This is a genomic window from Enterococcus sp. PLH-Efm8, assembly GCF_053011625.1.
Map to the genome: position 1 here is coordinate 1253357 of NZ_CP172568.1, position 115343 is coordinate 1368699.

Below are 115343 nucleotides of genomic sequence, written 5' to 3' on the forward strand. Positions count from 1 at the left end.
TGTTTGGTGCAAGAAACGGTTGTGCGTATTTTGATACAGCAATTAAAGAGTAGCTGCTGATATCTTGAGCTAATTGATAGCCGTCTCTGGAAATATCAGACACATTTCCGGACAATTCTTCTTTGTTGGCGTAAGCAACTGCATGGACAAGGCCGTGGATCTCCCCAGCATATTCACCGATGGCATTCATTGCTTTTTCGATGCTTTCGTCGCTAGAAACATCACATTCTACAGTGAATGCTTCTTCGCCGACCAATTTGACTAATGATTTTTTCATTCGTTCATTTTGGTAAGTATAGATAATTTCTGCCCCTTGTTTCAACATTGCTTCAGCACAACCCCAAGCAATGCTTTTTTTGTTAGCGACGCCCATAATGACGATTTTTTTTCCTTCTAGAAATGACATAATGACTCTCCTTTGTTTCTGATAAAAATTTGATAGTCGTAAAAAAATAGAGAATAATAGCTAAAATAACTTCTTGATTTCTTAATTATTAGTCAAAATGTTTTGATTGTCAAACTATTTTTTCTTAAATTAAAAAAAGATTGCTAAATATTTAGGAATATGATACTTTGATAGTCAAAGTAATGAAAATGGCAATTGCCTGAAAGAAGGAGTTTAATTATGTCTTACGTATTATCTGCTACTGAAGTAATGGAATTGATTCCTAATCGTTATCCTATTTGTTATATTGATTATGTAGATACTTTAGAACCAGGAAAAAAGATCGTTGCGACAAAAAATGTAACAATCAATGAAGATTTTTTCCAAGGTCACTTTCCTGACAATCCAGTGATGCCGGGTGCGTTGATTCTAGAAACACTGGCACAAGCAGGTTCGATACTTATCCTAAAATCAGAAGAGTTTCTAGGAAAAAGAGCTTATATCGGTGGGATCAATAAGGCCAAATTCCGTCAAAAAGTTGTTCCAGGAGATGTGCTGAAATGTCATTTTGAAATCACCAAAATGAAGGGATCAGTCGGTACAGCGTTATCTGCAGCATATGTAGATGATAAAAAAGTCTGTGAGTGCGAGTTCACGTTCATCGTCAACCAAAATGCTTGACTATAAAACCTGATATAGCAAAACAAAAGGAAGCTTACTTGCTTTTTATGTAAAAAGAAGACGCCTGAATCCTAGCATACGTTGTCATCTATGCAGGATTCAGACGTTATTTTTTTATTTTTGTTTTGCTTCTTGCAGTATATTGATTTTATCGATTTTTACTTCTTCTTTTGGTTTGTCTGAACTATCTGTTTCGATATTTGCAATAGCATCCACGACATCCATTCCTTCAATCACTTGGCCGAAGACAGTATAATGGCCATCTAGTGAAGGATAACCGCCGTTTTTATAAGCGTCGATGATTGCTTGAGGATAGTCGTCTTTTAAAAGACCATCATGCATATCATCTGTATTTTGAACGATAAAGAACTGGCTGCCGTTACTGTTAGGATCTTGTGAGCGAGCCATAGATAACGCACCTCTTATATTATAAAGGTGGTTGTTGATCTCTGTTTCAAATCCTTCTCCCCAAATGCTTTCCCCTCCAGTGCCATCGCCTTTAGGATCGCCACCTTGGATCATGAAATCTTTGATGACGCGATGGAAAGTCAGTCCGTTGTAGTAACCGTCTTTTGCATGTGTCATAAAGTTTTCAACCGCTTTTGGTGCGTGTTCGGGAAATAATTTGATTTTGATTGTGCCTTTATTCGTCACCATTTCGACCAGATCTTCATTTTCGGCGACATCTTTCGTCAATTGTGGTAATTCCAATGCGTTCAAATCGACGCTACTGGCAGTCGTGCTTTCCGCAGTAGATGTACTTTTTGAACTTTCTGTAGACGAACTAGAAGAAGTCGTGTTGTTTGCAGAACAACCAGCAGCAAACAGCAATGCTGCTGCTAAACTAATACTTAAAATAACTTTATTTTTCTTCATAACTGTTCCTTTCCAATTTACTATTTTGTTATCTTTAATGATAACAAAATAGAGGGAAAATACCTACTTAAATTATTGGAATTTATCATTTATTTTAAAAGAAAAAGAAAAGGTGTAGACCATTTACTTTGTGTTTGCTATAATGTAAGTGGATACAAAAACGAAAAGATGCAGGAGGAAATGGTAATATGGGAAAATTAGGAATCTCGATTTATCCAGAACGGTCAACATTTGAAAAGGACAAAGCGTACTTGGATTTAGCTCATAAGTATGGGTATAAACGGGTTTTTACCAGTTTGCTGCAGATCAATGATGATAAAGAAAAAGTTCTTTCAGAATTTAAAGAAGTAGTTGATTACGCGAATAGCCTAGGCATGGAAGTAATGGTTGATATCAATCCAGCGTTATTTGAACAGTTGGAGATTTCTTACGATGACTTATCTTTTTTCCATAAGATGGGTGCCTACGGGGTCCGCTTAGATATCGGATTCACAGGAGCAGAAGAAGCAAAAATGACGCGCAATCCTTTTGGTATCAAAATCGAGATCAATATGAGTTCGGGCACGAATTACGTTGACAACATCATGAGTTATTCGCCAAACACGGATAATTTATTAGGTTCTCATAATTTTTATCCTCATCGATACTCTGGTTTAGGATACGAACACTTTGTTTTTTGTTCAGAAAAATTCAGAAAATATAATTTGAATACGATGGCATTCGTCAATTCGCAATCTGCTGAGTTTGGCCCTTGGCCTACGCAAGATGGCTTGTGCACGCTGGAAGACCACCGAGATCTTGAAATTGCGACACAAGTGAAGCATTTAATCCTTACAGGATTGATTGATGATATTTCTATTGGAAATGCGTACGCAAGTGAAGAAGAATTGAAAGAAATGGCAGAAGCATTTAACGCGGATTATCCAACATTGAAAGTAGATACGGAAGAAGGTATTACAGAAAACGAACGAATCTGCTTGTTTGATAACCTTCATAGTTATCGAGGGGATCGCTCAGAATATATCCTTCGTTCAACGATGACTCGTGTATACTACAAAGATAAAGATTTCCCGCCTCATAATACGCGAGATATGCATCATGGGGATGTACTGATTGACAATGAAGGGTACGGTCAATACAAAGGAGAAACACAAATCGCCTTGAAGGATATGAAAAACGACGGACGTGTCAATGTTGTAGGAAGAATCTCCGATGACGAATTATTCCTCCTTGACTTTTTGAAACCATGGTCAAGCTTTAAATTAATTGAAAATAAAAAATAGATAATTAGTTATTGCAGAAATAATCCGCTAGAAATAGCCAGTTATTTCTGCTTTTTTATTTTGTTTTTTTATAGGTTATGATTTGTCAAATTAAGCTAGAATAAAATGCTTCTTGTACATAGCTCAAAAATATTTCGATTGGTGTTCTGTAATTCAATGATTTTCTTGGAATATGATTACGTTGATTGCTGACACTGGAAATAAATGTCTGATTCACTTTTCTAAAATCCATTGATTTCGGCAGTCCATTACGACGCAGAATCCCGTTAGAATTCTCGTTTAATGGGCGTTGAGAAGGTGTTCCAGGGTCCGCAAAATATATATCAATATCATGTTGGTTACTAATGGCTTTCCAGTTAGAAAATTCTTTTCCACAGTCAAACGTAATAGATTTAAAGAAGTTTTTAGGGAAGCGAGAAAACCATTGATTAAGGGCAGTTTCAATATCTAATGCCTTACGGCCGTTGGGTTTAATCGTGATAATGACTTTAGATAATCTTTCAACTAAAGTAATGACGGCACTTTTATGATGAATGCCAACGATCGTATCACCTTCAAGGTGACCAAACTCAGAATTGAAATCAGGATAATTATCAGGTCGATCATGGATTGAGCGCTGATACTGTTGTTTTCCCCGTTTTTCCTGATGGCCATTGGGTTTTCTTTTACCTTTCATCGGTAGTGTGTCAATATCAAATATTCCTTTAGAAAATAAACGATAAAGTGTTCTCATACCGCATGAAACAGGCCTTTCTTTTCGCCCGATAATGACGTCAGGCGTCCAACCAAGAGTGACTTTCTCTTTAATGTAATCTACTTCATGAGCAGGTAATTGAATGACTTTTCTACCACATTTTTTCTTATTTTCTTTATACTGGTGCCAATAATCAAGAGCAGTCTTGCCTTGCTTGAACTTATTGACTACATTATAAATAGTTTGTATAGCACGTCCCATTCGGTTAGCGATTTCAACCGGCTTATTATGTTGAAGATAATATGATTCTATCATTGTCAGTTCGTCTATGGTAAGATGTTTGTAGGTCATTTATGGTTACACTCCTTTGTTTTCTTTCGTCGGAAATACAATTTGAGTGTACCATAAATGCCTTTTTATTTTTCTAACTTAATTTTACAATTCGCGGGTTATAAAAATGAACATTGCATAGTAGAGATTCTTTGATTATACTAATTCAAGGTTATATGAAAAAAGAGAAATGAGATGGATGATTTATGAAACTTTGGATGAAAATCCTTTTAGGCGTCGCTTTAGCTCTGATTGTTGCGTTAGTGTTTGCAGGGAATTATTTTTATAATTATGCTGTTGTGCCTTCTGAGAAAGACTTTTTAGACGAAGATACACCTGGTACAACACAGACATCCAAAGAAACGGATGCACATAAATGGTTTAGTTCAAAAGAAAACCGAAGCGATTGGACCATCACTTCAAAAGACGGTCTGAAATTATCAGCGATTTATCTTCCTGCTGAAACGAAAAGTGAAAAAACAGCTCTTGTGGCTCATGGCTATATGGGAAACGCTGAAACGATGACCAATTACGCAAAGATGTTTCATGATATGGGTTACAATGTCCTTGTTCCTGATGCAAGAGGACATGGAAAAAGCGAAGGGGATTACATTGGATTTGGATGGCCAGAGCGTAAAGACTATGTACAGTGGATAAACAAAGTGCTAGAAAACAATGGAAAATCGCAAGAAATCGTTCTATACGGTGTCAGCATGGGAGCAGCAACAGTTATGATGACTAGCGGAGAAAAACTACCAGATAATGTGAAAGCAATCATTGAAGATTGCGGTTATTCTTCCGTTCATGATGAGCTTGCTTATCAGCTAGACGATATGTTTAGTCTTCCAGCATTTCCGCTTATGCAAGTAACGAGTCTAGTGACAAAAGTCCGTGCTGGCTACTTTTTCGGTGAAGCAAATGCAGTGGAACAATTGAAGAAAAACCAGCGCCCAATGCTCTTTATACATGGAGACGAAGATACATTTGTACCATTTGAAATGTTAGATAAGGTCTATCGTGCAACGAAGGGACCAAAAGAAAAGTATGTTGTAAAAGGAGCCGAGCATGCGGAAGCATACAAGACAGATCCTGAAAAATATCAGCAAGTAGTCCAACAATTTTTAAGCCAATATGTTCATTGAACGAGTTTAAAAGTAGGGGATGAAAAGAAAGAAGCCTTTGACTGGATCCAGTCAAAGGCTTCTTTTATCGATTGATCTATCAAATTACAAGTTAGCGAATTTTTCTAGTAAGCGAATCATTTGGCAAGTAAATCCATACTCATTGTCATACCATGCAACAGTTTTAACAAGTTGGAAATCACCAGCAGTTGTTACTTCTGTTTGCGTTGGGTCAAAGATCGAACCTTGAGTTGTTCCAATGACATCGCTAGAAACGATTTGACGGTCATCATACCCGAATGAAGGATTGTCAACTGTGTGTTTTTTGATTGCTTCGTTTACTTGATCAGCAGTTACTTTTGTTTTCAATACTGAAACCAATTCAGTTAATGAACCATCAACGACTGGAACACGTTGTGCGTGTCCTTGTAATTTTCCTTGTAGCTCAGGGATAACTAAGCCGATTGCTTTCGCAGCACCAGTAGAATGTGGGATAGTATTGTCAGCAGCTGAACGAGCAGCACGCAAATTACCGCCTTTTACAGGTCCATCTAAGAGCATTTGTGTGGAAGTGTAGGCATGAACTGTTGTCATTGTACCAACTTCGATCCCAAATTCATTATTTAAGAAATAAGCCATAGGTGCTAAACAGTTTGTTGTACATGAACCTGCTGAGATGATTTTGTCGTTTTCATCTAATGTATCATCATTGACGTTATAGACGATGGTTTTCATAGCACCAGCTGGGGCAGAAATAACTACTCGTTTGACACCAGCATCTAAATGCGCTTTTGCTTTTTCTTCAGATGTATAAAAACCAGTACATTCTAGTACGATATCTACACCGTTTTCTTTTGCCCAAGGGATTTTGCTTGCGTCGGGTTCTGCATAAACACGAGTTGCTTCGCCATCCACTACGATTGAGTCTTCTGTTGCAGTAACTGTGCCAGGATAAGTACCATGAGTAGAGTCAAATTGCAATAATTGTGCTAACATAGTTGGACTTGTTAAGTCGTTGATTGCTACTACTTCAATATCATCTGAGACTTCTTTGATGCGGCGGAAAGCCAGACGGCCAATACGCCCAAATCCGTTAATACCTACTTTTACTGTCATATCAAAAGTTCCTCCTTTATTAGGGGTGCTGTGAAACGGCATCCTCAATTAATACAATTAATACACTGTTATTCTGCTACGCAAAGAATATTTTGTCAAAAAATTATACTTGGTAGCAGAAAAAAGGTTGGAAACCTTACCAAATGATAAAAAAAGAAGAAGGTAAACAATCTTTTTGCTGAAATGATAGACAAAATCAGATTTCACCGATAAAATAAGTAAGACTTTTGTTTATTGTGGAAATTCAGGCAGTCAAATAAATAAATGAATAATAGGAGGACTTAATTATGTCCATGTTTTTAGATCAAGTAACGATCGATGTGAAAGCTGGCAAGGGCGGAGACGGAATGGTTGCATTTCGTCGCGAAAAATACGTTCCTGACGGCGGACCGGCTGGCGGAGACGGTGGTCGTGGCGGCGATGTCATCTTGATCGTCGATGAAGGGTTACGTACATTGATGGATTTTCGGTTCAATCGCCATTTCAAAGCGCAGCCAGGTGAAAATGGGATGAGTAAAGGGATGCACGGTCGTGGTTCAGAAGATACCTATGTTAAAGTACCACAAGGAACCACTGTCCGAGATGCGGAGACTGGTGCTCTTTTAGGAGATTTAATTGAAAATGGTCAAACACTAGTTGTGGCAAAAGGTGGACGCGGTGGACGAGGGAATATCCGTTTTGCCTCTCCTCGGAATCCTGCACCGGAAATTGCTGAAAACGGCGAACCAGGACAAGAGCGAAAAATCGAACTAGAATTGAAAGTATTGGCAGACGTTGGACTTGTAGGTTTTCCATCTGTCGGGAAATCGACTTTACTATCCGTTATTTCATCTGCTCGTCCAAAAATCGGCGCTTATCATTTCACGACGCTCGTCCCTAATCTAGGAATGGTTACTACAAGTGATGGCAGAAGTTTTGCCGCAGCAGACTTGCCAGGCTTGATTGAAGGAGCTTCGCAAGGTGTTGGGCTGGGTACACAATTCCTTCGTCATATCGAAAGAACACGAGTAATTTTACATGTGATCGATATGAGTGGGATGGAAGGACGAGATCCTTATGAAGACTATCTTGCCATCAACAAAGAATTATCTACTTATAACTTACGCTTGCTAGAGCGTCCGCAAATCATCGTGGCAAACAAAATGGATATGCCGGATGCACCGGAAAATCTAGTGAAATTCAAAGAACAGCTGAACAAGGAAAAAGAAGATGAATTTGCTGATGACATCCCAGTATTTCCAATTTCTGGAGTGACTCGACAAGGATTGGACGCGTTATTGAATGCTACAGCAGATTTGTTAGAAGTAACGCCAGAATTCCCATTGTACGAAGAAGAACTGGAAGAAGAAACTGTACACTATGGATTCAATCCAGAAGGTCCTGAGTTCCAAATCGATCGTGATTCAGATGCAACGTGGATCTTATCTGGTGAGAAGATCGAAAAATTATTCCAAATGACGAATTTCGATCATGATGAAACAGTGATGCGTTTTGCTCGTCAATTACGTGGTATGGGTGTGGATGAAGCTCTTCGGGCACGCGGTGCGAAAGATGGCGACCTTGTACGTATCGGTGAGTTTGAATTTGAATTTGTCGAATAGGCAAGCAAATAAAAACAAATACCAAAAAATATAGATTCAGATTTAAGGGAGGTTGTGACAGAAGTGATCAGCTTCAAGAACGCCGTTTATTCGGAAAAAGGAGCTGTGATACGACTTTTGTCACAGCCCTATTTTATTGGAAAAAAAGAGTGCTTTTCTTTTCTTATTTTACAATTAAAGGTAAAATAAATAACAAGAAGGTATGAAAGGGGCGTTTTTAATGAGCAAACGAGTAATCATTTTAAATTTTCAAGTAGAAAGCCAGGCATATCAGGCATTTTCAGAAATCAAAAAGTTACATGCTGTTCGTTCGATTAAAGGAGAACAGATGGCAGTTGTCAGCCATGATCCTAATGGGACACATCAATTCAAAATAGAAGATTTTATCGACTTTACCGGTAATAACAAATCTTCTACGGGTGGATTAATCGGAATGTTGGTTGGTGTATTAGGTGGTCCGCTAGGGATTTTATTAGGATGGTTTGCCGGAGGAATGATCGGTGCGACACAAGATGCCAAAGAAATAAAAGATGCCCAGACCGTGTTCGACTTTGTAGGAAATAAAATCGGTGAAGGAGCTACAGGACTGATCTTGATTGCTGATGAAGAGGACAATCGCCCACTGAATCAATTGGTAATGATGGAATTAGGCGGAGAAATTACCCGCTTGGATTATGAAGATGTCGAAAAAGATGTGCATGATGCGAAAGAAGCTGAAAATCATGCGAAAGAAGCTGCACAAAAGACTTGGAAGGACAAACATCCGCAAACTTCCAACGACAATGAAAGTTCTGGATCTTCAAATTAATAAAAAACAGCAGAGGATCTCAAACGGGTTCGCTGCTGTTTTTATAGTAATTTTCAAAGAAAACGCTATCGCTTTAGAACGTTATTTTTAATTTGAACCCATTCTCGACTTACGGTTGATTATCCCTTCTTTTTACCCTAAAATTAAAGAGGAACTTAAAGAAAGTCAGGTAGATTATGGAATTACAATTTTTAGGAACAGGTGCAGGTGTTCCTGCAAAACATAGAAATGTGACAAGTATAGCATTGAAACTTTTAGACGAGCGCAATGAAGTTTGGTTGTTCGACTGTGGCGAAGGCACGCAAATGCAGATTTTGCGAACGACTATTCGTCCGAGAAAAATCGGTAAAATTTTTATTACACATTTACACGGCGATCATATTTTTGGACTTCCCGGGCTCATCAGCAGCCGGTCATTTCAAGGTGGGGATACGCCATTAGAGATTTACGGGCCAAAAGGGATAGAGGAATACATAAAAGTCTCTTTAGGTATTTCGCAAACGCGTTTAAGTTATCCGCTGAAATTCATTGAGCTAAATGAAACAGCCCCGATTTTTACTGATCAGCAATTTTCTGTTTATACAAAAAAACTAAATCATGGGATCGACAGTTTTGGTTATCGTGTGGTTGAACATGATCATAAAGGAGAATTGCAGGTGGATCGTCTAAAAGAATTAGGTATTCCAGCTGGACCACTGTACGGCAAACTGAAGCAAGGTGAAACGATCCAACTAGAAGATGGGCGGACGATCAATGGAAAAGATTTCGTAGGTCCAGATAAAAAAGGACGAATCGTGACTATTTTAGGCGATACGAGAAAAACACATAATTCCGTTGTGCTTGCGGAAAATAGCGATATTCTGGTACATGAAAGCACATTTAATAAAGATGAAGCAAGAATGGCGCACAACTATTTCCATTCCACGACTCATCAAGCTGCTGAAGTTGCAAAAGAAGCGCAGGCAAAACGGCTGCTACTTACTCATATCAGTGCGAGATATTTAGGAAAAGCAGCTTTAGAGCTTGAAAAAGAAGCACAAGAAGTGTTTGAAAACACGACGATCATGAAAGATTTTGATAGCATTGAGATTCCATTTCGCGAGGAGGAAGAGGCATGAATTTAGAAGATAAAGTTGTTTTAGTAACAGGTAGTTCAGGCGGTCTGGGCGCACAAATCTGTTATGAAGCAGCAAAGCAAGGAGCAATCGTTATAAGTTGCGCACGAAGAATGGCATTTGTAGAAGGTGTCAGAGACGAGTGCAGACGCTTGAGCGGCAAAGAGGCTTATGCTTTCAAGGTAGACGTCAGCAATCCTGAAAGCGTGGACGAATTATATGAAAAGGTGATGGAAGAAGTCGGGCGCGTCGATATTCTGGTAAACAATGCGGGTTTTGGGATTTTCGAAGACTTCCTTACATTCGACCTTGGAAAAGCATACGATATGTTTGAAGTCAACATCTTAGGAATGATGGTTTTGACACAAAAATTTGCGATCGATATGGCAGAAAGAAGACAAGGTCATATCATTAATATCGCGTCTATGGCTGGAAAAATGGCAACTGCAAAATCAACGGTTTATTCTGCCACGAAATTTGCAGTCCTTGGCTTCTCCAACGCTTTGCGATTAGAATTGAAACCACTTGGCGTAGCTGTTACGACAGTGAATCCAGGTCCAATCGAGACAGATTTCTTCGATAAGGCTGATCCAAGCGGAAGCTATTTGGAAAAAGTCGGACAAATCGTTTTAGAACCTGCCAAGTTGGCAAAAATGATCGTCCGCAATATGAGACATCCAAAACGGGAAATCAATCAACCGTTTATTTTAGAAGTTGCATCAAAATTTTATACGCTGTTTCCAACGATTGGTGATTATTTAGCCAGCGGAATTTTTAACAAAAAGTAGGTGAAGGAATTGAAAAAGCAAAGCAATGTGATTCTTGGATTTGTTTTAGTTTTGATTATTGTTCTTTTTGCTGTATTGAACAATAAAAATGTTCCTGTAAGTTTTGGCTTCACTTCCTTTTCTGCGCCATTGATCTTAGTGATCATCGGTTCTGCGCTGATTGGTGCACTGATTGTATTTTTGACTGCTTCGGCAACACTATGGCAGCAAAAAAAGCAAATCAAACAGCTGACTCAGGAAATGTCAGAATATCAAACAGAACTTCAAAAGAAAATTGAAGAAGCAAAAGAAGAACAGCAACGCGAGTTTAGAAACGAACGTGCGGAGTTGGAAGCTGCTTATCAGGCGGAGTTACAAGCGAAAACCGCACAAATCAGTCAATTGAAAGCGCCGGAAGAACAAAAAACTCAATCGCCCAAACAAAGCTTCAATTATTTTGACTAATAGGGATATTTCATAAATGGTCGTACAAAAGATCAGGTCCTGCTGAACATCTGTCTAGCGGATCTGATCTGTTTTTATTCTTTCTTTCTGCTTTTTTTTGCTGATTTCCTTTGCTATAATAACTAAGTTAGGAGTGAGAAAGTGAGACAAGCAAATTTTGATTGGAAGTTAAGCGAGACAGAGCCTTCTGAATCCTTTCTCCAAATGATCCGTGAACTGAAATTATCTCCATTTGTCGGTAAGTTACTGTGGCAAAGAGGTTACCATGAGGAAAAGGATATCAACCGATTTTTACATCCAAAGGAACAAGAATTACATGATCCGTATCTGATGCACGATATGGATAAAGCAATCAGCCGAATCCAAGAAGCTGTAATCAGTGGAGAAAAAATCCTCGTTTACGGTGATTATGACGCAGATGGGATCACCAGTGCAACGGTAATGAAAGAAACACTGGAATTACTTGGTGCAGAAGTAGAAGTATTCCTGCCAAATCGATTTGAGCATGGGTATGGACCAAACCAATCTGTATACCAAGAAAAGATCGAAGAAGGAATCCAGTTGATCATCACTGTTGATAACGGGGTAGCAGGAAATGATGCGGTAGCATACGCTCAGCAAGCTGGTGTAGACGTGATCATTACAGATCATCACGAACTACCTGAGAATTTACCAGACGCTTATGCGATTGTTCACCCTCGTCATCCAGCGGGGCACTATCCATTTCCAGATTTGGCAGGAGTCGGAGTAGCATTCAAAGTAGCTTCTGCATTATTGGAAGAACCGCCTGTAGAATTTTTGGATTTAGTAGCGATAGGAACGATCGCCGATTTAGTTTCATTGACTGATGAGAATCGAATCCTTGTTTCATTAGGAATCAATGCCATTCATCATTCAGAACGGATAGGACTTCAGGCGCTATTTGAAGAAAGCGGCGTAAAAATGAGGGACGCAGACGAAACAACGATCGGTTTTTCGATTGCTCCCAGACTAAATGCAATCGGTCGGATGGGCGATCCACGTCCTGCCGTCTCGTTACTTGCGACGTTTGATGAAGAGGAAGCATCCGTTCAAGCAAAAAAATTGAATGAGATCAATGAAGAAAGAAAAGCAATCGTAGAGCAGATAACACAAGAAGCATTAGCGATGGTCAATAAGGAGAATCATATCCATCTATTGGTAAACCGAGGATGGCATGAAGGCGTTTTGGGCATTGTTGCTGGGAAAATAATGAATGAAACGGGTAAACCAACGCTTGTCCTTACTTTAAAAGAAGATGGATCAGCTAAAGGATCTGGACGTAGTATTGAAGCCTTGAATCTTTTTGAAATGCTTGACCAGATGCGAGATTTATTTACTTACTTCGGAGGACATCATGCAGCAGTCGGTTTAACGATGCCAAGTGAAAATGTCACTATACTACAGGAGAAGATGAACCAATATATAGTCGATCATCAAATTGACTTGATGAGAGGGCCTGAGTTGAGAATTGATGAAGTATTGCTGCCAAATGAAGTAACAGTAGAGCGAATTGATGAGCTGAAACTATTGGCGCCATTTGGTACGGATAATCCTTTGCCTCAGTTTTTATTTCGACAAGTCCAAGCAGAAAATATCAAAAGAATCGGAGCAAACCAACAGCATCTGAAATTTGTCCTTTCCAATGCATCGAGTCAGCTTGATGCGGTCGCTTTTGGTTTTGGTACTCAAGAAGAAGAACTGCTGAATAATCAGGTAGATGTGGTAGGAAAGCTTTCGATCAATGAATGGAACGGGCGTAAGAAACCGCAGCTGATGGTATCTGATTTTTCTGTGGGTGGTCTGCAAGTATTTGATTGGCGGGCAAAACGTTTCCGTGAACAGAGCCGAACGTCGGAAGGTAGCCTTTATTTAGCATTTGATTCTTCTACGTTGAAATTCGTGCCTGAGATTATCCAGGAAGCTGCGATTGTTTTCGAAGGACTAGATTCTGTAAAGGCAATAATTGAAAAAAGAAAACCGAACTCTCTAGTTATTATGGATTGTCCAGATGATTTAGCGGATCTGAAAGAAGTTTTTCGGTCTTATTCATTCAATCGTGTTTATCTGATGGGGATTTCGCCTGATGAGGCCTATTTGAATGGGGTAGGCACAAGAGAACAGTACGCAAAATTGTTTAAACTGATCCATTCTCAAGAACGAATTGATATACGTCATAAAATAAAAGCAATAGCTCAATATTTGCGTATCCCTGAAAAATTATTAATTTTTATGATACAGGTGTTTTTTGAATTGAAATTTGTTACAATAGAGAACGGTGTTTTACAAAAAGTCGCTAGCCCAGAAAGTCATCCTTTGACTGAGAGCAGATTATACCAGCGGCGGCTCAATAAAATCAAAGTTGAGGAATTTTTGCTTTTGAGCGATATTCCTACCATAAAGAAATGGTTAACAACCTAGGAGGAAACAAAGAGTGGATTTAAAAGATTATATTGCCAGTATTCCCGACTATCCGTCAAAAGGAATTGTGTTTCGAGATATTTCCCCACTGATGGCAGATGGTGACGCTTATCGGGAAGCTACGAAGCAAATCGTAAATTATGCAAAAGAAAAACGAATTGATATGGTAGTTGGGCCAGAAGCCCGTGGATTCATCGTAGGATGTCCTGTTGCTTATGAGTTAGGAGTCGGTTTTGCCCCAGTCCGCAAAAAAGGGAAGTTACCTCGAGAAACCATCGAAGTGACTTATGGATTAGAATATGGAACAGATACATTGACATTGCATAAGGATGCCATTAAACCAGGTCAACGTGTGCTGATTTGTGACGATTTGCTAGCTACTGGAGGAACAATCAAAGCGACGATCGAACTGATCGAACAATTAGGCGGTGTAGTCGTAGGCTGCGCATTTTTGATCGAATTGATGGATCTCCATGGACGCGACAAAATCAAAGGATATGACATCATTACATTAATGGAATATTAAGCAGAAAAAAGAAGCTATTCTTGATGTTATTCTTAAAGAAGCGATTTTAAAGCGACCCTCAAAAGTCAGATTCTCTATCTGACTTTTGAGGGTCGCTATTTTTTTATAAATGGAAACAAGCAAAGACCAGTAGAAGTTTAAAAAATCACTTTTTCCGCAATTTGACTTAATACCGAAAAACTGGCTTTAGAACACCGTTTATTCGAAAAAAGGATGTGACCGATTTTTGTCACACCCCCGTAAAAGTTTAACTTCTTGTCTTTTGAATAATTAGCAGTCAATCCTTATTATGATTGCCTGGATCTGTAGTAGGGCTCATGATAGAAATGATCTTCATGAATTCTGCGCCGCTCAGATTGACGGTACTTCTTTTCATCCCACAACATGAACCACAAAGTAAATAACGGAACAAACACAAGTAAAGCTGGACGTATGCCGAAATTACCAATAATAATACCTAAAAACAAAACAGTTAATACTAAGCCAAGACGTCTCATTGATTTCATGAATTCTCACCTCGTTAATTTATGCGAACAATTGTTCGTATATTTAGTATACGAATATTTGTTCGGTTTGTAAAGAGGGAAGTGATAAAAATTTGAAAGAAGAAGAACCCGGGCGAAAAAAGAGTTTGAGACCATCGTCTCAAACTCTTTTTAAAAAGTTTTCTTTTATTAGTAGCAATTAATAGATATGACTACGATAAAGTCCTACTACTCGTCCTAATATAGATACTTGATCTAAGATGATTGGTTCGAGCAAGTCGTTTTCAGGCTGCAGACGGAAAAAGTTTTTTTCTTTATAGAATCGTTTGCAAGTCGCTTCGTCCTCGGCAGTCATTGCAATGACAATATCGCCATTTTGAGCAGTTTCTTGCTTCCGAACGATCACGTTGTCACCATCCAAGATCCCAGCATTGATCATACTATCTCCACGAATTGTCAGCATAAAGAGACTGCCTTCTTCGGAAGAAAGATTAGGAGGGATTGGAAAGAAGTCTGAAGCATCCTCTACTGCTAAAATGGGTTCTCCAGCTGTTACGACGCCAAGTACTGGAATAGTTGTTGGACGAATCCCAATCTTTTCTAAACCTTGTTTTGTCAACTCGATTGCACGAGGTTTCGTCGGATCTCTTTGGATAAACCCTTTTTTTTCAAGCCGTGCAAGATGACCGTGAACAGTAGAAGTAGAAGAAAGCTGAACAGCTTCCCCGATTTCACGGACAGTCGGCGGGTATCCTTTTTGGGTTACTTGTTCATGGATATATCGTAAGACTTCGATTTGTCTTGATTCAGTTTGTCGGGCCACAAGGTACACCTTCTTTCACTTGATAAATAAATAGTACCATATAAAAAGCGCTAAATCAAACGAATGTTCGTATTTTATTTAGTTTATCTAGTTGTTTTTTTTTCAGTTTTTATATAATATGAAGGAGAGTAAAAGGAGGGCTGAGCATGCTGTCACCTGAAAAAATAGAGAGGATCAATGAACTTGCACGTAAAAAGAAGGAAAATGGTCTCTCAAAAGCCGAAGAACAAGAACAAATCAACTTACGCAAAGAGTATTTGGAAGCTTTTCGTTCCGGTATGCGTCATCATATCGAAGGAATGAAAGTCGTCGATCCTGAGGGCAATGACGTGACCCCGGAAAAATTAAAAGAAATCCAAAAGAAAAAAGGCTTACACAACCGAAATGACAACTTTTAGTAAAAAATACTGAAAAAGATTGCTTTTTCGTGTGACATCTTATAGAATGAAAGTGTAAGAAATAAAGGTAAAAAAAACCTAAATTAATAGGAGGGGTTATTTTGTTTGACAAAATTGACCAACTTGGCGTTAACACAATTCGTACATTAAGTATTGAAGCAGTCCAAAAAGCAAACTCAGGACATCCTGGATTGCCGATGGGCGCAGCACCTATGGCATATGCGTTATGGACAAAACACCTGAAAGTAAATCCAACGACATCAAAAAACTGGGCTGACCGCGACCGTTTCGTTCTTTCGGCAGGACATGGGTCAGCAATGTTGTATAGCTTGCTTCATTTAGCTGGCTATCAAGTGACAATCGATGATTTGAAACAATTCCGTCAATGGGATTCTAAAACACCAGGACATCCTGAAGTACATCACACAGATGGTGTAGAAGCCACTACAGGGCCATTAGGACAAGGGATTGCAATGGCTGTCGGTATGGCAATGGCAGAAGCGCACCTTGCAGCAACGTATAACAAAGAAAACTTTAATGTGATGGATCACTATACGTATGCAATATGCGGTGACGGAGACTTGATGGAAGGGGTATCTCAAGAAGCAAGTTCGATGGCAGGTCATATGAAACTAGGGAAATTGATCGTTTTATACGATTCAAACGATATTTCACTAGACGGTCCAACTTCAAAAGCTTTCACAGAAAACGTTGGTGCTCGCTATGAAGCATATGGCTGGCAACATATCTTAGTGAAAGACGGAAATGACCTAGAAGCAATCTCTAAAGCGATTGAAGAAGCAAAAGCTGAAACAGACAAACCAACATTGATCGAAGTAAAAACAGTCATCGGCTATGGTGCTCCTAAAGAAGGAACATCTGCTGTTCATGGTGCTCCTATTGGTGAAGATGGCATCAAGATGGCTAAAGAAGTTTATGGTTGGGAGTATCCAGATTTCACTGTTCCAGAAGAAGTAGCTGCCCGCTTCCATCAAACGATGATAGAAGAAGGACAAAAAGCTGAAGATGCATGGAATGAAATGTTTGCCAATTATAAAAAAGCTTATCCTGAATTAGCACAACAATTTGAAGATGCTTTTGATGGCAAACTACCAGAAAACTGGGATGCAGAATTGCCAACTTATGAAGTTGGAAGCAGTCAAGCAAGCCGTGTTTCAAGTAAAGAAGTCATCCAAGAATTATCGAAAGCTATACCAAGCTTCTGGGGTGGTTCAGCGGACTTGTCAGGTTCCAATAATACAATGGTGGCTGCAGATAAAGATTTCACTCCTGAACATTATGAAGGACGCAACATCTGGTTCGGTGTCCGCGAATTTGCAATGGCTTCGGCTATGAATGGTATCCAACTTCATGGCGGAACTCGTATCTACGGTGGAACATTCTTTGTCTTTGTCGATTATCTAAGACCAGCAGTTCGTTTAGCAGCAATCCAACATACTCCTGTTGTTTACGTCTTAACACATGACTCGGTTGCTGTCGGAGAAGACGGACCAACGCACGAACCGATTGAACAACTAGCATCTGTTCGCTGCATGCCTGGTGTTCAAGTGATTCGTCCGGCAGACGGAAATGAAACACGTGCTGCTTGGAAAGTAGCGATGGAGACAACAGATGCGCCTACTATCCTTGTATTGAGTCGTCAAAACCTTCCAGTATTGCCTTCTACAAAAGAAGTAGCAGATGAAATGGTGAAAAAAGGCGCGTATGTTCTTTCTCCATCACAAGGAGAAACACCAGAAGGTATTTTGATTGCAACAGGTTCTGAAGTTGATTTGGCTGTGAAAGCTCAAAAAGAATTGGCTGAAAAAGGCAAAGATGTTTCTGTTGTTTCTATGCCAAGCTTTGACCTCTTTGAAAAACAATCTTCTGAATATAAAGAAAGTGTACTTCCTAAATCAGTGAAGAAACGTGTGGCTATCGAAGCTGCTGCATCATTTGGTTGGGAACGCTACGTAGGAACAGAGGGCGCAACGATTACAATCGATCATTTCGGTGCATCTGCCCCTGGCACTAAAATTTTAGAAGAATTTGGATTTACAGTAGAAAATGTCGTGAATACGTACAATCAACTATCATAGATCCAAGCAATTGTTTGACTGATAAGAACAGCTGTCTGCAAGTTGGAGACAGCTGTTCTTTATGTGTTAGAAGAATAAATCAATATTACTTTTCGTTTTCGGCTATGTTACATTTAAATGACAAAACAAAGAATTCTTCGGATTAGTTTGTGTTTCTTGAGAATTAAAAGTATAATTTAATTAATTAAGTTTGTTTTAAGAAGAGAACTTTTTATTAAGTTTTTTTATTTTGAGGAGGAATTTGAATGCAAGAGCTGAAGACCCGCAGTGCCCGACACCATAGACCTAAAAGAAAAATGGTGATCAATAAAAAAGCGATTGCTCCTTTAACAGAATTAGGCAGAAGTCGCCCATCCTCTATAGGTGGGTGATGAATGCCGTTCGGTATGAGGGTTACCGTTGGTAACTCGAAGACCGACAACTAAGGCGTATTGCCTTTTTATTTTGTCCCATGTTACAATCAGTCTATACAAGAAATGAGTTGATATAACATGGAATTAGATACAAATAATCATTCAGTATTTCTTCTTTATTACCACCTTGTTTTAGTAACGAAATATCGTAGACAAGTGATTGATGATGAAATATCTGATTATGCCAAAACTACTTTTGAAAGAATTTCAGAATCGTATCACATTACTTTAGTGGAGTGGAATCATGATAAAGACCACGTTCATATTATGTTCAAAGCTCAACCTAAAACAGAATTGACAAAATTCATCAATGCCTATAAAAGTGCCAGCTCAAGATTGATAAAACGTGACTTTCCAAGAGTCAAACAATTTCTTTGGAAAGAAATGTTCTGGTCTAAAAGTTTTTGTCTTCTGACAACTGGTGGCGCACCAATTGATGTGATTAAGAAGTATATCCAAAATCAAGGAAACAATCATAAATAGAAAGTAGGTGAACTTTATGGAACAACTAAAAGCATACAAATTCAGAATCTATCCAACAGAGGAACAAGAAATCTTCTTTGCCAAATCTTTTGGTTGTGTCCGTAAGGTCTACAATCTAATGCTTGATGACCGAAAAAAGGCGTATGAAGAAGTTAAAAATGATTCTTCTAAAAAAATGACTTTTCCGACACCAGCTAAATACAAGAAAGAATTTCCGTTTTTGAAAGAAATTGATAGCCTTGCTTTAGCCAATGCCCAACTTAATTTAGATAAAGCATACAAGAATTTTTTTCGGGATAAATCCGTTGGATTTCCACGTTTCAAAAGTAAGAAAAATCCTGTTCAGAGTTATACAACGAATAATCAAAATGGTACAGTTGCTTTGATTGATAGTAAATTCATCAAAGTTCCTAAATTGAAGTCATTAGTAAGAATTAAGCTTCATAGACAACCAAAAGGGATTATCAAATCTGCTACAATATCACGTCATTCTAGCGGTAAATACTATATTTCTTTGTTGTGTAAAGAAGAAATTATCGAATTACCTAAAACTAATTCCACAATTGGTATTGACTTAGGTATTATGGACTTTGCGATTCTTTCTGATGGACAAAAAATTGATAATAATAAATTCACGTCCAAAATGGAAAAGAAACTAAAGCGTGAACAACGCAAATTGTCTAGGCGTGCTTTATTGGCTAAAAATAAAGGTACCAATCTATTTGAAGCTAAAAATTATCAAAAACAAAAACGCAAAGTAGCTAGATTGCATGAAAAAGTAATGAATCAACGTACTGATTTTCTGAATAAGTTGAGTACAGAAATGATCAAAAATCACGATATTATCTGTATTGAAGACTTAAACACAAAAGGTATGTTGCGAAATCATAAATTAGCTAAAAGTATTTCTGATGTTTCTTGGTCAAAGTTTGTGACTAAATTACAATACAAGGCTGACTGGTATGGACGAAAAATCATCAAAGTAGATAAATGGTTTCCGTCTAGTCAGATTTGTTCAGAGTGCGGACATAAAGATGGCAAGAAATCTCTTGAAATTCGAGAATGGACTTGTCCTGTTTGTCATACTCATCATGATCGTGATATCAATGCTAGTATCAATATTCTGACCGAAGGTCTAAGACTACATTCTATGGGATTGGCTTAGATCCAATCATCAAGAACCGTAGGAACTACGGGGATAGCTTGGTAAATAAGAGACACCGCTGTTAGTAAAGAAATACGCTATCAAGTATGCTCTATTCCCAAGAAGCTCCCACTTCAAGCGTTAAGAACCGTCAGGTTTAGCTAAGTGGTGAGTAGTTCACTTGGAACGAGTCTTTTAGTTGGGCCGATGATGGTTACAGCGGTACCGCAACATGTTCATGCAGATGAACAAGGATCTCAAACAGTTGCTGATCCTCAAGCGTTTATCGATCAAATCGGCTGGTCTGCGTCAGAAGTTGCTGCAAGTAATGACTTGTATGCTTCAGTCATGATCGCTCAAGCGTTGTTGGAAAGTGCATATGGCACTTCCGGATTAGCTAGTGCGCCAAATTATAATCTATTCGGTGTGAAAGGAAGCTATAACGGACAGGTCGTTTATATGGCAACCAAAGAATATGTAACGGACAATGGGTAACGATGAATGAACCATTCCGAAAATATTCTTCTTATTGGGAATCCTTCCAAGACCATGCGAATGTTCTTCGTTCAACCAGTTTTTCCACGGGCGATTATCATTATGCTGGCGTGTGGAAAAGCAATACAACAAGTTTTTATGATGCAACAGCGTACTTGACAGGTCGTTATGCTACCGATCCAAATTATGGGGCCAAATTGAACTCATTGATTAATACTTATAATTTAACCCGTTTTGATACGCCATCAACAGGTTCGGCTACCACAAGTACAACAACAACGACTACTACGACGACTTCAACGTCATCATCTTCAACAACAGATGTAAATACAAATAATGGTCAGACATATACAGTCGTGTCAGGTGATACGCTATGGGATATTGCACAAAAATTTGGCATGTCTGTTGATGATCTAATGGCGAAAAATGGCATGTCTATGTCCAGTTATTCTTTATTAGTTGGTCAAGAACTAAACGTTTGATTTAGATAAAAAGGCAAAGAAACTACCATATATGGTATATCTTTGTCTTTTTTTTGCTAGTCAAAGACGAATCACTCGCCATAAATGAACAGATTGTATTATGATAAGTAAGAAGAGCAAAGACAAGGAGGAATTGAAGATGACAGCTATCTATAACTCAGTCACCGAATTGATTGGCAAAACGCCAATCGTCAAATTAAATAAAATCGTACCAGAAGATTCAGCAGATGTTTTTGTAAAGCTTGAGTTTTTTAATCCAGGAGGAAGTGTAAAAGATCGTATTGCTTTAAGTATGATAGAAAAAGCAGAACACGATGGTCTACTGAAACCAGGTGATACTATCATTGAACCTACTTCTGGAAATACAGGAATCGGATTGTCGATGGTAGGAGTTGCAAAAGGATATAAAGTAATCATCGTGATGCCTGAGACGATGAGTATCGAAAGACGTTTATTGATGAAAGGGTACGGCGCAGAGTTGATTTTGACTCCTGGTGCGGATGGTATTTCTGGATCAATCAGAGAAGCAGAACGTTTGGCAAAAGAAAACGGCTACTTTTTACCATTACAATTTGAAAATGAAGCAAATCCTCTTGTGCATGAGAAGACGACTGGTCCTGAGATACATCAAGCATTTGGAGTAAATGGCTTGGACGCGTTTGTTGCAGGTATCGGTACAGGAGGAACGATCACTGGCGCTGGCCGAGAATTAAAACGTGTGTATCCGAAAATCGAATTAATCGGGGTAGAACCAGCAGAATCTGCTATTTTAGAAGGGAAAGAAGCGGGACCTCACAAAATCCAAGGAATCGGTACAGGTTTTGTTCCTAAAACACTGGATACTTCTGTGTATGATAAAGTCCTTTCTATTAGTGGAGACGAAGCGATGGAAACAGCTAGAGAAGTTGGGCGAAAAGAAGGGATTTTAGTAGGCATCTCATCTGGCGCTGCAATTGCTGCCGCGCTAAAAGTCGCAAAAGAATTAGGAAAAGGCAAGAAGGTATTAGCTGTGGTTCCCGACAATGGTGAACGTTATTTATCTACAGCCCTTTACCAAGAGATATAAGGCACTTGGTTTTTCTCCAGATAGGTTTATGTAAAAAACTTTTAAAGATGAAAAGAACACACAAAAATTTATGATGAGAAAAATTATTTGAATAGAGACGTAAAATAGTGAACGCGACTGTTTTACGTCTTTTTTCATTAAAATACAATAAAATTGAATTTTCTTTTCATGTTAAGTGGATTTTAAAATGTAAAAATAGTATGATAAGACGAGAATAACAACGTGGGGTGTTTACATGGAAAATAAGTTAGTCGAAGAGGTTATCGAAAAGTTAAAAAAAGAGAACATTCGAATCACACCTCAACGGTACGCGGTTTTAGAATATTTGATTGAACATCATTCCCATCCAACGGCTGATGAGATTTATAAAGCACTTGAACATCGGTTTCCAAATATGAGTGTTGCGACTGTTTACAATAACCTTCGCTTATTTACTTCGATTGGATTTGTTCAAGAAATGAAGTACGGCGATGCTTCTAGCCGATTTGATTTCAGTTCAAAGCGTCATTATCATGTAATTTGTGAAAACTGCGGTAAGATTGTTGATTTTCATTACCCAGGGCTTGAAGATATAGAAATGGCTGCGAGCAGACTGACTGATTTTGAGATTAATGAACATCGGTTGGAATTGTATGGACTCTGTCCGGATTGTAAAGAGTCAGCAAAAAAGGCGCAAATGTAAAAACAGTTTCTATAAGTGTTATACCTAAAAAAAGCTAGCTGTGTAAAAAAACGCTAGCTTTTTTATTTTTTTGTCTTTTATTCACAATCTTAGATATCAAAGTGAATATTATCACAATAAGAATCTTGTAGATATTGGGTTCTTATGCTTGAAAAGGAATGAAACTACAAACAAACCTTTGTGAATTCACAAGCATTAAACTGTTGTATCCGTTTTATTTCTGTTATAGTAGTTTTGTCGAAGGACAAAATGTTAATCGGAGGGACCATAAATGAAAGTAGTAGTAATTGGCTGTACTCATGCAGGTACTGCAGCTGTAAAAAGTATTTTAAAAAATCATCCAGAAGCAGAAGTGACAGTATATGAAAGAAATGACAATATTTCTTTCTTATCTTGCGGTATCGCACTTTATGTCGGCGGAGTAGTAAAGGACCCAGCAGGCTTGTTCTACTCAAATCCTGAAGAATTATCTTCATTAGGAGCAACAGTTAAAATGGAACACGATGTAACAGACGTCGATACAGAAAATAAAACAGTAACGGCAAAAGATCTGAAAACAGGAGAAACAGAAACGGTTTCTTATGATAAATTAGTGATGACAACTGGTTCATGGCCTATTATCCCACCGATTAGTGGAATCGATGCGAAAAATGTACTCCTATGCAAAAACTACAATCAAGCAAATGAAATTATTGCACAAGCGAAAGAAGCAAAACGTGTAGTAATTGTTGGTGGTGGATATATCGGTATTGAATTAGTAGAAGCTTTTGTCGAATCTGGAAAACAAGTGACATTGATTGATGGATTAGATCGCATCTTGAATAAATATCTAGATAAACCATTCACAGATATCTTAGAAAAAGAATTGACAGACCGCGGTGTTACTCTTGCGCTAGGCGAAAATGTTACTGAATTTATCACAGATGAAGAAGGAAAAGTGAAACAAGTAGCTACACCAACAGATACATTTGATACAGATATGGTCATTTTATGTGTGGGCTTCCGTCCAAATACAAAACTGATCGAAGGAAAAGTAGATACACTGCCAAACGGGGCAATCAAAGTGAATGAATACATGCAGACAAGTGATCCAGACATTTTTGCAGCTGGAGACTCTGCAGTAGTCAACTACAATCCAAGTGGCACGCAAAACTATATTCCTTTGGCAACAAATGCCGTTCGTCAAGGTTTACTTGTGGGAAATAACTTGACAGATCATAAAATGGCGTATCGTGGTACTCAAGGAACTTCAGGACTTTACCTATTTGGCTGGACGATCGGTTCGACAGGTGTGACCAAAGAAAGCGCAACTTTGAACGATCTAGAAGTCCAAGCGACTGTATTTGAAGATAATTATCGTCCAGAGTTCATGCCAACTACTGAAAAAGTAATGATGGAGCTAGTCTATGAAAAAGGAACGAATCGTATCGTAGGTGCTCAGTTCATGTCCAAATACGACATTACACAATCAGCAAATACCATGTCTTTAGCTGTTCAAAATAAAATGACTGTAGAAGATCTCGCACTTTCAGATTTCTTCTTCCAACCACATTTTGACCGCCCATGGAATTACTTGAACCTACTTGCACAAGAAGCGCTAGGCGAAATCGAAACTGCACAATAAAGAAAAAGGGTTGTGACACAATTTTGTCACGACCCTCTGTCTTTTTTTGTGAAAAGTACAATTAGTTGTCTTTCTTCGAATTTTTTGTCACAATAAGCAGCAAAGATAAAGCTGTTACATAAAAGAACAAGCAGCTTTATTTGATTTTGAAAAGAAAGGTGAGAAAGAAGATGAATAAAGAATATTTTGTCCAACAAGATGCATTTTTAGAAGATTATAAAAGTGCTTCGAAGAAATTAACGATCAATATTGATGAGTTGGCAGATCAAGTACTCTCTCAGTTGAATGAAACGCAAGAGGAATATTACACGATGCCAGCAAATGACGCCAAAGATAATGTTTCTCATCGTTTTCCTTTCAGTAGACGCATCTACTCAGATGAAAATGACGGCACATTGAATACAGAGTACACATATGAAGGTCAGCCATATGTGCTAGAAACTGATGATGATCTTTAAAGACAGTTTTTGAAAAGGCCGCTCATCCTTAAGTGATGACAAAAAATCATCACAATTACCGATGACTGTCTCTTTACTATCTTTTAATCAGAAAAAGGGGTTATGACAAGCTTTGTCAACCCCTTTTTTTCTTGGTTTCAGATTGGGTTTTCCTACAAAATATTTTTATCTTTGTTGAATAGGAAACAAAAAAACAATATAATGAAAGAAAAAGAAGGTGTAGAAATGGATAAAAGACAACTGCTAATAGAAGAATATCTGGATTTAGCTAATGAGATTATTCATCGTAATAAACCAGAAATGGAAAAAGAATTTGCAGGATTTACTCTAAATGAACTAGAAGTGATTGAACATATCGGGAAAATCCCTGATCCTAACGTGACAAAATTAGCGAATGCTAGTTACATGACTAGAGGAGCCATCAGTAAGCTAACAAAAAAACTGATAGCTAGAGGGATCATAAACACTTATCAAAGCGAAGAGAATAAAAAAGAAATCTATTTTCAATTGACGCCAATCGGACAAAAAATAAGGAATAGACACGAGCAACTCCATCAAAAATGGGTACAGCGAGATGCTACTGTATTTGAAAATATGTCAAAAGAAGAATTTGACACAGTATTTCGTTTTATCGGTCGATACAGAGAATTTATACGAAGTAGCAAATGAAGCTACTATTTTTTATTGTAGTGATAATAGGCAAAAATCATAAGCAAAAATCCGAATACCGTCGGAAGAAATGGTGCTGCAGCATAAAGCTGTCCTGCGATTAGCGGGCCGATGACGCGCGATAGAGATTGTATACTTTGGGTACCGCCCATTACAAGACCTTGCTGGTTATCTGAGACAGAATTGGATAGTTGGCCATTGAATACAGGAGTAAAAATAGAATCACCGAAACCATAACAGATAATCCCAAATAAAAACAAAATCGGCAGTAGAAGAATTCCAGATAATGTGATGAATAGATAGGCGAGGATTTCACTGAACATCCCTATTCTTGTGATCTGCTGTTCTGAAAATTTTTTGAGCAATCGAGGCATAATGAACAATTGCGAGACAGTATCCAAGATTCCAATCAAAGAGAAGCTTAAACCAACCAACCCAGCCTTCCACTGAAAGGCGTCAATCGAAAATTGAGAAAAGATAGATTGAAGAGAGCCAGCTGCCAACCAAACAGCAAAACCTGCTGTCAATAAAGGAATAACGGATGAAATCTTGAATAATTGTTGTAATTGGTGAAAAGGTCTTACATGGGAGAAACTTAAATCTACTGAACGTTTTTTTATTGGAAGGCTTTCTAGCATAAATGTGTAGCCATAAACGGCATTTAAGAAAGTAAAGAGTGCTCCAATAAATATAGGAACAGAATTCCCCAACTCAGCTAATAGACCCCCTATAATAGGACCCAGCGTTGTTCCTATACCGACTAAAGCACCCATCCATCCAAAAACTTTGGTTCTTTCATTAGGTTCCGTGATGTCGGCAAAGTAAGCATATAAGGTGGAGATTTCTCCTGCCGTCAATCCTTCAATGATACGACCAAGGAACAACATCCATATCGAATTTCCTAAACCAAAAAGCAAATATCCGATACTTGATCCTAATAAACTGATAATAAGGATCGGATGACGCCCAAAATGATCACTTAAGCTACCGAGAATGGGGGCAGATAAGAAGGCAGCTAGAGCATAAACAGACATGAGCAAAGTGATATAGAAAGCTTGCTGATGTATGGAGTGAGAATAAGGCAGCGTTAAAAACGGAAGTACAGGACTGACGATAGTAAATCCTAATCCAGTGAATAAGACAGAGACGTATCCAAAAACTTTAGAATGTTTATTTGTGAAACTGTACATGTAAAAACTCCTTTATGCAATAATGTTAACTTGGAAACAAAAATAGTGTATAGTAATTTTGTTTCCTTGTCAACATTCTAAGGAACAGCGAAATCTACTTAATTTATTTATTCCGAAAAGTGAAGATACGCATCAAAAACATGAACAAACAAAAATCAAGTAGACGACATTGTAAATCTGACCGATCAGTGAAGTAAATAGAAAAGAAACCTGTTCTTGCTTCCCATGTTTTTTTTACGTATACTGTGATTGAGCGGAGGAGAAATCATGTTGAATTTAGAAAATTACTTAAGCGCTGGACAAACAGTCATATCTAATCTTTTACTTAAAAATTATCATAGGATCGGTCTACAATCTGAAGAATTTTTATTTGTTCTACAGTTGCATATGGCACAGCTTGAAGGAGATACTTTCCCTGATTTGCAGATGATTGCTATGGATATGGGAATCAAACAAGATCAGATTTTTCAAATACTGGATCGTCTCGTAACAAATGGATTTATCAAGATAGAAACGACGATTGTCAACGGTAAAAAAGCAGATCGATATAATCTTTACCCCATCTATGATCTATTAGGTGAGTATTTAAAAACACAAGAAAAAAAATACGAAGAAAAAACACAAGAAAAAGAAATCCAGTCAGTGTATCAATTATTTGAACAAGAATTTGGACGCCCGCTTTCTTCGATCGAGTTCCAGCGGATCGGACAATGGCTAGAAGAAGACCATTATCAGCCGGAAATTTTGAAGCTAGCACTGCGGGAAGCCGTATTAAATCAGGCTTATAGTTTTAATTACGTTGACCGCATTTTGCTATCGTGGGAAAGAAAAAATCTACGTACAAAACAACAAGTGGAAGAAGACCAAAAACGAAGAAAACAGCAGCTTCTTCAAAGAGAAGTAGAACAGTCAGCTCAACAAGAAGAATTGCCGAAAGTCTCACTGAAAAATTGGTTGGAGGAGTAGCGGAATATGTTAAGCAAACAAAAAACAATGGAAGCTCTAGAAACGATGTATGGAATGTTTCCCGAAGCACATGGAGAACTCAAGCACAATAATCCATTTGAGTTATTGATTGCAGTGATCTTAAGTGCCCAGGCGACAGATGTATCAGTGAATAAAGCAACGCCAGATTTGTTTGCCTCTTTTCCGACACCCGATGCGTTAGCAGAAGCTTCAATCGATGAAATCATTCTTAAAATAAAAACGATTGGTTTGTATCGAAATAAAGCAAAAAACATCAAAGCGTGTGCACAGCAGCTGATTGAACGTTTCGATGGGCAAGTGCCAACGTCAAGAGAAGAATTGATGTCTCTTCCTGGTGTAGGCAGAAAGACAGCAAATGTCGTATTGGGGGATGCATTCGGGATACCAGCAATCGCAGTAGATACCCACGTGGAACGTGTCTCAAAACGCCTGAGGATCTGCAAACTAGATGCTACGGTCATGGAAGTAGAAGAAACACTGATGCGGAAAGTACCACAAGAATTATGGGTAAAGACACATCATACACTGATTTTTTTTGGTAGATATCATTGCACGGCAAGAAATCCCAAGTGCGAGGTATGTCCTTTGCTATCAATATGTCAAGATGGGAAAAATCGGATGCGTCTAAAAGAAAAGGCGCTAAAAAAGAAACCACGCCTGTAGACGTGGTTTCTTTAATTGCAAATAAATGTATGAATTATCTTGTTATTATGGAGAAAAGCTGTTTCGTTTATCTTTTTTGCATGAAAAAGTAAATGTACATACTCAGTAGCTAGGATGGTAACTTATTACAATTTATTGCGATAAAAATAAAAGTTGTTATTTTTATTGGGAAAATACCCGATGTAGAAAATAATGCCTTCCAATATACCTATAAAATAAGTCCAGTATTCCAAAGGATTATATAAATAAGTGACGTATCTATCTAAAGGTGTAATAAAAATGATAAGTGATAATAAAAAAATACCATTTATAACTAAACATAAACTAATGGATTTGGGCGGTTTCAGGCTCATCAGAAAAATATAGATTCTGGTGAACAACAACCATAAAAAAGTGAGAATCATTGCATGAGAGCTTCTTTCCATAAATTTTCCTTTAAGAGTAGTGCTTAAAAGTACAGAAAAAATAATAAATGCAAGGATAGGAGCAATTAAAGTAAATTTATTTAATAATAAACAAAATTTTTCAGCTTTTTTATTCTTGGAATAACGAGGTATTGTTTTCGATAAAAAAAGATGGTGCAGACAAATTATGATAATTAAGCATACTATCAGATAACTCAAAATGAAGCCTTCTTTCAAAAAATTATTCAAAACCATATATTGTATTTTTTATTTGATAATAACAATGGGATTATTAAGAAGTGGCACTAAATAAAAGACTAGTGTGTATTTAGCCGATTTAATTATAAACAAGTAAATGGATAAAGTATATGTAATGATAAAAGAAAAATGGATTTTCTAATTTTTAAGCTAAATGTTAGATCACACATGTATATGCTGGATAGTCTTATAAAAAATCATGTAATACAGCTTGGTACATGATTTTTATTTGTAGCTGTTTTTTACATAGACACAAAAAAGAAACCACGCTTGTAGACGTGGTTTCTTTTTTACTATCTGTTTCCAGAAGCTGAGGTGCTGCTGGATGGTGTATGGTCATTTGCAGCATCCGCTCCGCTAGTTGCTGGCTCACTGGAAGAAGCAGGAGGAGCAGATGAAGACGGTGTCGAGCTTTCTTCGGATGAAGAAGAAGGAACCGTTGTTGAAGACGCTGGCTCGCTTGTTTCTGCTGTCGTGCTTTCTTTTGAGGACTCAGCAGTTGATTCGCTTTGACTAGTAGAGCTAGAGCTTTGAGTCGTTGTCTCTGTTGTTGAGCTTCCAGGAGTCTGGACATAGCTGGAAGATGGAATAGTTGTTGATGGTGTAATTGCATTCGATCTAGCTGTATATTGATCTTTGTAGTACAGTTCACCGCCCACACGAATTAATCCGCTTGGCATCTCCCAGTCTGTATTTGTCACGTTAGCTGAAACATACTGCATAAGCTCGCGATAAACATCAGAGGCTACGTGTGACGATTCTGAAGTGACAGGTGTCATTTTTTTATTGTAACCTGTCCACACGGAAATCGAATAATTTGGCGTATAGCCCGCAAATAGGATATCTGGATACACCCCAGAAGAAATACCAAGTTTTGCATACTCGTCATCTGTGTAATTGGATGTTCCGGTCTTACCGGCTTGATATAACCCAGCGATTTGCGCATTCGTACCAGTTCCTTCAGTGATCGTATCTTTTAAAATGTCTGTGATCATATAAGCTGTTTCTGGAGACATGGCTGTTTTTCCATCTGGCTCATAAGTTTCTTCTGTTCCGTCTTGGAAGACGATTTTATTAACATATTGAGGTTTGTAATAAGTCCCTCCATTGGCGAAAGCCGCATAGGCTGCTGCCATTTTTAAGGAAGAAGCTCCGTATTTTGTCCCATCTTGTTCTTCCGTATTACTAGAGATCGCATTCGATTGATGGATCGTACTGTATTCGATCCCAAGATTTTTTAAGAAAGAAGCCACTTTATCTGAACCGACTTCATTGAATAATTTGACTGCTGGAACATTACGGGATAAGTAAAGTGCTTGGCGTAAAGTAATGGTGCCCATATATTGATTATCCCAGTTTCCTACAGGAGTCGAAGTCCCTTCATAGTTATACGGTGCGTCAGTAATAGTTTTTCCAGTAGAATATTTCAAATATTCAAAAGCTGGTCCGTAATCTGTGACAGGTTTCATCGTAGAACCAAAATCACGGGAAGTATTCACTGCTAAGTTGTTGCCTAAAGTTACGTCTTCTGCGATGTGACGTCCGCCAATCTGGGCTTTTACTTTCCCGGTATTGGTGTCGATAAGGGTGGAGGCAACTTGCATCTCGTCGTCTGGGTAAGAGACATACTGATCCGTGTTGACGATATCATATAGTTTCTTTTGGGCGTCCAGATCCAAATTCGTATAAATCTCTAAACCGTCTGTGTAGACATTCTTATCTGTTTTTTCTTGTACTTCATTGATGACTTCTTTGACATAATTATCGACGATCTTAGTATTGTCATCGGATTGAGTTAGTTCTTGCAGACCATCCGTTACCGGTACATTAACAGCTTGATCATATTCTGTTTGAGAGATTTTTTCGTTTTGAAGCATCGTATACAAAACAGTATCTCGTCTTTTCTTCGCCTGATCTGGATAAACATAAGGATCATAGGCGGAAGGGGCTTGAGGCATCCCAGCAAGCAATGCTGTTTGCGGTAAAGAAAGTTCTGATAATTTCTTACCAAAGTACATCTCAGAAGCTGTCTCCATCCCGTACAAGCCGTTTGACATATACACTTTATTTACGTAGTAGGTCAAGATCTCTTGTTTCGATTTTTTTTGTTCCAATCTTACAGCCATCCACGCTTCTTGGGCCTTGCGTTTCAGAGTCTGATCCTCGGCACTGGTGGAGAAGAAGGAAAGTTTGATCAATTGCTGTGTCAAAGTACTTCCGCCTTGCAGTCCGCCAGAGGTAAAGTTAGAGAGGGCAGAACCGATGATCCGAATAGGGTCAACCCCGATGTGTTTATAAAAACGGCGATCTTCTACCGACACGATCGCATCTTCTAATGTTTTCGGTAATTCATTCGCAGAAATTTTTTCACGCTTTTCTGCGCCTAAATCTTCGAATAGTTCGCCATCTTGTGTATATAGTTTGGAAGATACGGTAGCGTCTAATTTTTTATCCGTCAATTCGGGCGCATCTTTTGCGTAATACCAGAAAAGTCCTACACCTGCTAAAAAGAGGATACAGAAAAATGAGAGTATTCCTAAAAGGATCTTGATAAATAATCCTTTTTTATGTGTTCCAGAGGACTTTCCAGAACCTTTGCCAGAATTCTTCTTCACACTCTTTTTAGGAGTAGGCTGTTTCTGTCGTCTAGAGCTTCTAGTTTGTTCATTTGCCATTCTTGCTTTCTCCTTCAATAGATAATGTTGATAAATAGAAGTCAACCGCGTCCAAATAAGGAATCCGCGGAGAAATACCAGTTTTGATCTCTATTCCTAGTTCTTCGATCAAAGATAAAGGTAGTGATTTGCGTCCTTTTTCCTTTTGGGCGTCCCAGTAAGCAATCAAATGAACACTATTCAAATAAAAACAGCGCTTCAAAGACGAAAACCATAACAAGACAAAGCAGACCCCATTTTGTTCGAGGCATGCTTTCATATGTTCGATTTGATGGGCATGGAAGTTTTTAAAGGGAAAAGATGTTTTGTTCTTGGTTTCTTTTGCTTCAAAGTCCAAGTAAAAGCCTCGATAGACGCCATTATAGTCTGTAGTTGAGGCTTGGGTAAAGTAGGCTTCCTTGATCACAGCAGCACTTCTCTTAGGATAGTCTACTTTCACGATTTGGATAGGGGTAGGCTTTTTATGGATAACCGCCAACCCGCGGGAAAGATAATATTTATTACTTTCATTGATTGCTTCTTCAAAGCGCATCCCCCGATTGCCGAATTCAGTGATCTGATTTCTTTTTTCTTGAATTTTTTCGACGGGAGAGGCATTCTTATAATAAGGTTGGCCATTTGGATAGCGCAATACCATCTTTAATCACACTCCTAGGCCACATTATAGCAAAAAAGCGGATAGAAAGAAAAGGAATCTGAGATGGATAAGTCAAAAGTAATCTATGTGTCTGGGTATCGAAGTTTCGAACTCGGTGTTTTTAAAGAAAATGATCCTAAAATCCAAGTTGTTAAAAATGTTTTAAAAAAAGAACTCCATCAGTTAGCAGAAGAAGGGCTGGAATGGGTACTTGTCAGTGGGAATTTGGGCGTCGAACTATGGGCTGTGCAAATAGTAGCGGAATTGAAAGAAGAATATCCGGAACTATCTCTTGGTATTTTGTATCCTTTTTCTGATTTTGGTAATAACTGGAATGAAGGGAACCAAGAAAAAAAACAATTAGCAGAACAATTAGCAGATTATGTCGAAGCTGTTAGCCATCAACCCTACCAATCACCTAGTCAGCTAAAGAATCACACTCGTTTTATACTTGAGCATACAGTGGGCTGTCTGCTGATCTATGATGAAGAATTCCCTGGAAAAACGAAGTATTTTTTTGAAGATGCACAGAATTACCAAGCAGATCATCCCTACGAAATTCGGCTGATCAGTATGGACGATCTTCAAAATTTTAGTGAATAATCGATATTGTGTTTGATTTATCAACTTTTTTCCTATACAATGAAAAAGGTAGAAATGTTATTACGTAAATGAAAACTAGAGGTGTAAATATGGCGAATTTGGTTTATAGTCCTAAAGACATTTTACAACAAGAATTCAAAACAAAAATGCGCGGCTATGATCCCGTTGAAGTTGATGAATTCTTAGACAATATCATCAAAGATTATGAAACTTACAGCAAAGAACTCCTTGCTTTACAAGAAGAAAACGATCGATTGAGTGCAAAAGTAGCTCAATTATCTAAAACTCAAGGAGCAGCTCAAACACGCGTGCAACAAACAGAGGCACCAAAGAGCGCAGCAGTGACCAATTTTGATATCTTAAAACGCTTGTCAAATCTTGAACGTGAAGTATTTGGTAAAAAGCTTGATCAACAAGCAAGTGCAGTCAAACCAGCACAACCTAATCCAAATAACTACACAAATGCAGACACAAGCTTAGATGATAATGAAAAAACACGTCAATTTTAATTTTTGATTAATGAATTTGCGGTTTTCGGGTAATCGCGGTCTGACTTGATCAGGCTGAGGAAAGTCCATGCTCGCACAGGCTGTGATGCCTGTAGTGTTCGTGCTTAGCGAAACCATAAGCTAAGGTACTCTTTGGAGTAACGGCAGGAAAACAAGCTAAGGCTTCGGCTATGCTTAAGTATCCTTGAAAGTGCCACAGTGACGAAGCGGCTGGGGAAACCCATCCGGTGGAACGCGGTAAACCCCTCGAGCGAGCAACCCAAACAATGGTAGGGGCGCTTTTTGTCTGGAAGAAGAACAGGACAAAAAGGCAGTATAACTGCAGATAGATGGTTACCGCTTTGTTTTTTCTCCCTGGAAAAGCAAAGTACAGAACATGGCTTATAGAAAACCGCAAACATCAGGGAATTAGGTCGTGACAAAAGTAATGCGTTATAAGAAACAAGAAAAACATTTGAAAGCTATTTTTCAATACTTCAGATGAATCGTTCTTATTACAAAACAAACTTTTGTATCACCGGTTATTCGGAATTTGAGTAAAAGTGTGGGGTAGGACTGATGTCCCACCTCCTTTTTTTATAAATAAGGAGATTGTGTATGGAAAAAAACAGGAAGTTCAACCTCGTCGCAACTGCGGCAAGCGGGCTAGAAGCACTGGTTGGTAAAGAATTAAGAGATCTTGGAATCGAATGCCAAGTTGAGAACGGACGTGCACGTTTTGAAGGAACAATGGAAACGATCGCTACAGCTAATTTATGGTTACGTACAGCAGATCGAGTAAAAATCGTGGTTGGGGAATTCGATGCGTATACGTTTGATGAATTGTTTGAAAACGTAAAAGCATTGCCTTGGGAAGATTTTCTTCCACTAGATGCAGCTTTTCCTGTAGCTGGAAAATCGATCAAGTCGAAACTATATAGCACACCTGATTGCCAAGCGATCACAAAAAAAGCAATCGTTGAACGTCTCCGTACCTATTATCACCGTCCAGCTTCTGTACCACTGACGGAAACTGGCGCACATTTTCAGTTGGAAGTAGCTTTGCTGAAAGACCATGTGATGGTAACTCTGGATACGACAGGACCAAGTTTATTCAAACGTGGTTATCGCTTAGAAAAAGGTGGAGCACCATTGAAAGAAAACATGGCAGCAGCACTTATTATGTTGACAAATTGGCGAAAAGACCGTCCATTTTATGATCCTGTATGTGGTTCAGGTACGCTTTGTATTGAAGCAGCCTTAATAGGCCATAATATCGCACCAGGATTCAATCGTGAGTTTGCTTGCGAATCTTGGGATTGGTTCAGTCAAGAAATCATGGAAAATGTTCGATCAGCAGCCGAAGAAAAAGCAGATTATGATATTGAATTAGATATTACTGGTTCAGATATCAATGGACGGATGATTGAAATTGCCAAAGCCAATGCAGAAGAAATCGGATTAGGCTCTTCGATTACCTTTAAGCAACAAGCAGTCAAAGACTTCAAAACGGATAAAGAATACGGGGTCATCGTGGCTAATCCGCCTTACGGAGAACGTCTAGGAGAAGAAGAAACTGTTCGGAAATTATATAAAGAAATGGGCGATGTATTCCGTCCATTAAAAACATGGAGTAAATATATCTTGACTAGCGACTTAGCGTTTGAGGAATTTTACGGACAAAAAGCAACCAAAAAAAGAAAATTGTACAATGGTGCATTGCGTACGGATCTATTCCAGTATTGGGGAACTCGTCCGCCTAGAAAAAAAGAGAAAGACGAATAATCTTACTAATTGATTCATTCAATTGGATGTTTGGAGGAATAGGGAATGAAAGAAAAAGAGTTTTTACAAGAAGTAAAAGAAATCAATCTTCTACAACAAGCTTTAGGAATCCTCGATTGGGATACACAAACAGGTATGCCTGAAAAAGCTAGTGCATACCGAAGTGAAGTAGACAGCTATCTTTACAGCATTTATTTTTCAAAAAAAATCGGTCCAAAAATCAAAGAAGCCATTCGCTATTTTTCTGAACATCCGGAAGAATTGTCGGAAGTTGGAACTGCCGTTTTTGCCAAAGTAAAAGAAGAGTATGATTTGGAACATCGCGTACCGGAAGATCTTATGAGAAAATATACAGCTGCCGTTTCTTCAGCACACGGACAATGGCAAAAAGCTAGAGAAACACAACAATTTTCTGATTTTCAACACGCATTGAATCAAAATATTGAATTAACAAAACAGTTGATACCTTACTGGAGAAAAGATGAAAAGACGAATTATGATGTTTTGCTGAATCAATACGAACCCGGGATGACTGTCGAAATCCTTGATAAGGTATTTGATCAGCTTAAAGAAGGAATTCTTTCGATCCGCCGTACGCTCCAAGAAAAAGGGACTGAACCTGAAACAGACTTTTTAAATCGGAGAATGACGAAAAAACAACAGAAGAGATTTGTAGTGAAAGTAATCGAACAACTTGGTTATGATTTTAGTCGTGGTCGTTTAGATGACACTGTCCACCCATTTATGACTGGAATTAATCCGAATGATGCACGAATCACGACACGATGGAACGAAACAGATTTCAAAATGGCTGTTTTTGGAGTGATCCACGAGGCTGGTCATGGTATGTATGAACAAGACATCGATGATAAATATGCGTATACACCGGTTTATGAAGGTACATCAATGGGTATCCATGAATCACAATCGTTGTTTAACGAGATCATTATTGGAAGTAGTCGCAGCTTCTGGAAAAAGCAATATCCTTTCTTTCAAGAATGTGCAGAAGGAACATTCGATGATATTCCTTTTGACAAATTTTATCGTTTATTGAACCATACAAAATCAAGTTTGGTTCGTATCGAGGCAGACAGTTTGACTTACCCTCTCCATATCATCATTCGTTATGAAATCGAAAAAATGATTTTCAATGAAGGGGTAGATGTTGCTGAACTACCTGAAATATGGAATCAAAAATATGAAGAGTATCTGGGAATACGACCAACAAATGATGTGGAAGGCATCCTACAAGACGTTCATTGGTCAGGTGCAAGCTTTGGTTATTTTCCCTCTTATGCATTAGGGTACATGTATGCGGCACAATTACTTCATTCTTTGCAGCAAGAAATAGATGTGGAAAATGTTCTAGCGTCAGACGATTATTCTCCAATCAAAAACTGGATGTCAGAGCATATCCATCAATATGGTGCATCTAGAAAACCAAATCAATTAATCATGGATGCAACACATGAACCGCTTAATCCGCAATACCTGATCGACTATATGAAAGACCTGTATTTTAATGTATATCAGGTAAAATAAAATACAATTTACAAAGATAGCTGAAATTCATCTAATCTATAGATGTTTTCAGCTATTTACTTAAGAAAGAAGTGGAACGAATGGATAAATTACAAGTGATCGCTGATTATAGTATGGACCAATTAGCGCATGATCAAACAGGACATGGGAGCGATCATACCAAAAGAGTTGTCAAGTTAGCTGAAAAAATTTTGGAGACGGAACCGCAGGCAGACCGCTTTGTGACGCTTGCAGCAGCTTACCTACATGATACGATTGATGATAAAGTCGTTAAAAATGAGAACGAGGCAAAGCAACAGCTTCGTGTATTCCTTCGCTCTTTGCCAATAGTAGAGGAACAGATCTCGATGATTTTTTCCATTATCGAAAATATGTCCTTTTCTAAAAATCTCTCTGAAGCGGCCGAACTATCTCTGGAAGGTAAGATCGTTCAAGACGCTGATCGTATCGAAGCATTAGGAGCAATCGGCATTTTGCGTACTGCTTATTTCGGCGGTGGACATGGGCACCCGATTTTTGATCCTGAACTGTATCCGCAAACATTCAAGGACAAAGAAAATTACCGAAAAGGCACGACAGTGATCAATCATTTTTATGAAAAACTGTTCTTGCTGTCTGATAAAATGAATACTGATTACGGATATGAAGAAGCCAAACGAAGAGAAACCTTCATGCGTGAATTCTTAGAAGAATTTTTTCTGGAATGGTCTATTGACGATGAAAATTTTACTCCAGACAATTGGATCAAAAATAACAAAAAATGATGGAGGTTGTGACAGAAGTGGTCAGCTCCAAGATATTTCGGATCATTTTCCGTAAAAGTTACTTCTGGAACACTGTTTACCAAGAGGTCGTGAGCCTGCCGTTCAGCTCCGAGTCACAAGGAACAATTTCAAAAAATAGCTTCTCGTGTTTGATGAATATTGTAACTTGTGATTCGGAATTGGCAGGAGAACACCGTTTATTCGGAAGAATAGGACTGTGACAAGACTTTTGTCACAGTCCTTTTTTCGAATTCAACAAGTAAAACTTTTAAGAAATATTCAGAGAGTAAAATTAAAAATTGCTGATAAACGAAGATGGAAATTTTATGTATTTTTATTGGTCTATGCAATAAATAAATTAAATATTCAGAATACAATTGATTTTAACGAAAGGGCTTCTATCAATGGTTGTGTTGTATTTATCTGCCCAGGTAGAGTAAAATAGATCATTATCTAAAAGGTAATTGTTCATACTATATAAGTCATTTGAAAGTAAAAAGATACTGTAAATAAAAAATGTGGTTAAATAATTCTCATAATCAGTGTAAGCGTTATCAAAAATATAGCATACTTGCTTTGTAGATGAATGACACGATATATGTTTGGTATGTTCTGCAAGACAGATGAATATGGAGGTGGAGACAATGTCTTCCAAAGAACTAACAATGTATTTAGAGAAAGAATTGGATCAACTGAAAGAAAAGGGGTTATACAATACGATCGACATACTAGAAAGTGAAAATGGTGCTTGTATCATCGTAGACGGAAAAAAGATGATCAATCTAGCATCCAACAATTATCTTGGATTTGCCAATCGCGAAGAATTGAAAAAAGCATGTATTGAAGCAACCGAAACTTATGGTGTAGGAGCAGGAGCAGTCCGAACGATCAATGGTTCGCTGAAAATCCATCAGCAATTAGAAGAAAAAATCGCAGAATTCAAAGGGACAGAAGCAGCAATCGCCTTTCAATCTGGATTCAACTGCAATATGGGCGCTATCTCTGCAGTAATGACAAAAGAAGATGCTATCTTATCGGATGAATTAAACCATGCATCTATTATTGACGGTTGCCGCTTATCCGGAGCAAAAATCATCCGAATTAAACATCAAGATATGAAAGACCTTGAGAAAAAAGCAAAGGAAGCGATAGAAAGTAAGAAATATAAAAAAATCATGTATATCACAGATGGTGTTTTCTCCATGGATGGAGACATTGCACGATTGCCGGAAATTATTCCGATTGTTGAAAAATATGGACTGATCACCTACGTCGATGATGCGCACGGCTCAGGCGTAACTGGAAAAGGTGCAGGAACCGTCAAGCATTTTGGATTAAGCGACAAAATCGATATGCAAATGGGCACGTTATCGAAAGCTATAGGTGTTGTTGGGGGTTATGTAGCTGGATCGAAAACACTAATCGACTGGTTGAAAGCTAGAAGTCGGCCATTCCTATTTTCTACTTCGCTAACTCCAGGTGCAGCTGCAGCTGCATTGGCTTCGATTACTTTGATGCAAGAACATCCGGAACTTGTCGAAAAAGTTTGGGAAAATGCTAATTATTTTAAAGAAGAATTGAAAAAAGTAGGCTATAACATCGGTATGTCTGAAACACCTATTACTCCAGTCATTTTGGGAGACGAAAAAGTGACTCAGACTTTCTCTAAGAAGCTGATCGAACATGGGATTTATGCTAAACCAATCGTTTATCCAACTGTGCCTCTTGGGACAGGCAGGATCAGAAATATGCCGACTGCGGAACATACGAGGGAAATGCTTGATGAAGCAGTAGCAGTTTATCAAAAAATAGGAAAAGAAATGGAAATTATTTAACTAAATTTAGTTTTTTCGTCTATTTAAAATTAGAGAACATGTTCACGCATATATTGTTAATCATCTGAAGATAGTAGTAAAAAAGATCAGGGAGGATCATCATGAAAAAAGTATTGGTGACAGGATGTTTAGGACAAATTGGTTCAGAGTTGATCACACGGCTACGTCAAGAACTAGGCAGTGAAAATGTCATTGCGACAGATATACGCATGCCTGAAGTCATTGAGAAAAACGATATCTTTGAGATCCTAGATGTAATGGATTACGAAAAAATGCGCAGCATAGCAGAACAATATCAAGTGGACACATTGATTCATTTGGCTGCTCTTTTGTCAGCTGTTGCAGAAGCAAAACCACAATTAGCCTGGAATTTGAACGTGACTGGGCTGGTCAATGCATTGGAAGTCGCTAGAGAATTCCAGCTGAAATTTTTTACGCCAAGTTCAATCGGCGCGTTTGGTCCAAATACTCCAAAAGATCATACCCCACAAGATACTCTTCAGCGTCCTACAACCATGTATGGGGTAACGAAGGTAGCTGGAGAACTACTATGTGATTATTATTATGTGAAATATGGCGTAGATACTCGTGGTGTCCGTTTCCCTGGATTGATTTCTTATGCAACCTTGCCAGGAGGCGGTACGACAGACTACGCAGTCGATATTTATTATTCAGCAATCAAAGAAGGAAAGTACACTAGTTTCATTGATCAAGGTACATCAATGGATATGATGTATATGCCAGATGCGATCGATGCCATTATAAAACTCATGAATGCAGATCCTGATCGATTGGTTCATCGAAATGCCTTCAATATATCGGCGATGTCTTTTGACCCGGAAGAGATCAAAGCATCTATTCAAAAAATCATACCAGATTTTGAAATGGATTATGATGTGGATCCTGTACGTCAGTCAATAGCAGAATCTTGGCCAAATTCACTAGATGTTTCTTGTGCGCAAGAGGAATGGGGCTTTTCGCCGAAATACGACTTAGATGTGATGACAAAGGATATGTTGGAAAAACTGAAAGAAAAATTGGTAGAGACGGTATAAAACAAGAACCACATCCAAAAAGTTTTTTATACTTTTGGGATTGGCTATGGTATGAAAGGGGACAAGGGATGGAAGAATATCAAGCCACGCCAGTAAAAGAAGTAAAAATAGAAAATGAATTAAAACGTACGATGGGATTTTTTACTGCTTTATCGACTGTTATGGGCACAGTGATCGGTGCAGGGGTATTTTTTAAAGCCGCAAGCGTAGCAGAAGTTACAGGATCCGCCAGTTTGCATATGTTTTCTTGGTTTCTCGGTGGTATGATTTCTGTCTGTGCAGGACTAACAGGAGCTGAACTGGCAGCTGCTATTCCAGAAACAGGAGGGATGATTAAATATATCGAACGGATTTACGGAAATACAGCAGCTTTTTTATTGGGCTGGGCGCAAGTCGTGATTTATTTTCCAGCAAATGTAGCAGCCTTGTCGATCATTTTCGGTACACAGTTCGTCAATCTATTTGGTCTTTCCCAGTCAATGATTGTTCCCGTAGCTGTTACAGCTGCTGTATCGATCCTGTTGATCAATTTTTTAGGTTCTAAAGCTGGAGGGGCTTTTCAGTCGATTACGCTTGTCTGCAAGCTTATTCCTTTGTTTGTGATCGTCATTTTCGGTTTGTTCCGACAAGAAGGAGTAGACTTCCAACTGTTTCCGATCCAAGCAGGAGAAAATCTTTCATTTTTCTCAGCCTTGGGAGCGGGCTTGCTAGCAACGATGTTCGCATACGACGGTTGGATACACGTAGGAAATATTTCGGGAGAATTGAAAAAGCCGGCGAAAGATTTGCCAAAAGCAATTTCTTTAGGAATCATCGGAATCATGATCGTTTATTTATTAGTAAATGCGGTGTTCTTAAGAACCGCATCTATCGACGGAGTCGCAGGAAACAGCAATGCGGCAAGTGACGTTGCAAAAATGATTTTTGGCGGCTTCGGTGGAAGACTGGTCACAGTTGGTATCTTGATTTCTGTTTATGGAACCATCAATGGCTATACCCTTACTGGAATGCGTCTCCCTTATGTTATGGCAAAAGAAAACAACCTGCCTTTTAGCAAGCTCTTTGCTAAACTTCATGATAAAACTAAAGTTCCTGTAGCCGCAGGTATCTTAGAGCTAGTCATCGCTATTGGCATGATGATGATCGGTGGTTTTGATACACTAACGGATATGCTGATCTTTGTCATTTGGATTTTTTATACGATGGTCTTTGTTGGTGTCATTCTTCTTCGTAAAAAAGAACCTGATTTGTTTCGACCATACAAAGTTCCAATGTATCCGTTTATTCCACTAGTAGCAATCATTGGAGGGACTTTTATCGTATCAAGCACGCTTATCACTCAGACCTTTTTAGCTTCGATGGGGATAGTATTGACACTTGCTGGTATCCCGATTTATCTCTATTTAAAACGTAGATAGCTAAAACATTCGAATTTTATTAGAACTGCACTTCTCTGCCAAACAAAATATTTTATTTAAATGAGGAGTACGTGGAAGAAATGTCAAAAGTACTCGTTAATTTTGATCACGTAAATGTCGTTTTGTCTACGATGAAATAGCAAAGTAAAAGACAGAAATCGGGCTCAACCGATTTCTGTCTTTTACTTTGATTTGCGTAACTGAACTATTCGGCGTACGCCGCGATAAATATTTAATAAAACCAAGCAACCAGAAATGAAAATGGGAAGCCAAATCAGATAGACAGGGTAGCCAAGCACTTTAGACAAAGCATGTGGAGTCATTTTATCCATTTCAAGAAGTGCTTGCTGCCAAGTCTGAAGATTGAAGACTAGCATGAAACCCGAAATAATCAGGAGAATAAATCCTAAATAATGAATTGTAGTTCTTTTTCTTACATAAGCGATCGTAGCATAAAGGAACAGTAAAAAAATAGGTACGCCAAAAACAAAGTACATATTCAGCATCTCGACACCCCCTTTGTGTTTATCTTACTTTACTTTGAAAGAAATGAGAAATAATAGCCTCGTTACTTGCTTGAAACAGCAAAGGACTGCTAAGATAAGAGAGATACAAAGAATCAAGGAGGAGTCATATGGCAAGTTATATCGAACCGATTCGTTTTGCGCTGATTGTTTTTCCATTTTTAGCCTTAGCGATCTCATCTGTTTTTTTTATTTATGAATATCGAAAGTATGGAACATTTCTAGTAACAAGGGCAGTTATTTTGTATTCTTTCGTTTTTTATTTATTGTGTGCGTATTTTTTGGTGATCTTACCACTTCCGGCAAAGGAGACGGTTGCCCAAATGACAGGGCCAAAGATGGAGCTGCATTTATTTGCTTCATGGCAACATTTCAGAGACAACACGGTATTGGTCTTGTCTGAACCTAGTACCTACCTGCCGGCAATGAAGCAGAGTGTATTTTTGGAACCAGCTTTTAATGTTTTATTACTCATACCATTTGGCATTTATTTAAGATATTATTTCCGGCTTTCTTTTATGAAAACGATGATTGCTAGTTTCTGCCTTTCTCTATTTTTTGAATTGACGCAGCTAAGTGGACTTTATTTTATCTACCCAAGACCATACCGCTTATTTGATGTGAATGATTTAGTGACAAATACATTGGGTGGAATCATTGGTTTTGTCGTTACGCCGTTATTTACATTTATGCTTCCTACAAGAAGACGAATGGATGAACTTTCTTATGAAAAAGGAAAGACTGTCTCATTGACTCGACGCTTGGTCGCTTATTTGATCGACTGGACATTTTTATCTCTTATTAATTTGGTAGCGGCGATTTTCTTTAAAATTGCGTTCGATTCAGGGGCAGTTACTTCTCATATCTGGTGGCTTTTATTAGAAGTAGGGGTATACTTTATGATTGTACCGTTTATAACCAATGGATGGACACTTGGCAAAAAAATTGTGCGTATCCGTTTGGTGGAAGAAGACCGCGAACGAATTTCTTTAAAAGCATTGATGATCCGCTACGGGTATCTGTACTTTCTTTTTTATGGTTTAAGCTGGTTGGGGCAGTTGCTTCAGCAAATCATGAATTCGACAACGAATACGGTGTTGCAGATGAGTGCAGTATTCATTTCTCTCGGTGTCTTGTTACTACAAGGTATTTTTATTTTAAATATCTTGCTATCATTTTTGAGAAAAAAACGGATTCTGTTTTATGAAAAAGCTAGTCACACATATACTGTTAGCACGATTGGCCAAACAAAGGATGATGATTCTCGAAATTAGCTGAGCAAAAACGCTTTGTCTGTGTTATAATGCCAAAGTCGTGATAATTTAAAGAGAAGAGGTGCACGAATGAATAATTTTGATATATTCCGCTTCAAACCGTTTATCAATGAAGCGTTAACCGCAAAGGGCTTCAAACAGCCCACAGAGGTCCAGGAACGTTTGATTCCTTTAATTGCAAAAGGAAAAAATATCATTGGGCAATCTCAAACTGGTACAGGAAAAACACATACGTTTTTGTTGCCTTTGTTTGAAAAAATCAATGCAGAAAAAGAGGAAGTACAAGTTGTTATTACAGCTCCAAGTAGGGAACTAGCTGCACAGATCTATGAAGCAGCTACACAAATCGCTAAATTTTCTACACCGGAGATCCGTGTCTCGAATTTTGTCGGCGGTACAGACAAACAGCGTCAATTAAATCGTCTGCATCACCAACAGCCACAGGTTGTAGTAGGCACGCCTGGTAGAATATTAGACATGATGAATGAACAAGCGCTGAAGATTCACACCGCATTTGCATTTGTTGTCGATGAAGCGGATATGACATTGGATATGGGTTTTTTAAATGAAGTAGACCAAATTGCAAGTCGATTACCAGAAAAGCTGCAGTTTTTAGTTTTTTCTGCCACTATTCCAGAAAAACTTCGTCCATTCTTACGAAAATACATGGAAAATCCAATCATTGAAGAAATCAAACCAAAAGCAGTTATTTCTGAAGACATTGAAAATTGGCTGATTTCAACAAAAGGTAAAGATGAGAATCAAATGATTTATCAACTGCTGACAATTGGTCATCCTTATTTAGCAATCGTATTTGCCAATACAAAACAGCATGTGGATGAAATTGCCGATTACTTGAAAAACCAAGGCTTGAAAGTAGCAAAGATTCATGGAGACATCACCCCAAGAGAGAGAAAACGAGTGATGCGACAAGTACAGAATCTGGAGTATCAATATGTTGTAGCGACTGATTTAGCTGCTAGAGGGATCGATATCGAAGGTGTCTCTCATGTTATTAATGCAGAAATTCCAGAAGATCTAGACTTCTTTATCCATCGTGTCGGACGTACTGGACGTAATGGCTTAAAAGGAACGGCCATTACGTTATATTCGCCAAATGATGAGCAAGCCATTGATGCGATAGAAAAATTGGGCGTCTCATTTGAACCAAAAGAAATCAAAAACGGGGAAATCGTCAAAACATACGATCGTAATAGACGTGCCAAACGAGAAAAATCAAAAGATGTATTAGATCCCACGCTGATTGGTCTTGTGAAGAAGAAAAAGAAAAAGATCAAGCCTGGTTATAAGAAAAAAATCGATTGGGCAATTGCAGAAAAAAATAAAAAAGAACGCAAAATCGAACGCAGACAGCAAAGCCGTACTGCTCGTAAAAATAAGAAAAATTCACATAAATAAAAAACAAGAGGTTGTGACAAAAGGCGTGTCACAATCTCTTGTTTTTAAGCTAGACTTTTTTTCATTCCGATACAAAGTACTTCATCTTCAATAAAAGGTTCTGTGCAAGTATGATACCCTTGTTTTTCATAAAAATCTACAGCCGTCATTTCAGCTACTACATAACTAGTCTGACAACCTTCTGAAACCGCCCGTTTTTCAGCAGCTTCAAGCAACTGACCGCCTAACCCTTTTCCTCGGTATTCTTTTGCTACGCAAAATCGTTCCGGCTTGAAGCAAGTAGGTGTTTTCTTTTCATAACGCAAAGTAGCTACTGGTCTTTTTTGATCAAGAAATAGATAATAGGTTTGTTGCGGGATATCTTTTCCGTCGAATTCTAGTTCTGCAGGAATCCCTTGTTCTAATACAAAAACTTGATATCTCAAAAAGCAGCTAGCTGCGCGTATCCATTCATCCGCTCCAACTATTTTTTTCATCATATTCCTCCTTGTCATGAATAGCAGAGATGTATTGATTCCTTTATTCTTATCGTACCAAAAATCGTGGAGTATGACCAAAAGGAAATGAAAATAAAAATTGAGATATTGACAGTGATCAATAGAATGCGTATACTAATTAAGTACGAAAAGGATATGATTTGTTTTTTAAGACTCACAGAAAATTCTTTCTTGGCTGAAAAAAGAATAGTCACTAATCAAATTGCTCCCTTTTTCTATTTTGGTAGAAATACCGACGCAGCTCAGCGTTATCGAGTTTAAGAGGTAATGATTACACATCATTGCAATCAAGGTGGTACCGCGAGTTTTCGTCCTTGGCTGTGATGGTGTTTTTTTGTATTTAATTTATAGAAAGCAGGTAATGACATGAAACAATTAAGTAGTGCACAAGTTCGACAAATGTTTCTTGATTTCTTCCAATCTAAAGGACATACGATTGAACCTAGTGCGTCTTTGATCCCCGTGAACGATCCAACCTTATTGTGGATCAACTCTGGTGTTGCAACATTGAAAAAATATTTTGATGGTTCAGTTGTGCCAGAAAATCCAAGAATCACAAATGCCCAAAAATCTATTCGAACAAATGATATCGAAAATGTCGGTAAAACAGCACGGCACCATACGATGTTTGAGATGCTGGGTAATTTTTCGATTGGTGACTATTTCAAAAATGAAGCCATCCACTGGGCATGGGAATTTTTGACTGATCCAAAATGGATGGCATTCGATCCAGAAAAACTTTATGTAACAGTTTATCCAAAAGATACAGAAGCAAAACGCATCTGGCATGAAGAAGTTGGCCTGCCACTAGATCACATTATTGATGTAGAAGACAACTTCTGGGATATCGGTGCAGGCCCATGTGGTCCGGATACGGAAATTTTCTATGACCGTGGAGAAGCTTATAACGATTTAGCAGAAGACGATCCTGAAAACTATCCAGGAGGAGAAAATGAACGTTATTTAGAAATCTGGAACTTAGTATTTTCAGAATTCAACCATAAGCCTGATAACACATTTGAACCACTTCCTCATAAAAACATTGATACGGGGATGGGATTGGAACGCATGGTCTCAATCGTTCAAGATGCGTCAACGAACTTTGAGACAGACTTGTTTATGCCTATTATCCACGCCGTAGAAAAGCTAAGCAAACAAGTAAAATATGGTGAAAACCCAGTAACAGATATTTCTTACAAAGTAATCGCAGATCATATTCGCGCCCTTTCATTTGCTATTGGCGACGGTGCATTGCCATCGAATGAAGGGAGAGGGTATGTCTTACGCCGTTTGCTTCGTCGTGCTGTCATGCATGGGAAAAAATTAGGTATTGAACAAGCATTCTTATATCGTTTAGTCCCTGTTGTTGGGGAAATCATGGTAAGTTATTATCCTGAAGTACTTCAACAAAAAGAATTTATTGAAAAAGTTATCCGTACAGAAGAAGAACGTTTCAATGAAACAATCAATGAAGGTTTGGAAATCTTAAATCAAGTGATCCAAGAAGTAAAAAACGAAAACGGGACGACTCTAGCAGGAAAAGACATCTTCAAACTATACGACACATATGGCTTCCCGGTAGAATTAACGGAAGAGGTGGCAGAAGATGAAGGACTGAAAGTTGATCATGCTGGTTTTGAAAAAGAAATGGATGCACAACGCGAACGTGCTCGCTCTGCCCGCAGTACTGAAAAATCAATGGGGGTACAATCTGCTTTATTGACAGATATCAAAGTAGAAAGTAAATTCATTGGATACACAGAACAAGAATCAGATAGTCAATTATTGGTCATCGTTAAAGGTGAGTCTCTTTTGAATGAAGTCGCAGAAGGTGAAGCTCAAATGATCTTTGATCAAACACCTTTCTATGCAGAAATGGGTGGGCAAGTAGCGGATCAAGGATGGATCATGAATGAAGTAGGCGAAATCGTAGCAGTTGTTACAGATGTTCAAAAAGCGCCTAATGGTCAATTTATGCACACCGTAGAAGTAAAAGCACCAATGAGTGAAGGACAAACCTATCATCTATTGATCGATCAATCGATGCGCAATCGGATCATCAAAAACCATACAGCAACCCATCTACTGCACAAGGCATTGAAAGAAGTACTTGGCGAGCATGCAAATCAAGCTGGTTCTTTAGTCGCTCCTGGACATTTACGATTCGACTTTACCCACTTTGGTCAAATCACTTCAGATGAATTAGCTGAAATGGAAAGAATCGTCAACGAAAAAATCTGGGAAGCTATCCCAGTTGAAACAATTGAAACAGATATCGATACAGCCAAAAACATGGGTGCAATGGCTTTGTTTGGTGAAAAATACGGACATGACGTTCGAGTAGTAAATATTGGCGGCTGGTCAATCGAACTGTGCGGAGGCACACATGTAGCAAATACAGAAAACATCGGAATCTTCAAAATCGTTTCTGAATCAGGAATTGGTGCAGGCGTGCGACGAATCGAGGCTGTAACAAGTAAAGAAGCGTACGAACTACTTGAAGAAGAAGAAAAACAACTAAAACAAGTAGCAACAATTGTTAAATCACCTCAATTGAAAGAAGTTGTTTCAAAAGCGGAACAATTGCAACAGCAAGTAAGAGAGCTACAAAAGGAAAATGAACAATTAGCTAGCAAGTTAGCGAATCAACAAGCTGGTGATGTATTCAAAGATCCAGAAACGATCAATGGAAAAACAATCATTGCAGCACAAGTAAAAGTGAAAGATATGAATCAGCTGCGTCAATTAGCTGACCAATGGAAACAAAAAAATATTTCAGATATTCTTGTTTTAGCAAACGAACAAGAAGGAAAAGTCAGTCTGCTAGCGGCAATGACGAAAGAATCAAATGAAGCTGGACTAAAAGCTGGCGACTTGATTAAAGCAATCGCACCGAAAGTAGGCGGTGGCGGTGGTGGACGTCCAGACATGGCACAAGCTGGCGGGAAAAATCCTGCTGGTATTCCAGATGCACTTAAAGCTGCGAAAGAATGGGTTGCGCAACAATAGGGCGTTTACGTTTGACAGAAAAACAAAAGTTCAAACATTGAACGAAACATGATTATGGGGGCGAAGACAAACAAGTCTTGCCCTCATACTTTTTTCAATTGGATGGCGCATCTAATCAAATGGTCGGATTCGGATGGTCTTTAGTTGACGAAAGTGACAGAAATTTTTACGATTAGTATAAATAAAAAGGGGTGAAAAAATGAATAGTAGAAATAAGACCTTTCGACTAGTCTTACGTGCGATCTTGTTAGCAATCATCATCGTACAAGCGATGGTTCCTTGGCTGGGGTTTATTCCATTAGGATTCATTAGTTTAACAATTATCCATATCACAGTAATTATTGCTGCAGTAGTATTAGGCCCAAAAGATGGCATGGTGATTGGCTTGTTTTGGGGAATCGCTACAATTGTTCGTGCCTATGCCATGCCAACAACGCCATTTGATACATTAGTGTTCACGAATCCGATTATCTCGGTAGTTCCCAGAGTACTTGTTGGCTTAGTAGCAGGCTTGGTTTTCCACTGGATTTATCAAAAAAATAAATCAATAACGATCAGCTCAGCCTTTGCAGGGGTACTGGGTTCATTGGTCAATACAGTCTTAGTGTTAGGATTCATGGGATTATTTTATACAGGTGCAACGGCAGATGCCTATGGTGTAGACTCTGCTCTTTTATTTAAAACCTTAGCAGGGGTTGCAGCAATCAATGGGATACCAGAAGCAATAGGTGCGGGAATCATAACACCATTACTAGCAAAAGCGTTATTTGCAGCAACACCGTTGAAACCAGAATAATGACCATCTTTTAATAGTAATAGGACGCACGATAGATAGAAAAAGGAAGAGAGGAGAGGAAAACAATCGTCCTCTCCATCTTTTTACCTGAGCAACAAGCAAACTAGAAGGGGTAAAAAACTTGGCTAAGAAACAAGAAGAAAAAAAGAAACAAATACCGCAACAGCGGACAAAAAAAGGAGTACTAGCGGGTATCTTAGGATTGGTTACGAATCTGATCTTGTTTGTCTCTAAGCTAATGATCGGGCTTTTTTCAGGAAGTGTCTCCATTATGGCTGATGCAGTGAACAGTCTATCAGATACTGCTTCATCCATATTGACTTTGATCGGATTTAAAATTGCTGCAAAGCCAGCAGATCAGGAACATCCTTATGGACACGAACGCTTCGAATATATCAGTGGGTTATTTGTTTCGATCATCATTACTTATGTAGGATTTCAATTTTTAGAGTCTTCTGCTGAAAAAATCATCCATCCAGAAAATGTCTCTTTAACACCCATCGTCTTTTTTGTCCTAATCATTTCCATCTTTTTGAAATTTGCACAAGGCAAAATGTATCAGGTTATTGCGCAATCCATTGATTCTGAAACATTGAGAGCTACAGCAACAGATAGTTATAATGATGTCTTTACTACACTGGCTGTATTGCTTTCAGCAGCAATCGAATGGGTAACTGGATGGCGTATTGATGGATATATAGGTTTTGCTTTAGCATTATATATCCTTTATAGTGGATTGACGATGCTTCGAAATTTTGTATACGAACTATTAGGAAGTCGCCCAACGCCAGCAGAGATTGAAGAAATGGAAGAGCATTTAAATGCTTGCGATGATATACTTGGCTATCATGATTTATTGGTGCATAACTATGGACCCAATAAACGCTTTGCATCAGTCCACATCGAAGTAGATGAATCAATGAATTTGAATGTGGCTCATAAGATTATTGATCTGATAGAAAAAGACTTTAAAAAGTCTTTGGATGTGGAACTTGTCTGTCACTTGGATCCAATGCCTGTTGATAACGAAAAATACTATAATATCTTGCGGCAGTTAAAGCAAATTCTTCTTGAAACAGGTACAGGGCTTAATATTCATGATTTTAGAGTAATTCATCAAGGAAAAACGCTGCAATTTGATGTAGTGGTCCCTGAGAAATTCCAGTTTGTTGATACAGAACTAGAAAGAATCTTACGTAGTCAAATAGAAGAAAAAATCGGAGATTACCAATTGGAAATTACGTTTGATCACAATTATCTTTTATATTAAATGAGAAACTATAAAAAGACTCCTTAAAGTTTTTAATTTAAAGAGTCTTTTTTTCTTTTAATTGTTTATGGAGAGCCTGACGTGCAAGATTATCTGCTCCTTTATTTTTGTTTTCGGGCAACCATTGCAGGATCAATAAAGAAAATTCGGATAGAAGTTCTTGGATTCTTTGAAGGTAGGGAAGGAAGAGCTCGTTCTTCGTTGCGTTTTTGTCGACCGTAGAAACTAGTGTTTTGCTGTCTGAAAAACAGAAAATCGTTTCATTCTGTAAGTCGTTTTTCTTTAGAAATTCTAAAGTTTTTAAAAAGACTTCGAACTCTGCTTGATGGTTTGTCCCTATAGAAAGCGGGATAGATAGCTGTTCTTGTTTACCTTGATAGACAATCAAGATTCCACCTCCACTAGGACCAGGGTTGCCTTTTGTAGAGGCATCAATGTATACTTTTAACATAAAAAGAGATTCTCCTTTTTGTTCAAACTAATGTTATGGTAAGATTATATCATTACTGAATCGGTGAGAGGTTAGAGAATGAAAAAAAATATTCGATGGCAGCCTGAACTGGCACATACGATCATCTATTGGTCATTGACCTTGATCATTCTGTTTTTTAGTCTGATTCTTTCTTTAGAAAACACAGGTCCTTATTGGAAAAGCAATTTTGTTTTAGGTATTTTTCTTGTTTTTCTATTTCTAGGTTTGCGGCGTTCTTTTATTTTAAAATCAAACTCTGTGATTATACGTTATGCTGCTTTTTGGAAAGACCGAGAAATATCTGTCGGACAGATTCGATCTTTGACGCCAACTAATACTGGGGTGCAAATGATGTTGCAAGATGAGAAAGCCCCATCTGTTTTCATGATGCGAAAAAAAGATCAAGTAGTCCTTTTTGATCATTTTGAAAAAAACGGACCCAAATCAGAATCAATTCCTTATCCTTATACGAAAAAAAGAAAAAGCTAATTTTAAAAATCAGAACCTAAAAAAACGAATTTTTACAGGAAAAGAAAAGAGTGAGACGTACGGTTCATCCCGTTTAGCGTCTCACTCTATTTGTTTATCTATTCATGCATACTAGTATCGGTAGTCTGAACGTTGCCTTTCTTGACATGGGCAGCTTGTGTTCCTCGATTCCCTTCGATGATCTCAAATTCGACCACTTGATTTTCTTCCAAAGTTTTGAATCCCTCTTCTTCAATCGCAGTAAAATGTACAAAAATTTCTTCTGTGTCATCATAACTGATAAAGCCGTATCCTTTTTTGTTGTCAAACCATTTTACAATTCCTGTGGTCAAAGCACTCACGACCTTTCTAAAGTCTGATCATAGCCTTCATTATAAAGAGTATTTATAAGTACGTCAAATAAATTAAAAACCTGTAATTTTATGTTTTTTTTCTGAATAAAAAAAGGTATAATTGGCATATCTTAACAAAGAAGATATTTTGTTGAATAAAGTTCGTGAAAAGGGGTAATCAAATGAAGAATGATCTGCAAATTTCACAAGAAACAGAGCTAGAACCGATTGTTGAAGTGGCTAGTAAATTAGATCTTAAGGAAGACGATTTGGAACTGTATGGGAAATATAAGGCGAAAATCAATTTTTCTGGAATCAATCGATCAAAGGATAACGCTGAGGGGCATTTGATCTTAGTTACTTCCATCAATCCAACACCAGCTGGCGAAGGAAAGTCAACGATCACTGTAGGGTTAGGAGACGCGCTCAATAAAATCAATAAAAAATCTGTTATTGCATTGCGAGAACCCTCACTTGGTCCTGTGATGGGAATCAAAGGTGGTGCTGCAGGCGGAGGATATGCACAGGTATTGCCTATGGAAGATATCAACTTGCATTTTACTGGTGACATGCATGCTATCACAACAGCTAATAATGCATTATCTGCTCTTTTAGATAATCATATTCATCAAGGAAATGAATTGAACATCGATGCCCGCCGAGTGATTTGGAAACGGGTAGTCGATCTCAATGATCGTGAACTGCGTAAAGTAATTGTTGGCTTGGGTGGGCCAATCCAAGGTGTTCCAAGAGAAGATGGGTTTGATATCACAGTTGCCAGCGAAATCATGGCTATCTTGTGTCTTGCGGCAGACCTTGAAGATTTAAAGGCTCGTCTTGCAAGGATCGTTGTCGGCTATACATTTGACCGTCAGCCTGTGACTGCTGGAGACTTGAAAGCAGAAGGCGCTCTGGCATTACTGCTGAAAGATGCAATCAAGCCGAATCTTGTACAAACAATTTACGGAACACCAGCTTTTGTCCACGGGGGACCGTTTGCCAATATCGCTCATGGCTGCAATAGTATTTTAGCTACCAAGACAGCATTGAGATTAGCAGATTACGTTGTCACAGAGGCAGGATTTGGTGCAGATCTTGGCGGAGAGAAATTTTTAGATATCAAAGTACCTAACTTGAAAAAAGCGCCGGATGCTGTGGTGATTGTCGCCACTGTCCGTGCATTGAAAATGCATGGCGGAATGAAAAAAGATGAACTTAAAAATGAGAATCTTGATGCTTTGAAAGTAGGTTTTGCAAATTTAAAGCGCCATATACGTAATATGGAACAATATCAGCTACCTGTGATCGTCGCAATCAATGAATTCGTAACAGATACAGACAATGAACTCACACTGTTGGAGCACTTGTGTGAAAATCAGGGGATTCTTGCCAAGAGAGCGAGTGTATGGGCAGATGGAGCAGAAGGCGGCGTTGATTTAGCAAAAGCTGTAGTACGATTGATTGATAGAAAAGAAGCTAATTACAAGCCATTATACCGCCTAGAAGAAACGATACAAGAAAAGACAGAAACAATCGTCAAGAAAATTTACGGAGGAAATGGTGTTGTTTTCAGCAAAAAAGCGCAAAAACAAATAGAAGAGTTTACGAAGAATGGATGGGACAAACTGCCGATTTGTATGGCAAAAACACAGTATTCATTTTCTGATGATCCTTCACTGCTAGGTGCACCGGAAGATTTCACCATCACGATCCGCGAAATCATCCCAAAATTAGGGGCAGGATTTTTAGTAGCCTTGACTGGAGATGTTATGACGATGCCTGGTTTGCCTAAAAAACCTGCTGCATTGAATATGGACGTGACAAATGACGGAGAAGTGTTGGGATTGTTTTAAGCTTGATTATAATCTACCATCGAAGGAGCTGTATTTTGACTACAGCTTCTTTTTTTAGACGATAGGGAATTAATTTTGTTTACACTAGGATCATTCTTTTTCTTTATTGTATTTTGAGCTATACTAAAGCATAATAGGAGGGTATGATGAAAACGACATTTATAAGAAAAACCGGTTTTTACGGTATGGGTAGCTCGATTCAGCTAAGAATCAACAATGAAAAACGCAGTGTTCTCAGTCATGAACAAAAGATAACGCTTGATCTGGAAGTGCCCTTTACGATGCAGGTCACCTTTTATTGGCTAAAAAGCCCCGTTTATACAGTGAAAGAAGCAAAGCCTGCTTATGTGATCACAATGAATTACTTGATTCTTCAAATCTATCCGTTTTTATTTCTAGCAACTGGGTTGGGGGCCGTTTTCCTACAAAATTTATTTTTCAGTTTTTTTGCAGTTATTGTGTTGATTGCGTTCTTTTTCTATATAAAAAACCGGGCATATTTGATCAAGGAGGAAAATTATGGCAAACTCTGATCTTTTTTTAATCAGTTTCAATCGAATCGAAAAATGGATGAGAGACGAGATGGGAAATGCACGAAATATGGGATTTACCGAACTTGTCAGACGCCTAGCTCAAAGAAAACAATTAATGATCAGAAAATACGAAGATGATCTTTTACAGCTTGCTCAGTTAAGGAATGCGATCGTCCATGATCGGATCGCAGTCGATTTTGTCATTGCAGAGCCAAATGATTGGACAGTCAAGCGAATCCAGCTGATCGAACAAGAACTGATTCAGCCTGAAACCGTGCTGCCTCGATTTGCAAAACGTGTAACAGGTTTTGAACAAGATCTTCCGTTACTTGAACTGTTAAAGATAGTAGCAGAAAAAAGGTATTCACAATTTCCGTTATACAATAAAGGAAAATTTGTAGCATTGATTACTTTACGTAATATCGGGTTTTGGCTAGCAAAAGAAAGCCAAAAAGGTCCGGTTGATTTAACAAATAAACGAGCGTTGGATTTGATCATCCAAAACGGAAAGTACACAAATTATCATTTTGTTCCAGCTAAAACACATATTTACGAGGTTGAAGCGATGTTTCGTGAGCAAGGGACTTTGGAAGCCGTACTTATCACTAAAGATGGGAATCCCGATGGTAATCTGCTCGGGATCGTACGACCTCGTGATATTTATAAACAAATAGAAAAGGATTGATTTTTTGTTAATTATTTATTGGATATTCAGCGCTTTGCTAGTAGGAGTGGATCAGTTGGTCAAATGGTGGATCACTGATAATCTAGCGCTTGGAGAGACGAAAAATCTTATACCAGGTATTTTGTCACTGAATCATATTCGAAACACTGGAGCCGCATGGAGTATGCTAGAAGGGAAGATGTGGTTCTTTACTATAGTGACACTCATTGCAGTCGTTGTGATTCTCACATTGATGATTAAAAATCGTGAAAAAGGTAATCGCTGGTTCATGATTGGATTGAGTTTGATTCTAGCTGGTGCGATTGGCAATTTTATCGACCGTATTCGTCTTGGCTATGTAGTAGATATGTTCCAGACAGATTTTATGAGCTTTCCGATTTTTAACGTAGCAGATGTGACACTTGTATGTGGAGTGATTTGTATGTTAATTTATATTATTTTAGATGAAAAGGATCAAAGAAAAAAATGACAGAACTTAAAACGACGATTCACCATGAATCTGGTAGGATCGATAAAGTATTGACTAATTTATTCACCGATTACAGTCGTTCGCAAATTCAGCTGTGGCTGAAAAATGGAGCGGTTTCTGTCAATGGACAGCCAGTCAAAGCAAATTACAAAGTAAAACAAGGAGACGAGATTACTGTCTTGATCCCCGAACCAGAAACATTAGATGTGGTCCCAGAAAATATCCCGTTGACGATCGTTTACGAAGATGAAGATGTAGCGGTGATAAACAAACCTCAAGGAATGGTCGTTCATCCTTCAGCAGGTCATACGCATGGCACAATGGTCAATGCGCTGATGTACCATATCAAGGATCTTTCTACGATCAACGGCGTTATTCGTCCAGGTATTGTTCACCGAATCGACAAAGATACTTCCGGACTGCTAATGGTTGCCAAAAATGACCAGGCACACGAATCATTAGCTCAGCAATTAAAAGATAAGACCTCTTTGCGCAAATATGTTGCTTTAGTCCATGGAGAGATTCCTCACGAAAAAGGAACCATCAATGCGCCAATCGGCCGTTCGAAGGAAAACCGGAAAATGCAGGCGATAAGAGAAGATGGGAAGTCGGCTGTCACACATTTTACTGTATTGGAACGTTTCGAAGGATTTACTCTGGTTGAATTAAAACTAGAAACCGGAAGAACACACCAGATCCGTGTGCATATGAAGTATATCGGTTATCCGTTAGCTGGAGATCCAGTATACGGACCGAAGAAAACTTTGAAAGGCAATGGTCAGTTTCTCCATGCGCAAATGTTAGGTTTTACGCACCCGACTACAAACGAAAAGATGATCTTTGAAGCACCTCTTCCAGAAGTTTTTGAAAAAACTTTAGAAAAATTAAGAAAAAACATTGCATTTTAATTTAGATAACGGTATAGTAATTAACAACGAAAGCATAAAACTTAATAGAATTCCTTTAAGTTTAGTCCCGTGAGGCTAAGAAGGGTGGGAGCAAGGATACGTATGGTGCGCCATAAGTAGATTGCTCATTGACATAGTATAGCTATCAGTGTATCAGTATACGCTCAGTCTAAACATTCCTCCTGTCCTCTTAGGGCAGGAGTTTTTTTATGCAAAAAAGTAGGGGGAATGAAAATGCAAGCAAAAGAAGTAGTAGATCAGGTAACCATGAAGCGAGCATTGACTCGAATTACTTATGAGATTATCGAGAGAAACCATAGTATCCAAGATATCGTATTGGTAGGTATCAAAACACGAGGAATCTACATTGCATCAAGAATTGCCGAACGCCTGAAGCAGCTAGAAGATATCGATATTCCTGTAGGAGAACTGGATATCACTTTATACCGAGATGACAAAAAAGAAAATCCAGAAGAACCGGAACTTCATTCTTCTGACATCCCAGTTTCCTTAGAAGGAAAAGAAGTTATTTTGATTGATGATGTTTTGTATACAGGACGAACGATTCGAGCAGCAATGGACGCAGTAATGGATTTTGGCAGACCAAGAAAAATTTCATTAGCAGTCCTGGTCGATCGTGGGCATCGAGAATTGCCAATCCGTGCAGATTATGTTGGGAAGAACATTCCAACATCTCGGGCGGAAGAGATTTTAGTAGAGATGCAAGAGCTTGATGGACAAGATCGCATCATGATTTTGAAAGAGGAAGATTAGAGGAGAGAGAAACATGTCGGAGAAAAAAGGATTTCATAATGATGACGTGGTGTTAGATATCCACGATCGCCCAACCCCAGGACATTGGGTAGGATTAAGTTTACAACACTTGTTCACGATGTTCGGAGCAACCGTGTTAGTCCCCATCTTAGTAGGTATCGATCCAGGTATTGCGCTAGTCAGTTCAGGACTAGGTACATTGGTGTACTTATTTACTACTAAAGGAAAGATACCTGCGTACTTAGGAAGCAGCTTCGCTTTCATTGCAGCGATGCAGCTTTTGATGAAAACAGATGGTTATCCAGCGATTGCACAAGGAGCAGTCACAACTGGATTAGTCTATTTGATTGTTGCGCTGATCATCAAAAAGATCGGTTCAGCATGGCTGGATAAAATCTTGCCTCCAATCGTCGTCGGTCCAGTCATCATGGTTATCGGGTTGGGACTTGCGGCAAATGCAGCAACAAATGCTATGTATAATCAGGGCACGTATGATTTCAAGTATATTGCTGTAGCGCTGATCACATTAGGATTAACAATTTTCTTCAACATGTGGCTAAGAGGTTTTCTCGGATTGATTCCGATTTTACTAGGTATTATTAGCGGATACATCGTAGCCTTGCTGTTTGGAATCGTGGATACTAAGCCAATCGTAGACGCTGCCTGGTTTGCTGTTCCTAACTTTGAGATTCCCTTTGTACAATATGAACCAAAGCTATATCTTGGAGCAATCACAACAATGGCACCCATCGCTTTTGTGACGATGACAGAGCATATCGGCCATCTTATGGTATTGAATAAACTAACTAAACGTAATTTCTTTGAAGAACCGGGTCTTCATAAGACGTTGACAGGTGATGGATTAGCACAAATCGTGGCAGCCTTTGTCGGAGGTCCTCCTGTAACAAGTTACGGTGAAAACATTGGTGTTCTGGCTATCACACGTGTCCATAGCGTGTTTGTGATCGGTGGAGCTGCAGTATTTGCAGTCATTTTAGGATTCGTAGGAAAATTAAGCGCTTTGATTTTAAGTATCCCTGGACCAGTCATCTCAGGAATCAGTTTTATCTTATTTGGAGTAATTGCCGCAAGTGGAATGAAGATTTTAATCGAGAACAAAATCGATTTTGATAAAAAGAAAAATCTGTTGATTGCTTCAGTTATCTTAGTAGTAGGAATTGGCGGACTCGTCTTTGAAGTAGGCACATTTACATTGTCGGCAATGGCATTAGCAACTGTACTTGGCATCATTTTAAATCTTATCTTACCAGAAACTTCACGAAGCGAAGAAAACTAAGGAGGAAACATTATGATCATCAAATCAGAACGTATCAGCTTAAAGCATTTATTGACCGTTGAGGCACTTACTGATCAAGAAGTTATGGGCTTGATCCGCAGAGGGCAGGAATTCAAGCAAGGTGCTAATTGGACTCCGCAAAAGCGCCAGTACTTTGCTACAAACCTCTTTTTCGAAAATAGTACTCGCACACATAAAAGCTTCGATGTAGCGGAGAAAAAACTAGGGCTAGAAGTGATTGAATTTGAAGCAAGCACAAGCTCTGTCCAAAAAGGGGAAACACTATACGATACAGTACTGACGATGTCAGCATTAGGCGTAGACGTAGCGGTTATCCGTCATGGTGATGAGAACTATTATGACGAACTGATACAAAGTAAAACAATCCAGTGTTCGATTATCAATGGAGGAGACGGAAGCGGACAGCATCCAACCCAATGCTTGCTTGATTTGATGACCATTTATGAAGAATTTGGTCATTTTGAAGGTCTGAAAGTTGCCATCGTAGGTGATATCACTCACTCTCGCGTAGCTAAATCCAATATGCAGATGTTAAAACGTCTAGGCGCACAAGTATTCTTCTCAGGTCCTAGAGAATGGTACGACGATGAATTCGAAGTGTACGGACATTATATGCCATTGGATGAACTACTAGATCAAGTTGATGTCATGATGATGCTTCGGGTGCAACACGAACGCCATGATGGAAAAGAAAGTTTCTCAAAAGAAGGCTACCATCAGGAACATGGGTTAACAGTTGAGCGTGCGAAGAAGTTGCAAAAACATGCAATCATTATGCACCCAGCACCAGTTAACCGTGATGTAGAATTAGCTGATTCATTAGTGGAAGGATTACAGTCGCGGATCGTTCAGCAAATGAGCAATGGAGTATTCGTCAGAATGGCAATCTTAGAAGCAGTGCTAAATGGAAAAGCGTAATTATAGGAGGATGAAAAAATGAAAACACTCATTAAAAACGGTCAGATCAATACACGAAAAAATATGACGACACCAGCAGAAATTTGGATAGAAGATGGGCGAATCAAAGCAATCGGTACAGGATTCTCAGAAGCCGAATTTGATGAAGTGTTTGATGCAAAGGGACAATTGATCACACCTGGTTTAGTGGACGTCCATGTTCATTTGAGAGAGCCAGGATTTACATACAAGGAGACGATCGAAGCTGGGACTCGCTCAGCTGCTCGTGGCGGTTTCACTACTGTATGCGCGATGCCGAATTTAAATCCTGTACCTGATACGGCAGAAAAGCTGAGACAAGTATATGACATCATTAGAAAAGATGCAGTTGTGAAGGTATTGCAGTATGCGCCAATCACAGAAAATCTGCGAAGTGAGAAATTAGTTGATCAAGAAGCACTGATTGAAGAAGGTGCTTTTGCTTTCACAAATGACGGTGTAGGTGTCCAAACAGCTGGGACGATGTATCTGGCTATGAAAGAAGCTGCAAAAAACAATAAAGCCCTAGTAGCCCATACAGAAGATGAATCTTTATTATTTGGCGGCGTTATGCACGCTGGCAAGAAGGCAGAAGAACTTGGTCTTCCCGGGATCTTAAGCGTAACCGAGTCTTCTCAAATTGCTAGAGATCTGTTGCTAGCTGAAGCAACTGGTGTTCATTACCATGTTTGCCATGTTTCTACTAAAGAAAGTGTCCGTGTAATCAGAGACGCAAAAAAAGCAGGAATCCACGTAACAGCAGAAGTTTCACCCCATCATCTTATTTTGATCGACGAAGATATTCCCGAAGATTTCGGCTTTTGGAAAATGAACCCGCCGCTAAGAGGACGGGAGGACAGAGAAGCTTTGATCGAAGGCTTGCTTGACGGTACGATCGATTGCATCGCTACAGACCATGCCCCCCATGGATTAGAAGAAAAAAGCCAAAGTTTCATGAAATCACCATTTGGTATCGTAGGAAGCGAAACAGCGTTTCAACTGATCTATACTCATTTTGTAGAAACTGGTCGATTCACGTTGGAACAAGTGATCAATTGGTTGGCAGTTAAACCGGCTGAGATTTTTGGTTTGAATGCAGGAACGCTAACGGTTGGTGCCCCCGCTGATGTAGCAGTTTTTGATATTACACAAACTTGCACGATCGATAAAGAAGACTTTTTATCAAAAGGGGAGAATACACCTTTTATCGGCTGGAAAGTAAAAGGCGAAACACAAATGACTTTTGTCAACGGAAAACTTGTGTGGCAGAAGGGAGAATAAAAGTATGGAACGTTTGCTTATATTAGAAGATGGAACAGTTTTCGAAGGAAAGGCTTTTGGTGCAGATGCTAGTGTCTTCGGAGAAATCGTTTTTACAACAAGTATGACTGGTTATCAAGAAACTATCACTGATCAAAGTTTTAACGGTCAAATCATTACATTTACCTATCCTATGGTGGGTAATTATGGGGTAAATAGAGATGATTATGAATCGATTTCTCCAACATGCAAAGGAGTAGTAGTAAAAGAACATGCACGTGTAGCTTCAAACTGGCGAAACCAAATGACGCTAGATTCATTTTTGAAACAAAAAGGAATTCCTGGAATATCAGGTATCGATACGCGCGCCCTTACTCGCAAAATCCGTGAAGTCGGAACGATGAAAGCTAGTATAGTTGATGCTGGAGATTCCTTCGAACATGCATTTGATCAGCTGAAAGCAACCGTTCTAGCAACCAATCAAGTGCAGCAAGTCTCAACTAACAAACCTTATCCAAGTCCAGGAACAGGTCGGAAAGTCATTGTCATTGACTTCGGCTTGAAACATAGTATTTTACGAGAATTGAGTAAAAGAAACTGTAACCTCACAGTACTTCCCTATAACACAGATGCCGAGACGATTTTAGCGCTATCACCAGACGGAGTCATGCTGACGAATGGACCTGGTGATCCAAAAGATGTGCCAGAAGCAATCGAAATGATCAAAAAAATCCAAGGAAAAGTACCGATTTTTGGTATTTGTCTCGGTCACCAGTTATTTGCTTTAGCCAACGGTGCAGATACCTATAAAATGAAATTCGGACATCGAGGATTAAATCACCCGGTACGAGAAGTAGCGACCGGAAGAATTGATTTTACTTCTCAAAATCATGGCTATGCAGTCGATGAAGCCACGATTGATCCAGAAAAACTCATCGTAACTCATGTAGAAGTAAATGACGGAACAGTAGAAGGAGTCAAACACAGAGATTATCCCGCTTTCAGTGTGCAGTTTCATCCAGATGCTGCCCCTGGTCCGCATGATGCACTACATTTATTTGATGAATTTATGGAAATGATGGACGCAGGAAAGGAGCAGTAAACAGATGCCGAAACGTACAGATATCAAGAAAATTATGGTGATTGGATCTGGTCCGATCATCATTGGTCAAGCCGCAGAATTTGACTACGCAGGAACACAAGCCTGCCTTGCCTTAAAAGAAGAAGGATATGAAGTGGTTTTAGTAAATTCTAATCCTGCGACGATCATGACGGATAAAGAAGTGGCAGATCAAGTATATATCGAACCGATCACACTTGAATTTGTATCAAGGATTCTTCGAAAAGAGCGTCCAGATGCTCTCCTTCCAACTTTAGGCGGACAGACAGGCCTCAATATGGCAATGGAGCTGGCAGCATCAGGTATTTTAGAAGAATTGAACATAGAACTTCTAGGAACAAAGCTTTCTGCGATCGATCAAGCAGAAGATCGTGATCTATTCAAACAGTTGATGAAAGAATTGAATCAGCCAATCCCCGAGTCTGAAATCGTCAATACAGTAGAAGAAGCTGTAGATTTTGCAAATAAAATCGGCTATCCTGTCATCGTTCGTCCAGCCTTTACTTTAGGCGGAACTGGTGGAGGTATGTGTGAAAATGAAGAAGAATTACGTATCGTATCAGAAAATGGATTAAGTCTTTCCCCCGCTACCCAATGTTTGATTGAACGAAGTATTGCAGGTTTTAAAGAAATTGAATATGAAGTGATGAGAGATTCGGCTGATAATGCAATCGTTGTCTGCAATATGGAAAATTTTGACCCGGTGGGTATCCATACAGGTGATTCTATCGTATTTGCCCCTAGTCAAACATTGTCTGACCATGAATATCAAATGCTTCGTGATGCTTCTCTTTCGATTATTCGAGCACTTAAGATCGAGGGAGGCTGTAATGTCCAACTCGCTCTTGATCCACATAGTTTTAATTATTATGTGATTGAAGTCAATCCGCGTGTTTCTCGTTCATCTGCGTTAGCAAGTAAGGCGACTGGCTATCCGATCGCTAAGCTAGCTGCTAAAATAGCGCTTGGATTAACATTAGACGAAATGAAAAATCCTGTTACAGGAACGACTTTTGCAGAATTTGAACCTGCATTAGATTATGTTGTAGCTAAAATTCCTCGCTGGCCGTTTGATAAGTTTGAAAACGGAGAACGGCTTTTAGGCACGCAGATGAAAGCAACTGGTGAAGTGATGGCTATCGGTCGGAATATCGAAGAGTCTTTATTGAAAGCTGTGCGTTCTTTAGAAATCGGTACACACCATATCGAACTTCCTGAGTTGGCAGACATCACGGACGATGACCTAATCCAAAAAGTGGTTCGAGCACAAGATGATCGCCTGTTTTATGTAGCTGAAGCTATTAGAAGAGGGTACACCATAGAAGAATTAGCGGATTTGACAAAAATCGATTTATTCTTTTTAGATAAACTGTTGCATATCGTAGAAATCGAACAGCAGTTGAAACAGCAGCCGTTGGATGACAAGATATTGAAAACAGCGAAACAAAACGGTTTTACAGACAAAAAAGTGGCGGAGCTGTGGGAAATAAACGAAGAAGCCGTTCGCCAGATGAGAAAAGAAAATGATTTGATTCCTGTATATAAGATGGTTGACACTTGTGCAGCGGAATTCGAATCAAAAACACCTTATTTTTATAGTTCCTATGAATATGAAAATGAAAGTTCACGATCAGAAAAGCCCTCAATTCTAGTACTGGGATCTGGTCCTATCCGTATCGGACAAGGGGTTGAATTTGACTATGCGACTGTGCATTCTGTCAAAGCAATCCAGCAGGCAGGATACGAAGCAATCATCATGAACAGCAATCCTGAAACAGTTTCGACTGACTTTTCTATTTCGGATAAATTATATTTTGAGCCATTGACCTTCGAAGATGTGATGAATGTGATCGAGCTAGAACAGCCGATAGGAGTAATCGTTCAATTTGGTGGTCAGACAGCAATCAACTTAGCCGAACCTTTGACTGCTGCTGGTGTAAAAATCTTAGGGACAACGATCGAAGACTTGGATCGTGCGGAAAATCGTGATTTATTCGAGCAAGCGCTGAAAGAGTTGGATATTCCTCAACCTTTAGGGGATACTGCTACAAGTAAAGAAGAAGCCGTGGTTATCGCTTCGAGAATTGGTTATCCAGTTCTTGTTCGTCCAAGCTATGTATTAGGCGGACGTGCGATGGAAATCGTTGAAAACCAGCGAGATTTAGAAGATTACATGGAACATGCTGTGAAAGCATCTCCAGAACATCCAGTACTAGTGGACCGTTACTTGCTTGGTGGTGAATGCGAAGTGGATGCGATTTGTGACGGTGAAACAGTACTCATCCCAGGGATCATGGAGCATATTGAGCGTGCTGGTGTCCATTCAGGGGATTCAATGGCTGTGTATCCACCTCAAACATTATCTGAATCGATCAAGAAAACGATCGAAGATTACACGATCCGCTTAGCATTAGGTTTGAATTGTGTCGGGATGATGAATATCCAGTTTGTCATCCATGAAAATGAGGTTTATGTGATCGAAGTCAATCCTCGAGCAAGTCGGACTGTTCCATTCTTAAGTAAGGTGACAGGAATTCCAATGGCACAAATTGCGACGAAAGCTATTTTGGGAGAGAAACTAAAGACACTTGGTTATGAAAACGGACTTTATCCAGAAACAAAAGAAGTTCATGTTAAAGCACCTGTCTTTTCTTTTACGAAATTGCAGAAAGTTGATACTTACTTAGGGCCTGAAATGAAATCGACTGGAGAAGTAATGGGATCTGACAGACAATTAGACAAAGCTTTGTACAAGGCATTCGAAGCTTCTGGATTACACTTGCCTGAATATGGAGCCGTATTATTTACGATTGCGGACGAAACAAAAGAAGAAGCACTAGAATTAGCTAAACGTTTTACAGAAATTGGCTATAGTCTGATAGGAACGAAACATACAGCTGCTTATTTCGAAAAAAATGGTCTGGTCGTTGAAACAGTAGCGAAAATTTCTGAGGAAGCAGCAGAAAAAAATGTAGTCGACTTAATAAGAGATGGTAAAACACAAGTGGTTGTCAATACGATTGATAAAGATCGGGGAAATGCTTCTAAAGACGGTTTCATCATCCGAAGAGAAGCAGTTGAACATGGTATTCCATTGTTTACTTCTTTAGACACAGCAGATGCGATCGTTCGAGTGATGGAATCCCGTGCTTTTTCAACTAACCCTATTTAACGGCGAGCACATGTTAAGACAAAAAGACGAAAAACCGTTGCAGGAGGGGACAGATGAAACAAGAAATGATGGAAATCGTTCAGCAAAAACAGCTGGCACCAAAGATTTTTGAAATGACATTGAAAGGTGATCTAGTAAAAGAAATGCAGCAACCAGGACAGTTCTTGCATATTCTCGTGCCGCGTGCAGACTTGCTATTACGCCGACCGATTAGCTTGAATCATATCGACCACGAAACAAATACTTGCCGTATCATTTATCGGGTGGAAGGTGAGGGGACTAGAGTCTTCTCTACTCTTTCTGCCGGAGACCATTTAGATGTCATGGGTCCTTTAGGCAATGGTTTTGATTTGTCCAATCTTCATACAGGAGACGAAGTATTTATAATCGGTGGAGGAATCGGTGTCCCTCCTCTATATGAGTTATCAAAACAGTTAGTCGAAAAAGGAATTAAGCCAACGCATTTTTTAGGTTTTGCCACACATGAAGTCGTTTATTATGAAAAAGAATTTAATCGTCTAGGAGAAACAAGAATCGCTACTGACGATGGAACATACGGTATGCACGGAAATGTCGGTAATTTATTGTTAGGAACGAAGACGGAACCTACAGCTGTTTTTGCATGTGGTTCAAACGGGTTATTGAAGACAGTGGAACAGCTGTTTTCTTCGCATCAAAATGTCCAGTTATCATTAGAATCCCGCATGGCATGTGGGATAGGGGCTTGCTATGCTTGCGTTTGTCATACGCCGGAAGATGAAACAGGAACAAAAAGTGTGAAAGTTTGTGACGAAGGACCGATTTTTAAAATAGGAGAGGTAATTATATGAATGAGAATCCTTTAGCGGTCAAACTTCCTGGCCTAGAATTAAAAAATCCTATCATGCCGGCAAGCGGCTGTTTCGGTTTTGGCAAAGAATACGGAAAATACTATGATTTGAATCAGCTTGGATCGATCATGGTCAAGGCAACGACTCCAAATGCCCGCTTTGGCAATCCCACGCCAAGAGTGGCGGAAACACCATCTGGCATGTTGAATGCAATTGGTTTGCAAAATCCTGGTCTAGACGTTGTTATGCATAAACTTCTTCCAGAATTAGAGGAGTACAATGAGTTACCCATCATCGCAAATGTTGCTGGTGCTTGTGAAGAAGACTATGTAGAAGTTTGTAGCAAAATTGGCGAAGCACCAAATGTGAAAGCAATCGAGCTGAACATTTCTTGCCCAAATGTCAAACATGGCGGAATTGCTTTTGGAACAGATTCTGATGTTGCTTTTCAATTAACACAAGCAGTAAAGAAAGTTTCTTCTGTTCCTGTCTATGTCAAATTGTCCCCAAATGTAACAGACATCGTTCCAATCGCTCAGGCAATCGAAGCTGGAGGGGCAGATGGGTTTACGATGATCAATACTCTTCTTGGTATGCGGATTGACCTTAAGACAAGAAAACCGATTTTAGCCAATCAAACAGGTGGACTCTCCGGACCAGCAATCAAGCCTGTCGCTATTCGTTTGATTCACCAAGTAGCAAGTATATCCAGCCTTCCAATCATTGGGATGGGCGGCGTGCAGACAGTGGATGATGTTCTTGAGATGTTTATGGCTGGAGCAAGTGCTGTAGCTATAGGGACCGCGAATTTCACCGATCCGTATATCTGTCCTAAACTAATTAAAGAGCTCCCTGTGCGAATGAGCGAACTAGGCATCGAATCGCTGGAAAGATTAATCAAAGAAGTGAGAGAGGAACGTGAACGATGAATCAACTAGACCAACGACCAATTATTGCATTAGATTTTTCAACTAGGCAAGAGGTAGAAGACTTTCTTCGATTTTTCCCGAAAGAAGAAAAATTGTTTGTGAAAATCGGAATGGAATTGTTCTACCAAGAAGGACCTGAAATCGTACGTTATCTAAAAGAGGCTGGTCATAATGTATTTTTAGATCTGAAACTTCACGATATTCCGAATACGGTCGAAAAAGCAATGCGGGGATTGGCAAAGCTTGGTGTTGATCTCACCTGTGTTCATGCCGCTGGCGGTATTCGTATGATGGAGGCGGCAATGCGAGGATTAGAAGAGGGGACTCCAGAAGGTGGAAAACGTCCGCTACTTCTAGCTATCACTCAGCTTACTTCTACAAGTGAAGAAGAAATGCATGCCGATCAACTAATCGAAGTTTCTTTAGAAAAAAGTGTGATCCATTATGCTAGCTGTGCCAAAAAAGCAGGATTAGATGGTGTGGTTTCTTCTGCTTGGGAAGTAGAAGCGATCAAAGAAATGGCAGGAGACGAATTTGTTTGCTTAACTCCGGGTATAAGACCAGAAGGAACAGTCGCAGGAGATCAGACAAGAGTAGTCACACCTTCTCAGGCAAAAAAGATCGGCTCAACTTTTATCGTTATAGGTCGACCAATCACTCAGTCAACTAATCCTTATAAAGCATATCAAACGATTCAAACAGAATGGAGCTAACCTAAAATGAATGTTGAACAAAGTATCGCAAAAGACTTATTAGAAATTGAAGCAGTATTTTTAAATCCAAGTAATCCTTTTACATGGGCAAGTGGAATCAAAAGCCCAATTTACTGTGATAACCGAATCACGATGAGCTATCCAAAAGTCCGAAAAGAGATCGCAAAAGGATTAGCAAGCAAAATCAAAGAAGCTTACCCTGAAGTACAAGTGATTGCTGGAACTGCAACAGCAGGAATCCCTCATGCCGCATGGGTAGCGGAAATACTGGATTTGCCAATGGTCTATATTCGAAGTAAGGCGAAAGATCATGGGAAAGGTAACCAAATCGAAGGACGTATATTTGAAGGTCAGAAGATGGTTGTGATCGAGGATTTGATTTCTACAGGCGGAAGTGTCTTGGAAGCAGCTGAAGCAGCAAAAAGAGAAGGTGCGGATATCCTTGGTGTTGCGGCTATCTTTACGTATGAGTTGCCAAAAGGAAAAGCAAATTTCGAAAAAGCCGAAATCCCTCTTATGACGTTGACCAATTATTCTGTATTGATTGAAGCAGCTTTAGAAGATCGTTATATCGATGAGCAAGAATTAACTCTGCTAAAAGAATGGAAAAAAGATCCTGAAAATTGGCAGATTTAAGCGCGCTTGATGAAGATAGAGAAATCCGATTTGTGTCTCCAGAATCATCAATTGGAATAGCAAAAATCCAAAAACTGATTGCGAGAAGCATCTTTTCATCAGGTATGAAAAGAAACTTCTATCGTGATCAGTTTTTGATTTTTTTAAAATTCATTTTTCTAAGACTGGTTAGCAGAAAGAAGAGAATAATCTCTTCTCTTTTTTCTATTATATATAGATTTTCTCTATTTTTTGGTAAGGGAGCTGTTTCAAAAATGGTAAAGAGCGGAAATGTTGCGAATATCAGTTATTTAATGATATGATATTCGGAAAAAGAAATCTCAAAGGGAGGTAACTTTTATGGGGTTGAATGAATTTATTTTAGGATTGAACAATTTAGAGACGATCACAAGGGCACCTGGATTTTTTAAATATACAGAGCATACAGTTGCAGCACATTCGTATCGTGTAGCATCTATTGCGCAAGTTCTAGGAGACATTGAAGAAGCGAATGGACAACCGATCGATTGGAAACTGCTCTATGAAAAATCATTGAATCATGACTACACAGAGCGTTTTATTGGTGATATCAAAACGCCGGTGAAATACGCAAGCAAAGAGTTAAGAGGGATGCTGCAAACAGTTGAAGAAAAGATGACGGACGAATTCATCAACCAAGAGATTCCAGCTGAGTTCCAAGAAGTTTATCGCCGTCGGTTGTTCGAAGGAAAAGATGAAACCGTAGAAGGAGAACTATTAGCCATTTCAGATAAGGTTGACCTTCTTTATGAATCTTTTGATGAAATCATCAAAAATAACCCGGAAAAAGTTTATAAGGAGATGTTCATTGAGGCAGTGACTACGATTAAAAGCTTTGAACATCGGCCTTCTGTTCAGTATTTCTTTAAAGAGATATTTCCGGAACTATTGAACCAGGAATTTTATGGAAAAGAGGCGTTTTTAGAAACCGTCTCAACGATTGTAAAGAAAGAAGAAAAATAAAAATGATATGAGATGCAGGGGGAAGTATAGTTGAAAAAGAATATGGATGTCGAATGGGGCTATTCTGGAGACAAAGGTCCGGAAAATTGGGCGAGTTTATGTGATTGGTTTGCGAGAGGTGCGGAATTTCCATTGCAGTCGCCTATTCATTTGACCAAGGGGGAAGAAACCAAAATAGAAGGAGACACGCTTTCCTTTCATTATCAAAAGCAACGGTTTACTGACAAGGAATTCAAAAACACGATTCATTTAGTACCTTTTGACCAACTCAGTTATGTAGAGTTCAAGAAAGAACGCTATTATTTGACAGATATTCATTTCCACTTGCCTTCTGAACATATCATCAACGGAAAACAGGAAGATATTGAATTTCATTTTGTTCATATGAACAGCAAAAAAGAGAATCTAGTTGTGGGTGTCATGTACCAGCTAATGGTACAGGAAGGTTGGCTGTATAATCAAGAAAATGGGGAAAGTTGGAACTTAGAAAAACATGAGCATTGGGTAAATCCGGATGTGTTCTTTCCGGAGCAAAAAAGCCATTTCCATTATATTGGCTCATTGACAACTCCGCCTACCAGCGGGCCAATCCAATGGTTTGTAATGGATCATGTAGGAAAACTGAACCAAGAGTTTCTTCTCCCCTTCGATGGTCAGTATGCTCGACCGAACAACCGACCAATCCAGCCCTTGAATGGAAGAGAAATTTATTATTTCGAGGAGTTTGAGCAATGAATATTCAGCAGATGAAATACGTGGTCGCTGTAGCAAACAATGGTAGTTTCAGAGAAGCGGCAAAGAAAATGTTTGTCTCCCAGCCAAGTCTTTCAGCTGGTATCAAAGAATTAGAAACCGAGTTAGGGATCACGCTGTTTACTCGAACGAATCGAGGGGCATATTTAACAGAAGAAGGGCAAGACTTCTTAAATCGTGCCGAGAAAATATTGGTCCAGCTTGATACATTAGAAACTCACTATCTAACGAGTGAAAAGAGAGACAATTTTTCGATCGCTGCCCAGCATTATGATTTCTTAGGTCCTTTGACCGCACAGCTACTCGAGGAATTCAAAGACGAGATCAAACAATTTCGGATCATGGAGACGACAACAGCGAGAGTGATCGAAGAAGTCAAAGAGCAGCACAGTGAGATCGGCATTATTTATATGAATGAGCATAATCAAGCTGGTATCAGAAGATATTTACAACAAGGAGAGCTAAGTGGCCGCAGCATTGGAAAATTCAAAACGCATATTTTTTTAAGGCAAGGACATCCATTAGCTGAACACGCAGAGATCACCAAAGAAGAATTGTTATCTTATCCTCAAGTTCGTTTTACACAGGATGGAAATAATTTCCCGTATTTTTATGAAGACCTTATCGAGATCCCTGATCAAGAAACAGTGATTTATACGAGTGATCGAGGTACTTTGATGAATATCGTTCTTGAAACTGATGCTTACGCTTCAGGATCTGGTATTGTGATTGGAGGGATTCGCGAGCACTTGCGGTTAATCCCTTTGGCAGAAGGCGAACTAAATGAATTTTATATCATTTATTCGGCGAAACGTCCGCTCAGTGAAATCGCTCAAAGATTTATCAAAGAGCTTACTCGGTTACTGGACCAGCAGAGCTAAGAAAAGCAGATGAGAACGCTGTTTATTGAACACCGTTGATCAAAAAAGAGGGGTTGTGACAGAATTTTGTCACAACTCCTCTTTTTGTAGCAAACAATTTATAACTAATTGCTGTTGTGGGAAAGTACGCAAATATGATTCTAGAAACACTCATTGATTACCTGTTTTGTTTCATAGCTGTAATTTTTTCTTCTTCTGGTGTCACGATAATCGTCTTTTGGTTTTCATAAATAACATAACCAGGCTTGGCGCCATTTGGTTTTCGGATATGCTTTACCTGTACAAGATCAACCGGCACTTGGGCAGAGTATCGGTATTTTGAAAAATAGGCAGCTAACTCGGCAGCTTCTGTAATTGTTTCATCTGAGGGCTTGTCACTTTTAATGATGACGTGCGAACCGGGTATATTTTTTGCATGAAGCCAATAGTCGGTTTTTTTAGCTGTCTTCATTGTCAGCTGGTCATTTTGAAGATTGTTTTTACCAACAAGAATGAGCGTTCCGTCAGAAGAAAAGTATTGATCAGGCTGAGATGGTTTCTTACGTTTTTGTTTTTTTAAGTTCTTCTTTTTCAGGTATCCTTCTGAAGTCAATTCTTCTTTAATTGCTTCGATATCCATTGGGCCGGCAATTTCCAGTTGAGATAAGACAGATTCAAGATATTGGATTTCATCTTTGGCTTCTTGGATTTGTTCGCCAATCAGCTTAACAGCGTTCTTCAGCTTTTGGTATCGATGGAAATATTTCTGTGCATTTTGATTTGGTGTCAATGCCGGATCTAGTGCTATTTTGATTGGCCGATCTTCTTCATAATAATTAGGTAAAACAACTTCTTTTGCGCCGCGTGGTACTTGTGTCAGAAAAGTAGTAAGTAGTTCGCCATTTCTACGGTAATTCTCAGCGTTTTCGGATTCTTTGAGTGTTTGTTCACGTTTTTTCAATTTATTTTTATTTCGTTTTAGTTCATTTTCGATTTTTCGAATCAGTTCTCCGCCTTGTTGTTTTGCCCGATCTTTCTCTGCTTTTTCGTGATAATAGCTATCTAATAATTGACTGAGTGTTGGATAAGCTGTTACAGCAGATGCCTGTTCGGACAATACCTGATAAGCAATCGGTGTGAAAAAATCTTTATTTTCCGTTTCGTAAAAAGTAGGAATAGGCTGATGGCTGATGGCTGAGAAAAATTCGTCCCATACAACCATCTTTTCATTAGGACGTTCCAGTAATCTTTTGGTCAGCTCTTGAGCGATATCGAAACCGATTCCCTGAAACTGACGTTGGATTGCTTTTGGATCTAGTTCAGTTTGGGAAAGCCGCTGAAAGATTTTTTCTTTCTCGGAGCTAAATGGGTTCAAGACCTCTTGTTTTGGCGGAGCAACATATTCTACACCAGGAAGCAAAGAACGATAAGTGTTTTGAGAGCTTCCAATGTGTTTGATCGCATCCAGTATTTTTCCAGTTTCTCGATTAACTAAGACGATCGTACTATGACGTCCCATTAATTCAACGATCAATATGATATTTTGTAGATCACCCAACTCGTTTCGTTTAGCAAAGTGGAAATGGATCACTCGATCATTTTCGATTTGTTCGATGTCTTCTAAAATAGCGCCATCCAAATATTTTCGAAGCATCATCACGAAGTTAGGCGGATTATCAGGATTCTGATAATCGATTTGGGTAATCTGTACACGAGCATAACTTGGGTGCGCAGATAATAATAATCGATGGTTTTTGCCGCGTGAACGAATCACCAGCACGATTTCATTTTCATAAGGCTGATGGATTTTCGAGATCCGGCCAGATAGTAACGTTTCACGCAATTCGTTGACCATCGCGTGGGTAAATACACCATCAAAGGACATGGTTCATTCCTCATTTCTTTTCATAAGTATATTCATTATAACGAAAAAAAGAAGAAAAACCAATTTGGCCGAATAGTAAAGCAAAAGTCTAGAAAAATCTTGGACTAATTACATAAAAAACAGTGTTTCTATCGTTGAAATCCAAATTTTTAGGTATCGCCGTTTGTATAATTAAGCGAGACAAATAAAAAAGCCATTTATGTTACACTCAAATTGTAATACCCGCTAAAGCATACAAGGAGAGTGAACATAAATGACTTATACCCATCTTACACCAAACGAGCTTGTAATGATAGAAGCATATTTTCATCAAGAAACTCCGGTTGCTATCGTTGCGAAGCAGCTTAAACGTGGACGCCAAACAATTTACAATGTCTATAACTTTCTCAAATGTGGTGGAACAGCACTTGAATACTTTGAACAATACAAAGAAAATAAGCGACGTTGTGGGAGAACCGAAATCATTTTTCCTGCTGAGGAAAAAGAATACATTGAAAAAAGATCAACTGAAGGTTGGACCCCAGACGTCATTATTGGCCGTGCAGAGCGAACCTTCTCTTGTTCAGTAAGTACCCTCTATCGCCGGTTTAAGACGGGAGAATTCAATGTTTTACATTTACCGATGCAAGGAAAACGAAAACCAAATGGTTATAAGGAAAAACGTGGAAAACAGGCATTCAAAAGAAATATTTCTGAACGTAAAAAAGATTATGTCGTTTTCGAAGAAGAATTTGGACATTTAGAGGGTGATACGATTGTCGGCATCCACCATAAAAGTGCCGTCATCACACTCGTTGAGCGACTTTCAAAAGCCATTATCGCCTTGAAACCAGAAGGCCGTAAGGCAGTTGATATTGAAAATTCGATTAATGAATGGCTTCAATCCGTACCCAAAAATCTTTTCAAATCAATTACCTTTGATTGTGGAAAAGAATTCTCTAATTGGAAAAGTATTAGTAATACGAATGATATTGATATTTATTTCGCAGACCCAGGAACGCCTTCCCAACGGGGATTAAATGAACATTCAAACGGACTCCTCCGAAAAGATGGACTACCAAAAGAAATGGAATTCAACCAAGTCAATCAAGGATTCATCTCATCCGTTGCGTCCAAAAGAAACCATATCCCTAGAAAATCACTAAATTACCAAACACCATTAGAAGTTTTTTTGAGTTACGTAAATGGAAAGTTTTGTCTCGCTTAATTTGACAAATAATATATAATAAAAAATAGGAGAAAAAGTAGAAAAGAAGGTGTTTGTTATTTGGGAAGTAGTTAAATCGAGAGTACAAGAAATGAATGAACATTTCTCAGTGTCATTCGCAGAAAATCCAAGTAAGTATTTTCGACGTCTTGTTTTTCTGCTCATCTTATCATTGCTGTTAACAGTTGCAATGTTTTTATTGCCGGAAAAAATCCGAGAAGAGCAAGTAAATAGTCTCGTTTATTCGTCCATACCAACCAGCAAATTGAAACCTTTTGATTACAGCAAAGCTGATCAGAAAATCAAACAAAGCCGGGCGATATCGGTGATGTTCAGCAAACCGAACGGGAAAACCTATCAGGACATGCTTGATGTTTTTAATGATCCTGAGCTTATGGAAGAATTGAATCGACCGATCTTTTATTATCCGATCGTTTATGATGTACATGAACTGGAACAAAAATATAACATACGAACGGATGAAGTGACATTTATTTTCTTTGATGGAGGAAAAGAAGCAAATCGGATAACTGCGGGTAAGGGAGGAATAACTGATTTTGATAAGGAGTTGATCCCTGAACTGAATCGACTTCCGTTAGCCAATATCAAACAATTAGAAGAAGAATTGGATAGAACGGGAGTAACTTCCCAAAATTCCGAGATTGCTAATTGAGACATTGGCGCGATGAAACGGTGGGTCTATATAGCGCTATTTTTAATTATCAGAACAAGTGATGTTTGATCTTCAAAATAACAAATAAAAAATTAAAAAATATAGTTGACGAAATTCAAAAATTCGATTAGACTTAAATCAATTCTTAAGGAAAGGGTGACCTGTAATGAACTTATCAAAACGTATTTCAGCAGAAAACAAAAAAAATTGGCGCAGCTGGCGTAGATAAGTTGTATTAATGGTGAGACTTTCCCATAGATACAACTTTTTAGAGTGCATTTCTAAAGCTTGTATCTATGCTAGACATGAACATTGACTGCCGCATAGATTAGAATCTATGCGGTTTTTTGTGTAAAGACAATGACCGCTTTGGCCATTGTCTTTTTTTGTAGACTGGATACTTGCCTGATTATAATAAATAAAAAGATTGACTTTGCAGGAGGAAAAAAATGAAAAACAAACGATTAATAACAGTTGTAGTAATTATTTTAGTTTATTTAGCAGGTGCATTTATTTATGGAAAAGCCTCAGGCGAAAAAGAAAGTACTTCGACGAACCAGACAAAAAAAACAACAGTTGTTGGGGTATTGCAATACGTGAGCCATCCGGCATTAGATGAGATTTATCGAGGAATCAAAGATGGTCTGAAAGAAGAAGGATTAAAAGAAGGAGAAAATCTTGAGATCAAATTTCAAAATGGACAAGCCGATCAGAGCAAGCTAGCCACAATGAGTCAACAGCTAGTACAATCTGATCCAGATGCCTTGATTGGAATCGCAACACCTGCCGCTCAATCATTAGCAAACACGACTTCATCGATCCCAGTTGTGTTAGGTGCTGTAACGGATCCTGTGGGGGCTGGATTAGTCGCTTCTTTAGAGAAACCTGGTGGTAATGTAACAGGTGTTTCTGATCAGCCGCCTGTTACTTCACAAATCAAGCTTGCTTCTGATTTGTTGCCAAATGCAAAAAAAGTCGGAATCTTGTATGCTTCTTCAGAGGATAATTCAAAATACCAAGTAGCACAAGCAGAAGAAGCTGCAAAAAAAGAAGGGTTAGAATCAGTAAAATATGCGGTGCCTTCCACTAATGAGATTGCACAAACGGTTCAAGTGATGAGCCGACAAGTCGATTTTATCTATGTTCCATTAGATAATACCATTGCCAATGCGATGCAAACAGTGGTAAAAGAAGCAAACAAAGCAAATATCCCCGTCATTCCATCTGTGGATACAATGGTGGAACAAGGTGGACTAGCAACAATCGGGATCAATCAATATCAATTAGGGCTTCAAAGCGGTAAGATGGCGGCAGAACTTGCGAGTGGAAAAGAAAAACCGGAAACGACGCCTGTTTATACATTTGATCAAGGGGATACAGTGATCAATCAATCTCAAGCTGATCGCTTAGGAATCATTGTTCCCCAATCGATGAAGGAAAAAGCCAAAATCAGTCAAGTCCACAATCTTGTGTAAAAGTTCAACCTCATCAAAAGCACAATGTTTTGCGTTGTGAACCTAACTGCCATGCCTTTCTTTCTGAGGAGAGAGGTCAGGAGCAGTAGCGCAGCGACTCTTGATGTCTCTCCTCAGAAAGAAGAGACTCGCACAGGTTCATGGTGCTAAATGTTATTCGAATTAAATTCTAAATATTTTCGTGGAGAAGCCAGCCACTCAGTGTCTTTTTCCATCAAAAGTGTTCCAATTATCCGAGTGATGGAATTGATATTTGGAAAAATCCGAATCACTCGTTCTCTCCGGCGAATCTCTTCGTTCAACCGTTCCAACACATTGGTTGTACGAATCCTTCGGCGGATATTTTCAGGAAAAGACAAAATTTGAATAGCATCTTCAAAGCCGTTTTCTAAAATGTCGCAAGCAGCACTTAATTTTGAATCACAACCATATTTTTCCAAGAAGTGCTCTTTTCTTTCACGTGTCAATTCAAGTTCAGAGGCTTTAAAGATACTCTTCAACTCGTCTTTTACATCAGAAGAAACTTTCTTTGGCAGCTTATCAAAAATATTTCTCAAAAAGTGGGCTTGGCATCTTTGCCAGCTCGCACCTAAAAAGTTCTTGCGAACAGCCTTAACTAACCCTTTGTGTGCATCAGAAATGACCAGTTTTACACCGAACAAACCTCGTTGAACGAACGATTGAAAAACGGTATCCCAATTATCTTCCGATTCGCCGTCTTGAACATCAAAACCAAGAATCGTACGTCGTCCATCAGAATCAATGCCGATACCAATATATACACCTTTTGAGACAATACGATGATTTTCCCTTACTTTCATATACAGGGCATCACACATGAAAAATGGATATTCCGAGCCTTCTAGGCTCCGGTTTCTCCACTCAAAAACAAATGGATCCAACTGTTTCATCAGATTTGAAACGAATGATTTAGAAACAGTCGCACCATCCGTTAGCAGTTCAACTGTTTTAGTTACTTTGCGAGTGGAGACACCAGAAATGACCATTTCAATCATGGCAGCGATCAAAGCTTTTTCGCTTCGCTGATATCTTTCAAAGATAGTAGGACTAAACTTACCGTCTCTGGTTCGTGGAACATGAAGTTCTAACGTACCAATTCGAGTTGTAAACGAACGATCGTAGTAACCATTTCTTTGTGATTGCCGTTCTTCTGAACGTTCATAGGCATTTGCCTGAATATATTGATTTCGTTGTTCTTCCATCAGCTGATTAAACATGATAGTCATAAGTGTTTTTGCGGTATCATTCGCACCGCTTTCGTTTATAATTGCTTGAATTTCTTCGCTTTCAAAAGTAAAATGTACTTGAGTCATTGATATCAGTCCTATTCGAGTATGTTTTCTGCAAAAAACATTGTACTCCTAACTGAGATCAATGGCTTTTTTGATGCTTCACTTTTACACAATTATATGGACGTAATCCCAAAATCATTACAGATGACTCGCAGCAAGAAACATCTAAGGAGGATGACAAATGATCGTATCAGCTATTTCACAAGGCATGCTTTGGGCAATATTAGGATTAGGGATTTTCATGACTTATCGGATCTTAGACTTTCCTGATATGACGACAGAAGGGTCCTTCCCATTAGGTGCTGCTGTCTGTGTGACAGCTATTACTCATGGGGTAGCGCCGATTGTAGCTACATTATTAGGCGTAGGTGCTGGCATGATAGCAGGACTCGTTACGGGGTTACTTTATACAAAAGGAAAGATACCGGTTATTTTAGCAGGGATTTTAGTGATGTCAGGATTGAACTCAGTTATTTTGTTTGTGATGCGAACACCAAATCTTTCTTTATTGAATCATCCGATTCTACAAGACAGCTTCCATCGCTTTGGGTTACCTGATTACTTTGACACAGTCCTTCTTGGCTTCATCTCTTTGGGCATCTTGATTGCTGTACTGCTATTCTTCTTCAATACAGATTTGGGTCAAGGCTATATTGCGACAGGAGACAACGAAACGATGGCTCGGTCGTTAGGGATAAAAACCGATCGTATGAAAATTTTAGGTTTAACTTTGTCGAACGGTGTCATTGCATTATCCGGTGCGCTGATTGCCCAGAACGACGGATATGCAGATGTAAATAAAGGGATTGGCGTAATCGTCATCGGTCTTGCTTCCATCATCATCGGTGAAGTGATCTTCCAAGAATTGACGCTAGCAGAAAGATTGATTGCTATTGTTGTCGGCAGTATCATTTATCAGCTATTGATTTTAGTAGTAATCAAACTAGGGTTTGACACGACTTATCTGAAGTTGTTCTCCGCTATCATCTTAGCTATTTGTCTGATGATCCCGCAATTGAAGAAAGCACTGAACTTAAAAACGGGTTTTGAGAAGGAGGCATAGTAATGACTGATATATTGACAATCAAAAATGGCAGAAAAGTCGTAAACAATGGAATGAATGAAGAGAAAGTACTATTGGATGAAATTAACCTTACAATCAGAGAAGGGGACTTCATCACTGTCCTTGGCGGGAATGGTGCTGGAAAAAGCACACTGTTCAATACGATCGCTGGTACGCTTCAACTCAGTCAAGGATCGATCTCTTTTAAAGATCAGCTGATCACAAAAGATTCAGAAGAAAAAAGAGCACGATTCCTTTCTCGAGTTTTCCAAGACCCCAAGATGGGAACGGCTCCTCGGATGACAGTAGCAGAAAATTTGCTACTTGCACAAAAAAGAGGTCAAAAACGGAAATTCCGTTTACGTAACTTGAAAAATCAAAAAGAAGATTTTTTCAGACTATGTCAAGAAGTCGGTAATGGCCTAGAGCAACACTTGGATACTCCAGCGGGTGAATTATCTGGTGGTCAACGCCAAGCATTAAGCTTGCTGATGGCGACGATCACAGCTCCTGAGTTACTATTATTAGATGAACATACTGCAGCTTTAGATCCTAAAACAGCTAAAGCATTAATGCGATTAACAAATCAGCGGATCAATGAACAAAAATTGACTTGTCTCATGATCACGCATCGAATGGAAGACGCCTTGAAATACGGAAATCGTCTGATCGTACTCCAAAAAGGGAAAATCGTTCAAGATATTTCTGAAAAAGAAAAGCAACATTTGACAATGGGCGACCTTTTGCAGTTCTTTGAAGAAGTAGTGGATTGATTTCGACAGAAAAATTCCTTTCAGTAGAAGGACTTGAAAACTCATTGACATCTTCCTTTGATTCATCCTATACTTAAAACAATAAACAATTAAACATATTTGGGTGTTTTGTAGGATCACGTAGTCAATGATTTTAACAATTAAATAGAATATTCTTTGCTCTGACAAGTAAACGATGAGAAAAGAATTTGCTACTTTGCCACCTAGACGTTTCGTACTTTTTCGTATCAAACGCTAAGTGGCTTTTTTTATTGAAGTAAGAACAAAGGAGGAATAAGATGATTTCTGGACAAACCAAATTAGCTGGGCTCTTTGCTGATCCGGCTTCTCACAGTTTATCCCCATTGATGCACAATACTGCTTTTGAAGCAAACAACATCGATGCGGTGTATTTAGCTTTCCAAGTAAATCCAATGAATTTGAAGCAAGCAGTCGAAAGTATTCGAACTTTTGATATGTTAGGTGTAAATCTTTCGATGCCGAATAAAACAGCGGTTATTCCTTATCTGGATGAGGTAAGCCAGGAAGCGCAATTGATCGGAGCAGTGAATACGATCGTGCACGAAAAGGGTCGTTTGATTGGCTATAATACTGATGGTGCGGGCTTCATGCAATCCGTGCAAGAAGCTGGGATTTCGATCAAAAAGAAAAAAATGACTCTACTGGGAGCTGGAGGTGCAGCAAAGGCAGTCACTGTTCAAGCAGCGTTAGACGGCGCTGAGGAAATCGTAGTTTATAAACGAAACAACCAAACATTCGCTCAAGTAAAAGAAACATTCGAACAACTCAGCTATCGAACTTCTTGTAAGATAAAAGTTCGTGACTTTGCCGATACGCATCAATTAAGAAAAGACTTGAAAGAAAGCTGTCTTCTAGTCAATGCAACAGATATCGGGATGGGAAAGAAAATCAATCAGTCACCGCTCTTAGATATAAGCATGATGCATGAGAATCTAGCGGTTTTTGATTTGATTTATGCACCTAGAGAAACACGTTTATTAAAAGAAGCAAAAAAAGTAGGAGCAAAAGGATACAATGGACTTGGCATGTTGATCTACCAAGGAGCAATCGCGTTTGAATTATGGACAAAGGAAAAGATGCCGATCCATGTGATTGAAAAGCTGTTTGATTAAAAAAGGATAATAGATAAAGATCTTTTATTCTCGCATAAACGGTCTCAAGAAAAGTAATCCTTTATGTATCGAAGCATTTATTTCGTTATTTTTTATTAAATTATCAAAAAATGATAGGCTTTTGTCGATTGGTTATCGTATCCTTTATTTATCAGTAAGAAACGAGGAGGAACCACAATGAGTCGGATGGATCGCTATAAGGACATCCATAAGAAGGCGAAACCTCTGAAGCGGGATACGGGGAGTATTTTTGCTAGAAGAGAACGAAAACGAACGCGTATGGAAAATGAGGAAGATGCTACCCGTATTTATGAAAGAGAGCAGCATTCATTTGAACATTTGAACCAATACGAGCAACAGATATACAGAGATGCACCAAGAGCAGAAGAACAACAAAAAAATAAAAAATTTTTCAATCGGCAAAAGAAGAACAAACCGTTAAAACCTCGAAGAAAGCGATCGTGGAAAAAAATCATTCTATCGATTTTGCTTGTTTTGATCCTTTATTCAGGTATCTCATTTTTTATTGGTAAATATGTAGCTGAACATGACACAAGCTTAGAGGCAGCGACTTCAGAAACCTTTCATGGGCAAAAAGCGACGAATGGTGCGCATAATATTTTGATCCTTGGAAGTGATACACGCGGAGAAGATGCCGGGCGAGCCGATACGATCATGGTCTTACAGTTGGATGGTCCTTCCCATAAGCCGAAACTGATTTCTTTTATGCGTGACAGCTTCGTTACGATCCCAGGGGTAGGACAAAATAAGATCAATTCAGCTTATGCATACGGAGGAGCCGATCTAGTGCGTCAAACTTTAGTAGAAAATTTTGGAATCGATTGTCAATACTATGCGAAAGTCGATTTCAAATCGTTTGAAAAAGTGATCGATGCCTTATTCATGAACGGAGTGAAGATCGATGCAGAAAAAGATCTGAATCTGGATGGTGTAGATATTAAAAAAGGGGGCCAGAAGATGGATGGACATGTTCTTTTGCAGTACGCACGTTTCCGAATGGATGAACAAGGAGACTTTGGCCGTGTCAGACGCCAACAGCAAGTAATGAACGCTATTTTCAGCCAATTGAAGAATCCATTGAATCTGATCCGTGCACCTTATGCAGCTGGTAAAGCTTTAGGATATACATCCACAGATGTCACTGCTTGGTTCTTGACGAAAAACCTCTTTTCGATTGCACGAGGAGCTGGTGGCATTGATCGAATAAGTGTGCCAGTAGACGGTTCGTGGAATTATGGGCAAAGTGATTATGCTGGCAGTATTCTTGAAATTGATAATCAAATGAATCAATCTGCTATTACAGATTTTTTGAATAAATGATCATAAAAAAGATCAAGAAGAAGCTGCGCAAGGCTTTTGTCATGAATCAATCAAACGATTCACTCGTAAAAAACGCTTTCTTATGGTAGATTTAACCAAGAGAGGAGCTGTTTACATTGGATATCTATCTGAACTTCAAAAATGAGTCGCGTGAAGCCATCGCTTTTTATGAAAAAGTTTTTCAGACTGAAGCATCAGGTATCACCACATACGGTGAAATGCCTGGAATAGAACAAATGAACTTGCCAGAAGAAGCAAAAAATCTAATCACGAATGCACGGCTGAACATTTATGATACATTAGTTATGTTTGCAGATACGCCAGAAGGAATTGGTCCTGAATTAGTTGTGGGAAATAATGTTTCTTTAGTCATCCAGACAAGAAATGAAGAAGAAACGAAGCGCCTATTTGAAAGCTTAGCTGAGGGTGGTAAGATTGAGATGCCACTGGATGCTGTTCCGTGGGCTCAGTTGTATGGGATGGTAACTGATCGATTTGGCATCAACTGGCAGATTAACCAAGAGTGACAGCTAAAGATGAATATTTTCTGGAAACATCAAGCAGCAAACGGATCATCGTTTGTTTGCTTGATGTTTTTGTGTCTATTTCGACTATACGGTATCTTTTTTTTATTGCCAGATGCGAAAATATGTTCCATAATAGAGAAGTCCGCAAAAAATTAAGTAACGGAGGTCAGAAGATGAAGACGGTGATACTAGCTGAAAAACCTTCACAAGCAAAAGCCTATGCCGAAACCTTCCAACAGCAAAAGCGGCATGAAGGGTATTATGAAATCAGCGATCCATTGTTTGCTGGTGAAGTAACCATCACTTATGGTTTTGGACATTTGGTAGATATGGTTGCTCCAGGAGCTTATGAAGAGCGTTGGGCAAAATGGTCTTTAGAAAATTTGCCTATTTTCCCAGAAACCTTCCGTTACGAAGTTCCAATGGACAAACGTGCACAATTTTCGATCGTAAAACGAGAATTGCAGTCAGCCGATACCATCATTATTGCAACAGATGGTGATCGAGAAGGTGAAGCCATCGCGTGGTCGATTATTCGACAAGCAAACGCATTTTCTAAGGAAAAGAACTATTTACGTTTATGGATCAATTCTCTTGAAAAAGAAGCAATCTATGAAGGTTTTAAGAATCTCCAACCTGGAAAGAACTATTTTCCAAAATATAAAGAAGCGCAAGCAAGGCAGAACGCTGATTGGCTGATTGGAATGAATGGAAGTCCATTATATAGCTTGCTACTTCAACGAAAAGGGATTGATGGCAGTTTTTCTCTTGGTCGTGTACAAACACCGACACTCTATATGATTTATCAGCTGCAAGAAGAAATCAAACACTTCAAAAAAGAAACGTACTTTGAAGGAGAAGGTTTAATTACGACAAACAAAGGGCAGTTTTCTGGAAAAATCGTACCAAAAAAAGCATTTAAAACCCAAGAAGAGTTAACGAAGGAAATAGAAAAACTTGGAGCGCATTTAGGTAAGCAAAACGGACGGATTCTTGAAGTTACGAAAAAGGAAAAGAGGTTGCATAGTCCACGTTTATTTTCGCTATCTAGTTTGCAGACAAAGATGAATCAGCTAATGAAAGCAAGTGCCAAAGCTACACTTGATGCTGCTCAAGGATTGTACGAAAGCAAGTTTCTAAGCTATCCAAGAACGGATTCCTTTTACATTACAGAAAATGAGCATCAGTATCTGGTTAAACATCTGCAAAATTATAAAAAATTTTTAGGAATAGAAGAAGTACAGACAACTGAGATCAAAGCAAAGAAACGATATGTCGATGCGAAAAAAGTTCAAGAACATCATGCAATTATTCCGACAAAGACGATTCCGACTCCTGCACGCTTTGCGAAGCTTTCCAAATTACAGCAAGCAATCTATTTGCAAGTTTTGCGCACTACTGTGGCTATGTTTGCTGCAGATTATATCTACGAAGAGACGACCGTAATGACGGGCGTACAGCAATTAAAGCTAAAAAGCATCGGAAAGATCCCATTACAGCAAGGTTGGCAGGAAATCTTACGCATCAAGTCAAAAAAGAAAGAAGCTCAGACTCTTCCTCCTATCGTAGAAAATGAAGAAGCAGAAGTAGAACTGAAAAGTATGGAGAAAGAAACACAACCTCCAAAACCCTATACCGAAGGAACGTTGATCACAGCAATGAAAACTGCGGGAAAAACGCTGGATAATGATGAAGCGCAAGAAATTCTCAAAGAAGTAGAAGGAATAGGGACAGAAGCTACACGAGCCAATATCATTGAAAATCTTAAGCAGAAGCATTACATCGAAGTCAATAAAAACGAAATAACTGTTACGCCAAAAGGAATCACTCTTTGTAAGGCAGTAGCCAATGAACCATTACTGACGAGCGCAGAAATGACTGCGCGCTGGGAAGGGTACTTGAGAAAAATTGGTAAACAAGAGGGGACACCATCTGTTTTTTTAGAGAATATCAAAAAATTCATCCTACATTTATTGGCAGAAGTTCCTAATCAAATCGACAAGGTAGACTTTTCAGATGAGATTAGCGGGACACGTCAGATAAAAGCGATGGAGAAGAAAAACGATCAATTAGGAAGATGTCCAAAATGTAAAAAGGGAATAGTCATGCTTTATCCTAAAATCGCTACATGCTTGAATCCGGAATGCGACTTCAAATTGTGGCCAACAGTAGCTAAAAAGAAGCTGACTAAAACGAATCTCAGAGATTTGCTTTCAAAAGGAAAGACAAGTAAAGTTGTCAAAGGTTTTACTGGTAAAAAAGGGAAATTCGATGCAGTTTTAGTATTAAAAGAAGATATGACAATCGGTTTTTCTTTTCCATGGATCGAAAACAGTGGAACAAAAGCAGTTGATGGAAACAAAGAAACATCAAGAAAAAATAATGAAAACGAAGTAGAGTAAATGAAAACAATGAAATAGCGGAATATTTATTCCGAAAAGTGAGAATATAAATACCAATAAAACTAAAAAATATCAGTGAATCAAGCAAAAACGTTGGGGTAGGCTGATTTTATATAGATAGCAAGGAGTTTTTTTATTTGAAAAAAGTGCATTCATTTTTAAATTATCTTATGGGAGCAATCACGATTGTGGCTGTGTACCAAGCATTTCTAAAGTATCCTGATTACGGGACGAAGTTGTTGTCATTGACGCACAATCAAACAGCATATTCACCAACGTTGATTTTATCGACTTTGACTGCAGGAGCTAAAAGCGCTACTTATTTTTTTCATAAAACGACAAGCATGCTAAAGCGAAAGAAACAGCGAAAACAATTGTTGGTGGTGGTAGCGGCTATGATCATTATTTATTTTCTACCAGTTATTACACAAGTATTTCATCAATATTTTGGTTAAGAATACGAGAGTTTGTGACAAAAGTCATGTCACAAACTTTTTTCTTTGTCATTTTTTCGTAAGAAAAAGCAAAATAAAAGTATATACATTGATTAAAAGTATATACTTGGATATAATGTACTTACTATAGAATGAGAATGGTATAGAGGGTGGCGAAATATGAAAAAAATGAAAAAGTATAAAATTAGAAAATCTGGCAATAGCGATGTAACAACTATCCCACCAGAAGTAAAAGAATTCATGGGTGTGCAGACAGGTGACGCAATCAGTTATGTTTTTCAATCTGATGGTTCTGTACGAATGATCAAAGCACAAGAAGAACCTGATATTGATTCATTAGTTGATTCGATCATGAATCAATATGAAGACGCGTTAAAAGATTTGGTTGATTTATGAGGTATCTTTCGACTAAAGAAATTATCAAAATCAACGCGAAAGTTATTTTACCGTCACTCGCCAGGCGAAATGATCGGTGTAAAAGATGCAAATGCATTAGATATGGCCGTCAAACAGCCTTCACAAGCAGTATTCAATCAAGAACTCTATCCTGAAATCTATGAAAAAGCGGCGATTTTAGCAATTAATTTAGCTAAAAAACATCCTTTTCATAATGGCAATAAACGAACTGCTCTTGTTGCCATGTTGTTGTTTCTTCAATTGAATAATTGTCCAGTTGCTTTTTCTCGTCAAGAAGCTGTTGATTTTATCATAATGATTACCACTAGTTCATTGGATTTCGATTCACTAAAGTCCAAGATAACCAGTTATTTACGACAAACCGCAATAAAATGAACGAATTAAAAACTTTATTTCTCAATTAGATCAGCATGTCATTAAGGAATATGCTGATTTTTTTATGTTTAATCATACAAAATAGTTTTTTCATAAAAATATGGAAAATATGGATTAATTTTGAAATAATTGATTTAAAAGGAATACAAAAGAGTGAATAGTAGGAAATAGTGGTTTAGAACTAGTGGGCTGATTTTTTATATATTTTAGTTTACATAATATATATTATACAAAGTAGATTTAAAAAATGATAAACCTCTCTCGAACGGTTTTTTATCAAAAATCGTCATTTTTCCATCAAAATCTGCTTATGCAAAATTATAAAAAAATTTTGCAGTTTTTCTTACTTTTTTTGTCGTTTAATTGAATGATAAAAACCAGTTTCTTTATTCAGTTAATCAAATATGAACGAATTAGATATGAATCATTGTATTTGCCGTTGCGGAAGGATTTTTTAATTAACCACAGATAAACATTGATAACGATTCGCTTATTGTAATCAACAGATTAAATTTCATATGTTCATATGTACGGATACATTTTCGGACCGATTAATTTTAACCATTCTGTTTATTTGCTTACCTATTAGATATCAATAAAAAACTGCTTAACAGCTATTTCAGCTGTTAAGCAGTTTTAGGATTTTTAGTTCATATTCATTGTTTCTTATAATACAGTGTTCAATACTTCTCTTAAAGCACTTGTTGATTTGCTGAACATTGCTTTTTCTTCTTCGTTGATTGATAATTCAACAACTTCACGAACACCATTTTCGTCAACGATTGATGGCACACCTGTAAAGATATCTTTTTCGTCGTATTCACCAGTTAAATAAGCAGATACAGGCAATACAGCTTGTTCGTTATTCAAGATAGCTTTTACGATACGTGCAGTACTCATACCAATACCATAGTAAGTTGCTTTTTTACGATCAATGATCTCATAAGCAGCATTACGGACTTTATCAGCAATCACATCTAATTCATCTTGGGCAATACGATGGTCTTTTTCTACAATTTCAAACACTGGTTTACCACCGACAGTTGTATGTGACCATGCAGCAACTTCTGAATCACCATGTTCACCTAAGATATAGCCGTGGACGCTGCGTGGGTCAACTTTTAATTTCAATGCGATTTCTTTACGGAAACGAGTTGTATCCAATGTTGTTCCAGTACCGATAACACGTGATGTTGGCAGACCAGATTCGTTCCAAGCGATATATGTCAAAATATCTACTGGGTTTGAAGCAACAACGATAATACCGTCGAATCCTGATCCCATGATTTCTTTTACGATTTGGCGCATGATTGACGCATTTGTTTTAACTAAATCTAAACGAGATTGACCAGGTTTTTGGTTGATACCAGCTGTGATAACAACGATATCAGCATCTTTACATTCTTCATAGCCACCTGACCATACAGCCACATTTTCATCGCCCCAAGCCATACCATCTAAAAGGTCCAATGCTTCCCCTTCTGCTTTTTCTTGATTCACATCGATCAATACTAATTCATTAGAGATTCCTTGGTTGATCATTGCATAAGCGATACTTGTTCCAACAAAACCTGTACCGACGATTACTACTTTACGACTTGTTTTTTTCATGAATAAACAGCTCCTTTTCATAACTATTTGTTACTTTCATGAAAAGTATAGTCTTGTTTATTCATTTTATCAACATGTTAATTATAATAGTTGTTATTATAATTTTTGATGGAAACGAATTCCTGAATACGCATAACAGATAAATGACAAATGTTTACACCTATATCCCCTGATAATACAACCAAAAGTTTAGAACTGAAAATAAATCCAAAAAAATTCGCTGCAACGATATAATAAGACAGCAATCGCACCTAAAACAATTTTCCTTCATATGCTTTAGTGAAAGATTTTCTTCTTAATGTTTATTTCTCCATTCATTGGGAGTACATGTTGAATACTTCTTGAATAATTTGAATAAAGAAGTCGTTTGTTTATATCCGATACGATTAGCGATTTCTTCCAACGAAAAACTCGTTTCTTGAATCAGTTCCAACGCAAAGTCGAATTTTTTCTTTAGAACCAGTTCTTGAAAGGAAGCATCAAAATACATTTTCAATTTATTACTAAGATAGACCGGATTGTAGCCAAAATGAGCTGCTGTTTCTTTTAACGTACAAGAAGTAAAATGCTTATCGATATAATCTAATACTCTAAGCATCTCATTTTCTGCGCATCCATCTGCTGATGAAAAGCTTTGTTGTTCTAATAAATGAGTCAATTCGATCAGTAATAGTGATGTATAGAGATTTAACGAACGGATCTTATGACTGTATGTATCAAAATAAATCAACAGCATATTTTCAATCAAATGCGTCAAACGACTTGTTTTTCCGCCGCGAAAATGAATGAATTGTGTATGTTCCCCTTTTTCTTTTGATGCATTTATCAAAAAAGAAGAAAGTAGATTATTTGTGCTTGCCAAATGATTCAATATCTCTGTAGATAAGGTTTCTTCTTTTAATAAGATGTTGATTAAAATATCCTCTTGCCCTGTGTATTCGATTCTTTGAGTAGCTTCTTTATCAATGATCACCACGTCACTTTCTTCCATCTCTATCCTTTCTCCATTAATAATTTGTAAACATGTACCGCTATACATATAATTGATTTCAACAAAATCATGTGTATGCTCGGGAACTTCCGCATATCGACGGTGTTTACTGATATGAATATTTCCCTGTTGAAATAGATCCCCTCGGTGGATTTTTGGCGGTGTCTGAAGATGGTAAGCTAAGTTTAAATCATTGATATTCATTCCTTGTTCACGCTGCAGAGTTTCGATTGATTCTTCGTTACGCAAAAAAAATGTCTAATTCAGCTAGTTCCAATTGACTCCCTCCTTTTTGTAAGCGGTTTCTTTCGCTTATTAGTTCACGCTGTACTGCTATTATATGCAAAGCTATTTTTGGTTTCATAAAGACTTTCTATGGTTGGGACATGAACTTCCTGTGATTCCGCTATTGAGAGAATAACCACTTCATACTATATTTTTGATAAGCGCTTACAAAAATGAAAGGAACATGCTTATGAATAAAAAGATGATGAAATTTTCTCTGCTGTCAGTCTCTCTTATTTTGACTTCTGCTGGTGCAGTCACGTCTGCAATTCCCAGTATGTCAGCTACTTATGCCACGCGTTCTTTATCTGCTGTTGAATTATTAACGACTGCTCCCTCTTTTATGGTCACTATTTTTGTTTTGATTAGTAGTTTTATTGCTAGGAAAATCGGACAAAAACAAACTGTGATCATCGGATTAGTGATTGCATCGATTTGTGGTATCCTCCCCCTCTTCTCACAAAGTTACAGTATTGTCTTAGCTTCAAGAGCTGGACTAGGTATTGGCTTTGGATTGATCAATTCTTTGGCAGTCAGCATGATTGCTGCCTTTTATCACGGAGATGAACGAGCCTCTATGATTGGTTTTCAAAGTGCATTTCAAGGATTTGGTGCAGCTTTAATGACATTTGTTGCAGGACAGCTAGTACAGTTCGGTTGGCAATATACCTTTTTAGTCTACGCCATCAGCTTACCTATTCTTGTCTTGTTTGTTTTGTTTGTTCCTACACCTGAAACAACTGAACTTCAATCGCATGGCACAGCCCCAACAAGACAAGTAATCAAAACGAATCCTAAAATGATTAGTTATGGTATTTTTCTCTTGCTGGTCATCGTGGTATATAATGCTGTATCGATTAAATTAGCCACAGTCCTGACGACTTATTCTCTAGGAAACGAAACTAATGCAGCGAATATCTTAACAATCATGCAATTGGCAAGTATGGCTGCCGGAGTTTGTTTTGGCTGGCTTCAGACAAAAGCACATCGCTATATGCTTACACTTTCTTTACTACTGATGGGAATCGGCTTTGTATTGATTGCCACTGTGATAAACCTGTATGTGATTGGGTTTGGTGCGATCCTAACAGGAATTTCTTTTTCGTTATTCATTCCTTACTTATTCAACCAAGTAAGTATCCAAGCGCCCAAGTACGCGGAGAGTTTCAATACTTCAATCTTATTGGTTGGCGCTAATTTAGGTACTTTCATTGCACCATATGGTTTGCTCTTTCTCTCTTTTGCTTCTCTTGGGAGTAAAACACTTGCTGTTTTCGTCAATGGCAGTATCTTGCTGTTGATTAGCGCGCTTATTAGCCTTCTAGTAGTACACAGGACGAATAGAAAGACAGTGATAAGAGTAGATGAAGAAATAAAAGAACAATTGACAACAAAATAAATTTGATGGAGGTCGTGTAAAATGACAAATGAAAAACATAAAGATAGATGGCTTTGGTATCCTGGAGACTTTGAGATCCGCCATGGACTGCTACAAAATTTCCAACGGGAAGAACGAGGTTTTGACTGGCCAGCGTACTGGTACATGGATGATTGCCATCGGAACGTCAAGTTTAAGAGATATTACTTTCTTGATCAACCTTCCATGTTTAAAGTGACGATCCAAGGAGTTGGGTATGTAGAAATTAATGGACAAAAACATCCATGTGGAAAATGGCTGACTTGTCCAGCTGGTAAAGCAAAAATTCGTATCTTTGTAGGACATACATCAGGGCTACCAGCGATGTTTATCGAGGGAGACGAAGTAAAATCAGATATTGGCTGGACAGCAAGTAATTTTATTGAAGAATATCCAGCTGGCTGGAGTCCGCTTTATGTCGATATCGCAAAAGATCCAAATCAAATCTATTATCAAAAAGAATGCGTCCATCCAGTCACTGAAACGGAGATTGGCGGAGGAATCTTATTCGATTTTGGGCGAGCAGTGAATGGCTGTGTAGAACTAATATCTCTGGATGACCATATCGAATCTATCACTCTATGTTATGGAGAGTCCGATGTAGAAGCTATGGATATCGATTATTGCTACTATAAGCAAATAGGAATGACAAGAAAAATGAAAGCTCGTAAACGCGCTTTTCGCTATTTGTTTATACCAGAGGTTTCTACTGGAATGGTTCAACTTCAAGTTTTTCATGAATTTTTATCTCTTTCGAAACAAGCTGCTTTTTCAAGCGATTCTTCTTTACTGAATCAGATCTGGTCAGTATCAGAAGAAGCCTTCAAGTTATGTAGTGATTTGTTTTTTATCGACGGTATCAAACGAGATCGCTGGATTTGGTCTGGAGATGCGTATCAATCATTCATGATCAATCAATATCTTTTTTTTGACGAGGAAATCAATAAACGAACGATATTAGCATTAAGAGGACAAAATGAAATCAAGCAGCATATGAATACTATCGTTGACTATTCGATCTTGTGGTTGATTGGTATCGAAAACCACTATATGATGACGAAAGACTATGAATTTTTACGCATCGTCTACCCTAAGATGCAATCATTAATGAGATACTTGATGGAGCAAACGAATGAATTAGGGTTTATTTATGGGAGAGCAAAAGATTGGATATTTATTGATTGGTCTGAAATGGATAAAGAAGGAACGCTTGCTGCAGAACAAGTCTTATTACTGAAAGCCTATCATTCCATGATCACTTGCGGAGATATCTTAGCTGAAACATATGGAGAGAACGAAAATTATCATACTCATCTCTATCAAGAAAAATATCAACTATTGAAACAAAACCTATTTGACTACTTTTGGGATGAAGAACTTGGCGCTTTTATCGATTGCTATGAATCTGGGAGAAGAAATGTGACGCGTCATGCGAATATTTTCGCTGTTTTATTCGATTTTGCTAACAAAGACCAACAGCAATCGATCTTAAAGAATGTCTTATTGAATGACACTATCACACAGATTACTACTCCATATTTCAAATTCTATGAACAAGATGCTTTATGCAAACTCGGACAGACGAATATCGTCTACCAAACGATTCTTGATTATTGGGGAGGGATGTTATCTCATGATGCGGTAACTTTCTGGGAAGAATACGACCCTACTCAAACAGGAAATGAAAAGTACAGTATGTATGGAGATCCTTATGGAAAAAGCTTATGCCATGCATGGGGAGCAAGCCCAATCTATCTTTTAGGACGCTATTTTATCGGTTTGTATCCAACAAAGCCAGGTTATGAAGAATTTATGATACAACCTAATCTAGATTCATTTGAAACACTGAATTGTACGCTACCTATCAAAGATGGAAAGATTTCGCTTGAAAAAACAAAAGATAAGATCGTGATTACTTCTGATAGAACAGGCGGAACAGTGAAAATGAATGGTAAAAGTTATCCTCTTCTAGCAAAACAGCCACTTGTCTTAACAAGCTATTCAAAAATAAATGCATAAAACAAAAAACTGCTTGCGACATATCAGAAGACTTTAAATCTTCTTCTGATATTGTCCAAGCAATTTTTATTTTGAAGTTTGCTTAATTCTGTTCTTTAGAAACAATGTTTGTTCTTTTTCCGGCAAAAAGAAAGCTAGATAATACGACAAGTAAAAAGAAAGCGATGATTCCAACTGTCAAGGCTATTTGACCGTATTCTCCTAGTTTCCCAAGTACAAGTCCTGGTACTAGATAATCAGTATCGGCAAATGTAGAAGAAGCGATTTTAAGATCTCCTAATACTGGAAGGATAAATAATGGCAGCCAACTAATCAATAAGCTATTGAAAGCAGAACCTAATACCGCCCCTCTTCTACCGCCAGTCGAGTTGCCGAAGACACCAGAAGCAGCTCCGCAGAAGAAATGTCCTACTACCCCAGGAATGATAACTGTAGTTTGCAAGCCTATCATAGCAAACATGGATAGTGTTCCTACAAAGAAGCTAACAAAAAAGCCAATTAATACAGCATTAGGTGCATATGGAAAAACGATAGGAACATCTAATGCTGGTTTAGAATCGGGTACGAGTTTTTTAGCAATCCCTTGGAATGCTGGAACGATTTCTGCCAACACCATTCGAACCCCTTGAAGGACGATAACAAACCCAGCTGTGAATGTTCCAGCTTGGATCAGTGCAAAGATTACAGCGTTGTCTCCATTGCTTAGTTCTCTTTCAACAAATCCAGGACCAGCTAACAAAGCAAGTGCGACATATACGATCGACATCAAGAGCATGATCGATACAGTAGAATCTCGCAAAAAGCTGAAACTTTTAGGAATCTTTATGTCCTCTGTAGAACGGTCTTTGTTTCCAAAAAACTTTCCGATCCATCCACTAGAAGCATAACCGATATTTCCGGTATGCCCTAACGCAACTTGATTGTTTCCAGTGATGTTCTTCATAAACGGTTGACAAAGAGCAGGCGTAATAGTTAATAGTGTTCCTTCGAAGACCCCGCCTAATAAGATCATCCACAAATTTGCAGTAAACCCCGCGCTTACTAAAATGACTGCTGTTAGACAAGAAACATAAAGCATTGCTTGACCTGTAAGAAAAATGAATTTATATCTTGTGAATCTAGCAAGTAAAATATTCACGATCATCCCTACTAGCATGATCAAAGCAGTAGGTGTACCGTATTGTTGCAAAGCAATCGCCACTACTGCTTCATTGCTAGGAACTACTCCTTGAGTATGCAGAGCTGTTTGGAACATCGAAGCAAAAGGGGTTAGTGAATTACTGATTAAACCAGCACCGCCGATCAGTACTAGGAATCCGACAAATGTTTTGATAGTTCCTTGGATCACTTCTGAAAATTTCTTCTTCTGAAGAACGAGACCAAGCAGTGCAATCAAAGAAACGAGGATGGAGGGCTGACTGACGATTGACACAAACAAATTCAACAATTTATCCATTGATAGTTCCTCCCTTGAATCATTTTTATTCTTTTGACAAGATCTTCGTTACTTTTTCTTTTACTTTTTCGTTTGTCAAATTAAGCTAGACAAATCATCTTTACCTACGTAACTCAAAAATACTTCCAATGGTGTGCGATAGTGTAATGATTTTCTAGGAATATGATTTCGTTTTGATGCCACCGATTGGATAAAGGTTTCGGATACCTTATTAAAATCCATAGCTTTATATAAGCCATCTTTACGTAATAAGCCATTCGAATGTTCATTTAGTCCTCGTTGAGAAGGTGTTCCTGGATCAGCGAAATAAATCGAAATATCATTGGTATTACTAATCTTTTTCCAATTCGAGAACTCTTTTCCACAATCAAATGTGATGGATTTAAACAAGTGTTTCGGTACAGATTGAAACCATTGATTCAGTCTATTCTCAATATCTATAGCTTGCCTACCAGCGGGTTTCAAGGTGATGATCACTTTAGATAATCGCTCAACTAACGTGATCACCGCACTTTTATGTTTTCCACCGACAATGGTGTCACCTTCTAGGTGACCAAACTCATGATTGAACTGTATATAATCAGTTGTTCTATCCTGAATCGAACGGCGAAAAGCTTGTTTTCCTCTTTTTTCTTTATGTCCGTTTGGTTTTCTTTTCCCTTTCATTGGTAAATCGTGAGGGTCAAAGGTTTTATCTTTAAACATCCGATATAGTGTACGTACCGAACAAGCAATAGGAAACTCTGCTCGACCAATAAGGACATCTGGAGTCCACCCTTGAGCCACCTTTTTTTGAATGTATTCTTGTTGCCCATCTGGTAACACAATCGGACGTCTTCCGCAGTTACGTTTGTTTTTCTTATATTGTTCATAGTAGCTTATTGCGCTTCCACCAGATTTAAGAAAACGATAGACATTATAAATGGTTTGTCGAGAACGTTGTACCAGATGGGCTACTTTTGAAACAGAGTGTGATTGATTGAAATAAGCTTCTATCATTACGAGTTCAGTTGGTGTAAGATGGGTATAGGTCATTTGCACTCACTCCTTATAATTCTTTCGACGGAACTATTTTGAGTGTAGCACAAATGACTTTTTTAGTTGTCTAGCTTAATTTTACAATCGGCGCTTCTTCGCTGTCAATGATCGATTGCAAAGGTACGAGCTTTTCATCAGGTATAGAAGTTAGCGTATCTTTCAAAGAATGCTCAATGAAGAAATAATCAGCCATATCGCTAGATACACTTCCAACATCCGTATGACTTACTTCAAACTCGTCCACATCTGCTCCAAGATCTGCAAGTGCTTGTTTGATGTTCATCTCTACCATAAAACTTGTTCCTAATCCACTTTGACATACTGCAAAAATTTTCATATCATTCGTCTCCTTTTCTTATGATCGCTAATATTTCTTCTTTTGTTGATGCGTGTAATAAATCTTGAAGATTTTGTTTATTAGAAAGTAGCTTTGTTAAATTTGCCAAAGCCCGAAGATGTGCCTCATTATCGATAGCAGCTAAACAGATGAACAAACTAATGGGATGGGCTGGATTATCAAGCAGATCCACAGGTTGTTGAAGTTTCAGCAAAGACATCCCTACTTCGTTTACGCCATCTTCTGGACGAGCATGAGGTAATGCGATGTGATCGCCAATATGGATAAACGCACCATACTGCTCCACGCGCTCGATCATAGCTTTGATATAACTTTCTTCTATTTTATTTTCTGATAATAGCGGCTGTGCGGCAAATGTGATTGCTTCTTGCCAGTTTTTTGGTTGATCCGATAATTGGATCATTTCTTCTGTTAATAATTCAGATAGCATAGGACGTTGATCCTCCTTCTTTTCTAAAAGTTTGTTCATTTTACGATTTAATACTTGATAGAGCTTTTCTTCGTCTACGCCTTCTTTTAATTCGATATAAGGCAGTAGCGCCGACAACAATTCTTGGGCAGAAGGCATTGAAAATCCTGGTATCAGCCAATCTCTTTGTACTTGATTGATCAGCTGATTTTTTTCCAAGTCAGTCATGATTGGATGCAGAACATAGAGAGACTTTTTCTTATCAGTAAGTGTGAGAGGTACAGTAGAAAAAATAATATCGTAAGAAGTTTCGTCAACCTCGTGTAAGCGGTCAGCTGAATTAGTCTCTGTAAAAAAGATCATCGGGAATAATTGCTGAAGTTCACTTTTTAAGATCAATGAAGAGCTAATGCCACTTGGACAGACGATCACGGCTCTTATTTTTCTATTTCTTTCTTCTGCGTCCGCTTTTCTGATCTCTCCGCCAAATAGTATAGTGAAAAAACCAATCTCTTCTTCAGGGATGCTCTTCCCTATTCGTCTTTCTAACGGAAGTAATGCTTTTCTTGTCATTTCGTAGATGGAAGCATATTGATGCTTAATTTGATCGATCATCACATTAGGTAAATAAAAAGAATAGGAAATACGAAAATAGGCAGGGACCAAGTGATAAAAGACATTCATCAATAATTCACGAAACGAAGCAAATTCTACGGCCATCAGGAATTCCATGCGATGGATGACTTCTGAAGAACATTCCAGCAAAAAATCAAGTGCAGGCTCCTGGACATCTCCTTCAACGATCGATGCTAAGCAAAGAGAGAAAAATATAATCTCCGAATTTTGATGTTCGGAATAGCCAAGGCCAGTCAATACTTGTCGACTAATGTCAGTGACTGCAAGAGAAGCCAACAGTTCAGCATCTTTTACCAGTTCCATGGATGTTTTTCCAATTCGAATGGTTGTCAAACTCAAATAATAAGCTAATTCATCCATTCGATTTGGTGCGAATCGAAGATCTGATAGTGAAATCGTTTTATCTAGCAAATCTCTAACTTTGGCGTAATAATCAATGGAAAGGGTTGCGGTTAAATACGTGAGCCCAAATCTTCCAGCAAGTGACTGCATCAAACGAGCAGTGCGATTTTTTGCTTCTCTTCTTAATATTGCTTCTGACCCTAGCAGCCTAAAACCAGTTTTCCTAGTATACGACAGCTGACAATCTTCCACTTCTAATTCATTTCTTATCTTTTTGATATCTGACAGGACTGTCCCTTTAGAAACCTGAAGAAAATCTTGAAAATGAAAAACAGAAACAGACGTTGCAGTCGAATAAACCATCAAATAAAGAAGATCTCTTCGCTCTTGTTCGGTATACACAGCTTCAAATCGAGTAATATCCAAAAATTTTTCTGCCCAGTCGATTGCTCGGAATTTCTTTATACGGATACGGGTATCATCCACATATTCGGCAAAAGGAGTTAATTGTTTGATCGCCTCGCTTGTATTTACTTCGATGATCTCTGCTGCTTTTTCTAGACTGATTTCTCTTGGTGTTTTCAGGAGATAACTAATTTTGTAGTTCACAGCGCTGTTCACCTCCTACTTATATTCTAGTATGGTAGCGCTTTTAAATCGAGGGGTGTTTGGTACAACTTACAGTTGGATTTTTTTTACGACTGTACCGAACGATTTCTATCGAATGGATACAGAAAAAAAGCAGGTGACCAAATGTCTCCTGCTTTTATGAATTGATTTCGTCCGATCAATGATGATCATGTTTATTTTTTGAGGTCAGTTCTTCAAATTTTTCTTTGACATCTTCAACCGCTTTTTCGATATCTTTTTCAAAGTGATTGGGCTCATTAGGCTTTGTTTCCTCTTCTACAGAATTTGAACCAGATAAAGCTGTTTCTTTATTTTCTGTTTCACCAGAGTTTGTGCCAGCTAATGATTCTTCTTTGTCTTCTGTTTCACCAGAATTAGTTCCTGCTAAAGCCACTTCTTCTTCTGTTTTAGGGGCCATTGAACCTCTTAATCGTTTGTGTTTTTCACCGTCATAATTTGTCATGTTGGTTCCTCCTAGTAGTTCTATACTTTTTCATCGTACAATAAGACAGTTTATGCGTCAAAAAACAAACCCGATTCTTACAAATATGTCATATTTTTCCTTCTGATTCTTGAATGCTTTTGATTCCTTCTTCCAAAATTTTCATTTGTAAGATTGTTTCTTCATCTTTGATGACTTTTTCTGCGCCATTAACTAATGTCTCGTAAATCCCTTCGTAGACACGGCTGTAATCACCAACCTCGGAAATTACTTTTTCTTCATGATAACTCCCTTGTTCATCTATATAGGTCAATACACCATAATGTTCGGGCAAATCGATACCAAAGTCTTCATGATCAGGCATGTAAAACATTTTCAGATGTTCTTCTTGTCGATCTTTTGTTTGTTTCACGAACATCCCTTTTTTTCCGTAAACGACGAAACTTGGACGTTCTTTGATGCGGAAATAACTGGATTTTATCGAAATTTTCATATTTCCATAGAAAAAATCCAGATCGAAGTAATCATTCATTCGTCCTTTCCCTAAAAGTTGACGTACATCATAGCTGATATCATCTGGTTCGCCGAAATAAGAAAGAACTTGATCTACTGTATGACAAGCATGTCCATATAAATAGCTGTTCGCAGTAGAAAATTCATGCGTATTTTCTGGTACTTCCGGTCTGAAATAATCATAATGCATTTCTACTTCTAAAATATCCCCTAATTTTCCGCTTTCGATTACTTTTTGGACTGTCAAGAAGTCAGAATCGAACCGTCTGTTTTGGTAACATTGGATAAATAGACCTTTTTCTTTTGCTAATGCAAATAACTCTTCTGCTTCCTTTGACGTTTCTGCAAAAGGTTTCTCTACTAGTACATTCTTACCATGTTCGAGTGCCATTTTTCCATATTCATAATGAAATTGACTAGGTGTAGTGATGACAACTAATTGGATCTCAGGATCATCCCAAAGATCAGACAGCTGATCAGTATATTCGATGTCTTCGAATGTTTTCCACACTGGTTCAGATGGGGAAAAAATTTTTTTGATATTGATTTTGTTCGTAAGTTTTCTTGAAAAAGGCAAATGATAGCGATTTGTACTCTTTCCATTGCCAAGATAAGCGATTGTAAGCATGAGTGGTGCCTCCTTTTATTGATGTTTTCAGTATATCCTAGAAAAGCGCAGAAAGTATTTATAATAGCTATTCTGGTAAAAAAGTTCAGAAAAACACTTGTTATCATTCGGTTTGGTGAAATTAATGTTCAAAGTAAGGATAAAAATCAAAAAGATAGTAGCGGAACCAAGTGTTTATCAGTAAGATAGAATTTGGAGGTCAGATCATGCTTATTGAAGAAAAACTAACAAAACAAGAGTTGTTTACCACGACAGAGAAACGGATTGTCGATTACATCCGTAGGAATATCGAAGCTGCAGTCTACATGACGATTGAAGAATTAGCAAAAGCTACGTATACTTCCCATTCAGCTATCATTCGTTTATGCAAAAAAATGGGATTCAGCGGATTTAAAGAATTCCGTTTCGAGCTGGGGCGGGAAGTTCATCAATTGATTGCTCAGTTCAATCAAACGATTGATCCTAATTTTCCTTTTTCAAGTGAAGATAGCACTCAGCAAATTGCAAAGAAAATGGCGGATTTATCGATCCAGTCAATAAAAAAAGCACAATTGCAGATTGAACATGAAGATTTAGATCAAATCGGTAAAGTATTGAACAAGGCACAGCGAATCTTTCTTTTTGCAAAAGGTGATTCTCAAATCACGGCAAGGAAATTCCAGAATAAAATGGTCAAGTTGAATAAGTTTTTGATCATGGCTGAAGAATACAGTGATTCTTCTTGGAATGCAGCCAATTTGACTAGCGAGGATTGCGCCATTTTTATTAGCTACAGCGGTCGCATCCATCATTATGAACGAATAATGACCTATTTGAAGCATGTAGAGGCCCCTACCTTGCTGATTACCGGAAATCAGCATTCAGAAATGGCCAAACAGGCTGATATGTGTCTTGTTATATCGCAGGAGGAATATGATTTTGCTAAAGTAGCGACTTTCTCCTCTCAAATTGCCTTCGATTACGTATTAAATACGTTATTCTCAGTGATATATTCTCAAAATTTTGAAGAGAATATCCGCAACTTGAAAAACAAACAAGAATTGATGCAAAAAGGCCTTCTTAAAGAATATCGGAAAACTTAAGAAAAGATCCTCATTTAGTAATAAGAAAGATAGTGTTTGATAGGCTCTCTTTGATATCATCATAAAAACAGGCTGAAGTTTTCTTTTTCAAACCTCAGCCTGTTTGTTTACGGAACGATTCGAATAGATATATTATAGAAATGAGGAATAGCTAACTTCTGTTTCTTATTTTGAACGATTGACGAAAAAGATATATAAGAAGGAGGAAAATCAGTATACATGCAGCTAACAATCCATACAGGAAAAATCGTTTGTTCTCGGATACTTTCTGTACTTCTTTTTGAACTTCTTTTGCATGATAAGGAACCCGGTGCCCTCTGACAAGTAAGCGATGACTGTTGACCATATAAGGTGTACAAGTTAGGAGTGTCACGAAATCCTGCCCTTTTTCGATTCTCAGATCTTTTGTATCAGTCGGTTCTACCGTCTTGATCTGATCGACTTGATAAGCGAGTGTCCGTCCATTGATTTCGATATAGAAAGAATCACCTAAAGTCAGTTTCGGTAAGTCTGTGAACAACTTTGCTTGAGGCAGTCCTCGATGGCTGGAAATAACGGCATGTGTATTTTCTCCCCCCGTAGGATAAGACGTTCCTTCCAATAATGAGGCACCTTTTTCTAGCAGCACAGTATTCGTTTCATCAAAAATTGGCAAATGGACATTGATCTCAGGGATCGTCAAAATACCGATCGTATGTTTCTCAAAATAGGTTCTATCCTTTTTCGCAGGTTCTTTTTTCTTAGTAAAGGGATCTGCACCTGGATTTCCACCTTCTTTTGCTAATTGCTGGTTTTTCTTTGTCATGTTTTCTTGGATTTTAGCCATGACTTCTTCATTTTCTTTGACCGCTTGTTGCTGATAATGAGAGATGATCTGCTGATCCAGATAATTATTCAGCGCGTCGCTAACAAATGGATAAGCTAGTATCCCTATTCCTGAGAGAAGCAAGAAAAGCATCAGCAGATCTAGAAGTTTCCTTTTCTTTGGTTTCATTTGTGTTCTCCTTGTGATGACTGTTTGATAATAAAAGAAAAAGGAGCATTTGCGTAATCCGCTGCTCCTTTTTCCAATTCTTGCAAAAAGACTAAATCTGACTGTGCTTGCGTCTAGCAAAGTACAGTCCAGCAATCAGTAGAAGGACTACTCCTGCACCGATATACACATAGATTCCCTTACCGCCTGTTGAAGGAAGTGTACCTTTGTGTTTATTTGGTATTTTTTCAGGAGAAATCAACTGTCCTGCTGTTACATAAGATTGTTCATCGATAGTAAATGCTACACGGTTTGTTAATGGAACATATTTTTCTGGCGCTTTCGTTTCTTCCAGATAGTACGTGCCATATTTTAGACCTGTCACATCGATTAAACCGTTACTTGTGGTTGTAAAAACCGTTGCTGATTCTTTCGCCGATACCCAGCTGACGGCTTTTGTGGATGGGTCGATCGATAAATATTTCGCTGTGTCACTATCTTGATCACGAACGACGAATTCTGCTCCAGCAAGTGTTTGGTCTGATGTAACGTCACCATCTACTTTAACAAATCGTTTGCCCCCAGTAACGACATCGACTGACGGTGGTGTTTGATCATTTGTATGCCCGTTATCGACATTTGCTTGGTTAGAAAATCCTTTGGTTGGATCTGCTTTTTCGTTCAAATGCATATAGTAAACGAATTTCAATGTACCGCCAGGAGTTAATGAAGGAATATAATTCGGATCAACTGAAACCGTGAATCCGTCTGTTTGCTCAGTGACAGAATAATTTACTGGGTCGATTTCTTTATTTCCATCATATAAGGCATAAGCATACGTTCCTGAAGAATCATTATCAAATGTTAAAGCAGCGTCATGAGTATCGATAAGTTTGAATGTTGTGTACTTGTTTTGCGTTCCTTCTTTATCAGCGATACCTAATGGGATATTGACAGAAATCTCATATTGAATTTTTTCACCGATTGCGACATCTTTTCCATTCAATTGAGGTGTTGTTTTATCAACTTTAGACGTATCATTTTTGATGGTCTTTTCTACTGGTGTTTGGCTATTTGCCAGGATCTCAAAAGGCGTGATTGTTTGCTTTTCAATCATTTCCGCATTATCAGGAGCTTTTACTTCTTCTAAATTATATTTTCCAACTTCTAAATGATTAACGATCAACTGGCCTTTTTCAATAGATGCCTCGGCAAAGTCATTGTTGCCGATGTCATAAGAATGACCAGTAATGAAATGTTTGGCTTTGGTTTGATCAGTTGTCCAAGTGTACAATCCATCTGTGACACTTTGGATGTATTTTTTGACGCTTGGTGTTCCTTCTTCTTTAGAAATAATAAATTCTGCTCCATTTAGTGCTTCGTTTTCGGCAGTACCGATTTTTGTAACTTTCAACGTTCCATCATTACCGACTGTATTTTTAGGGTAGAGATGGATAGTATCTAGTTCTTCTGTCCCGTATTTATAAGAGCCATCTGCTTGTTTGATCATCTCATATACAGGGAAAGCTAAAACCATGTTTGCGGCAGCTGACACTCCGTCTTTTGGTTCTTCTTTGATCGTGTAGACTGCATCTTTCCCATTTTGTTTTTTAGGTAAAGATAAAGTGACATTTCCATCAGCATCTGTCGTTCCTGAAGCAACTGGTGTACCAGGAGTCAAAGACTGGACTGCTTGTTTTGCTGCATCCACGGACGCTCCTTTATCTCGTTGCGCATAAAATTCTTGAGTGACGTTATAAACTGAAAATGAAATATCGGCTAATCCTTGGTATTGATCGAATTCGCTCATTTCTTTCCCGCTGTTTTGGATTAAAGGATCGGGTAAATCAGTCATTTTCTTTTTATGAAGGATGACTTGAGCTGCTGTCTCCTCTGCAAACACTTTTTTTGCGCCGAAGCTGTTTGTGAGTAATGGTAAAATAAGGAAAAGGACTCCTAACATAACGTTTATTTTTTTATGATTTTTCATTTTTTCACTCCTGTTCTTTTTTTGATAAACAACCAGATTGCAAAGCTTGCGAATACCATACCAACAACGCCTAAAAGTGTATTTTTCGTTTCGTTTGTTTTTGGAAGAAATGGACGGCTATTTTCTTTTTTATTGACTACTTTCAATATACTGTCCGCCTCTTTATCCTCAGAAAGAAAAGTTGAAATGGTAAACGGAATTTCTGTTTCACTTAAAATATAACCAGAAGGTGCTTCGATCTCTTTTAATCGATAACTTCCTGTTTTCAACCCGGAAATTGAAAAAGCGCCATTTTTATCGGAAATCAGGTGAAGCGCATCTGATTCGTTCTTTGTCCACTTGTATCCGTTGGCTGTTTGCTGGAGGTAATTTCCTGCTTTGTTTTTAATAAGGAATACTGCGCCAGCTAATCGTTTATCTGGTTTATTTGTCTCGATTTTGACAAATTGCTTACTCCCTGTATATACAGAGACTTTCTTTGTACTGACACCAAAACCAAAATCCAGTGTTCCGTTGTTGTTGATTTCCTTGTTCGCCTGTGCTGTACTGCTTAGCTGCATCTGATAAGAAATGGTCAGTTTTTTTCCAGCATATTTTTCCAACGAAGGGATCGAAAATAAAACATCAAATCCGTGAGGTTTCTTGTGTATGACAAAGCCTTCTGTCAGCTTTTCTCCATTCGATGAAATCGTTAAACTATTAGGTAAAAACGTTAATGCTTCATCCGCACTATCTGACAATTCGAACTTTTGATAGTCAAGGATATTTACAGGAATTGTCGTATGCAAGGAATAAGTGATTTTTTCACCAATCGTAAAATCATTTCTAGGCTCTTCTAATACCTTCTCAAAAGGTGGATCAGGGTAGTCGTTTTCTTCATTTTTAGGATACAAATGGATAGTTGAAAGTTTTTGATTGTTTTGTCCATGTACAGGAAGAACAACTACCATATTCTCTGCCTTTTCTTTGACGACTTCTGGTACTTTGGATTCAATGAAAAGATACGCTTTATCTCTTTTTTCTTGATCTTTAGCGGCCAGAGAAAAAGAAGCGATACCATCTTCGTTGTTAAGAGTTGTAGTTGTTGCTTCTGCGGTAAACATACCGGAAGACGCACCGTTTTTTGCGATCTCTGCTTGTGCTTCTTCTACCGTTTTGCCCTTTTCCCGTAGATGGTAAAAAGAATCTGTGACATCATAAACTTGGAATGTGACACCATTTAATCCTCGATACGTTTGTAATAAAGCTTTTTCTTGTCCGTCATTTGGATGATTTTTCGGCAGTTGCCCGTTTGGGAAAAGCAATTTGTGTAAAGTAATCTGAACCATTTCTGTTTCTGTTTCTGTTGCTACCTGAGTAAAAGCTGGTTTAAATAGTAACAAGAAGAGACACATACTAAGCCAACCAAGTTTTTTCATATTTAGCTGCCCCCTCTTTCTTTTTTCAAAAAAAGATACCAAATAGAAAACGCACAACCAATCATCCCTACTAGATAGATTCCTAAACGGCCAATTCCTCCCGTTTCAGGTAATGGTACTTTTGCCTGATTCGTGATGTCTAAAGAAATCTGGTTGTTTTTGGCTCCTGGTGACAGAACAGATTCATGATCTTGTCCATCCACTTGAATTGACCCATCTTCGTGTATAACTATAGTAACTGGCTCTTTTAGACCTTGGTATCCTTCTGGTGTAAAAGTTTCGGTCAGCGTATAAGTTCCAGGTTTTAAATTTTCGAATAGAAAGGTATCTGTTTCTTGTCCATCTTTTGGCGATTCTAAGTCCATTTCTGGTCCCTGCAGTCTGAATTTTGCTCCTTTTAATGTCTGTCCGTTGTCTTCTTTTTTGTGTACCGTTAGATCAAACGCTTTTAGTCGATTTTGATGAGTGAGCGTCCATACATTATTTGTCATCTCGGTATTTTTTCCCGTGTAAATGATTTTTCCATATTTATCGATTTGGAATTCATAATTTCCCGGCGAAGTATCATATCCGGCAGGACCAGCTGTTTCAACGACTCGATATTTACCAGGTGTGAGTGAATCAAAACTGGCAAGACCTTTTTCATTCGTTGTTTGGCTGTCAATTGGCTGATAAGTACCATTTGCTTCTTTTTTCTGTAGGGAAAATGCTGCTCCTTTAAGATTTATCTCTTTGTCCGTCCCTTGCATCGCATACTTACGTACTGCTACAGGAACTTCAACAAAAGGATTTTCAATAGTCAACTGGATCGTATCATCGGAAGTAGTGACTGTTTTTCCATCAATGGTTACCGTACCATCAGAAGCGATCTTGATTTCCCAAGTAGTCTTTTTGCTTAATCCATGCCCTTCTGGAGCTTTTGTTTCTGTCAGCGTATAGGTCATTTCTTTTTGCAATTTGACATTTTCTGGAAGAGAATAGGTTCCGTCGCCATGATCTGTTAGTAAAGTATCAATAGAATCTCCTGTTAATTTGAAAACAGCGCCAATAAGATCCTTTTCACCTGTAGAGGAATTTTTCGTTATTTTCAAGTTTAACGGTGTGAATTGTTTAGTATTTTTCCATGTCATTGCATCTATTTGTTGAGAATCGTATCCTGGTACAGGTAATTCTTTGATTGTTTGGTAACTGAATGCTTGACCTTGATTATTGTATTGAGGTAGTGATAATATCTCTTGATAACTTTCTCCGCTATTTGCAGATAATTTGTCAATGTCTGCACGTTCCCACGTATTTGTTGTATCTTTAGCTGGTTTAATGATTCGAATATATCCGTTTTTCCAAGCTGCAGCATTTGTCGTATGTTCCCGTTGAATCTCAAAAGTAACTTGATCTGGACGATCAGCTAGATTGTTGTCAAATTCTTCCCATAACTTTTTGATGTGAAGACTGACTCCGGGAGCTTTAGCAGATGGTATACCGAATTCAGCTAATTCATTGGTATCAATGTTTGGCTGGAAAGTTGTCCTGCCGTTCATTTGATACCAGAAATTTGGATGGAAGTCCTCATTTTCTGTTTGGATTCTCACTTGGTAATGGATTTGGATTTCTTGGTCTTTTCCTAAATAGATCTGATTGCTCTTGATGGTATTTCCTTCTATGGAAATAGATGGAGTGACCGTTGTAGGACTTGTCCCCACACTCTTGACTGAAAGTGTACCAGGCTGATAAATGAATGGTTCTGCGATTGGATCATTTATTTGTCCATTGCTTACAGTTGCTGAGATCTGTACAGCTTTTTTGGCTAGGTATTCAGAGATATCTGTTGCATGATCAGCTGATTCATAGTAAAGATCGCCTTTTTCATCTGATGAAACCATTTGTCGCATACGAGACTCTACTTCTGCTTTTGAGAGACCAGCTGCCGGATCGCTTTGAAGTTGGATGCCAAGACCATGTATTTCGATTCCTCGTTCTTTGAGTGCCATCGCTTCTCCGATGGTTGCGATAAACGTACTGTCGATTCTTCTGGATAGATTGTTTTGGTCAGGTGCATCATAGATTCTTGAGATTAGAGAAGTATTTCCCGGCCGATCTTGCGTATTAGAAAACTGAGTTCCGTAATAATTGCTGCTTGATTGTGCGTGTACCCGCTGTACTTTATAGGAAAATGTTGGTACACCATCCGTCAGCAAAACGATCACTTTTTTATGTCCATTTGGAACGGATAGCATGCTTCCTGCATCTCTTAGTGCTTTTTGTGTAAAAGTACCACCATTTGTCCGTGAAGGTGTAATGGATTTTACTTGATTTTTCACTGAATCAAATGAACCCATCTGTACTGCACCGTTACTGTAGCTATATCCTTCGCTTGAGTAGCCGACATATCCCATATTGATTTTGTCTGTGATACCGCTATCTGCTAAAGTATCGACAAAACGATCGACACCAATCTTTACTTCACCGATCCGATTATTGTCGTTCATACTTCCTGACCAGTCTACGACCAATACGAGATCAAGAGGCGTGATATCTTTTTGTACATTTCCACGAGCATTCAAATAAACATCAAACAATCCGGGTGTACTTGTTTCCTTTGCATACTTTCGTATCGCATAGTCTGCTTGATTACCGGTTCCTCCATATTCGATATACGAATGGGTCCGATCATTAGGATCTCCATTCCAAGAATTTATACCATCCCATTGATTTGTTCCGTTTTTATTGCCTTGATGATCAAGAACATTTGTATTTCCTGTAGGTTGCCAACTGGCTTTAGGATAAGTGCCCTGATCATCTGTTGTATATTCTGTAGGAATCGTTTGATTAGATGGCACACTCACAGCTGGCAAGGATAATGTAGGCAATGTAAATGGGCTGACAGAATTTTCGTTTTCTTTTGATGATTCTTCTTCTATTTCGTCTGGCTTTGGTACTGACACATCTGTATCTTTCTTATTTTCTGTCTCATCAATAATGTCATATTCTTTATTATCGACGATCAGCTTGTTTGCCTGGCTGTGGTAAAGTGCTGGATCGATTGGAAAACTCAGATCGATAGTTTGTTTAGTGTTTGATGAGATTTCCAACGTAATTTTCCCGCTATTTACCTGATAAGCATAGCCATCTCCTTCTTTTCTTTCCACATCACTTAAGTAATTTTCGACTAGACCAATTTCTTTTTCTATCTTTTCAGCACTGGTGTTATTCGCATTTAGCTTGATGTTCAGTGCTTTTTTTCCAGACTGATCCGAAATGACTTCAGCTGAAATTGTTTCTAAAACTGTTGGATCATCTGTAGTGTCTGCTATTGCAGATAATGGCACAAAGTTTGATAAACTCAATATTATCAGCATGAAAATAACTTTCAGTTTCTTCCCTGTGGTCGTCATTTTTCCCCTCCTTTTTCTTTTTTTCTGTTTTGACGTGAATAGTGAAAATTATTAAAATAAACAGGCGTTACATAATTTTATTTATTTTAATATGATAATTATTATACGAAGGGCGCTAAAGGGAATCACACCAATTTTCATACCAATTGGTTTCATTTATGAAGTTGATTCCTTCGATTAATGAGCGTTTCATTGAAAGAAAAGGGTTGAGGGAGAAAAACATATGATCAGGTTGTTGGAATTAAACTATAGAAAGATGGAAAAAATCATTCGAATTCTGTCCATTTCTGACAAGTGGATGACTAAAAAAGAACTTGCCAAACGAATTGGTAGTTCAGAATCTACATTTGTAAGGTATATCGAAGAGATCAAAATCCGCTGGGGAACGGATGTAACGATTCAATCTTCACAAAAATTGGGGTATCGTCTTGAACATTTGAATGTACCAGCTTATTTAAATGTTCTGATGGAAATGTCGCAAAGTTCTACAAACAGTCGTTTATTAAATGAGATTATTGTCAATCCGGGTAAAACGATTGAGTATTATTGTGAAAAAATTTCCATCAGCCGGTCTTCTTTTACACGTAAGTTGAAACAATGCAATCAAATTTTAGAAAGCTATTTATTAAAAGTGATCGTTGACCAAGGTTTTCAGTTAACTAGCCTTAAAAGTGAGCTCCAGTTGCGTATCTTTGTTACCTTTTTCTTTTTAAGTTACTACGGAAGACGCACGTTGCCATTTCCAATCGAAAAAAAGAAGATCAAAGAAATTATGGTCAAGAATAATTGTCAGATGAATTTGTTTCAGGAAGAAAGCCCATATGAGCAATCTTTCTTTATTATGTATTTTGTTGTGCATCTCATGAGAGAATCCCAAGGAACTCCATTTGAATGGAAAGCTGGAGACTCTTATGTACAGTTGATAAATATCGATAAAAAAGACTTCTTAATCTTGAAAAATCTCTTAGGAAAATTGAAGTACAGCAGCTATATAAAAGTAGTGAACTATTTTGTCAATACGATTTTTTCAGAATTTTCGGAGAAAGAAAAAAATGAAATCAGTGAGCAGATACGAAAAAATATGTCCTACTGTTCGTTTTCATCCGCTGATTGCAAAGAAAAAAACGAAGAATATGTTGTTCAATTATTAACGCAAATTTATTTTTTCTCCCGTATTTTCCCATACGATACGACTCATTTGACGATCCGTGCAACTTACTTTGCACAGCAGATGCAACACCGCCAGATACGTCTATATGCTGGATTTCGTGCAGAACTTCAATTTTATTCCACTCTACTGAATCAGAATCTGATTTATTATTTATCTAGCTATATCTTTTGGATGCTTATCGGTAATCCTGAAATTCACCATTATACTTCTGATAAAAAAATACTGATTATCAGCGACTTAAGTCTTCGACATAGTCAATATATTGAAGAATATATCAGTGATATTCTTGCTGTGCATAAAATTCACTCTGAGACAACTGCTATTACTGAAGATCAGCTGTCGAAATACAATCTTCTCGAGTATGATCTGATCGTTACGAATCAACCCATTTTGAATGCCCATGTTCCTCATATATTGATTGATGATAGTGTGTCATTCGCAAATGAAGAAGAACTCATCCGCTTATTCGAGTTATGAATAATCAAAAAACAGCTATGTATAAACCACCCTGATAAAAATTTCAGGACAAATACACATAGCTGTTTCTTTTTATTGTATTCCTTCAGCAATCCAACGAGATTTATAGCGAAAGTCTTTTAACAACTCTTCTTTTGTCCAATTATTTGCAATGAGATCCGTCAAAGTGTTCATTACGAGGGTCATGGAAAAGTATAGGAAACTAACTGCTTCTTCCGACGATTGAATGGAGAAATGATTGATTCTTAATAATTCCAGCCATTTTTCGTTCATTGGAGAATCAGCCGATAGTTCTCTACGTTTGGTTGTCTGCTGATCATTTCGCTGGGTTAACAAGTATAACCTTTGCCAATAGATACTTTCGTGATCTAAGTCGCAGCACCACTCTAAATATTTTTCGATCCCCAAAAAGAAATGTTGTTTGTTTTCGCTAATGAATTTTAAGATATCTTGATGGACTATGTGAGAACTGCTTTTGATCGTATACAAATAAGCATCTTCCAAATCTTGAAAATATTTATAAAAAGCACCGCGCGACATCCCCATCTTGTCAACGATTTCTGAGACTTTGACTTGGCTGATGTGCTGTGAGCAAAATATCTCCAGTAATAGGTCATCGATTCTCTGTTTCTTTGCGTTCGATAAATTGAAAAAAGTTTCTTTTGGCATCCACATCTCTCCTTTATCTCTGATTATACGTGGATAGCCCTTCATTGTCATGAAGGATTCATTCCTTCTTTTTCTCTTCTTCTGTCAAGTACCCATCTTCCATTCGATAAACGCGATCACTCCATTGAATCATACGGACATCATGAGTAACCATAATAGTCGCTTTTTGTTTCTCATGAGCTTCTTTAACTAGTAATTTGACGACTTCATATGCATGATCTGTATCCAAACTAGCTGTTGGTTCGTCTGCTAAGATCAAGTTTGGCTCATTATATAAAGCGCGAGCAATTGCCACTCTCTGTCTTTCTCCACCAGAAAGGTCTTTAGGATAACTATTTTTAAGTGACTGGATATCTAAAGATTGCAGCAAGGAATCGATTTTTGTTGAATCTTCTTTTTTTGAAGTAACTTGGTCAACTAGTTCAAATTGTTCCTTTACCGTTAAAAAAGGAATCAAATTAGAGCTTTGGAGAATAAATCCTATTTCTTTAAAGCGTAAATCTGCTCGTTTTTTTTCTGGAAGCTCAGTTAGTGAGTGACCGTTGATCACTATTTCTCCGGAAGTCGGTGTTTGCAATCCTCCTGAAATGGTAAGGAAAGTACTTTTACCTGAACCAGAAGGACCAATGATGCTGACGAATTCTCCTTCCTTTACATAAAAATCAATTGCTTTCAAAGCTGAGACCTTTGTATGACCAGAACCAAATGTTTTGGTAACTTTTTTCATCGTTAATATTTTTTTCATTTTTATTAACCTCCTATTGCTGTAATTGGGTCTACTTTGGTTATCGTACGTATCGAAAACAATCCGCCTAGCATTGCGACAATGATCAAAATCCCACTATATAGCAACCATTGTGACCAAAAAACAGCAAAAGGCATCGCGCTTGGTAAAATCAGACTAGTCAAATAAGCAAACAAAAGAGCAAGCAGAACGCCTACCACCCCAACAATAAAGGACTGTGCTACTAAAGATTTAGCGATGAAGAAATTTTTGATCCCTTGTGCTTTCATTACTCCAAAAATAGCAGTCTTCTGAAGTGTCATCACGTACATGAAAATACCGACCACGGCAGCAACCACTAAGAACAAAAAGTATATCATCGCATTTAAGGTCATATTTTGGGCAGAATAGCCAGGAATACTTTCAATGAATGTCCCAATAGTTAATAACTGTAGACCCTTCGATGCTTTTTCTTTCGAAATTTTAGCTGAATCCTTTATTACGATCCCATTGATCGGCTGTTCTTCTTCAGAAGCAAACGGCTGTTGTCCATACTTCAAAGCAGTCCACGTATCTAGGGACGCATAGATGACGGGAGAAACTGTGTAATAAGTTTCAGGAAAGATACCGACAATCGTCAAAGGATCGTCGTAACTGCCAATTTTGATCGTATCTCCAATTTTATAGCCTGAATCAGCCAGATTTTGAGAGATGATGATTTCATTCTTTGTTTTAAATTCATGCCCTTTCGTGAGTTTTGGTAATAAAAATGCTTCTTTCGTTGTGCCGAAAACTGTAACATTTTCTTTGTTTTTTCCTTTGATTGCTCCGCTGTACAATCCGATTGGTGCTTTCTCTCCTCCTTCAATGTATTTCAGATCTCCTCTTGTTAATTGTGAAGCTGCAAATACTTGATTTGCATCCTCCGACAAAACAATCTCTTGTGCGTCCCAATCATCGATTGCTTTTTTAAACTCTTCTGAAAGTCCATTCGCTAGTCCTGACAACATGAATACGACATACGCAATCAAGAACATAATACCGACGATCAAGCCATATCGTAATTTAGAATAGCGAATTTCTTTGATAGCTAGAAACATTTGTTTTTCCTCCCTATGATAGATTGATAGTGACAAAATGTCACTTGTTGAATAGTGTAACTCTAAAGTGACAATTTGTCACTTGTGTTGTTTTTTTCTTATCAATAAATTGTCTAAGACATCTTTCGATAAAACCTTAACATGAGTCATAAAAAATTTATTTAAGCCTTATTTATGCTTTCCATGATAAACTAAAGTGACCAAATCAATGAGGTGGGAAAATGATTAAACTATTAGTAGTAGAAGACGATAAAGTATTATCCAATAATATAAAAGAAATACTCGCTGCAATCGGCGAGATAACACAAGTTTATGATGGTAGTGAAGGACTGTTCGAGTTGGAAAGTGGAGTTTATGATCTTGCAATCTTGGATTTGATGATGCCGGAAATGAATGGATATGAAGTGTTAGCAAAAATACGGAAAGAAAAAATACAGACTCCAGTATTGATTTTGACTGCAAAAGATAGTTTGGAAGATAAGATTGAAGGATTTGAACGAGGTGCAGATGATTATCTAACAAAACCTTTCTATCGAGAAGAACTGATCATGCGCGTGAAAGCATTATTGAAACGCTCGCTAGGTCTCTTTGATGAAAATGTTCTGAAGTATAAGGATATCAGTTGTGATTTAAAAAGCAATGAAGTCTTGTATAAAGAACAAGTTTTGCCCATACAAGGAAAAGAGTTTGAATTGCTCGTTTATTTTTTACAAAATAAGGGAATCATTTTGACAAAAGAGCAGATATTTGACCGGATCTGGGGATTTGATTCTGATACGACGATTACAGTTATTGAAGTTTATATGAGCAACTTACGAAAACATCTGCGAAGTACTGGATTGGATAAAGAAATCAAAACCTTACGTAATGTCGGTTATATACTGCAAAGGGTGTGATGCAATGAATGGAGATATTACACGAAAGCAACGTAGTCGCTTTTTTGCGACAAATGTAGCAGCATTTGCTTTTATCTTTTTTCTTTTGGGATTCATTACTTTACAGATATTAAACCAATCTGCATACAGAGAAACAGATCTGTCATTAGAGAAAATAAATTTTGATTCTCGAACAGTACAATTAGAGATACAAAGATATCAGCAAGGCGATCCCTTTTTAAACCCGACTCAAACGGAACAAAACAGAACAAACATGGAACAGCCATTAATGGAACCATCAAATGACCGTTTTAACACTCAAGTGATCTTGTGGTCTAAAAATGGTGAGATATTGAATAAAGCAGCTATTGGTGGGCGTTTCAACCAAATCAAAGAATTAAAAATGGATACGAAAAATCTGAATACCATCCAAAATATTGAATTAAATGAAGACAGTGGCTCATCTGCCCTCTCTTTCCGTTCGATTACGAAAAAAGCGGAGACGAATCAAGATGGCGTTGCCTACATCCAAATTTTAGAAAATACAAATCAAATCAAGAATTCATTAGCGACTTTTCGCACGATTATGATTTTGTGTATGATTGTTTTTTGGATTCTCTCTATTGGTATCAGTTATTACTTGTCTAGTCTAAGCATGCGCCCTATTATTCTTTCTTGGAGAAGACAAAAAGAATTTGTTGAGAATGCTTCTCATGAATTGCGCACACCGTTAACGATTATTCAAAATAGTTTGGAACATCTTTTTACCAAGCCTAATCATACTATTATTGAAGAATCCGAAAGCATCGCTCAAGCATTGTCAGAGACGAGGCGCCTCACTGGATTGACTTCGGATTTGCTGACAATCGCTCGGAATGATTCTGATCAGCAGCTGCTTTCAAAGCAAATGATCAATACACAAGAATATATCGAACAACTTGTTAAACCATTTCAAGAGATGGCCATCATAGATGGAAAAGAGTTTATTCTCCATAACGATGCAACATTAGAAGTACCAATTGATGAAAAAAAAATCCATCAAGTTTTGGTTATTTTGCTGGATAATGCATTAAAATATACGAATCCAGAAGATAAGATCATTTTGGATTCATCTGTTAACCATAAAGAATGGCTGATTCACGTAAAGAATACTGGCCCTTCTATCAGTGAAGAAGATCAAGCAAGGATTTTTGATCGATTTTATCGGGAAGATCAATCTCGGGCGAAAGAGACTGGCGGATACGGGCTTGGCTTGGCAATTGCAAAACAGGTAATCGAACAGCATCATGGACAGATTTCTGTATCCAATTATCTTCCACAAGGAGTCGATTTTAAAGTCCAATTGCCGTTGAAGCCTAAAAAATAATGCTTATCCCTAAAAAAGGGCTGTGACAAAAATCTTGTCACAGCCCTTTTTTGTTGCGAATAAACGGTGTTCCAGAAGTAGCTTCTTCGGAAATAAGCCGAAATTTCTTTAAGCTGACCACTTCTGTCACAACCTCTTTAGCTTACGCTTACGATTTTTTATTGCGGTCTTCAATGTGTACATCACCGCTTGTGTCAATATCCAATTCTTCTCGGCTAACATCTTCTGTCACTTTTTCAACATCTTCATGTTCTTCTTTATGAATCCCAACTTCTTCACGAATAACTGTATGTTTGCTTACATCTACTTGCTCTTCTTTGATTGGGATAGTAATCGTGTCATCTTCCAATTTTTCGTCTGTTCCCTGTGAAGATTGATCTGTTACTGGTTTGCGTTCGATGACGATTTCTTCACGTTTGACCGGTACTTCTACCGTTTCAGTATCGTTGACCACATGTTTGTGGATGTCGACTTCTCCAGTTGTCACATCATGTGTATTTACATCTAATTTTTCTTCTTTTAGTTGAATTGTATCATCATCTAGATTTGGTTTGCGATCGATGTCTTCAGTCTTGCTTGTACCCATTGTATCAGTCTCGCCAGGTACGTCCATCGGATCAGTTCCTGGTGTCATATTCAATGGATCCGTTGTATTTTGAAAGCCTGTCGTGCCACCTACGTCCATTGGATCTGTTCCAGTGCCAGTTTCTAATCCAGTCCCCATTGTGCTTGCTGGGCTAACAGTATCTTGTGTATCCATTGTATCTTCTGTTGTTTCTGGCTGACGATAGCCTTTTACTGTGATGACAAATTTTCCATCAGAAATATCTCCTCTATATTGATATAAAGGATCATTTTCTGGTGTAGCCGTCTCAGAATCATAGGTATCAAAAGAAAAAGTATCTTTTATTTTTTCCCATAAAGAACGGTCTTCTTCACCATCCATCCGATTTTCATCTGTTTCAACATCTATACCAGACAATCCGTCAAATCCTAGTCTAGATGCTGCTTCATCAGTAGTATAAATAACGATATCATCTCGTTCATACCCTTCGTTACGCAACCGTTCAATTACTGATAATGCTTCTTCCCTCGTACTATAGCTTCCGATGACCGTTAAATTTTTCTCTTCCATGTAAATTCCTCCTAGCAAATAGATTTATGATTGGTATATTGTTACTTATAAATTTATTCTATAGGAGACGATTGTTTTCTACAAATATTTAGATTGGAATTTGATTAAAACAATTTAATTGAAATTTGAAAACATTTATGTTAATGAAAGTCATATTCTAATAAAATGTCATTTGTTTCTATATGAATTTTTATGAAAAATTTCATATAATTTCCACTCGTTGTGATGGTTTAATTTATCCAATCCATCAATAAGCAAACAACTTATATAAAAAAGGATTAATTCTCAATATAATTGCTCCTACCATAGAATAAATCTTCATGTAAAGTAATGAAGTACCAACTATTTCTAATACTTCTTTAAGAATTATCCCAACAATATCGTTAGACAAACCATTATTGAATAAATGGAGAGCCAATCGATTCTGAAAAAATGTTTTCTAATTTTTCGGAAATAAAAGAAAGAGCCTCCTGCCATTAGAACGAACCAAATCCATTTCATTGCTCATGAAGT

Annotated in this window: 103 protein-coding genes, 1 other RNA gene and 3 pseudogenes (1 of these 107 cut by a window edge); 75 read left to right on the forward strand and 32 right to left on the reverse strand. The window is 38.2% G+C overall.

Annotated elements, in window-relative coordinates; genetic code table 11:
- Positions 1–406, reverse strand: the 5' portion of a protein-coding gene (gene fabI / locus ACIFUW_RS06245; protein ID WP_002295795.1) for an enoyl-ACP reductase FabI. Its footprint begins 350 nt before the window's first position; the window shows 406 of its 756 coding nt (coding positions 1–406); its start codon is at positions 404–406; the stop codon falls past the left edge of the window.
- Between the two features lie 219 nt (positions 407–625).
- On the opposite strand from fabI, the gene fabZ reads away from it, so the two are divergent.
- Complete coding sequence (gene fabZ / locus ACIFUW_RS06250) at positions 626–1066, forward strand: 3-hydroxyacyl-ACP dehydratase FabZ (protein ID WP_002295797.1); 441 nt, start codon at positions 626–628, stop codon at positions 1064–1066.
- A gap of 114 nt (positions 1067–1180) precedes the next feature.
- Here the strand turns inward: fabZ and ACIFUW_RS06255 are convergent, their stop codons facing one another.
- Complete coding sequence (locus ACIFUW_RS06255; protein WP_002296283.1) at positions 1181–1942, reverse strand: peptidylprolyl isomerase; 762 nt, start codon at positions 1940–1942, stop codon at positions 1181–1183.
- Positions 1943–2130: 188 nt separating this feature from the next.
- Here ACIFUW_RS06255 and ACIFUW_RS06260 point away from each other — a divergent pair, with 188 nt between their 5' ends.
- A complete protein-coding gene (locus ACIFUW_RS06260) occupies positions 2131–3225 on the forward strand; it encodes a DUF871 domain-containing protein (RefSeq protein ID WP_002295800.1) in 1095 nt (364 codons plus the stop codon).
- Positions 3226–3310: 85 nt separating this feature from the next.
- Here the strand turns inward: ACIFUW_RS06260 and ACIFUW_RS06265 are convergent, their stop codons facing one another.
- Positions 3311–4270 carry an IS30-like element IS6770 family transposase gene (locus ACIFUW_RS06265; protein ID WP_002297271.1) on the reverse strand — a complete coding sequence of 320 codons (960 nt, stop codon included), beginning with the start codon at positions 4268–4270 and terminating at the stop codon, positions 3311–3313.
- A gap of 185 nt (positions 4271–4455) precedes the next feature.
- Between ACIFUW_RS06265 and ACIFUW_RS06270 the strand changes: the two genes are divergently transcribed.
- Positions 4456–5391, forward strand: coding sequence for an alpha/beta hydrolase (locus ACIFUW_RS06270; RefSeq protein ID WP_002289735.1), 936 nt, complete (start codon positions 4456–4458; stop codon positions 5389–5391).
- Positions 5392–5475: 84 nt separating this feature from the next.
- Here the strand turns inward: ACIFUW_RS06270 and gap are convergent, their stop codons facing one another.
- On the reverse strand, positions 5476–6486 hold the full coding sequence (gene gap, locus ACIFUW_RS06275) for a type I glyceraldehyde-3-phosphate dehydrogenase (protein ID WP_002289734.1): 1011 nt from the start codon (positions 6484–6486) through the stop codon (positions 5476–5478).
- A gap of 287 nt (positions 6487–6773) precedes the next feature.
- On the opposite strand from gap, the gene obgE reads away from it, so the two are divergent.
- From obgE to ACIFUW_RS06310, 7 genes are all read left to right on the forward strand, one after another.
- A complete protein-coding gene (gene obgE, locus ACIFUW_RS06280) occupies positions 6774–8087 on the forward strand; it encodes a GTPase ObgE (protein WP_002296575.1) in 1314 nt (437 codons plus the stop codon).
- A gap of 220 nt (positions 8088–8307) precedes the next feature.
- On the forward strand, positions 8308–8895 hold the full coding sequence (locus tag ACIFUW_RS06285; RefSeq protein WP_002295807.1) for a hypothetical protein: 588 nt from the start codon (positions 8308–8310) through the stop codon (positions 8893–8895).
- Between the two features lie 176 nt (positions 8896–9071).
- Positions 9072–10013, forward strand: coding sequence for a ribonuclease Z (gene rnz / locus ACIFUW_RS06290; protein ID WP_002295809.1), 942 nt, complete (start codon positions 9072–9074; stop codon positions 10011–10013).
- Complete coding sequence (locus ACIFUW_RS06295; protein WP_002295810.1) at positions 10010–10798, forward strand: SDR family NAD(P)-dependent oxidoreductase; 789 nt, start codon at positions 10010–10012, stop codon at positions 10796–10798. The genes rnz and ACIFUW_RS06295 overlap by 4 nt, the downstream gene beginning before the upstream one ends.
- The gene (locus tag ACIFUW_RS06300) at positions 10799–11242 is read left to right on the forward strand and encodes a LapA family protein (RefSeq protein WP_002303793.1); all 444 of its coding nucleotides are present in this window, start codon (positions 10799–10801) and stop codon (positions 11240–11242) included.
- A 141-nt stretch (positions 11243–11383) separates the two neighbouring features.
- On the forward strand, positions 11384–13681 hold the full coding sequence (gene recJ, locus ACIFUW_RS06305) for a single-stranded-DNA-specific exonuclease RecJ (protein WP_002340377.1): 2298 nt from the start codon (positions 11384–11386) through the stop codon (positions 13679–13681).
- A gap of 13 nt (positions 13682–13694) precedes the next feature.
- Entirely contained in the window at positions 13695–14207 is a 513-nt protein-coding gene (locus ACIFUW_RS06310; protein WP_002295813.1) for an adenine phosphoribosyltransferase, read from the forward strand.
- 287 nt (positions 14208–14494) lie between these two features.
- Here the strand turns inward: ACIFUW_RS06310 and ACIFUW_RS06315 are convergent, their stop codons facing one another.
- Together ACIFUW_RS06315 and lexA are read right to left on the reverse strand one after the other, a co-directional pair.
- Entirely contained in the window at positions 14495–14713 is a 219-nt protein-coding gene (locus ACIFUW_RS06315) for a hypothetical protein (protein ID WP_002297436.1), read from the reverse strand.
- 178 nt (positions 14714–14891) lie between these two features.
- Positions 14892–15515, reverse strand: coding sequence for a transcriptional repressor LexA (gene lexA, locus ACIFUW_RS06320; protein WP_002296572.1), 624 nt, complete (start codon positions 15513–15515; stop codon positions 14892–14894).
- 146 nt (positions 15516–15661) lie between these two features.
- Here lexA and ACIFUW_RS06325 point away from each other — a divergent pair, with 146 nt between their 5' ends.
- The 11 genes and pseudogenes from ACIFUW_RS06325 to ACIFUW_RS06375 all read left to right on the forward strand — a co-directional run bounded on the left by ACIFUW_RS06325 (position 15662) and on the right by ACIFUW_RS06375 (position 25528).
- The gene (locus ACIFUW_RS06325) at positions 15662–15913 is read left to right on the forward strand and encodes a DUF896 family protein (RefSeq protein ID WP_002295816.1); all 252 of its coding nucleotides are present in this window, start codon (positions 15662–15664) and stop codon (positions 15911–15913) included.
- A gap of 101 nt (positions 15914–16014) precedes the next feature.
- Positions 16015–18012 carry a transketolase gene (gene tkt / locus ACIFUW_RS06330; protein ID WP_002337707.1) on the forward strand — a complete coding sequence of 666 codons (1998 nt, stop codon included), beginning with the start codon at positions 16015–16017 and terminating at the stop codon, positions 18010–18012.
- A 245-nt stretch (positions 18013–18257) separates the two neighbouring features.
- Positions 18258–18341: pseudogene (locus tag ACIFUW_RS06335) on the forward strand (glucosaminidase domain-containing protein); the annotation flags it as partial.
- Positions 18342–18503: 162 nt separating this feature from the next.
- Positions 18504–18908 (forward strand): IS200/IS605-like element ISEfa4 family transposase, encoded by a 405-nt coding sequence (gene tnpA / locus ACIFUW_RS06340; protein WP_002287522.1) that lies wholly within the window; start codon positions 18504–18506, stop codon positions 18906–18908.
- A 16-nt stretch (positions 18909–18924) separates the two neighbouring features.
- On the forward strand, positions 18925–20073 hold the full coding sequence (gene tnpB, locus ACIFUW_RS06345) for an IS200/IS605 family element RNA-guided endonuclease TnpB (RefSeq protein ID WP_002287525.1): 1149 nt from the start codon (positions 18925–18927) through the stop codon (positions 20071–20073).
- A gap of 159 nt (positions 20074–20232) precedes the next feature.
- Positions 20233–21029, forward strand: a pseudogene (locus tag ACIFUW_RS06350) (glucosaminidase domain-containing protein); the annotation flags it as partial.
- A 139-nt stretch (positions 21030–21168) separates the two neighbouring features.
- Entirely contained in the window at positions 21169–22095 is a 927-nt protein-coding gene (gene cysK / locus ACIFUW_RS06355) for a cysteine synthase A (RefSeq protein ID WP_002296093.1), read from the forward strand.
- Between the two features lie 235 nt (positions 22096–22330).
- Positions 22331–22777 carry a Fur family transcriptional regulator gene (locus ACIFUW_RS06360; protein WP_002289542.1) on the forward strand — a complete coding sequence of 149 codons (447 nt, stop codon included), beginning with the start codon at positions 22331–22333 and terminating at the stop codon, positions 22775–22777.
- A gap of 271 nt (positions 22778–23048) precedes the next feature.
- A complete protein-coding gene (locus tag ACIFUW_RS06365; RefSeq protein WP_002337704.1) occupies positions 23049–24401 on the forward strand; it encodes an NADH oxidase in 1353 nt (450 codons plus the stop codon).
- Between the two features lie 170 nt (positions 24402–24571).
- A complete protein-coding gene (locus tag ACIFUW_RS06370; RefSeq protein WP_002296094.1) occupies positions 24572–24859 on the forward strand; it encodes a DUF5960 family protein in 288 nt (95 codons plus the stop codon).
- A 225-nt stretch (positions 24860–25084) separates the two neighbouring features.
- Positions 25085–25528: a MarR family winged helix-turn-helix transcriptional regulator gene (locus ACIFUW_RS06375; RefSeq protein WP_002289545.1), complete on the forward strand. Its 444-nt coding sequence runs from the start codon at positions 25085–25087 to the stop codon at positions 25526–25528.
- Between the two features lie 5 nt (positions 25529–25533).
- Here ACIFUW_RS06375 and ACIFUW_RS06380 read toward each other — a convergent pair whose 3' ends face one another.
- On the reverse strand, positions 25534–26718 hold the full coding sequence (locus ACIFUW_RS06380; RefSeq protein WP_002296096.1) for a tetracycline resistance MFS efflux pump: 1185 nt from the start codon (positions 26716–26718) through the stop codon (positions 25534–25536).
- A 267-nt stretch (positions 26719–26985) separates the two neighbouring features.
- On the opposite strand from ACIFUW_RS06380, the gene ACIFUW_RS06385 reads away from it, so the two are divergent.
- On the forward strand, positions 26986–27684 hold the full coding sequence (locus ACIFUW_RS06385) for a DnaD domain-containing protein (protein WP_002289610.1): 699 nt from the start codon (positions 26986–26988) through the stop codon (positions 27682–27684).
- Between the two features lie 6 nt (positions 27685–27690).
- Positions 27691–28368, forward strand: coding sequence for an endonuclease III (nth, locus tag ACIFUW_RS06390; protein WP_002296097.1), 678 nt, complete (start codon positions 27691–27693; stop codon positions 28366–28368).
- A gap of 125 nt (positions 28369–28493) precedes the next feature.
- On the opposite strand, the gene ACIFUW_RS06395 is transcribed toward nth, so the two are convergent.
- The 3 genes from ACIFUW_RS06395 to recU all read right to left on the reverse strand — a co-directional run bounded on the left by ACIFUW_RS06395 (position 28494) and on the right by recU (position 32342).
- Complete coding sequence (locus ACIFUW_RS06395; RefSeq protein WP_002289611.1) at positions 28494–29027, reverse strand: hypothetical protein; 534 nt, start codon at positions 29025–29027, stop codon at positions 28494–28496.
- 296 nt (positions 29028–29323) lie between these two features.
- Positions 29324–31705, reverse strand: coding sequence for a PBP1A family penicillin-binding protein (locus ACIFUW_RS06400; RefSeq protein ID WP_002289606.1), 2382 nt, complete (start codon positions 31703–31705; stop codon positions 29324–29326).
- Positions 31695–32342: a Holliday junction resolvase RecU gene (recU, locus tag ACIFUW_RS06405; RefSeq protein ID WP_002289604.1), complete on the reverse strand. Its 648-nt coding sequence runs from the start codon at positions 32340–32342 to the stop codon at positions 31695–31697. Before recU ends, ACIFUW_RS06400 begins: the two co-directional genes overlap by 11 nt.
- A gap of 63 nt (positions 32343–32405) precedes the next feature.
- On the opposite strand from recU, the gene ACIFUW_RS06410 reads away from it, so the two are divergent.
- From ACIFUW_RS06410 to ACIFUW_RS06450, 9 genes are all read left to right on the forward strand, one after another.
- Positions 32406–32945, forward strand: coding sequence for a DUF1273 domain-containing protein (locus ACIFUW_RS06410; protein WP_002299695.1), 540 nt, complete (start codon positions 32406–32408; stop codon positions 32943–32945).
- A gap of 89 nt (positions 32946–33034) precedes the next feature.
- Positions 33035–33454 (forward strand): cell division regulator GpsB, encoded by a 420-nt coding sequence (gene gpsB, locus ACIFUW_RS06415; protein ID WP_002295835.1) that lies wholly within the window; start codon positions 33035–33037, stop codon positions 33452–33454.
- A 21-nt stretch (positions 33455–33475) separates the two neighbouring features.
- Positions 33476–33843, forward strand: an RNA gene (gene rnpB / locus ACIFUW_RS06420) — RNase P RNA component class B.
- Between the two features lie 208 nt (positions 33844–34051).
- Complete coding sequence (locus tag ACIFUW_RS06425; protein WP_002289183.1) at positions 34052–35218, forward strand: THUMP domain-containing class I SAM-dependent RNA methyltransferase; 1167 nt, start codon at positions 34052–34054, stop codon at positions 35216–35218.
- 45 nt (positions 35219–35263) lie between these two features.
- Complete coding sequence (locus ACIFUW_RS06430; protein WP_060804962.1) at positions 35264–36760, forward strand: carboxypeptidase M32; 1497 nt, start codon at positions 35264–35266, stop codon at positions 36758–36760.
- A gap of 80 nt (positions 36761–36840) precedes the next feature.
- Positions 36841–37524, forward strand: a complete 684-nt coding sequence (locus ACIFUW_RS06435; RefSeq protein WP_002289185.1) for an HD domain-containing protein — start codon at positions 36841–36843, stop codon at positions 37522–37524.
- Positions 37525–38168: 644 nt separating this feature from the next.
- The gene (locus tag ACIFUW_RS06440; RefSeq protein ID WP_002289186.1) at positions 38169–39359 is read left to right on the forward strand and encodes a glycine C-acetyltransferase; all 1191 of its coding nucleotides are present in this window, start codon (positions 38169–38171) and stop codon (positions 39357–39359) included.
- Between the two features lie 101 nt (positions 39360–39460).
- Positions 39461–40414, forward strand: coding sequence for an L-threonine 3-dehydrogenase (locus ACIFUW_RS06445; protein WP_002289187.1), 954 nt, complete (start codon positions 39461–39463; stop codon positions 40412–40414).
- A 68-nt stretch (positions 40415–40482) separates the two neighbouring features.
- The gene (locus tag ACIFUW_RS06450; protein ID WP_002296108.1) at positions 40483–41832 is read left to right on the forward strand and encodes an APC family permease; all 1350 of its coding nucleotides are present in this window, start codon (positions 40483–40485) and stop codon (positions 41830–41832) included.
- A gap of 182 nt (positions 41833–42014) precedes the next feature.
- On the opposite strand, the gene ACIFUW_RS06455 is transcribed toward ACIFUW_RS06450, so the two are convergent.
- Entirely contained in the window at positions 42015–42338 is a 324-nt protein-coding gene (locus ACIFUW_RS06455) for a hypothetical protein (protein WP_002289192.1), read from the reverse strand.
- Positions 42339–42466: 128 nt separating this feature from the next.
- On the opposite strand from ACIFUW_RS06455, the gene ACIFUW_RS06460 reads away from it, so the two are divergent.
- Positions 42467–43630, forward strand: a complete 1164-nt coding sequence (locus ACIFUW_RS06460) for a VanZ family protein (protein WP_002289189.1) — start codon at positions 42467–42469, stop codon at positions 43628–43630.
- Positions 43631–43699: 69 nt separating this feature from the next.
- A complete protein-coding gene (locus ACIFUW_RS06465; protein WP_002289190.1) occupies positions 43700–45049 on the forward strand; it encodes a DEAD/DEAH box helicase in 1350 nt (449 codons plus the stop codon).
- Between the two features lie 44 nt (positions 45050–45093).
- Here the strand turns inward: ACIFUW_RS06465 and ACIFUW_RS06470 are convergent, their stop codons facing one another.
- On the reverse strand, positions 45094–45525 hold the full coding sequence (locus tag ACIFUW_RS06470; protein WP_002289191.1) for a GNAT family N-acetyltransferase: 432 nt from the start codon (positions 45523–45525) through the stop codon (positions 45094–45096).
- A gap of 387 nt (positions 45526–45912) precedes the next feature.
- On the opposite strand from ACIFUW_RS06470, the gene alaS reads away from it, so the two are divergent.
- The 3 genes from alaS to ACIFUW_RS06485 all read left to right on the forward strand — a co-directional run bounded on the left by alaS (position 45913) and on the right by ACIFUW_RS06485 (position 50621).
- Positions 45913–48555: an alanine--tRNA ligase gene (gene alaS, locus ACIFUW_RS06475; RefSeq protein WP_002296111.1), complete on the forward strand. Its 2643-nt coding sequence runs from the start codon at positions 45913–45915 to the stop codon at positions 48553–48555.
- 199 nt (positions 48556–48754) lie between these two features.
- Positions 48755–49351 (forward strand): ECF transporter S component, encoded by a 597-nt coding sequence (locus tag ACIFUW_RS06480; protein WP_002295844.1) that lies wholly within the window; start codon positions 48755–48757, stop codon positions 49349–49351.
- A 121-nt stretch (positions 49352–49472) separates the two neighbouring features.
- Positions 49473–50621, forward strand: a complete 1149-nt coding sequence (locus ACIFUW_RS06485; RefSeq protein ID WP_002295845.1) for a cation diffusion facilitator family transporter — start codon at positions 49473–49475, stop codon at positions 50619–50621.
- A gap of 37 nt (positions 50622–50658) precedes the next feature.
- Here the strand turns inward: ACIFUW_RS06485 and ACIFUW_RS06490 are convergent, their stop codons facing one another.
- On the reverse strand, positions 50659–51072 hold the full coding sequence (locus ACIFUW_RS06490) for a ribonuclease HI family protein (RefSeq protein ID WP_002295847.1): 414 nt from the start codon (positions 51070–51072) through the stop codon (positions 50659–50661).
- 78 nt (positions 51073–51150) lie between these two features.
- Between ACIFUW_RS06490 and ACIFUW_RS06495 the strand changes: the two genes are divergently transcribed.
- Positions 51151–51582, forward strand: a complete 432-nt coding sequence (locus ACIFUW_RS06495) for an EbsA family protein (protein WP_002295850.1) — start codon at positions 51151–51153, stop codon at positions 51580–51582.
- A 98-nt stretch (positions 51583–51680) separates the two neighbouring features.
- Here ACIFUW_RS06495 and ACIFUW_RS06500 read toward each other — a convergent pair whose 3' ends face one another.
- Entirely contained in the window at positions 51681–51914 is a 234-nt protein-coding gene (locus ACIFUW_RS06500; protein ID WP_002303804.1) for a cold-shock protein, read from the reverse strand.
- Between the two features lie 182 nt (positions 51915–52096).
- Between ACIFUW_RS06500 and ACIFUW_RS06505 the strand changes: the two genes are divergently transcribed.
- From ACIFUW_RS06505 to ACIFUW_RS06595, 19 genes are all read left to right on the forward strand, one after another.
- The gene (locus ACIFUW_RS06505) at positions 52097–53767 is read left to right on the forward strand and encodes a formate--tetrahydrofolate ligase (RefSeq protein ID WP_002295854.1); all 1671 of its coding nucleotides are present in this window, start codon (positions 52097–52099) and stop codon (positions 53765–53767) included.
- A gap of 146 nt (positions 53768–53913) precedes the next feature.
- Positions 53914–54300: a hypothetical protein gene (locus tag ACIFUW_RS06510; RefSeq protein WP_002295856.1), complete on the forward strand. Its 387-nt coding sequence runs from the start codon at positions 53914–53916 to the stop codon at positions 54298–54300.
- Positions 54287–54985 (forward strand): CBS domain-containing protein, encoded by a 699-nt coding sequence (locus tag ACIFUW_RS06515; RefSeq protein WP_002295857.1) that lies wholly within the window; start codon positions 54287–54289, stop codon positions 54983–54985. Before ACIFUW_RS06510 ends, ACIFUW_RS06515 begins: the two co-directional genes overlap by 14 nt.
- A 4-nt stretch (positions 54986–54989) precedes the next feature.
- Entirely contained in the window at positions 54990–55454 is a 465-nt protein-coding gene (lspA, locus tag ACIFUW_RS06520; protein WP_002295859.1) for a signal peptidase II, read from the forward strand.
- On the forward strand, positions 55451–56362 hold the full coding sequence (locus tag ACIFUW_RS06525) for an RluA family pseudouridine synthase (RefSeq protein WP_002295861.1): 912 nt from the start codon (positions 55451–55453) through the stop codon (positions 56360–56362). Before lspA ends, ACIFUW_RS06525 begins: the two co-directional genes overlap by 4 nt.
- Before the next feature lie 234 nt (positions 56363–56596).
- The gene (gene pyrR / locus ACIFUW_RS06530; protein ID WP_002295862.1) at positions 56597–57136 is read left to right on the forward strand and encodes a bifunctional pyr operon transcriptional regulator/uracil phosphoribosyltransferase PyrR; all 540 of its coding nucleotides are present in this window, start codon (positions 56597–56599) and stop codon (positions 57134–57136) included.
- A gap of 13 nt (positions 57137–57149) precedes the next feature.
- A complete protein-coding gene (locus ACIFUW_RS06535; protein ID WP_002288870.1) occupies positions 57150–58433 on the forward strand; it encodes a solute carrier family 23 protein in 1284 nt (427 codons plus the stop codon).
- A 12-nt stretch (positions 58434–58445) separates the two neighbouring features.
- The gene (locus ACIFUW_RS06540; RefSeq protein WP_002288872.1) at positions 58446–59372 is read left to right on the forward strand and encodes an aspartate carbamoyltransferase catalytic subunit; all 927 of its coding nucleotides are present in this window, start codon (positions 58446–58448) and stop codon (positions 59370–59372) included.
- A gap of 18 nt (positions 59373–59390) precedes the next feature.
- Positions 59391–60671 (forward strand): dihydroorotase, encoded by a 1281-nt coding sequence (locus ACIFUW_RS06545; protein ID WP_002288875.1) that lies wholly within the window; start codon positions 59391–59393, stop codon positions 60669–60671.
- A 4-nt stretch (positions 60672–60675) separates the two neighbouring features.
- Entirely contained in the window at positions 60676–61752 is a 1077-nt protein-coding gene (locus ACIFUW_RS06550) for a carbamoyl phosphate synthase small subunit (protein ID WP_002288877.1), read from the forward strand.
- Positions 61753–61756: 4 nt separating this feature from the next.
- Complete coding sequence (gene carB, locus ACIFUW_RS06555) at positions 61757–64942, forward strand: carbamoyl-phosphate synthase large subunit (protein WP_002288878.1); 3186 nt, start codon at positions 61757–61759, stop codon at positions 64940–64942.
- 53 nt (positions 64943–64995) lie between these two features.
- Positions 64996–65772: a dihydroorotate dehydrogenase electron transfer subunit gene (locus tag ACIFUW_RS06560; protein ID WP_002288879.1), complete on the forward strand. Its 777-nt coding sequence runs from the start codon at positions 64996–64998 to the stop codon at positions 65770–65772.
- Positions 65769–66701 carry a dihydroorotate dehydrogenase gene (locus tag ACIFUW_RS06565; RefSeq protein WP_002288880.1) on the forward strand — a complete coding sequence of 311 codons (933 nt, stop codon included), beginning with the start codon at positions 65769–65771 and terminating at the stop codon, positions 66699–66701. The genes ACIFUW_RS06560 and ACIFUW_RS06565 overlap by 4 nt, the downstream gene beginning before the upstream one ends.
- Positions 66698–67414 (forward strand): orotidine-5'-phosphate decarboxylase, encoded by a 717-nt coding sequence (gene pyrF / locus ACIFUW_RS06570; RefSeq protein ID WP_002288882.1) that lies wholly within the window; start codon positions 66698–66700, stop codon positions 67412–67414. Before ACIFUW_RS06565 ends, pyrF begins: the two co-directional genes overlap by 4 nt.
- Positions 67415–67420: 6 nt before the next feature.
- Positions 67421–68050: an orotate phosphoribosyltransferase gene (gene pyrE, locus ACIFUW_RS06575; RefSeq protein WP_002288884.1), complete on the forward strand. Its 630-nt coding sequence runs from the start codon at positions 67421–67423 to the stop codon at positions 68048–68050.
- A complete protein-coding gene (locus ACIFUW_RS06580; protein WP_002288892.1) occupies positions 68038–68352 on the forward strand; it encodes a hypothetical protein in 315 nt (104 codons plus the stop codon). Before pyrE ends, ACIFUW_RS06580 begins: the two co-directional genes overlap by 13 nt.
- 37 nt (positions 68353–68389) lie before the next feature.
- A complete protein-coding gene (locus ACIFUW_RS06585) occupies positions 68390–69031 on the forward strand; it encodes a YfbR-like 5'-deoxynucleotidase (RefSeq protein WP_002288886.1) in 642 nt (213 codons plus the stop codon).
- Positions 69032–69073: 42 nt separating this feature from the next.
- Complete coding sequence (locus ACIFUW_RS06590; protein ID WP_002321477.1) at positions 69074–69766, forward strand: carbonic anhydrase family protein; 693 nt, start codon at positions 69074–69076, stop codon at positions 69764–69766.
- Positions 69763–70665 carry a LysR family transcriptional regulator gene (locus ACIFUW_RS06595; RefSeq protein ID WP_002288888.1) on the forward strand — a complete coding sequence of 301 codons (903 nt, stop codon included), beginning with the start codon at positions 69763–69765 and terminating at the stop codon, positions 70663–70665. The genes ACIFUW_RS06590 and ACIFUW_RS06595 overlap by 4 nt, the downstream gene beginning before the upstream one ends.
- Positions 70666–70822: 157 nt before the next feature.
- Here ACIFUW_RS06595 and efbA read toward each other — a convergent pair whose 3' ends face one another.
- Positions 70823–72529: a fibronectin-binding protein EfbA gene (gene efbA, locus ACIFUW_RS06600; protein WP_002288890.1), complete on the reverse strand. Its 1707-nt coding sequence runs from the start codon at positions 72527–72529 to the stop codon at positions 70823–70825.
- 253 nt (positions 72530–72782) lie between these two features.
- Between efbA and ACIFUW_RS06605 the strand changes: the two genes are divergently transcribed.
- From ACIFUW_RS06605 to trpX, 3 genes are all read left to right on the forward strand, one after another.
- On the forward strand, positions 72783–73736 hold the full coding sequence (locus ACIFUW_RS06605; RefSeq protein WP_000222572.1) for an IS30 family transposase: 954 nt from the start codon (positions 72783–72785) through the stop codon (positions 73734–73736).
- A 49-nt stretch (positions 73737–73785) separates the two neighbouring features.
- Entirely contained in the window at positions 73786–74409 is a 624-nt protein-coding gene (locus tag ACIFUW_RS06610) for a hypothetical protein (protein ID WP_002295864.1), read from the forward strand.
- 449 nt (positions 74410–74858) lie between these two features.
- On the forward strand, positions 74859–75884 hold the full coding sequence (gene trpX / locus ACIFUW_RS06615) for a tryptophan ABC transporter substrate-binding protein (protein ID WP_182482939.1): 1026 nt from the start codon (positions 74859–74861) through the stop codon (positions 75882–75884).
- 146 nt (positions 75885–76030) lie between these two features.
- On the opposite strand, the gene ACIFUW_RS06620 is transcribed toward trpX, so the two are convergent.
- On the reverse strand, positions 76031–77218 hold the full coding sequence (locus tag ACIFUW_RS06620; RefSeq protein ID WP_002296840.1) for an IS256-like element IS16 family transposase: 1188 nt from the start codon (positions 77216–77218) through the stop codon (positions 76031–76033).
- Between the two features lie 160 nt (positions 77219–77378).
- On the opposite strand from ACIFUW_RS06620, the gene ACIFUW_RS06625 reads away from it, so the two are divergent.
- The 9 genes and pseudogenes from ACIFUW_RS06625 (at position 77379) to ACIFUW_RS06665 (ending at position 85683) form a co-directional block, all read left to right on the forward strand.
- Positions 77379–78260 carry an ABC transporter permease gene (locus ACIFUW_RS06625; protein WP_002289631.1) on the forward strand — a complete coding sequence of 294 codons (882 nt, stop codon included), beginning with the start codon at positions 77379–77381 and terminating at the stop codon, positions 78258–78260.
- 2 nt (positions 78261–78262) lie between these two features.
- Positions 78263–79033: an ABC transporter ATP-binding protein gene (locus tag ACIFUW_RS06630; protein ID WP_002289629.1), complete on the forward strand. Its 771-nt coding sequence runs from the start codon at positions 78263–78265 to the stop codon at positions 79031–79033.
- Between the two features lie 278 nt (positions 79034–79311).
- Positions 79312–80166 (forward strand): shikimate dehydrogenase, encoded by an 855-nt coding sequence (gene aroE, locus ACIFUW_RS06635; RefSeq protein ID WP_002289627.1) that lies wholly within the window; start codon positions 79312–79314, stop codon positions 80164–80166.
- 177 nt (positions 80167–80343) lie between these two features.
- Entirely contained in the window at positions 80344–81507 is a 1164-nt protein-coding gene (locus ACIFUW_RS06640; protein WP_002303062.1) for an LCP family protein, read from the forward strand.
- 116 nt (positions 81508–81623) lie between these two features.
- Positions 81624–82034, forward strand: a complete 411-nt coding sequence (locus ACIFUW_RS06645) for a VOC family protein (RefSeq protein WP_002295867.1) — start codon at positions 81624–81626, stop codon at positions 82032–82034.
- A gap of 173 nt (positions 82035–82207) precedes the next feature.
- Positions 82208–84436: a type IA DNA topoisomerase gene (gene topB / locus ACIFUW_RS06650; protein WP_002322737.1), complete on the forward strand. Its 2229-nt coding sequence runs from the start codon at positions 82208–82210 to the stop codon at positions 84434–84436.
- 170 nt (positions 84437–84606) lie between these two features.
- Complete coding sequence (locus ACIFUW_RS06655) at positions 84607–84891, forward strand: hypothetical protein (RefSeq protein WP_002289718.1); 285 nt, start codon at positions 84607–84609, stop codon at positions 84889–84891.
- A 159-nt stretch (positions 84892–85050) separates the two neighbouring features.
- Entirely contained in the window at positions 85051–85287 is a 237-nt protein-coding gene (locus ACIFUW_RS06660; RefSeq protein ID WP_002289715.1) for an AbrB/MazE/SpoVT family DNA-binding domain-containing protein, read from the forward strand.
- Positions 85284–85683: pseudogene (locus ACIFUW_RS06665) on the forward strand (type II toxin-antitoxin system death-on-curing family toxin). Before ACIFUW_RS06660 ends, ACIFUW_RS06665 begins: the two are co-directional and overlap by 4 nt.
- A 666-nt stretch (positions 85684–86349) precedes the next feature.
- Here the strand turns inward: ACIFUW_RS06665 and ACIFUW_RS06670 are convergent.
- Positions 86350–87294 carry an L-lactate dehydrogenase gene (locus ACIFUW_RS06670; protein WP_002289717.1) on the reverse strand — a complete coding sequence of 315 codons (945 nt, stop codon included), beginning with the start codon at positions 87292–87294 and terminating at the stop codon, positions 86350–86352.
- 295 nt (positions 87295–87589) lie between these two features.
- Entirely contained in the window at positions 87590–88534 is a 945-nt protein-coding gene (locus tag ACIFUW_RS06675; RefSeq protein ID WP_002296705.1) for an AraC family transcriptional regulator, read from the reverse strand.
- A gap of 220 nt (positions 88535–88754) precedes the next feature.
- Here ACIFUW_RS06675 and ACIFUW_RS06680 point away from each other — a divergent pair, with 220 nt between their 5' ends.
- The gene (locus tag ACIFUW_RS06680; protein WP_002320890.1) at positions 88755–89969 is read left to right on the forward strand and encodes an MFS transporter; all 1215 of its coding nucleotides are present in this window, start codon (positions 88755–88757) and stop codon (positions 89967–89969) included.
- A 21-nt stretch (positions 89970–89990) separates the two neighbouring features.
- Complete coding sequence (locus tag ACIFUW_RS06685; RefSeq protein WP_002296707.1) at positions 89991–92006, forward strand: alpha-L-rhamnosidase-related protein; 2016 nt, start codon at positions 89991–89993, stop codon at positions 92004–92006.
- 82 nt (positions 92007–92088) lie between these two features.
- Here the strand turns inward: ACIFUW_RS06685 and ACIFUW_RS06690 are convergent, their stop codons facing one another.
- The 6 genes from ACIFUW_RS06690 to ACIFUW_RS06715 form a co-directional block, all read right to left on the reverse strand.
- Complete coding sequence (locus ACIFUW_RS06690) at positions 92089–93462, reverse strand: PTS ascorbate transporter subunit IIC (RefSeq protein WP_002286041.1); 1374 nt, start codon at positions 93460–93462, stop codon at positions 92089–92091.
- Between the two features lie 75 nt (positions 93463–93537).
- Positions 93538–94497 (reverse strand): IS30 family transposase, encoded by a 960-nt coding sequence (locus ACIFUW_RS06695; protein WP_002305939.1) that lies wholly within the window; start codon positions 94495–94497, stop codon positions 93538–93540.
- A gap of 70 nt (positions 94498–94567) precedes the next feature.
- The gene (locus ACIFUW_RS06700) at positions 94568–94837 is read right to left on the reverse strand and encodes a PTS sugar transporter subunit IIB (protein ID WP_182482940.1); all 270 of its coding nucleotides are present in this window, start codon (positions 94835–94837) and stop codon (positions 94568–94570) included.
- 1 nt (position 94838) lies between these two features.
- Positions 94839–96854, reverse strand: coding sequence for a BglG family transcription antiterminator (locus ACIFUW_RS06705; protein ID WP_002286048.1), 2016 nt, complete (start codon positions 96852–96854; stop codon positions 94839–94841).
- A gap of 178 nt (positions 96855–97032) precedes the next feature.
- Positions 97033–97338 carry a hypothetical protein gene (locus ACIFUW_RS06710; RefSeq protein ID WP_002286049.1) on the reverse strand — a complete coding sequence of 102 codons (306 nt, stop codon included), beginning with the start codon at positions 97336–97338 and terminating at the stop codon, positions 97033–97035.
- A gap of 88 nt (positions 97339–97426) precedes the next feature.
- Complete coding sequence (locus ACIFUW_RS06715) at positions 97427–98458, reverse strand: Gfo/Idh/MocA family oxidoreductase (RefSeq protein ID WP_002286050.1); 1032 nt, start codon at positions 98456–98458, stop codon at positions 97427–97429.
- 206 nt (positions 98459–98664) lie between these two features.
- Between ACIFUW_RS06715 and ACIFUW_RS06720 the strand changes: the two genes are divergently transcribed.
- Complete coding sequence (locus ACIFUW_RS06720; RefSeq protein WP_002286051.1) at positions 98665–99540, forward strand: MurR/RpiR family transcriptional regulator; 876 nt, start codon at positions 98665–98667, stop codon at positions 99538–99540.
- 151 nt (positions 99541–99691) lie between these two features.
- On the opposite strand, the gene ACIFUW_RS06725 is transcribed toward ACIFUW_RS06720, so the two are convergent.
- From ACIFUW_RS06725 to ACIFUW_RS06740, 4 genes are all read right to left on the reverse strand, one after another.
- Entirely contained in the window at positions 99692–100534 is an 843-nt protein-coding gene (locus ACIFUW_RS06725) for a class C sortase (RefSeq protein WP_002286052.1), read from the reverse strand.
- 91 nt (positions 100535–100625) lie between these two features.
- Positions 100626–102503, reverse strand: a complete 1878-nt coding sequence (locus ACIFUW_RS06730; protein WP_002286053.1) for a SpaH/EbpB family LPXTG-anchored major pilin — start codon at positions 102501–102503, stop codon at positions 100626–100628.
- Positions 102500–103921, reverse strand: a complete 1422-nt coding sequence (locus ACIFUW_RS06735) for a SpaH/EbpB family LPXTG-anchored major pilin (RefSeq protein WP_002286054.1) — start codon at positions 103919–103921, stop codon at positions 102500–102502. The genes ACIFUW_RS06730 and ACIFUW_RS06735 overlap by 4 nt, the downstream gene beginning before the upstream one ends.
- Positions 103922–103923: 2 nt before the next feature.
- The gene (locus tag ACIFUW_RS06740) at positions 103924–107313 is read right to left on the reverse strand and encodes a SpaA isopeptide-forming pilin-related protein (protein ID WP_002286055.1); all 3390 of its coding nucleotides are present in this window, start codon (positions 107311–107313) and stop codon (positions 103924–103926) included.
- A gap of 256 nt (positions 107314–107569) precedes the next feature.
- On the opposite strand from ACIFUW_RS06740, the gene ACIFUW_RS06745 reads away from it, so the two are divergent.
- On the forward strand, positions 107570–108961 hold the full coding sequence (locus ACIFUW_RS06745; protein WP_002286056.1) for a helix-turn-helix domain-containing protein: 1392 nt from the start codon (positions 107570–107572) through the stop codon (positions 108959–108961).
- Between the two features lie 72 nt (positions 108962–109033).
- Here ACIFUW_RS06745 and ACIFUW_RS06750 read toward each other — a convergent pair whose 3' ends face one another.
- Genes ACIFUW_RS06750 through ACIFUW_RS06760 form a run of 3 tightly spaced genes read right to left on the reverse strand, consistent with a single transcriptional unit; the run spans position 109034 to position 111454 of the window.
- Positions 109034–109681, reverse strand: a complete 648-nt coding sequence (locus ACIFUW_RS06750; RefSeq protein ID WP_002286057.1) for a TetR/AcrR family transcriptional regulator — start codon at positions 109679–109681, stop codon at positions 109034–109036.
- Positions 109682–109688: 7 nt separating this feature from the next.
- Positions 109689–110375, reverse strand: coding sequence for an ABC transporter ATP-binding protein (locus ACIFUW_RS06755; protein WP_139911587.1), 687 nt, complete (start codon positions 110373–110375; stop codon positions 109689–109691).
- A gap of 5 nt (positions 110376–110380) precedes the next feature.
- The gene (locus tag ACIFUW_RS06760) at positions 110381–111454 is read right to left on the reverse strand and encodes an ABC transporter permease (protein ID WP_002286061.1); all 1074 of its coding nucleotides are present in this window, start codon (positions 111452–111454) and stop codon (positions 110381–110383) included.
- Positions 111455–111675: 221 nt separating this feature from the next.
- Here ACIFUW_RS06760 and ACIFUW_RS06765 point away from each other — a divergent pair, with 221 nt between their 5' ends.
- The gene (locus tag ACIFUW_RS06765; RefSeq protein WP_002286063.1) at positions 111676–112350 is read left to right on the forward strand and encodes a response regulator transcription factor; all 675 of its coding nucleotides are present in this window, start codon (positions 111676–111678) and stop codon (positions 112348–112350) included.
- 4 nt (positions 112351–112354) lie between these two features.
- Positions 112355–113695, forward strand: coding sequence for a sensor histidine kinase (locus tag ACIFUW_RS06770; RefSeq protein WP_002286064.1), 1341 nt, complete (start codon positions 112355–112357; stop codon positions 113693–113695).
- Positions 113696–113843: 148 nt separating this feature from the next.
- Here the strand turns inward: ACIFUW_RS06770 and ACIFUW_RS06775 are convergent, their stop codons facing one another.
- Positions 113844–114830: a DUF2382 domain-containing protein gene (locus ACIFUW_RS06775; RefSeq protein ID WP_002286065.1), complete on the reverse strand. Its 987-nt coding sequence runs from the start codon at positions 114828–114830 to the stop codon at positions 113844–113846.
- Positions 114831–115343: the final 513 nt, after the last annotated feature.

Bases quoted from the DNA above. Each gene is read 5' to 3' on its own strand.
- fabZ (WP_002295797.1), top strand. From the start codon at position 626: ATGTCTTACGTATTATCTGCTACTGAAGTAATGGAATTGATTCCTAAT.
- ACIFUW_RS06255 (WP_002296283.1), bottom strand. From the start codon at position 1,942: ATGAAGAAAAATAAAGTTATTTTAAGTATTAGTTTAGCAGCAGCATTG.
- ACIFUW_RS06260 (WP_002295800.1), top strand. From the start codon at position 2,131: ATGGGAAAATTAGGAATCTCGATTTATCCAGAACGGTCAACATTTGAA.
- ACIFUW_RS06265 (WP_002297271.1), bottom strand. From the start codon at position 4,270: ATGACCTACAAACATCTTACCATAGACGAACTGACAATGATAGAATCA.
- ACIFUW_RS06270 (WP_002289735.1), top strand. From the start codon at position 4,456: ATGAAACTTTGGATGAAAATCCTTTTAGGCGTCGCTTTAGCTCTGATT.
- gap (WP_002289734.1), bottom strand. From the start codon at position 6,486: ATGACAGTAAAAGTAGGTATTAACGGATTTGGGCGTATTGGCCGTCTG.
- obgE (WP_002296575.1), top strand. From the start codon at position 6,774: ATGTCCATGTTTTTAGATCAAGTAACGATCGATGTGAAAGCTGGCAAG.
- ACIFUW_RS06285 (WP_002295807.1), top strand. From the start codon at position 8,308: ATGAGCAAACGAGTAATCATTTTAAATTTTCAAGTAGAAAGCCAGGCA.
- rnz (WP_002295809.1), top strand. From the start codon at position 9,072: ATGGAATTACAATTTTTAGGAACAGGTGCAGGTGTTCCTGCAAAACAT.
- ACIFUW_RS06295 (WP_002295810.1), top strand. From the start codon at position 10,010: ATGAATTTAGAAGATAAAGTTGTTTTAGTAACAGGTAGTTCAGGCGGT.
- ACIFUW_RS06315 (WP_002297436.1), bottom strand. From the start codon at position 14,713: ATGAAATCAATGAGACGTCTTGGCTTAGTATTAACTGTTTTGTTTTTA.
- ACIFUW_RS06325 (WP_002295816.1), top strand. From the start codon at position 15,662: ATGCTGTCACCTGAAAAAATAGAGAGGATCAATGAACTTGCACGTAAA.
- tnpA (WP_002287522.1), top strand. From the start codon at position 18,504: ATGGAATTAGATACAAATAATCATTCAGTATTTCTTCTTTATTACCAC.
- tnpB (WP_002287525.1), top strand. From the start codon at position 18,925: ATGGAACAACTAAAAGCATACAAATTCAGAATCTATCCAACAGAGGAA.
- cysK (WP_002296093.1), top strand. From the start codon at position 21,169: ATGACAGCTATCTATAACTCAGTCACCGAATTGATTGGCAAAACGCCA.
- ACIFUW_RS06360 (WP_002289542.1), top strand. From the start codon at position 22,331: ATGGAAAATAAGTTAGTCGAAGAGGTTATCGAAAAGTTAAAAAAAGAG.
- ACIFUW_RS06365 (WP_002337704.1), top strand. From the start codon at position 23,049: ATGAAAGTAGTAGTAATTGGCTGTACTCATGCAGGTACTGCAGCTGTA.
- ACIFUW_RS06370 (WP_002296094.1), top strand. From the start codon at position 24,572: ATGAATAAAGAATATTTTGTCCAACAAGATGCATTTTTAGAAGATTAT.
- ACIFUW_RS06375 (WP_002289545.1), top strand. From the start codon at position 25,085: ATGGATAAAAGACAACTGCTAATAGAAGAATATCTGGATTTAGCTAAT.
- ACIFUW_RS06380 (WP_002296096.1), bottom strand. From the start codon at position 26,718: ATGTACAGTTTCACAAATAAACATTCTAAAGTTTTTGGATACGTCTCT.
- ACIFUW_RS06385 (WP_002289610.1), top strand. From the start codon at position 26,986: ATGTTGAATTTAGAAAATTACTTAAGCGCTGGACAAACAGTCATATCT.
- nth (WP_002296097.1), top strand. From the start codon at position 27,691: ATGTTAAGCAAACAAAAAACAATGGAAGCTCTAGAAACGATGTATGGA.
- ACIFUW_RS06395 (WP_002289611.1), bottom strand. From the start codon at position 29,027: ATGGTTTTGAATAATTTTTTGAAAGAAGGCTTCATTTTGAGTTATCTG.
- ACIFUW_RS06400 (WP_002289606.1), bottom strand. From the start codon at position 31,705: ATGGCAAATGAACAAACTAGAAGCTCTAGACGACAGAAACAGCCTACT.
- recU (WP_002289604.1), bottom strand. From the start codon at position 32,342: ATGGTATTGCGCTATCCAAATGGCCAACCTTATTATAAGAATGCCTCT.
- ACIFUW_RS06410 (WP_002299695.1), top strand. From the start codon at position 32,406: ATGGATAAGTCAAAAGTAATCTATGTGTCTGGGTATCGAAGTTTCGAA.
- gpsB (WP_002295835.1), top strand. From the start codon at position 33,035: ATGGCGAATTTGGTTTATAGTCCTAAAGACATTTTACAACAAGAATTC.
- ACIFUW_RS06425 (WP_002289183.1), top strand. From the start codon at position 34,052: ATGGAAAAAAACAGGAAGTTCAACCTCGTCGCAACTGCGGCAAGCGGG.
- ACIFUW_RS06430 (WP_060804962.1), top strand. From the start codon at position 35,264: ATGAAAGAAAAAGAGTTTTTACAAGAAGTAAAAGAAATCAATCTTCTA.
- ACIFUW_RS06435 (WP_002289185.1), top strand. From the start codon at position 36,841: ATGGATAAATTACAAGTGATCGCTGATTATAGTATGGACCAATTAGCG.
- ACIFUW_RS06440 (WP_002289186.1), top strand. From the start codon at position 38,169: ATGTCTTCCAAAGAACTAACAATGTATTTAGAGAAAGAATTGGATCAA.
- ACIFUW_RS06445 (WP_002289187.1), top strand. From the start codon at position 39,461: ATGAAAAAAGTATTGGTGACAGGATGTTTAGGACAAATTGGTTCAGAG.
- ACIFUW_RS06450 (WP_002296108.1), top strand. From the start codon at position 40,483: ATGGAAGAATATCAAGCCACGCCAGTAAAAGAAGTAAAAATAGAAAAT.
- ACIFUW_RS06455 (WP_002289192.1), bottom strand. From the start codon at position 42,338: ATGCTGAATATGTACTTTGTTTTTGGCGTACCTATTTTTTTACTGTTC.
- ACIFUW_RS06460 (WP_002289189.1), top strand. From the start codon at position 42,467: ATGGCAAGTTATATCGAACCGATTCGTTTTGCGCTGATTGTTTTTCCA.
- ACIFUW_RS06465 (WP_002289190.1), top strand. From the start codon at position 43,700: ATGAATAATTTTGATATATTCCGCTTCAAACCGTTTATCAATGAAGCG.
- ACIFUW_RS06470 (WP_002289191.1), bottom strand. From the start codon at position 45,525: ATGAAAAAAATAGTTGGAGCGGATGAATGGATACGCGCAGCTAGCTGC.
- alaS (WP_002296111.1), top strand. From the start codon at position 45,913: ATGAAACAATTAAGTAGTGCACAAGTTCGACAAATGTTTCTTGATTTC.
- ACIFUW_RS06480 (WP_002295844.1), top strand. From the start codon at position 48,755: ATGAATAGTAGAAATAAGACCTTTCGACTAGTCTTACGTGCGATCTTG.
- ACIFUW_RS06490 (WP_002295847.1), bottom strand. From the start codon at position 51,072: ATGTTAAAAGTATACATTGATGCCTCTACAAAAGGCAACCCTGGTCCT.
- ACIFUW_RS06495 (WP_002295850.1), top strand. From the start codon at position 51,151: ATGAAAAAAAATATTCGATGGCAGCCTGAACTGGCACATACGATCATC.
- ACIFUW_RS06505 (WP_002295854.1), top strand. From the start codon at position 52,097: ATGAAGAATGATCTGCAAATTTCACAAGAAACAGAGCTAGAACCGATT.
- ACIFUW_RS06510 (WP_002295856.1), top strand. From the start codon at position 53,914: ATGAAAACGACATTTATAAGAAAAACCGGTTTTTACGGTATGGGTAGC.
- ACIFUW_RS06515 (WP_002295857.1), top strand. From the start codon at position 54,287: ATGGCAAACTCTGATCTTTTTTTAATCAGTTTCAATCGAATCGAAAAA.
- ACIFUW_RS06525 (WP_002295861.1), top strand. From the start codon at position 55,451: ATGACAGAACTTAAAACGACGATTCACCATGAATCTGGTAGGATCGAT.
- pyrR (WP_002295862.1), top strand. From the start codon at position 56,597: ATGCAAGCAAAAGAAGTAGTAGATCAGGTAACCATGAAGCGAGCATTG.
- ACIFUW_RS06535 (WP_002288870.1), top strand. From the start codon at position 57,150: ATGTCGGAGAAAAAAGGATTTCATAATGATGACGTGGTGTTAGATATC.
- ACIFUW_RS06540 (WP_002288872.1), top strand. From the start codon at position 58,446: ATGATCATCAAATCAGAACGTATCAGCTTAAAGCATTTATTGACCGTT.
- ACIFUW_RS06545 (WP_002288875.1), top strand. From the start codon at position 59,391: ATGAAAACACTCATTAAAAACGGTCAGATCAATACACGAAAAAATATG.
- ACIFUW_RS06550 (WP_002288877.1), top strand. From the start codon at position 60,676: ATGGAACGTTTGCTTATATTAGAAGATGGAACAGTTTTCGAAGGAAAG.
- carB (WP_002288878.1), top strand. From the start codon at position 61,757: ATGCCGAAACGTACAGATATCAAGAAAATTATGGTGATTGGATCTGGT.
- ACIFUW_RS06560 (WP_002288879.1), top strand. From the start codon at position 64,996: ATGAAACAAGAAATGATGGAAATCGTTCAGCAAAAACAGCTGGCACCA.
- ACIFUW_RS06565 (WP_002288880.1), top strand. From the start codon at position 65,769: ATGAATGAGAATCCTTTAGCGGTCAAACTTCCTGGCCTAGAATTAAAA.
- pyrF (WP_002288882.1), top strand. From the start codon at position 66,698: ATGAATCAACTAGACCAACGACCAATTATTGCATTAGATTTTTCAACT.
- pyrE (WP_002288884.1), top strand. From the start codon at position 67,421: ATGAATGTTGAACAAAGTATCGCAAAAGACTTATTAGAAATTGAAGCA.
- ACIFUW_RS06585 (WP_002288886.1), top strand. From the start codon at position 68,390: ATGGGGTTGAATGAATTTATTTTAGGATTGAACAATTTAGAGACGATC.
- ACIFUW_RS06590 (WP_002321477.1), top strand. From the start codon at position 69,074: ATGGATGTCGAATGGGGCTATTCTGGAGACAAAGGTCCGGAAAATTGG.
- ACIFUW_RS06595 (WP_002288888.1), top strand. From the start codon at position 69,763: ATGAATATTCAGCAGATGAAATACGTGGTCGCTGTAGCAAACAATGGT.
- efbA (WP_002288890.1), bottom strand. From the start codon at position 72,529: ATGTCCTTTGATGGTGTATTTACCCACGCGATGGTCAACGAATTGCGT.
- ACIFUW_RS06605 (WP_000222572.1), top strand. From the start codon at position 72,783: ATGACTTATACCCATCTTACACCAAACGAGCTTGTAATGATAGAAGCA.
- trpX (WP_182482939.1), top strand. From the start codon at position 74,859: ATGAAAAACAAACGATTAATAACAGTTGTAGTAATTATTTTAGTTTAT.
- ACIFUW_RS06620 (WP_002296840.1), bottom strand. From the start codon at position 77,218: ATGACTCAAGTACATTTTACTTTTGAAAGCGAAGAAATTCAAGCAATT.
- ACIFUW_RS06625 (WP_002289631.1), top strand. From the start codon at position 77,379: ATGATCGTATCAGCTATTTCACAAGGCATGCTTTGGGCAATATTAGGA.
- ACIFUW_RS06630 (WP_002289629.1), top strand. From the start codon at position 78,263: ATGACTGATATATTGACAATCAAAAATGGCAGAAAAGTCGTAAACAAT.
- aroE (WP_002289627.1), top strand. From the start codon at position 79,312: ATGATTTCTGGACAAACCAAATTAGCTGGGCTCTTTGCTGATCCGGCT.
- ACIFUW_RS06640 (WP_002303062.1), top strand. From the start codon at position 80,344: ATGAGTCGGATGGATCGCTATAAGGACATCCATAAGAAGGCGAAACCT.
- topB (WP_002322737.1), top strand. From the start codon at position 82,208: ATGAAGACGGTGATACTAGCTGAAAAACCTTCACAAGCAAAAGCCTAT.
- ACIFUW_RS06655 (WP_002289718.1), top strand. From the start codon at position 84,607: ATGGGAGCAATCACGATTGTGGCTGTGTACCAAGCATTTCTAAAGTAT.
- ACIFUW_RS06660 (WP_002289715.1), top strand. From the start codon at position 85,051: ATGAAAAAAATGAAAAAGTATAAAATTAGAAAATCTGGCAATAGCGAT.
- ACIFUW_RS06670 (WP_002289717.1), bottom strand. From the start codon at position 87,294: ATGAAAAAAACAAGTCGTAAAGTAGTAATCGTCGGTACAGGTTTTGTT.
- ACIFUW_RS06680 (WP_002320890.1), top strand. From the start codon at position 88,755: ATGCTTATGAATAAAAAGATGATGAAATTTTCTCTGCTGTCAGTCTCT.
- ACIFUW_RS06685 (WP_002296707.1), top strand. From the start codon at position 89,991: ATGACAAATGAAAAACATAAAGATAGATGGCTTTGGTATCCTGGAGAC.
- ACIFUW_RS06690 (WP_002286041.1), bottom strand. From the start codon at position 93,462: ATGGATAAATTGTTGAATTTGTTTGTGTCAATCGTCAGTCAGCCCTCC.
- ACIFUW_RS06695 (WP_002305939.1), bottom strand. From the start codon at position 94,497: ATGACCTATACCCATCTTACACCAACTGAACTCGTAATGATAGAAGCT.
- ACIFUW_RS06700 (WP_182482940.1), bottom strand. From the start codon at position 94,837: ATGAAAATTTTTGCAGTATGTCAAAGTGGATTAGGAACAAGTTTTATG.
- ACIFUW_RS06710 (WP_002286049.1), bottom strand. From the start codon at position 97,338: ATGACAAATTATGACGGTGAAAAACACAAACGATTAAGAGGTTCAATG.
- ACIFUW_RS06715 (WP_002286050.1), bottom strand. From the start codon at position 98,458: ATGCTTACAATCGCTTATCTTGGCAATGGAAAGAGTACAAATCGCTAT.
- ACIFUW_RS06720 (WP_002286051.1), top strand. From the start codon at position 98,665: ATGCTTATTGAAGAAAAACTAACAAAACAAGAGTTGTTTACCACGACA.
- ACIFUW_RS06725 (WP_002286052.1), bottom strand. From the start codon at position 100,534: ATGAAACCAAAGAAAAGGAAACTTCTAGATCTGCTGATGCTTTTCTTG.
- ACIFUW_RS06730 (WP_002286053.1), bottom strand. From the start codon at position 102,503: ATGAAAAATCATAAAAAAATAAACGTTATGTTAGGAGTCCTTTTCCTT.
- ACIFUW_RS06735 (WP_002286054.1), bottom strand. From the start codon at position 103,921: ATGAAAAAACTTGGTTGGCTTAGTATGTGTCTCTTCTTGTTACTATTT.
- ACIFUW_RS06740 (WP_002286055.1), bottom strand. From the start codon at position 107,313: ATGACGACCACAGGGAAGAAACTGAAAGTTATTTTCATGCTGATAATA.
- ACIFUW_RS06745 (WP_002286056.1), top strand. From the start codon at position 107,570: ATGGAAAAAATCATTCGAATTCTGTCCATTTCTGACAAGTGGATGACT.
- ACIFUW_RS06750 (WP_002286057.1), bottom strand. From the start codon at position 109,681: ATGACAATGAAGGGCTATCCACGTATAATCAGAGATAAAGGAGAGATG.
- ACIFUW_RS06755 (WP_139911587.1), bottom strand. From the start codon at position 110,375: ATGAAAAAAATATTAACGATGAAAAAAGTTACCAAAACATTTGGTTCT.
- ACIFUW_RS06760 (WP_002286061.1), bottom strand. From the start codon at position 111,454: ATGTTTCTAGCTATCAAAGAAATTCGCTATTCTAAATTACGATATGGC.
- ACIFUW_RS06765 (WP_002286063.1), top strand. From the start codon at position 111,676: ATGATTAAACTATTAGTAGTAGAAGACGATAAAGTATTATCCAATAAT.
- ACIFUW_RS06770 (WP_002286064.1), top strand. From the start codon at position 112,355: ATGAATGGAGATATTACACGAAAGCAACGTAGTCGCTTTTTTGCGACA.
- ACIFUW_RS06775 (WP_002286065.1), bottom strand. From the start codon at position 114,830: ATGGAAGAGAAAAATTTAACGGTCATCGGAAGCTATAGTACGAGGGAA.